This is a genomic window from Klebsiella sp. CSG-1 (genome assembly GCF_056521145.1).
On sequence record NZ_JBWNLD010000018.1, the window covers coordinates 1 to 83,453 of the forward strand.

The following is an 83,453-nucleotide window of genomic DNA, read 5'->3' on the forward strand; positions in this document are numbered from 1 at the left end:
CTCAAATTCCCGCCATCACGCCCATTTTACGTGCTATTTGCTCGTCATTTGTGCGACTTCCCGCGCAAAATTGGCAACCTGCTTCCAGTCGGTATAGACGACTTCTTTACTGGTATCCGTTTCACCGCCGGTCATCTTCATTATCAGGCGAATCATGAAGCGATCGTACCAACGATAGCGCGGGTAGCGCAGTGCGCCGGCAAACACCGCGCTGCGCTGCGGCTGCCATGGCGAATTAAGCAGAAACTTACGCGTATAGCTATTTGTCTGCGGCGTACGCTTCTCTGGCTTACGCGCCACGAGATTCACCGAGAAAAACGCCCCCGGCAGCGCATTCAGCGATTGCAGGTGTTTCTTCACGAAACGGTCCAGCGCCGGATGAAAGTGTCCGTAACGAATCGATGCACCAATCACCACGCGATCGTAGTGGCGCCATTCAACCTGTTCAGTACGGTTGAGATTAACCGTATCCGCATCGATACCCAGCTCTTTCAACTCAGAGGCAAGGAAGGAGGCAATTTCACGCGTCTGCCCGTCGCGGGTGGAAAATAGAATCAACGTTTTCACAAGCACTCCTGTTATTCGCGCCAGAAAGTGGGGGTAAAGAGCACCAGTAAGGTGAACACTTCCAGACGACCAAACAGCATATTAGCAATCAAGATCCATTTCGCGACCGGGTTCATTGTCGCGAAGTTGTCCGCCACTACGCCAAGTCCTGGCCCGAGGTTGTTTAACGTTGCCACAACCGAGGCGAAAGCAGAAAAGTCATCCACTCCGGTCGCGATGATCGCCAGCATGCTAATAATGAACACCAGCGCATAGGCAGAAAAGAATCCCCACACCGCCTCCAGAATACGTTCCGGTAGCGCACGGTTGCCTAACTTAATACTGTATACCGCGTTCGGATGCACCAAACGCTTGAGTTCACGGTTCCCCTGTTTGAACAACAGCAGTATGCGGATAACTTTCAGCCCGCCGCCCGTCGACCCGGCACAACCGCCAATAAATGCCGAGCACAATAACAGCACCGGCAGGAATAATGGCCAGCGCGCGATGCTGTCGGTGGTAAACCCCGCCGTCGTCGCCATTGAGACCACCTGGAAGAAGGCCTGATTCAGCGTCGTCAGCGCCGAGCTATACACATCATGCAACCACAACACCAGCGTACAAATCACCACCAGCGTCAGTTGAACACCAATAAACATGCGGAATTCAGGATCGCGCCAGTACACCTTCAGACTGCGTCCGCTGAGCAATGAAAAATGGAGGCCATAGTTACAGCCTGAGATCAGCAGGAAAACCGCAATAATCGTGTTAATGGTTGGACTGTTAAAATACCCTACGCTGGCGTCATGCGTAGAAAAGCCGCCAATCGCGATAGTCGAAAAGCTGTGACCGATGGCATCAAATGCCGGCATACCCGCGAACCAGAGCGCAAGCGCACAGGCTACCGTCAACAACACGTAGATAAGCCACAGCGTCTTGGCCGTCTCGGCGATACGCGGGCGCATTTTATTGTCCTTCAGAGGCCCCGGCATTTCCGCCCGATACAACTGCATCCCGCCGACGCCCAGTATCGGCAGTATTGCTACCGCCAACACAATGATCCCCATACCGCCAAACCACTGCAGCATCTGTCGATAGAAGAGGATGGCATGAGGTAAAGAGTCCAGCCCCACCAGCGTGGTGGCACCGGTCGTAGTCAGGCCTGAGAATGACTCAAAAAACGCATCCGTTATCGTCAAATTCGGTTGTTCGGCGAAAATAAACGGTAGCGCACCGACGCTGCCCAGCACGGTCCAGAAGAGTACGACAATCAGAAAACCCTCGCGGGATTTCAGTTCGCCCTTTTCACGGCGGTTCGGCCACCATAATAGAGAGCCTATCGCCAGAGCGACAAAAAAGGTCTGGGTAAACGCCCGCCCCGCGCCATCGCGGTATATCAGGGCCACTAATCCCGGAAGGATCATCGTCCCCGAAAACAAAATGACCAACAGTCCAACGATTCGGGTTATGGCGCGAAAATGCATCTCTGGCGCTTCCTTTGGTATGCAAAAAAATCAGGTGGGGATTATTCGTCAATCTTCAGTAATTGCAACGAGCCACGACTAAAATCAGCCAGTTTTGTCGAAAAAGACGCCACTTCAGCTTGCGGAAGCGCCACACGAAGCTGGACGGAGGCCTGATAGTCACTGTCGACAATTTGTCCTGAGAACTGAGCCAACAGCGTTTCAATTCCGGCTAACTGCCCGTACTCACACTGCAAAGTATATGCGGTCAGCGGCGTCTTGCGCTGCGTTGTCAGCACGGCAAGCGCCTGATGAACGCCGCCGCCATACGCTTTAACCAGACCGCCGGTACCCAGCAAAATACCGCCGTAGTAGCGTACCACGACGGCCGTTATCTCGCCGACGCCGCTGCCCATCAGCTGCGCCAGCATAGGTTTACCCGCGGTGCCTGCTGGTTCGCCATCGTCAGAAAAACCCAGCTGTTGAGAGTCATTGGGTGGCCCGGCCACCCACGCCACGCAATGATGACGGGCGTCAGGGTGCTCCGCCCTGACAGACTCAACAAACGCCTTTGCCGCTACCACGCCGTCAGTATGTGCCAACAGCGTGATAAAACGACTTTTTTTGATCTCTTCGACAACGGTCACCGGCGCGGCCGGTATCAACCAACTTTCCATTACGCCAGTTTCAGGTCACGCGTCATATTTTCAACACTGTTTTCGTGGATGACGACGTTATCTTCAATACGGATACCGCCAAACGGCTTCAATGCTTCAATTTTTTGCCAGTTGAAGTGTTTGCTAAACTGCCCTTCACGCCACGGCGCCAGCAGAGACTCAATGAAGTAGATGCCCGGCTCGATGGTCAGCACCATACGCGGCTGCAAAATACGTGTGCAGCGCAGATACGGATATTTCGACGGCGCCGCCAGATGAGTACCGCTATCATCCTGCATGAAACCAGCCACATCATGGACCTGCAGGCCCAGCGGATGGCCAATACCGTGCGGCATAAACGGTCCGGTCAGGTCGTTTTCAACCATGGCCTCTTCGCTCATGTTGGTCATGATCTGGTGCTTACGCAACAGCTTAGCGATGCGTTGGTGGAACTGGATATGGTAATCCACATAGCTTTTTCCAGCCTTCATCGTGCTAATCAGAGCCAGCTGCTCATCGTTAACGTCTTTAATCAAATGAGCAAAGTCATTATCGCCGTGCGCCGCCCAGGTACGCGTCAGGTCTGCGGCATAGCCGTTGTATTCCGCTCCGGCATCCAGTAAGAAGCTGCGCGCTTCTGCCGGCGCACGATGATCCAGTTTGGTGTAGTGCAGCACAGAGGCATGTTCGTTAAGCGCCACGATATTGCTGTAAGGCACATCGGTGTCGCGATGACCGGTGGCCGTCAGATACGCCTGATTGATATCGAATTCGCTCATTCCTGAGAGGAATGCTTCATGGGCCGCGCGATGCCCGTTGACCGCCGACTTCTGCGCTTCGCGCATGCAGGCCAACTCATAATCGGTCTTAAAGGAACGATAGTAGTGCAGGAAATCAATCACCCCTTTCGGGTTGATATGACTGGCCGCGATCTCCAGACCGAGCGCACGCTCCGGCACCGGCCCGATATAGGCGATATTGCCGCGCGCAGCTGGCAGCTGGCTACCAATACCGTCGGCTTTCGGCAGGGCAATCACTTCCACCTCTTCCGTCCAGAACGAGGTCGGCAGCGGTTCAACGTTATGCCAGTAATCGACCGGCAGGTAGAACCACAGTTTCGGTTTGTTGACGCCATCAACCAGCAGCCAGCAGTTGGGTACCTGCGTCACCGGGACCCAGGACTTAAATTGCGGGTTGACCTTAAACGGGTACGGATGATCGTCGAGGAAGACATTGACCAGCTCACCGGAGTGAATCAGCAACGCATCAAGGTTAAAACGAGCCAAAGCATCACGGGTACGTTCTTGTAGGGTAACGATATGATTTTTATAGAGCGCGGCTAGTGATTCCATCTTTTATCCTTTGCTTTTATTAGATCGTGATTCCCCGCATCTTAGCACATCGGCCTCGGGCAGGGTGATTTCCGCCAGGTGTGATCCGACCAGCATTTATTTAAAGACTCATTTGCAATTCTTTAACATAAATCCCACACTCCGTTGCATCTGGTACGACCAGATCACATTGCTGGATTCAGGAGACTGACATGCTCTACAAAGGCGACAACCTGTACCTCGACTGGCTGGAAGATGGCATTGCCGAACTGGTGTTCGATGCTCCCGGCTCGGTGAACAAGCTCGATACCGCAACCGTAGCCAGCCTCGGTGAGGCGCTGGACGTACTCGAAAAACAACAAGATCTTAAGGGGCTGATGCTGCGCTCCGGGAAAGCGGCCTTCATTGTCGGCGCCGACATTACCGAATTTCTGTCCCTGTTCCTGGTACCACAGGAGCAGTTGAGCCAGTGGCTCCATTTTGCCAATAGCGTCTTTAACCGTCTGGAAGATTTACCGGTACCGACTATTTCAGCGGTAAATGGCTATGCGCTGGGCGGCGGCTGCGAGTGCGTGCTGGCGACGGACTACCGTCTGGCTACGCCGGACCTGCGTATCGGCCTGCCGGAAACCAAACTGGGTATCATGCCGGGCTTTGGCGGCTCAGTACGAATGCCGCGTCTGCTCGGCGCCGATAGCGCGCTGGAAATTATTGCCGCTGGGAAGGATGTCAGTGCCGATCAGGCGCTGAAAATCGGCCTCGTCGACGGCATCGTCAAACCAGAGAAACTGCGCGATGGCGCACTCGCCATGCTGCGTCAGGCCATTAACGGCGACCTGGACTGGAAAGCGAAGCGCCAGCCGAAGCTGGAGCCATTGAAGCTCAGTAAAATTGAAGCGGCCATGAGCTTCACCATCGCCAAAGGCATGGTGGCGCAGACCGCCGGTAAACACTATCCGGCGCCGATGACGGCGGTAAAAACCATCGAGGCGGCCGCTCGTTTCGGCCGCGAAGAAGCGCTGAATCTGGAAAACCAAAGCTTTGTCCCGCTGGCGCACACCAAAGAGGCCCGCGCGCTGGTCGGTATCTTCCTTAACGATCAGTATGTCAAAGCCAAAGCGAAGAAGCTGACCAAAAACGTTGAGACGCCGAAACAGGCCGCCGTACTGGGGGCCGGGATCATGGGTGGCGGTATCGCCTACCAGTCTGCCTGGAAAGGCGTGCCGGTGATCATGAAGGACATTAACGACAAATCGCTGACGCTCGGCATGAACGAAGCCGCTAAGCTGCTCAACAAGCAGCTTGAGCGCGGCAAGATTGATGGGCTGAAGCTGGCCGGCGTTATTGGCACGATTCACTCGACTCTCGATTATGCTGGCTTTGAGCGCGTAGATGTCGTGGTCGAAGCCGTCGTCGAGAACCCGAAAGTGAAAAAGGCCGTACTGACGGAAACCGAAGAGAAAGTCCGCCCGGATACGGTTCTGGCTTCTAACACCTCAACGATTCCGATCGGTGAGCTGGCCAGCGTACTGAAGCGTCCGGAAAACTTCTGCGGTATGCACTTCTTTAACCCGGTGCATCGTATGCCGCTGGTAGAAGTGATTCGCGGCGAAAAAACCTCAGATGACACCATCGCAAAAGTCGTGGCCTGGGCGAGCAAAATGGGCAAAACGCCGATCGTGGTTAACGACTGCCCCGGCTTCTTCGTCAACCGCGTGCTGTTCCCCTACTTTGCGGGATTCAGCCAACTGCTTCGCGATGGTGCGGACTTCCGCAAAGTCGATAAGGTGATGGAGAAACTGTTCGGCTGGCCAATGGGCCCGGCATACCTGCTCGACGTGGTCGGCATCGATACCGCGCACCACGCGCAGGCAGTGATGGCCGCCGGCTTCCCGCAGCGTATGCAGAAAGATTATCGCGACGCGATCGACGCGCTGTTCGACGCCAGCCGTTTCGGCCAGAAAAACGGTCTCGGCTTCTGGCGGTATCAAGAAGACAGTAAAGGCAAACCGAAGAAAGAAGAAGACCCGGCCGTCGACGCGCTGCTGGCGGAAGTCAGCCAGCCAAAACGGGACTTCAGCGACGATGAGATTATCGCCCGGATGATGATTCCGATGGTCAACGAAGTGGTCCGCTGCCTGGAGGAAGGCATTATCGCCAGCCCGGCGGAAGCGGATATGGCGCTGGTTTATGGCCTCGGCTTCCCTCCGTTCCACGGCGGCGCATTCCGCTGGCTGGATACCCTGGGCAGCGCAAAATATCTCGATATGGCGCAGCAGTATCAGCACCTCGGCCCGCTGTACGAAGTGCCGGAAGGACTGCGTAATAAAGCACGCCATAACGAACCCTATTATCCCCCGGTAGAACCAGCCCGCCCGGCGGGCGTTCTGAAAACGGCTTAAGGAGGCACAATGGAACAGGTTGTCATTGTTGATACAGTTCGCACCCCGATGGGCCGTTCGAAGGGCGGCGCCTTTCGCCACGTGCGTGCGGAAGACCTCTCTGCGCACCTGATGCGTAGCCTGCTGTCGCGTAACCCGTCGCTTGATCCGGCTGCGATTGACGATATCTACTGGGGCTGCGTACAGCAAACGCTGGAGCAAGGTTTCAACATTGCGCGTAACGCCGCACTGCTGGCCGAGATTCCGCATTCGGTACCGGCCACCACGGTCAACCGCCTGTGCGGTTCATCGATGCAGGCGCTGCACGATGCGGCGCGCATGATCATGACCGGCGACGCCAGCGTCTGCCTGATTGGCGGCGTGGAGCATATGGGCCACGTCCCGATGAGCCACGGCGTGGATTTTCACCCGGGTCTGAGCCGTAATGTGGCAAAAGCGGCCGGTATGATGGGGCTGACCGCCGAAATGCTGGCGCGCCTGCACGGCATCAGCCGGGAAATGCAGGACCAGTTCGCCGCGCGTTCCCACGCTCGCGCATGGGCGGCAACGCAGTCCGGCGCATTTAAAGCGGAAATCATTCCGACAGGTGGCCATGATGCCGACGGCGTGCTGAAGTCATTTAACTATGACGAAGTGATCCGCCCGGAAACGACCGTGGAAGCGCTGGCTGCATTAAGACCCGCATTCGACCCGGTGACCGGCACCGTCACGGCAGGAACCTCCTCCGCACTCTCCGACGGCGCAGCCGCCATGTTATTAATGAGCGAAAGCCGTGCCCGCGAGCTGGGGCTAAAACCTCGCGCTCGCGTACGTTCCATGGCGGTGGTCGGCTGTGACCCATCAATTATGGGCTATGGTCCGGTACCGGCATCAAAGCTGGCGCTGAAAAAGGCCGGACTGGCTGCCAGCGATATCGACGTTTTTGAAATGAATGAAGCGTTTGCCGCGCAGATCCTGCCGTGCATTAAAGATCTTGGCCTGATGGAGCAGATCGACGAGAAGATCAATCTCAACGGCGGTGCGATTGCCCTGGGCCACCCGCTCGGCTGCTCCGGCGCGCGTATCAGTACTACCCTGATTAACCAGATGGAGCGCAAAGACGCACAGTTCGGTCTTGCCACCATGTGTATTGGTTTAGGTCAGGGGATCGCAACGGTATTTGAGCGAGTTTGATTAAAGAGTTATCTCAAAGCTATTGGTGCCAGAACAAGGCGGCAGGCGAATGACAAATTCGTCAGGAACGAATTTGAACAGCCGAAGGCTGCCTTCGATGAGGGACACGGATGTCCCTTATTCACCCTGATGAGCTTACATACCGTAAGTGATTCGGGATGAATAAGCGCCGTCAACGCAGTTATGGTGACCATGGCGAAGAGAGGGGGTTTAGTTGCCGTTTTTCCCGCCTGTCAGGGGCGGGTTTTTTATTTCTACCGTTCTCTACCCTCTCCCTGAAGAAGAGGGCGTGAGAATCAGATAAAGGCAAATGCATCGCCGAACAGGCGATCTTCGCGGGCATTGCGCTCATTGCAGAACAGCTCACGGGCAATTTTTGCCATTTCGAAGCGGCCGGCAATATAAATATCATGCTCTGCCAGAGTGCCATAGTCCTGCAGTACCGCGGTCAACACGGTGCCAGAACGCCCACGCCACTCTTCTTCCGGCTGTTCCACAACCGGCTCAACACGCAGACCCGGGTGCTCCACGCTCAGCGCTTCCAGCTCTGCCAGATCGTAGAGATGTTTCGCTTCGCGACCACCCCAGTACACGGCAATATCGCGGTTCGGGTTACGCGCCAGGGCGGTAAGCAGAATGGAACGCACATAGGAGAACCCGGTCCCCCCGGCGATCAGGATCAGCGGACGATCTTCGTCCTCACGCAGCCAGGCCTCACCATGCGGAATATCAACCTCAATCTCGCGCTCTTTCAGAATGCGATCCATAACCGCCATCGCATACAGGTTGAGCTCAGAGGCGCCGATATGCAGTTCAATACATTCCTGCTCCGCCGGCGTGGAAGCCATGGAGAACGGACGCTTGTCGCGCTCATCCATTACCACCATCAAATATTGACCAGCGCGGAAAGAAAACGCCGCTTCCGGCACTAATCGAACGCGATACACGGTATCGGTAATTGCCTCCACCGAGGTCACTTTACAGCTTAAGGTTGTCATGCGTCCCCTCTGTCGGGTCTATAGAGCAAAACAGCGGCGTTAGCCCCGCTTACTGTGATTTAAAGATAGCCAGCTCATCCCAGATGGCGTCAACGCGCGCCGTCACCTCAGGATCTTTCTTAATAGGACGACCCCATTCACGCTGGGTTTCACCTGGCCATTTATTTGTGGCATCCAGCCCCATTTTTGAACCCAGGCCGGAAATCGGCGAGGCAAAATCCAGATAATCGATCGGCGTATTTTCTACCAGTACCGTATCACGAGCCGGGTCCATACGGGTAGTAATCGCCCAGATCACGTCGTTCCAGTCGCGCGCATTAACGTCATCATCGCAGACGATCACGAACTTCGTGTACATAAACTGGCGCAGGAATGACCACACGCCCATCATGACGCGCTTGGCGTGTCCGGCGTACTGTTTCTTCATCGTGACCACGGCCAGACGATAAGAGCAACCTTCCGGCGGCAGGTAGAAATCAACAATTTCAGGGAACTGCTTTTGCAGGATCGGCACGAAGACTTCGTTCAGCGCGACGCCCAGGACCGCAGGTTCATCCGGCGGGCGCCCGGTATACGTTGAATGATAAATCGCATCTTCACGCTGAGTGATATGCGTAACCGTAAATACCGGGAAATTATCCACTTCATTGTAGTAGCCGGTATGATCGCCATACGGCCCTTCCGGCGCCATTTCACCTAGCTCAATATACCCTTCCAGCACAATTTCCGCGCTGGCCGGTACTTCAAGATCGTTGGAAATGCACTTGACCACTTCCGTTTTGGTGCCGCGCAGCAGGCCGGCAAACGCATACTCTGAAAGCGTATCGGGAACCGGCGTCACGGCGCCAAGAATGGTCGCCGGGTCAGCGCCCAGCGCCACGGAGACCGGAAAGCGTTCGCCCGGATGAGCCGCACACCACTCCTGAAAATCCAGCGCGCCGCCGCGATGGGAGAGCCAGCGCATGATCAGCTTATTCTTACCAATGAGCTGCTGGCGATAGATGCCGAGGTTCTGCCGTTCTTTATGCGGACCGCGAGTGACCGTCAGTCCCCAGGTAATCAGCGGGGCAGCATCTTCCGGCCAGCAGGTCATGATCGGAATACGCGTCAGATCAACGTTGTCACCTTCAATGATTTTTTGCTGGCAGGGTGCTCCGCGCAGGCGCTTTGTCGGCATATTCAATACCTGCTTAAACTGCGGCAGCTTATCGAACAGATCGCGAAAGCCTTTCGGCGGTTCCGGCTCTTTCAGAAAAGCCAGCAGCTTACCCACTTCACGCAACGAGCTGACATCCTCCTGCCCCATCCCCATAGCGACGCGGCGCGGAGTGCCAAACAGATTGCACAACACCGGCATGGTGTAGCCTTTGGGATTTTCAAAAAGCAGGGCCGGGCCGCCGGCACGTAAAGTGCGATCGGCAATTTCGGTGATCTCAAGGTGCGGATCGACCGGCAGGGAGATTCTTTTCAGTTCGCCCTGCTGCTCCAGTAATGTCAGAAAGTCGCGTAGATCGTGGTATTTCATGGAGTTATTATTGACCTCTATACAGGCGGCTGATTATACGGTGTTCGCCAGCGCCATGCTGTACTTTTGTTAAATTAGAGTGAAAGAACATAGAATTTTTGATTTCAGTTATATTGGCTTTCGCGATCGCCCCAGGCTTTTGTTATGCTTGCTGCTAATAGAGTGGAAAGAGTTATTATGCAAGCCTGGTATTTACTGTATTGCAAACGTGGGCAGCTTCAGCGCGCCCAGGAACACCTCGAACGACAGGCAGTTAATTGCCTGATGCCGACTATCGCACTGGAAAAAATCATCCGCGGCAAACGCACTACGGTCAGTGAACCTTTGTTCCCCAATTACCTGTTTGTCGAATTCGATCCGGAAATTATCCACACTACGACTATCAGCGCCACGCGAGGTGTGAATAACTTCGTGCGCTTTGGCGCCCAGCCCGCCACGGTACCGTCCGCGGTCATTCACCAGCTCTCTATCTATAAACCGGAAGGCATCACCGACCCGGAAACACCGCACGAAGGTGACTTCGTCTTGATTACCGACGGCGCGTTTGAAGGGCTGCAGGCTATCTTTAGCGAACCGGATGGTGAAGCGCGCTCCATGCTGCTGCTGAATCTGCTCAACAAGCAGGTACTGCAAAGCATCAAAAATACCGACTTTCATAAAATCTGACGGTACGCTTAAAAACGGATGCCAAAAAGCGTTCTGACATTCGTGTCAGCGATCTCTTCCAGCCGCTGAGCCTCCTCCCCGCGCCATCCCGCTATGCGGGTCAGAATATGCGGCAGATATACCGGTTCATTCCGGCGGGAAGCGGGCTTCGGGCTAAGGTCGCGGGGCAGCAGATACGGGGCATCCGTTTCAATCAGCAGGCGTTCTGCCGGGATATCTGGCAGCAGCGCGCGCAGCTCAAGCCCTCGTCGCTCGTCGCAGACCCAGCCTGTAATGCCAATATACAAACCGTGGTTCACGCAGGCACGCATTTCTTCGCGGGTTCCGGTGAAGCAGTGCAGCACCGCACCAGGCAGTTTATCCAGCCAGGGCGTCAGGAGCGTCAGGAAACGTTCATGGGCATCGCGGCAGTGCAAAAATACCGGCAGAGACAACTCGGCTGCCAGCGCCAGCTGGGCGCTGAAGGCGGCCTCTTGCTCCTGAGGGGTTGAAAAGTTGCGGTTGAAATCCAGCCCACATTCGCCGATAGCGACGACTTCCGGCTGGCGCGCCAGCTGAAAAATGGAGTCAGCCACCGATGCCGCCCAGCTGCTGCTGTCATGAGGATGCACCCCGGCGGTTGACCAGCAGCGGGTATAGCGATGTGCCAGCTGCCGGGCCTGCTCGCTTTCATGCAGGTTAGTCCCGGTGAACAGCATGCCGGTCACGCCCGCCGCCTGAGCGCGGGCCACGACCTCATCGCGATCGCGGGAAAACTGTGGACTGGTCAGGTTGACGCCGATATCAAACATCGCTTCTCCAATATGACAACCGCCCTGACGGGCGGCTGGTTACTCTTCTTTGCTCCCCGCCTCTTCAGCGGCGGCATCCTCGTCACGCGTCAGACGTTTTCCGGTATAGAAACGCGCAAAGAACACCCCGATCTCAAACAAGCAGTACATCGGAATTGCCAGCAGCGTTTGCGAGAAAACATCCGGTGGCGTCAGCAGCATGCCGACGACGAATGCTCCCACCAACACGTACGGCCGCTTCTTACGCAAATCTTCCGGGGTCGTGACGCCCATCCAGCACAGCAGCACGATCGCAACCGGCACTTCAAACGAAACGCCAAAGGCGATAAACAGCGCCATGACGAAATCGAGATAGCTGCGAATATCCGTCGAGACCTGCACACCCTCCGGCGCCGCGTGGGTCAGGAAACCAAACGCCAGCGGGAAAACGACAAAGTAGGCAAACGCCATACCGATATAGAACAGCAGCGTACTGGAAACCAGCAGCGGCATAACCAGCCGACGCTCATGTTTATACAGCGCCGGGGCAACAAACGCCCAGACCTGGTAAAGAATCACCGGCACCGACAGAATCACCGAAACCATGAAGGTCAGTTTGATCGGCGTAAAGAAAGGGGAAGCCACGTCGGTGGCGATCATCGTTGCACCCACCGGCATCTGCCGGATAAGCGGTGCGGAAACCAGCTGATAGATGTCGTTGGCGAAGTACACTAACGCCAGAAAAATGACCAGTATCGCGATGATGCTATTGATCAGGCGCTTACGCAGCTCAATCAAATGCGAAATTAGCGGTTGAGTATCTTCTACGCCCATTTTTACGGTTTATCACTCGATGCAGGGGAGGAATCGGAAGCTGTCACGGCAACTTTTTCTTTGGCGACCGGGAGCGGGTCAGGCTGCGTAGCCGGCTGCTCTGGCACAACGCTCTCTTCTGCGGCTGGAGCGTGAACGGGCTCGCTGGCCTGATGTTCAGCCGTCGCCGGCGTAATATCCTGGCGCTGCGCTTCACTGCCCTTCACTATCGGGTTATGAATCGTGTTCGCTTCGTCGCTCGCTTTCTCAGGATCGTGGGCGGTATAAGAACGTTTCATAGATTCAGCGGCTTCACGCAGCTCATCCATTGACGCTTTCAGCTCCGGCGTCAGGTTATCCAGGCTCGCCTTTTCCACTTTCTTCAGGCTTTCCTGGAACTCCTGCAGTTTTAGTTCCTGAGTGATCTCATTTTGTACGGTAGCCGCCAGCGATCGTAGCGTACGAATCCAGCTGGCCACCGTTTTTACCGCTACAGGTAATCGCTGTGGCCCCAGGACAATGAGGCCAATGACGAACACCAGCAGTAGTTCACTAAAACCGATATCGAACACGAATTACACCTGCTCTTTGTCGTGGCGTTTTGTCTCGTCTTTTTTCGCATCATCCGGCTTATCAGCGATCGATTTCGCCGTGAAATCTGCATCCGGAGCAGACTTTTCAGGTTTTTCATCATCGCTCATGGCTTTTTTAAAGCCTTTGATCGATGCCCCCAAATCTGACCCCAGCGAGCTCAACTTTTTCGTCCCGAAAAGCAGAACCACAATGACGACAACAATTAATAACTGCCAAATACTGATACCACCCATACACGTTCCTCTATGACAGATGATGAATGATTAGGACGCATTATACACGTCATCCCACAAGCCGCCTCTTTGTCAGGCCGCTCGCATGACTTCGCGCAAAAACCAATGCGCTGTGATAAAGGCGCTTCCCATCAGTGCGTTTTCCGCCAGCCAATCAGCCAGGACACCGCGCCAGCGGCCATCAGCCAGCCTGGCATCATGCCCCATTCCGGGCGGTGGATAAATAACAGCGTACCACTCAGTAACAGAACCGCGCCTATACCAAACAGATAACGGGACTGCCCCTGACGAACATGTCGCACCTGGAAGTCGCGCACGATGGTATCCACGCTGGTCTGCAGCTGCTTACTCTGCTGCAAAGTCTGGTACACCAGCTCAGGTATCTCCGGCATTCTTTCGATCCAGAACGGCGCTTTTTCTTTAAACGCACGCACCAGCGCCGGAATGCCGACCTGATCTTTAATCCACGACTCAAGGAAAGGTTTCGCCGTTTTCCACAAGTCTAACTGAGGATAGAGCTGGCGGCCTACCCCTTCTACGTAAAGTAATGTCTTCTGCAGCAGCACCAGCTGCGGCTGCACTTCCATATTGAAGCGCCGGGCGGTGTTAAACAGGTTCAGCAGCACATGACCAAACGAGATCTCAGCCAGCGGCTTCTCGAAGATCGGTTCGCAGACGGTGCGAATAGCAAACTCGAACTCTTCAACATTGGTATCCGCAGGAACCCAGCCTGAATCCACGTGCAGCTCGGCGACTTTACGGTAATCACGGTTGAAGAAGGCGATGAAGTTTTCCGCCAGGTAGCGCTTATCTTCTTTGTTCAGCGACCCCACGATACCGCAGTCGATCCCGATGTACTGGGGGTTCTCCGGATGGTCGTAGCTAACAAAAATATTGCCCGGATGCATATCCGCGTGGAAGAAGCTGTCGCGGAACACCTGGGTGAAAAAGACCTGCACGCCGCGTTCCGCCAGCAGCTTCATGTTCGTGCCCTGCGCCTCCAGCGCCTCCACGTCGGAAACCGGAATCCCGTAAATCCGCTCCATCACCATCATGCCTTCGCTGCAGTAATCAGAGTAGACTTCCGGTACATAGAGCATCGGGCTGTCTTCAAAGTTGCGCCGCAGCTGAATGGCGTTGGCCGATTCACGTAGCAGGTTAAGTTCATCCAGCAGCGTTTTTTCGTATTCGCGCACCACTTCCTGCGGGCGCAGGCGGCGACCGTCGGGCAGTAAGCGCGGCACCCAGCGCGCGAGACGATAGATAAGTTTCATATCCGCTTTAATCACCGGCACGATGTCCGGGCGGATCACCTTGATAACGACCTCTTTGCCGTTTTCTTTCAGCCGTGCGGTATGGACCTGCGCAATAGAGGCCGATGCCAGCGGTTCAATCGAGAAATCGTCAAACCAGGCCTCTACGGGAAGGCCGCCCATCGCCTGTTCGATCTGCTGTTTCGCCAGCCGACCATCGAAAGGCGCTACGCGATCCTGCAGCAGCGCGAGCTGATCGGCGATTTGCGGCGGGAACAGATCGCGGCGGGTAGAGAGCATCTGACCGAACTTGATCCACACCGGCCCCAGCTCCTGCAGCGCAAGGCGCAGACGTTCGCCGAGGGGTTGGTTTTTATGACGATTCGGCATCCAGAACAGCATCCGCCGCCCGATACGCAGCGGCAGCGTGATACGCATTTTGGGAATGAGCTCATCAAGCCCATAGCTCAAAAAGGTGCGGATAATAAGATACAGGCGCCGTAATTCTCCTGGCGTCATTTGCCCTCCAGCGTTTCCAGCCGTTTTTCCAGTGCGGAAAGCGCGCGTTCCACAGCCGCGGTCTCTTCGCCAAACCAGGCCATTTCCAGCGGCCCCGGCGCCATACGCCACTCTTCGGTCAGCGCCTCAGCGACATAGCGCTGCTGACGCTGAACGCCGTGCAGCAGAAAGCGAGCTCCGGAGCGAAAGACCTTACTGACCCCTTCCGCAACGATATCGCCGGTGTAAGGCGCCAGCAGCTCAGCCGGATCGAATTCCGCCAGGTCACATAGCGCTACCGTGTTCTGCACCACCTGCAGATCGCCCTGCACTTCCAGGTCACCGCTGCGAATAAGCGCCGTGAGCTGTTGACGGTTGCGCAGCTGTGGCAGCACGCTGAGGCGGGTAATGACGGTACAGTCGGCATCGCCTTCCCAGGCCCCCAGTACATCCACCTGACGCTCGCTGAAGACCAGCACAACTGGCGTCGACAGCTCCTTCAGCTCAACGCGCAGCACCTTCCCCAGCAGACGCTGGCGAGCAGGTTTTAACGCTTTGTCGCGCCAGAGAAAGGTATTGAGGGCGGTTTCAATGCCAGCGGTAACCAGTGGTTTGAAAGGCATGCGATCCCTCCTGTCAGAACTTATAACCGCGGTGCAACGCAACGATACCAGCCGTCAGGTTGTAGTAGTCGACGTTTTCGAAACCGGCGTCCTGCATCATGGCTTTCAGGGTGTCCTGATTCGGGTGCATACGAATAGATTCCGCCAGGTAGCGATAGCTTTCACCGTCTTTGGCAACCAGCTCCCCTACGCGCGGCAGCACGTGGAAGGAGTAGGCATCATAGGCTTTGCTGAGCGGTTCAATAATCGGTTTCGAAAACTCGAGTACCAGCAGACGACCGCCCGGCTTCAGGACGCGATACATTGAACGCAGCGCTTTTTCTTTATCGGTGACGTTACGCAGACCGAAGGAAATGGTGATGCAGTCAAACGTATTGTCGGCAAACGGCAGGGCTTCCGCGTTAGCCTGAACGTATTCAACGTTGCCGACGATACCGATGTTGCGCAGCTTTTCGCGGCCCATTTTCAGCATGGAGTCGTTGATATCCGCCAGCATGACGCGCCCCGTTTCACCCACCAGGCGAGAGAACTTCGCCGTCAGGTCGCCGGTGCCACCGGCCAGGTCCAGAACGGTCTGTCCGCGGCGTACGCCGCTGCAGTCGATGGTGAAACGCTTCCACAAACGATGAATACCGAACGACATCAGATCATTCATAACATCATATTTTGCGGCCACAGAATGGAATACATGTGCCACCATGTCCGCCTTCTGCTCTTTGGCTACGGTCTGAAAACCAAAGTGCGTCGTTTCTTGTGAATCCTCAACCATCTCAATGCCTGCTTATCAAGAAAATGTTCGCCGAGTGTAACAGATTCAGCGCATTTCCCATACGGTTCAACGCGGCGTAGAGGGTTCACCGGACATCGCCTCATCGGCCCGATCGGCGATAAATTCGTTATCTTCCAGCGCGTTTTCGTCTTCTTCAGAACGATATTCGTCATCCTGAGCCGTTGCCTGATCGACTAAATCAGGATTAATCCCGCGCTTCACTTCAACGCCAAGACCGCGGAACGCCTCTGCCTGCACCAGCAGATTCCCGCGCCCGGAAGCGAGCTTTTTCATCGCCTGGCGATAGTTATCCTGGGCTTTATCCAGGCTCTGCCCGATGGCGGACATATCATCAACGAACAGGCGCATTTTGTCGTACAGACGACCTGCGCGTTCAGCTATTTTCTGCGCATTGCGGCTTTGATGTTCATAACGCCAGAGATTGGCAATCGTCCGCAGCGCTACCAGCAGCGTCGTCGGACTGACCAGCATAATATTGTTCTTCAGCGCTTCGCTGATAAGTTCAGGCTGACGGTCGATAGCCAGCAGGAAAGCCGGCTCCACGGGAATAAACATCAGCACATAGTCGAGCGAGCGCAGGCCCGGCAGCTGTTGATAATCTTTACGCCCGAGCAGGCGAATATGGTTTCGCACCGAGGCGATATGCTCTTGCAGCGCCGCCTCGCGGGTGTAGTCATCTTCGGCATTAAAATAGCGCTCGTAGGCCACCAGCGTCATTTTGGCATCAATGACCACGTCTTTCCCCTGCGGCAGGCGGACGATCACATCGGGCTGCATGCGCGAACGCCCTTCTGTTTCGATGCTGACCTGGGTCTGGTATTCATACCCTTCGCGTAGCCCGGAAGCTTCCAGCACGCGGGTTAACACCACCTCTCCCCAGTTACCCTGCGTTTTGTTATCCCCTTTCAACGCCCGGGTCAGGTTCAGCGCCTCCTGCGCCATCTGCGCGTTCAGCTGCTGCAGATTGCGGATCTCATGGGCCAACGTATGCCGCTCGCGCGCCTCCTGGCCAAAACTGTCCTGCACCTGGCGGCGGAAACCGTCCAGCTGTTCACGCAGCGGCGTTAGCAGGCCATGTAAACTCTGCCGGTTCTGCTCATCGACGCGCCGGTTGCTGTGTTCGAAAATGCGGTTAGCCAGGTTTTCAAACTGCTCGCTCAGACGCTGTTCGCTGTTCACCATCTGGCGGATTTTATCCTCGGCGTGTATCCGGGTAGATTCAAGGCGGGTGGTGACTTCGCGGAGATCGGCCTCCAGTGAGCTATTGATGTCACGCAGGCTACGCAGTTCGTTATTCAGCAACTCGCATTCATCGCGCCAGTGGGCCTCTTGCACCAGCTGCTGGCGCGCAGCGCTGAGCTCGATATCCAGTTCACGGCGATCCTCGATAAGGTCGGCGCGAATTTGGTCAGCTTTGGCTTTGGTCGCCAGCCACCCTGCGACCAGCCCTACGGCCAGCGCCACGATGGCACTTATCACAATCGAGATATCCACAACGCCCCCTGCGGCAACAACTTACGGCACAAAAATAGAATTGTGCTGTACAAACGTCCAGTTTAAAAGAGATTTCCTGCGAGGCGCAGCGCAAAAAAGAAAGGCCGGAAGATCCGGCCCTGGGGTGAGAGGCGAGGAATTACAGCAGACGGCGAGCCGCTTCCACCACGATTTTTACCGCGTGGCTTTCGGTTTGCTTCATGGTTTCCGCGTTCGGAATTTCCTGCTGGGTACGGTTGACGATAACCCCGGCGACCATCCCGGCACGCAGCCCCTGGCTGGCACACATGGTCAGCAGGGTCGCAGATTCCATCTCGTAGTTCATGACCCCCATGGACTGCCACTCTTCCATAGAGCCTTTAAAACGGCTGACCACGCGACCGGAGAAGGTGTCGTAGCGCTCCTGGCCCGGGTAGAAGGTGTCAGATGATGCGGTAACGCCGATATGGGTGGTCGCACCGATCGATTTTGCCGCTTCAACCAGCGCAGTGGTACAGGCAAAGTCAGCCACGGCCGGGTATTCCATCGGCGCAAAGTGCAGACTCGCGCCATCGAGACGTACCGATGCGGTGGTGACCAGCACGTCGCCGACGTTAATGTGTGGCTGGATAGCCCCGGTGGTGCCGATACGCAGGAAGGTACGAATCCCCAGCTGCGCCAGTTCTTCAACGGCAATCGACGTTGACGGGCCACCGATACCGGTAGAGCAGACAATGACCGACTTGCCATCCAGTTCGGCACGCCAGGAGGTAAATTCGCGGTGAGATGCCAGCTTGACCGGCTTATCCATCAGCGCGGCGATCTTTTCCACACGCTCCGGATCGCCAGGGACGATAGCCAGCGTAGCCCCTTGTAAATCGTTTTTGGTGAGGCCGAGATGAAAAACATCAGACTTAGACATAAAAAACTCCTCTGTGGGTCGAATTATCAGCAGAAGCAAAACGGTACTTTACAGAAGCTACCCGCTAAATTTTGTGACAAAAATCACCATGAACAAAAAACATTGCAATGATTTTCCATCAAAAAGTGATAAACATCACATTAACAAGTTATATTCATCGTGCCTGAACAAAAGATAGCCTGTTTCAGGCACTGTGCTTTGTTAACGTCCGGTCGATAGCGTCTATAGTTATCGATGCGCTAATAAATAAGGGTACGGAGAATACCATGACCACAACCAAGCAACCTGGCTTTGCGCCTGCAGCCACGCCGCACGCTTCTACCGCCGTTCATACCTCGGAGGAGAGCATCACCACAGGCGAAACGTCGATCCCCACTCAAGGAGAGAACATGCCGGCCTATCATGCTCGTCCGAAGAACGCCGATGGCCTGCTCCCGGTCGTTATCGTTGTTCAGGAAATTTTCGGCGTCCATGAACATATCCGCGACATTTGCCGCCGTCTGGCGCAGGAGGGGTATCTGGCTATCGCACCAGAGCTCTACTTCCGTCAGGGCGATCCGAATGACTATACCGATATCCCCACCCTGTTCCAGGAGCTGGTCAGCAAAGTGCCGGATGCACAGGTGCTGGCGGACCTCGACCATGTCGCCAGCTGGGCCGCACGTCACGGAGGCGATGCTCATCGTCTGCTGATCACCGGCTTCTGCTGGGGGGGACGCATTACCTGGCTTTATGCCGCCCACAACCCGCAGTTGAAAGCCGCCGTCGCCTGGTACGGGAAGCTGGTCGGGCAGAAAACCCTCAACTCAGCGAAATATCCGGTGGATATCGCCGTTGATCTCAACGCGCCGGTGCTGGGGTTGTATGGCGGCAAAGACGCCAGCATTCCGCAGGATACGGTGGAAACCATGCGCCACGCGCTTCGCGCGGCCAACGCCAAAGCAGAGATCATCGTCTACCCGGAAGCCGATCACGCCTTTAACGCCGATTATCGCGCCAGCTATCATGAAGAGTCGGCCAAAGACGGCTGGCAGCGCATGCTGGCGTGGTTTGCACAGTATGGCGGGAAGCGCGCGTAAGCCGCTAGCGGTTGCCGATATGACGGTTAATCATATCGGCGATCGTGCCGTCATTCTTCCATGCCGCCAGGCAACCACAGACAAATTCATAGTGCTGTAGCCGGTTTCGTGGAACGCAAATCGCTTGCTGTATCTGACTAAAGCTATCAGGCAGCAGGCGAAACTGGGGATATTCCCGCGCCACGCTGGCAAGCGGTTGACGGATCCCGGCAACCATCTCCCCTTCCCCGGCGATAAAAGCACGGATCGCCTCCTGGGAGGTGGCGTATTGACGCATCGTGGCATGCTGTAACGTGCGAATCAGATACAGCTCATAGGCCGCCCCTTTCCCGACGTTAATCGTCACTCCCGGGCGATCCATCTCTTGTACGGAGCGAATATCGCTGTCGTTTCTGACCAGCGCTGAACTTTCAATCGTGACATAGGGCGGGGTGAAGCACAGTTTGTCTTCGCGAGCGGGATCAATCGCCAGGAAAGCAATATCCCACTGGTTCAGCAAAGCCGCATCAACCACTTTTCCGGCCGTCGGCCAGGTCACAAATCGCGCCTCGCAACCGCATTCAGCGGCCAGTTTTTTGGCTAACTCGGCGGTGATGCCACCCGGGGTATTATCCGGCAACAACGTGGCAAGAACCGGGTTCCCCAGATTAATAGCAAAACATAAAGACCGCTGCGGATCGTCAAGTCTGGTCATCATTCTCCCCCGGAAATGTCTGTACGTGCCCTGTGCAGCTAAGCGTAGCCCAGCCGCGAGAACTCCGCAGGTTGCACGGCGCATGGGCCAGCACGGAAGAAAAAAGAAAAAAGAGGAGGAGGTCTGGGCCTCCTCCGGGACGGGGGTAACGGAATTAGGCCTGGCGCAGATTCTGCGCGGCTTTCACCATGTTGGCCAGCGCAGCGCGGGTTTCCGGCCAGCCGCGGGTTTTCAGGCCACAGTCCGGGTTGACCCACAGACGCTCTGCCGGGATACGCTGCGCCGCTTTCGCCAGCAGCGCTTCAATCCATTCCACGCTCGGCACGTTCGGCGAGTGGATGTCATATACGCCCGGTCCGATTTCGTTCGGGTATTCGAACTCTTCAAACGACTCCAGCAGCTCCATGTCAGAACGCGAGGTTTCAATGGTGATCACGTCCGCATCCAGTGCGGCAATGGAATCCATGATGTCGTTGAACTCGCAGTAACACATATGGGTGTGGATCTGGGTATCATCCCGCGCCACCGCGGCATTGATTCGGAAGGCTTCTACGCCCCACTGCAGGTAAGCATCCCAGTCGCTACGCTTAAGCGGCAGGCCTTCACGCAGCGCCGGCTCATCAATCTGGATAATGCCGATACCGGCCGCCTCCAGATCCGCCACTTCGTCACGCAGCGCCAGCGCAATCTGCTTAGCGATGGTTTCACGGCTGACATCTTCACGCGGGAAGGACCAGCACAGAATGGTCACCGGTCCGGTGAGCATACCTTTCACCGGTTTGTCGGTCAGCGACTGAGCGAATTTCGCCCACTCAACGGTGATCGCCTCCGGACGGCTGACGTCACCGATCACCACCGGCGGTTTCACGCAGCGGGAGCCGTAGCTCTGGACCCAGCCGTTCTGCGTGAAGATGAAGCCATCGAGGTGCTCGCCGAAGTACTCCACCATGTCGTTACGCTCGGCTTCGCCGTGAACCAGAACATCTAATCCTAAACGTTCCTGCTCAACAATCGCCTGCTTGATGTGCTCCGCAATACCGGTGCGATAGTGGTTCGCATCGAGATTGCCTTTTTTGAAGTCCAGACGCAGGCCACGGATCTCGGTAGTCTGTGGGAAAGAGCCGATGGTCGTGGTCGGCCACGCCGGTAGATTGAAGCGCGTACGCTGTGCCCTGGCACGCTCAGCGTATGGGCTGTTGCGCTGGCTGTCCTGAGCGGTAATGGCCGCCAGACGTTTTTCCACCGCCGCATTATGTACGCGGGACGAGTGACGGCGAGCCTGAATCGGTGCGCTCCATTCAGCCAGTTTTGCGGTCTCGCCGCTGTTCAGCGCATCGCGCAGCAGCGCCAGCTCTTCACATTTTTGCAGGGCGAAGGCGAACCAGCTTTTCACTTCCGCGTCGAGACGGGTTTCCACGCTCAGATCGATCGGGCTGTGCAGCAGGGAGCAGGAAGAAGCGATCCACAGCGCACGCTGGCCGACGAGGTCTTTAATTTGCGCATATTTCTCGGTCAGATCGGCGCGCCAGACGTTGCGCCCGTTGATCAGGCCCGCAGAGAGCAGCCAGTCGGACGGCAGACGCTGATGCAGAGCAGCCACATCATCTTTACCGTGCACCAGGTCAACGTGCAGGCCCTGCACCGGCAGCGCGGTGATGGTGTCGAGGTTCGCGGCGATGCCTTCAAAGTAGGTGGTCAGCAGCAGCTTAAGCTGGCCCGCGAGCGCATCATATGCCGGTTTGAATGCATCCAGCCACGCCTGCGGCAGCTCCAGTACCAGCGCCGGCTCGTCAATCTGCACCCACTCGATGCCGCGTTTTGCCAGCTCTGCCAGCACCTGCTGGTAAACCGGCAGGATATCGTTCAGCAGGCTCAAACGGTCAAACTGTTGGCCTTTGACTTTGCCCAACCACAGATAAGTGACCGGCCCCAGCAGGACCGGTTTAACCTTATGGCCGAGCGCCAGCGCTTCATCCACTTCATCCAGCAGCTGGGTCCAGGTCAGTTTGAACTGCTGCCCTTTTACAAACTCCGGCACCATGTAGTGGTAGTTGGTGTTAAACCATTTGGTCATTTCTGCCGCTGCCGCCGGTTCGCCGGACGGCGCACGGCCGCGACCAATGCGGAACAAGGTATCGATATCAACCGAGCCATCTTTGTTCTGATGACGAGCCGGCACGTTACCCAGTAGCAGGCTGGTGGTCAGAACATGGTCGTACCAGGCGAAATCACCCACCGGCAGCAGGTCAACGCCCGCCTGCTTCTGCTGCTCCCAGTGGCGGGCACGCAGCTCGCGGCCCACCGTCAGCAGTTCTTCGCGGGTCGAGTGACCCGCCCAGTAGCTCTCTTGCGCTTTTTTCAGCTCGCGACGTAGGCCAACGCGAGGGAAACCGAGGGTGTGATTAATAATTGTCATTTTTAAGACCTCATAATTTTTTAATCCGAAGGATTTCGGATTCAGGGAAGGCGGCAAGCTTGATCATCCCCGGGTGCTTACTCATGTAAGTGACCGGGATGAGCAAGCGCAGCCAACGCGCCATAAATTCGAAAGACACAGGATTTAGCCATCCAGATGTTTACACATCCATAATTGACAGGTACTGTATATTCCTCAAGCGCAAATTATTCATGCCGAAGTGAAGGACTTTCATGATCGAAATTAAACACCTGAAAACGCTACAGGCGTTGCGGAACAGCGGGTCGCTGGCAGGCGCTGCGGCGGCTCTGCATCAAACCCAGTCCGCTCTGTCTCACCAGTTCAGCGATCTGGAACAACGCCTTGGCTTCCGTCTGTTTGTGCGTAAAAGTCAGCCTCTGCGTTTCACCCCGCAGGGGGAGATCCTGCTCCAGCTGGCAAACCAGGTGCTGCCGCAAATCAGCCGCGCGCTGCAGGACTGCCACGAGCCGCAGCAAACCCGTCTGCGCATCGCTATCGAGTGTCATAGCTGTATACAGTGGTTGACCCCGGCACTGGAGAGTTTCCGCGCCCGCTGGCCGCACGTCGAAGTGGATTTTCAGTCCGGCGTGACCTTTGACCCGCAGCCAGCCCTGCAGCAAAGCGAGCTGGACCTGGTCATGACCTCCGATATCCTGCCGCGTAGCGGCCTGCACTATTCGCCGATGTTCGATTTTGAAGTTCGTCTGGTGCTGGCGCCGGAGCATCCGCTGGCGGCGAAAACGCGCATCGCGCCAGAAGACCTGGCCTCGGAACTGCTGTTGATTTATCCGGTTCAGCGCGGTCGCCTGGATATCTGGCGCCACTTCCTGCAGCCGGCCGGTATCAGCCCGCAGCTCAAAAGCGTCGACAATACCCTGCTGTTAATCCAGATGGTCGCCGCACGGATGGGCATCGCCGCCCTGCCGCACTGGGTGGTGGAAAGTTTTGAACGCCAGGGTCTGGTGGTCACCAAAACCCTGGGCGAAGGACTGTGGAGCCGGCTGTACGCCGCGGTACGCGACGGCGAGCAGCGCCAGCCGGTCACCGAGGCGTTTATTCGCTCAGCGCGGAACCACGCTTGCGATCATTTGCCGTTTGTCCGGAGTGCGGAGCGACCCAACGGCGATGGACCCACAGTGAGGCCAGGATCACCAGAGCTCCTGTAATAAAGCTCGGCCAGTGGGGCTGTTCCTGCCAGATGGCAAGGTTAACCAGCAGCCCGGCGGGGACATGCACGTTATTCATAATGCCCAGCGTGCCGGCATCCACCTGCGTGGCCCCGTAGTTCCACATAAAGTAACCCAGCCCCGACGCCGCCACGCCCAGCCAGACCAGAACGCCCCACTGTAGGGTTGTGGTTGGCAGCCGCTGCGGATTACCCAGCATAAACCAGGCCGCCACTGCCACCAGGAAGGCCCCCATATAGAACCACGCAAACGCGTTGTGCTGCGGCATCGGGCGCAGCTCCATCAGGCGCTTATAGCCCACCATACCGATAGCAAAACTGAGGTTCGACAGCTGAACCAGCAGCAGTCCCGTCCAGAAATGATCGCTCACTTTGTCATAGCGAATAATGGCTGCGCCCAGCACCGCCAGCCCCGCGCTCAGCAGATATCCCCAGCGGAGCTTGCGTCCGCTGAGCAGATCGTAAATCAGCGTGATATACAGCGGCGTAAAGACGGTAAACAGCAGGAATTCAGAAACCGTCAGGTACACATAGGCGCGGAATGCCAGCAGGTACATGATGCCAAGCTGCATCGCCCCGACCAGCATGTAGAGCACGATAGTACGCGGCGATTGCCCGCGGGTACGCAGAAACGGCAGAAAGACCAGCGCCGCCAGCCCCACGCGCATTAGCACGGAAAAGTAGCTATCGACGCTACCCGCCAGGTATTCGCCTATCAGGCTAAAGGAAAAAGCCCACAGGATAGTGGTAATAATCAGTAGCGCCACAATGAATGTCTCTCAGGAAGAAGAGCACTCATTGTAGCGGAGAGTCAGGTTGACGACTGAGCAATAAACGAACAGCCGTCAATCTTTATCAGGCGAGATAGAGCTTACGCAGATAGTGCGGCACCGCATCGTCAGCGTTGCTGCCGATCACTTCCAGATCCGGATGCAGGTCTTTCAGCCGCTGGTGAGCGTTCTGCATAATGCAGCCTTTGCCCGCCATCGACAGCATTTCTGCGTCGTTCATGCCATCGCCAAACGCGATGCAGTCTTTCAGACCGTAGCCGAGCATTTTGGCAACCGCTTCCAGCGCATGCCCCTTCGACACGCCACCGGCCATCACTTCCAGGCAGGTCAGCGTGGAGAAGCTGACGTTCACGCGATCGCCCCAGCGGGCGTTGATCGCCTGCTCCAGCGGCAGCAGATGCTGATGATCATCGCAGGTGAAAAAGACTTTGCTGATCCCTTCGGGATCGAGTTCGCCCACTTCATACAGCTTGTAGTTAAACACCGCTTCTTTGAAAAAGCGCATCTCTTCCGGGCGATGGCGATTCATATACCACTCATCTTCGCGGTAGACGTTGGTCACCACCTTCGGGTCGTTACGCATCATTTCGAACAGATCGGCGGCAATATCACGGTCGAGGTTATGGGCAAAGATCTGTTTTCCCTCGCTGTCGTGCACGCGCGCGCCGTTGGAGGTGATCATGTAGGATTTGATGCCGAGATTGTCGCGAATCTGGCCGACATCGATGTAATGGCGTCCGGTGGCGAAGACAAAATTGATCCCGCGCGCGGTCAGCAGCTGCAGCGTCTCTTTTGCGTAGGGCGTTAAGTAGTGATCGGGAGAAAGCAGCGTGCCATCTAAGTCAGACGCAACAACCTGGTACATAAAAATTTTAACCTCTAAGCAGGGCGACGAGCGTTTTCGTCGGATTCATTGTGTCGACTGAAAAAATCGACGATGGCATTCAGCGCGACTGAGCGCATGGCGTCCTTTTCAAAAAGGATCTCATGGTATGCCCCTTCTATAACAAGCGGCTTATTACCTTCGCAGGGCCGACCTGCCGCGGCACGGAGTTCGCAGTAGCGCTCGTGCATGCGGTTATCAACCACGCGTTCTTCTTCTGCCTGCAATAACAGTGTGGGAGTGGTGTCTTTCTCTACGCCCGCCAGCGCCTCTTCGCCTGCGAGGATCCCCTCACGCACCCAGTGGTAGGTTGGCCCGCCGACGCGCAGCTGTGGTTCATCGGCATAGAAGCGCAGATTACGGCGATAGCGTTGGCGACTGTGCGTCAGCACGTTGACCGAAAAGGGCAGCGCCCGCCAGCGGCCGGTACCCAGCGCATACTCTTCACGAATGCGCTGATGGCCCTCAGCCCAGTCGAGAATATGACGCACCATCCAGTCCGGGAAACGCATGACGATACCAAACATGGGCGCGCACAGCGCAATAGCGTCGCAATGCTGCTGGTGACGCTGCAAAAACAGCGTCGCGATGGCCCCGCCCATCGAATGCGCGAGGATAAACCTTTTTCGCCAGTGGCCGGGGGCAACTTCCTGCTGCCAGAGCGCCGCCAGATCGTCGACATAATCGCTAAAGCGCACCACGTGGCCGCGATGGCTGTCGGTCAATATGCGCCCGGAACGCCCCTGGCCGCGATGGTCGATAATCATCACGTCGAAACCGCTGTGGAACAGATCGTAAGCCAGCTCGGCGTATTTCACGTAGCTTTCAATACGCCCCGGACAGATGACCACGAGCCGATCGTTATCTTTGGCGCAAAAGCGAACAAAACGGACCGGGACATCGTCTACGCCCCTGAATTCCGCCTCTTCCCGCTGATGCCAGAAATCGGTGAGTGGCCCCATCGTAAAAGCCGCAAACGCGTTTTCTCGTGTATCCCAATCCTTTTGCTGCCGAAACATCGGGCTTACACCCCTGTTAACCACTGAAAATCGTTTTTTTAGCGCGCATCACACAATGCTTACGCAATAGCGTATTGTGGCATAAAAACAGACAACCAGGGAGTTTCTCATGACGTTCGAGTGGTGGTTCGCCTATCTGCTGACATCCATTATCCTCAGCCTGTCGCCAGGTTCCGGGGCTATTAATACCATGACAACCTCGATCAACCACGGCTACCGCGGCGCGGCCGCCTCGATTGCCGGATTACAAACCGGGCTGGCGATCCATATCGTCCTTGTTGGTATCGGCCTGGGAACGCTGTTTTCCCGCTCGGTGCTGGCCTTCGAGGTGCTGAAGTGGGCCGGGGCGGCGTATCTTATCTGGCTGGGTATTCAGCAATGGCGCGCGGCGGGATCGCTCAATCTCAATACCCTGGCAAAGGCGCAAACGCGTGGAAAACTGTTCCAGCGTGCGGTCTTCGTCAACCTGACCAACCCGAAAAGCATTGTCTTTCTGGCGGCGCTGTTCCCGCAGTTTATCGTGCCGCATCAGCCGCAGGTCATGCAGTATCTGGTTCTCGGCGTCACCACTATTGCGGTAGATATCATTGTGATGATTGGCTACGCGACGCTGGCGCAGCGTATTGCGGCATGGATTAAAGGACCGAAACAGATGAAGGCGTTGAACAAAGTCTTCGGATCGTTATTTATGCTGGTAGGCGCGCTGTTAGCTTCCGCACGCCATGCCTGACGGGAGAGTCCCGGTTTGCCTGAAGCAAACCGGGAAAATCTGCGCTTAGCGCGAAATGATCAGATGAATGCCGAAGCCGGCAAAGAGCGTGCCGGCAATGCCGTCGATCCATTTTGCCATTCGCTGGTAGCCGCGACGCATCGTCGGTAGGGCGAACAGGCTGGCGACCACGGTAAACCAGGCCAGCGTTTCCAGAACAATCAGCAGGAAAATCCCCCAGCGCTCGCCCGTGCCAACGTTATCGCCGACAAACAGGGAGAAGACGGAACCAAAATAGATAATCGCCTTCGGGTTAGCGAGGTTGGTCAGCAGCCCTTTCAGGAAGCTACGGCCGCTGCGGGCCAGCTCGACCTGCGGCTCCGGCGCCGCCACGGCGCTTTTCTTCAGCGCCCCGCGCAGCATCTGATAACCCATCCAGCACAGGTACAGTCCACCGCCCACCATGATAATGGTGTGCAGCCAGGCCATTTTTTCGATAATCAGGTGCAGGCCAAGCAGCGCAACGCCCGCCCAGACCATGACGCCACAGGTAATCCCCAGCACGCCCATCATGGCCTCTTTACGAGAACGACTCACGGCGGTCTGAGAAACAAAGAAAAAGTCCGGGCCAGGACTCATCAGCGCAATGATATGCACCAGCGCGACGGTGAGGAAAAGCATTAGCATGATTGCACCCTAATCTATCGGCAATTTGGATCGCAGGAATATAGTGAAGACCGAAACTATCCTGACACTTTTTTGCCCGGCTGACTACTCATCTTCACCATCGATATGCGCCCGAATCAGCGCCATAAACTCTTTCCCGAAACGCTCAAGTTTACGCGTGCCCACGCCGTTCACGCTCAGCATCTCACCGGCGGTCATCGGCGACTGCTCCGCCATTTCGATCAGCGTCGCGTCGTTGAACACCACGTACGGCGGGATATTCTCTTCATCGGCGATCGCTTTACGCAGTTTGCGCAGCTTGGCAAACAGCTTGCGATCGTAATTGCCGCCGAAGGATTTTTGCATCGCCTTCGGCTTCAGCGCCACGATACGCGGAACCGCCAGCTGCAGCGGCACCTCGCCGCGCAGCACCGGACGCGCTGCCTCGGTTAGCTGCAGCGCCGAGTGCTGCGCGATATTCTGCGTCACCAGACCGAGGTGAATCAGCTGGCGAATCACGCTCACCCAGTGTTCATGACTCTGCTCGCGGCCGATGCCGTACACCGGCAGCTTGTCATGCGCCATTTCACGAATGCGCTGATTGTTGGCCCCGCGCAGCACTTCAACCACGTAGCCCATACCAAACCGCTGATTGACGCGGTAAATCGTCGACAGCGCTTTGCGCGCGTCCATTAATCCGTCGTACTGCTTCGGCGGATCGAGGCAGATATCGCAGTTGCCGCATGCTTCCTGGCGCCCTTCGCCAAAATAGTTGAGCAGCACCAGACGGCGGCAGGTTTGCGCTTCGGCAAACGCCCCCATCGCGTTCAGCTTGTGGCGCTCAATATCCTGCAGCGGCCCGGCAGGTTTCTCCTCCAGACAGCGACGCAGCCACGCCATATCGGCCGGATCGTAAAACAGCATCGCTTCCGCCGGCAGGCCATCACGACCGGCGCGACCGGTTTCCTGGTAGTAGGATTCAATATTGCGTGGAATGTCGAAGTGCACCACGAAGCGGACGTTGGGTTTATTGATCCCCATGCCGAAAGCGACCGTGGCCACCACGATTTGCAGATCGTCGCGCTGAAATTTCTCCTGCACATCCGCACGCACGTCGTTCTCCAGCCCGGCATGGTAGGCCGCCGCGCTGATCCCGCGACTTTGCAGGCGTGCGGCGGTATCTTCCACTTTCGAACGGCTGTTGCAGTAGATAATGCCCGATTTTCCGCGCTGGTCCTGCACGTAGCGCATCAGCTGATCGAGCGGTTTAAACTTCTCCATCAGCATGTAGCGGATGTTCGGGCGATCGAAGCTGCTGACCTGAATCAGCGGGTCATTCAGCCCCAGCAGGCGAACGATATCGCGGCGGGTGGTGTCATCGGCGGTGGCGGTTAACGCCATAAACGGGATCTGCGGCACACGCTGGCGCAGCTGGCCCAGGGCGGCATATTCCGGCCGGAAATCATGACCCCATTGGGAAATACAGTGCGCTTCATCCACCGCCACCATTGCCAGGTTCCAGTGGCTGAGATGCTCAAGGAAGTTATCCAGCATCAAACGCTCGGGGGCGATATACAGCAGGCGAATCTGCCCGCTGCGACAGCCGGCCATGACTTCCTGCTGCTGCTCGCGGCTTTGGGTCGAGTTCAGACAGGCGGCGGCCACGCCGTTCGCCAGCAGCTGGTCGACCTGATCTTTCATCAGCGAGATCAGCGGCGATACCACCACCGTCAGGCCGCCCAGCACCAGCGCGGGCACCTGGTAGCACAGCGATTTGCCGCCGCCGGTCGGCATGACGACCAGGCAGTCACGCCCGCCCAACGCCGTGTCGATAATGCTTTCCTGGCCCGGGCGAAACTGCTGGTAGCCGAAGGTTTCCTGTAAAACCTGCTTTGCCAGCAATGTTTGATTCAATACTTCCGCCTGCGCCACGTTGACCCCGTCTGCCTGAAAAGAAAACAGGCGCTATTTTCAGCGCCAGTGAGCCAGAGTGCAACGATTAAAACAGATCGTTAAGCGTCACGCCGACGCCGACGCGGGTCTGGTTAAAGTTATAATCGATAAGCGACTCGCCATAACCGCTGTAAACCTGGGTGTAGAAGCGCACATGGCGGGTAATCGGATAGCTGACGCCGAGCTCCGCACCGCCGTAACCGGTGTTCCAGTTATATTGCCCCTGGGCGCTGAGGATCGCCTCACCTAACTGATACCCCACCTTCAGGCGGTAATAGCCCATATATTTGGTGATATCCGGGTTATCGTTGGTGCTGCCGACCACATACCAGGGTTTCACCTCCACCAGCCAGTTGCCATTTTGCGCCATCAGGCGGGCATACAGGCGGTTCCAGCTGCGGGAAGTGGGATCCGAGCGACCGTTCGAATCGTGGTTGTAACCCATTTCGACATCACGCAACGTCCAGCCGGCAAGCTGATAATCCGTAGCAAATCCCAAAAACAGCTGCGGTTCATAGTTGGTTTCACGAAACGGTGCGGACTCTTTGCTGTTGGAGAGCTGCCACCAGGACTTCTGCGTATAGGATGCCCCGAGCAGCGAGTTCTCGCCGAGGATCCCTCGCCACAGCGGAAATGCCAGACTGAGCTGGAATTTGACTTCATCTTTGCGGGCATTTTCCGCCCAGTCATAGCTGGAGATCGCTTCCTTGTTGATGTCGCTACTCCACGTATAGAGCAGGTAGTTGCTCTCATAGGGATACAGCAAGAAAGGATTATCATGGTCCTGCAACAGGTTCGCGATAATGCTACCGCGCACCGCCGGTTTATCATGAACCGGCGGACTAACCGGCGCATCCTGCGCCAAAACGCCGGCCGGAAGCGCGCTCAGCGCTAACAGCCAGGCCAAAGAGATACGCATTACTGTTCTCCTGAATGAGTGATTTTTATTTCTGTTTTATCCCGCATCCATTCTACCTGTTTACCGCCATCCTGCCCGGTTATCCGCTCTGAAAGTGGCAATCGCCGTTTCAGAAGCATAAAATCAACATTTTATTAACGAATGGATACAATTGTCATGTCTGAACTCACTGCCGACGCCGTCCTTAAGCTGGTGGGCGAAATCTTTGTTTACCATATGCCGTTTAATCGCGCCTTAGGATTGAAGCTGGAGCGTTATGAAAAAGAGTTTGCCCAACTTAGCTTCAAAAATCAGCCGATGATGGTCGGTAACTGGGCGCAGAGCATTCTGCACGGCGGAGTGATTGCCTCCGCGCTGGACGTCGCCGCCGGGCTGGTGTGCGTAGGCAGTACGCTGACCCGCCATAACACCATCACCGAAGAAGAGCTACGCCAGCGTCTGTCGCGCATGGGAACCATCGATCTGCGCGTCGACTATCTGCGCCCCGGACGCGGCGAGCACTTTACCGCCACCAGCAGCCTGCTACGCGCCGGGAATAAGGTCGCGGTCGCCCGCGTGGAGTTGCATAACGAAGAGCAGGTCTATATCGCCAGCGCCACGGCGACGTATATGGTGGGTTGATCGCGGTAAATAAAGTAACATCGTTGTTTTGGCGTAACGGATTTTACCGATGGATGCAAAACAAACGCGGCTGGGGGTTATACTGGCTCTTGCCGCCTATTTTATCTGGGGCATCGCACCTGCCTACTTCAAACTTATCTACTATGTTCCCGCCGATGAAATCCTGACGCATCGCGTGATCTGGTCATTCTTTTTTATGCTGGCGTTAATCAGCCTCAGCCACCAGTGGCCGCAGGTGAAAAAACTGCTGCATATGCCGCGCAAGATTTTCCTGCTGGCGCTGTCGGCAGTGCTGATTGGCGGCAACTGGCTGCTCTTCATCTGGGCGGTGAATAACCACCATATGCTGGAGGCCAGTCTCGGCTACTTCATTAACCCGCTGGTGAATATTGTGCTGGGGATGATTTTCCTCGGCGAGCGTTTTCGCCGCATGCAGTGGGTGGCGGTGCTGCTGGCCGTGTGCGGTGTGCTGGTACAGCTGTGGACCTTTGGTTCGCTGCCGGTTATCGGCCTTGGGCTGGCCTTCAGCTTTGCCTTTTACGGGCTGCTGCGTAAAAAGATCGCCGTGGATGCACAAACCGGGATGTTAGTCGAAACCCTGTGGCTCCTGCCGGTCGCCGCCGTCTACCTGTTTGCCATCGCCGATAGCCCAACCAGCCATATGGGAGAGAACCCGTGGTCGCTGAATCTGCTGCTGATGGCGGCGGGCGTTGTCACCACGATTCCCCTGCTGTGCTTTACCGGCGCGGCAACCCGTCTGCGGCTCTCCACCCTGGGATTCTTCCAGTATATCGGCCCGACGCTGATGTTCCTGCTGGCGGTGATCTTTTACGGCGAAGTTCCGGGGGCAGATAAGATGGTGACCTTCGCCTTTATCTGGGTGGCGCTGGCGGTCTTTATCGTCGATGCGCTGTATACCCAGCGCCGGCAACGCAGAGGATAGCCGACGCGGATATCCTGCCCGGATAAGGCGGCAGCGCCGCTATCCGGGTGCTTATCCCCTACAGCCAGTTTTTACGCTTGAAGTAGAGATACGGCGCCAGGCCGGCGAGCATCATAAAGACGATCGCGCCGGGATAGCCAAAGCTCCAGTGCAGCTCCGGCATAAACTCAAAGTTCATCCCGTAGCTGGAAGCCACCAGCGTAGGCGGCAGAAAGACCACGGAAACCACCGAGAAGATCTTGATGATGCGGTTCTGCTCGATGTTGATAAAGCCCATCGCCGCCTGCATCAGGAAGTTGACCTTCTGGAACAGCGATTCGTTATGTGGCAGCAGGGATTCGATATCTCGCAGGATTTCGCGCGCCTGCTCCAGCTGTCCCGCAGGTAAACGCGCCTTGCGTACCAGGAAGTTCAGAGCGCGCTGGGTATCCATCAGACACAGACGGACCTTCCAGCCAATATCTTCCTGCTCGGCAAGCGTTGAGAGCGCATCGTCGTACTCATCGCCCTGACGACCTTCCATAATCACGCGGCTGAGTTTTTCCAGGTCGCTATAGATATTTTCGATTTCATCCGCCAGCTGTTCGATTTTGGTTTCGAACAGATCCAGCAGCAGTTCATAGGCGTTGCCATCAACCATTAACTGGTTGCGAACGCGCATGCGATAGAGGCGAAATGCCGGCAATTCACGTTCGCGCAGAGTAAACAGGCGCCCTTCACGAATCGTAAATGCCACGGTGGAGTTACCGGCGTGATCCTCTGCATCTTCAAAAAAGAAAAAAGAGTGAATGTGTAAACCGTCTTCATCTTCGAAGAAACGCGCCGATGCTTCGATATCTTCCAGTTCCGGGCGCGTTGCCAGGTTCTGACCCAATTCCGTCTGCACGCGGCTTCGTTCTTCGTCGTCGGGCTCGACCAGATCGACCCACACCGAACTGGCGAGATGTTTGATCTCATCAGCTTCCAGGCGTGTTAAACGATTATTTTCCAGTTGAAATGCGCTCAGCATGACCGGGACTCCCAATGCAAAAAAATTATCGGACAGTTCGGTGGGCACACAGAAACAATTTGGGTTTCAGACCATTAAGCCTGACTCAGAGCGACGGGTATGACGGGTCGCTGACAACCGCTAAGGCTATCAGCATAAGAGGATAGCCTTAGGAGTTGTTCCTGACGGACAGGAAGTTGAGCCAGCATCTACTGGGTGTGTCCAAGGCGAATGTCCTCTTAGCGTAATCGTGCGCGCATGTTACGCCAGCACAAAAACGGCGTCAACACGCAACGGAACGCTAAAGAGCAAATCCTGCCCTTTAGCATATAAGGCTAGCAGATTATTACAAAAAAACGATATTTTTCTTACTGTTACACTGTTTCCAGCCGGGCATAGGCCGCCACTAACCATTTAATACCTTGCCCCTGGAAGGCGACCTGCAAACGGCTATGCTCGCCGCTGCCTTCCAGATTCACGATGGTGCCTTCGCCAAACTTCGGATGGCGTACGCGCTGGCCCAGTTTATAACCGGTATCGTTTTCCGCCATCGGCGTCCCCATCCGCTGATGGCTGACCGGACGACTCACCGTTGCGCGCAGGCGTACCTCTTCTACACAGGCTTCCGGCAGCTCGCCGATAAAGCGCGACGGGCGATGGTAAACCTCTTTGCCGTACAGACGGCGGGTTTCTGCATAGGTGAGAGTCAGTTTCTGCATCGCGCGCGTCACGCCGACGTAAGCCAGGCGACGCTCCTCTTCCAGCCGGCCGCCTTCATCCAGCGCCATCTGGCTCGGGAACATTCCCTCTTCCACGCCAACGATAAACACCTGCGGAAACTCCAGACCTTTCGCCGAGTGCAGCGTCATCAGCTGCACCGCATCCTGCCAGGTATCCGCCTGCCCTTCCCCCGCCTCCAGCGCGGCGTGAGAGAGGAAGGCCTGCAGCGGCATTAAATCCTCATCTTCATCGTTGTAGCTGAACTGGCGCGTTGCCGTCACCAGCTCCTCTAAGTTTTCGATTCGCGTCTGGCCTTTCTCGCCCTTTTCCTGCTCGTACATCATCCGCAGGCCGGAATCGTTAATCACCCGGTCGGTCTGCACGTGCAGCGGCATATCCGCCGTCTCCTGCGCCAGGGCGTCAATCAGCTCCATAAAGCGTTGCAGCGCGCTGGCGGCGCGCCCGGCGAGGGCTTTATCTTTTAACAGCTCGCGACAAGCCTGCCACAGCGTTAGCTGACGGTCGCGCGAGGTCTGGCGCACCACGTCCAGCGTGCGGTCGCCGATACCGCGGGTGGGCGTATTCACCACGCGCTCAAACGCCGCATCGTCGTTACGGTTGGCAATCAGACGCAGATAGGAGAGCGCATCTTTGATCTCCTGGCGTTCGAAGAAGCGCATGCCGCCATAGATACGGTACGGCATGCTGGCCTGCAGCAGCGCCTCTTCCAGCACGCGCGACTGGGCGTTGCTGCGGTAGAGAATGGCGCACTGCTCAAGCGCCCCGCCGTTCTCCTGCCAGGTTTTGATACGGTTGACGACAAAGCGCGCTTCATCGAGATCGTTAAACGCGCAATAGAGGGAGATCGGTTCGCCGTCGGCGCCGTCGGTCCACAGTTTCTTACCCAGACGCCCGCTGTTGTTTTCAATCAGGGCGTTAGCGGCGCTCAGGATATTGCTGGTCGAGCGGTAGTTCTGCTCGAGGCGGATGGTCTGCGCGCCGGGGAAATCGGTGAGAAAACGCTGAATATTCTCAACCTGGGCGCCGCGCCAGCCGTAGATCGACTGGTCATCATCCCCTACGATCATCACTTTGCCGCTATCGCCCGCCAGCAGGCGGATCCACGCGTACTGAATGTTGTTGGTATCCTGAAACTCATCCACCAGGATATTGGTGAAGCGTTCGCGGTAGTGCTGGAGAATATGCGGTTTATTGAGCCACAGCTCGTGCGCACGCAGCAGCAGCTCGGCAAAGTCCACCAGACCAGCGCGATCGCAGGCTTCCTGATAGGCCTGATAAACCTTCTGCCAGGTCTGTTCCACCGGGTTGCCGTAACTCTGAATATGATGCGGGCGCAGCCCTTCGTCTTTCTGGCTGTTGATGTACCACATCGCCTGACGCGGCGGCCACTGCTTCTCGTCGAGGTTCATGGCTTTAATCAGGCGCTTCAGCAGGCGCAGCTGATCTTCGCTATCGAGGATCTGAAAATCCTGCGGCAGGTTTGCGTCCAGATGGTGGGCCCGCAGCAGGCGATGCGCCAGCCCATGGAAGGTGCCGACCCACATGCCGCCCTGGGTCGTCCCCATCAGCTGGCCGATACGATGGCGCATCTCCGCCGCCGCTTTGTTGGTAAAGGTCACCGCCATGATGGAATACGGCGAGCAGTTTTCTACGCTCAGCAGCCAGGCAATACGGTGTACCAGAACGCGCGTCTTACCGCTGCCCGCTCCCGCCAGAACCAGCATATTGGTGCGTGAAGCGGCTACGGCTTCACGCTGTTTATCATTGAGGCTGTCGAGCAGGTAAGAAACGTCCATTGGCACCGCCGGAAATGAGCTGCCCGGCAACGCATCGTCTACCGGGCATACTGTTAATATATACAGAACTAGTGGTGATTATATCAGCGAGGTCAGAGATGCCAACCGTGAAATTTCAATGTGTGGCAGCAGGCGGCTGTCGGTCGCGCGCATCAGATCGGCCCCCTGCGGCTTGATCCAGCAGGCCTGCATGCCGCAGCGAATAGCGCCCGCAACATCGGTGGTCAGATCATCCCCCACGTGGAGTATCTGATCCAGCGGCAAATCAAGACGCTCCGCCGCCAGATGGTACATATCAGCAAAGGGTTTCGATCGCCCGTCCGGACCAGCACGCAGAACAAAACGGAAATAGTCGCTCAAACCAAAGAGTTCGGGCTGCGCGTTGCCGTTGGTCACCGCCACCAGCGGCCATTTCTCCGCCAGCGCGGCCAGCGTATCGTGAGTTTCCTGCGGCACGTCGATCAAACTACGCCAGTGGGCAAAATTCGCCATTGCCGCATCCGCGCCCTTGGCAGCCTGCCCGGCAGAGAGTCCGGCATTCGTCATCCCCAGCACCAGCGCGCGGCGGCGCCACTCGGTGACGTCGTGGTAAATCTCGGGCTCGCTCTCCAGCAGCGTCTGGCGCAGCCGCTGCAGCTCGTTGGCATCAAACTGGCTCAGTGACGGATGGTAGCCGCGCACAAAGGCCAGCGACTCCTGCAGCGTCCGGTCGATGACCGGGCGGTTGTCGTAAAGGGTATCGTCCAGGTCAAACGTCAGTGCAGAAATTTGGCCCAGCGGTCGGTAAAAACGCATTATTTCCCCCGTTTGGCGCGCGGATGCGCCGCATCATACACCGAGGCAAGGTGTTGAAAATCAAGATGGGTATAGATTTGGGTGGTCGAGAGATTGGCATGACCCAGCAGCTCCTGTACGCCGCGCAGATCGCCGCTCGACTCCAGCATATGGGTGGCAAAGGAGTGGCGCAGTTTATGCGGATGCACGTGGCTATTCAGCCCCTGCTTAATGCCCCATTCGGCAAAGCGCTTCTGCACATTACGCGCGGAAATACGTTTCCCCAGTTTAGATAAAAACAGCGCAGCGTCATCCGTGCCAAACAGACCGCGTAAATCGAGCCAGTGTTCGATCCACGCCACCGCGCTGCGCCCAATCGGCAGGCGGCGTTCTTTGCTTCCTTTGCCCATCACCCACACCTCCCCGGATTCCAGATCGAGGTGTTGAATATCAAGATTGACCAGCTCGGAGAGACGCAGACCCGCGCCATACATTACCTCCAGCATCGCCCGGTCGCGCACCGCCAGCGGATCGTTAAGATCGATATCCAGCAGCCGGTTGACGTCATCGACATCAATATTTTTCGGTAAGTGACGGGGAATTTTTGGGGCGGAGATACCTTTCGCCGGGTTCGCCGCCAGCTCGCCCTGCGCCACCAGCCAGTCAAAGAAACTGCGCAACGCGGAAAGCCGCAGCGCAAGGCTTGCCGGCCCCAGCCCCTGTTTACGGCTACGGACCGCCAGGCCACGAACCTGAGCGGCATCGCACTGCTGCCAGCTTTTGAGCCCCGCCTGTTCCGCGAGCGCCATCAGCGCATCAAGCTGACGCCGGTAGTTCAGTAGCGTGATCGGGCTCAGCTGACGCTCCACGCCCAGATAGCGTAGAAAGCGCTCAACGGCGGTGAATAAGGGAGAGTCGGTCATGCGCGTTCAACCCAGCGCTCCAACAGACCCGGCAGCATTAACGCAATTTCCTGCAGCAGCTGCGTTCCCTGACCTTGTTGATAATGCTGGGCATCGCGACTGCTGAAAAGCATCACGCCAGGGGCATCATCGCCGCCCAGCAGCGACATCGCCACCGAGCCAATAGCTTTCGCTTCCGGCAGTACCACCAGCAGTTCAGGTCCGTGCAGCGGCCCGAGATAATGACGAGCCTGCCCAAGACGCTGAATGCGGATAGGCTCAAATGCCTGCCGGCTTAGCGCCAGATGGGTGAATTTTGACGGCGCGCCCAACCGCCAGCTATCGGGAAACAGACGCACCGTCGCCCCCGCCAGCCCTATTTCGCGCGCCCAGCGGTGAAAGCGATTGAGCATCTCATCAAGGCTTTCCGCCGCCGCCAGCCGCGTCTGCAGATGCAGCAGACGCTGGAACAGGCTCTCATTCGCCGTGGCCTGCTCCATCAGCAGCATCATGTTCTCTTCCAGCACGTTGATATGGTTACGTGCCCGCACCATGTGCCATTCCACCAGCGAGATCGAGCCGCGTACCGGATGCGGAACGCGCATGTGCTCGACCAGTGCAGCATTACGAATAAAAAATTCAGGATGTTGCAACAGATAGTCCACCACCGCGCGGTCGTTCAGCGCGCCGGTGATTTCCTGCTGTTCTTCCCCGACTTGTTTCATAAGTGAATAAATCCGTCGTAGACATGTGCCGCCGGGCCAGTCATAAACAACGGTTGGCCCGGGCCTTTCCAGGCGATATCAAGACGCCCGCCTGGTAATTCCACGCGTACTTCTTCGGCCAGCAGTCCCTGTTGGATACCAACCGCTACCGCCGCACAGGCACCGCTGCCGCAGGCCTGAGTTTCACCTGCGCCGCGCTCATAAACACGCAGACGAATGCGATCGCGCTCGACCACCTGCATAAAACCGATGTTGGCGCGCTCCGGGAAGCGTTCGTGGCTTTCCATCACCGGGCCGAGGGTTTCCACCGCGGCGGTTTCCACATTATCGACCTGAATGACGCAGTGCGGGTTCCCCATCGAGACCACGCCGCACAATACTGTCTGCTCGGCGGCGCGCATAATATAGGTCTTTTCCGCTTTGTTGGCGCGGAAGGGCACCTGAGAGGGCTCGAAGTTCGGCTCCCCCATGTTGACGCGCACCAAATCGTCTTCCGTTACGCTTAATACCATACGGCCGTTTGCCGTGCTCACGCGGATGTCACGTTTATTGGTCAGGCCTTTCAAGCGGACAAAGCGGGCAAAGCAGCGCGCGCCGTTACCGCACTGCGACACTTCGCTGCCGTCGGCGTTGAAGATACGATAATGGAAATCCAGATCCGGATCGTAAGGCGGCTCAACAACCAGCAGCTGATCGAAACCGACGCCCAGATGCCGATCCGCCAGGCGGCGAATCAGCTCCGGTGAGAAAAAAACATTCTGCGTTACCGCGTCAACGACCATAAAATCGTTGCCAAGGCCATGCATTTTAGAGAACTGCATCATCTACTCCAGTCGCGCGGAACAGAACGTTATCGTTAATAGTTTACCTGGGTCGGGCCGCCGCTATCGCCGCGATCGTTACGATCTGGCGCCGAGCTCTGGATACCGCTATTGACCGGTTTGGTCGGCGGAGCCGCCGTCTTTTCTGCCGGAGGGAAATAAAGCGGTCCCTTCAGACCACAGCCGGTCAGGCTGAAGATCGCCAATAAAACGGCAAGCGTTGGAAAAACGTTTTTCATTGATAGTTGCCCGTGATTCACTCTTTCTGCTTTCTATCATCGCAGGAGAAGACGTAAAAGCAAGCGTTTAGCATCCGACTGCGCGCGCTTTTGTTTCGCGCTATACTGCCGCCATCTTCAAAAAAGCAGGGTAGAACCATGAACGACAGTGAATTCCATCGCCTGGCTGACAGCCTGTGGATGACCATCGAAGAACATCTGGACGAGCGGGACGGCGATAGCGATATCGACTGTGAGATCAACGGCGGCGTGCTGACCCTCAGTTTTGAGAACGGCAGCAAAATTATTATCAACCGTCAGGAGCCTCTGCATCAGGTGTGGCTGGCGACAAAGCAAGGCGGCTACCATTTTGATCTTAAAGGTGATGAGTGGGTGTGCGACCGCAGCGGTGAAACCTTCTGGGATCTGCTGGAGCAGGCGGCGACTCAGCAGGCCGGCGAAGCCGTGAGTTTTCGCTAAGCCAGCGCTTTCATCGTCATCGGGAAAGCAAAACCCCGGCGAAAACACAACGTCGCCGGGGAAATGGTGACTCAGCAATGTCGATCAGGAATAGTGCTGCTGCAGCATGGGCGACGCCACGGCATCCTGGCTCACCGGCGCGGCAGCCGCCCCGATCGCCTGGCTGCGGAACGGAATCACCTGAGGTCGACCGTCAACGTCAACGATCTGATAGAACTGCGGCAGGTTGAAGTTGATAAAACTGGAGCCGTAGGTGAAACGATCGTGGGATGAAGAGTAGAAGCGGCTCACGTCACGCACCAGCTCCTCTTTACTGCCTTCACAGTGATGATAAACCTCGGCGCGGTTGCTCTCGTCGAGAATATAGATATTAAATCCGCTCTCGTTATCCGCCTCTTCAAAGAAGAACTGAATAATCCCTTCGCTGGCAAATCCATCCACTACCGCCGGTAGCTTAACATGGTTGGTTTCCACCTGAACCGACAGGCCGTGCAGCTTGTTATGCGAGATAGCGCCGTAGAATTCAATGGCGTTCTCCAGCTTCTGCACCGACACGTTAAGACGTTCGAAAAACAGTCCCCAGGTCTGCCCGGAAACGCGCAGCGCCTTAAAGCGCCCGGTATCCTGACGGGTACTGGAAAGGCGCAGCTCAATGCACTCGGACACCATCTGCTGCACGCGGGTGCGGATGAGACCGCGCAGATGCTGACTGTAGCAGAACACTTCAACGCTATCCGGCGGCGCAGCATCCTGATGCATTTTACCGAGAATGGTTTTCAGCGCTTCGATCATCGCCTGCTCGCCGTTAAAGTGCAGGGTGCGCACTTCGTTCCACGAGTTGCGGTACAGCAGATCGACGCTACCGATTAAGCACTTCTGCTCTTCGCCAAAGCTGAAGACATCCAGTTTACGGAAATCAAAATGCACGACCTGATTGCGGAACGCCGCCGTCGGGTCATATTCGAGGTTGACGATAATCGCCAGGTGGCGGATTTCGCAGGGGCTATACAGCGCTTTGGGCGTTGGCGACGGCAGACGCAGCGGGAAATGGTGCGAAACGTCGGCGACCATCTCCTGAAGCTTCGCCAGATCGACGATACCGTTGCCCTTAATAAACAGGCGAGTGCGTGACGTCAGCAGGCCGTTAAACCAGGCCCATGCCACCAGCTTATTAAGATAACGGTTATATTCCAGCGGCTGATGGCTGATGATCGATTCCATATCCGGCGCACGGTTGTACACATACCAACCGGTACGGTTGGCACGGCCAGGAGGCACGTGGATGAAGGTCAGATTCGGCTCGGAGAGATCCGGAGAGATTTGCGGGTTCACCAGCGTCACTTTGCCCGGCAGCGCTTCAAACGCCGCATACAGCTTACGGGTCAGTACGCCGATATCCTGCGGACTGGCGGACACGCTGAGGTTGTTACGCCGCGCAAAGCGGATCAGGTTGCGATAGCTTTGCATCATCGCATCCAGCAGCTCGTTGTGCGCTTTGCGTACTTCGTCGATCTTCCAGTTAGCCCGGTTGTCCAGCATCATCAGACGCTTTTCATCCCAGCCCCACTCTTGCACCAGGTGGCTCACCACTTCACGACGCCAGCCTACGCAGGCGCGCTCGCGGCTGAGTTTTTCGCACACTTTCAGATAGAAACAGCGGCGCACCAGATCGAGACGCGTGTCGTCTTCAATGGCCTGCAGATAGGCGGTCACGCGTTCCAGCATCATGCAGTAAGGATCGAGCCCAAACGAGACGATTTCTCCGTCGTGCAGACGCTGTTTAATGTCTTTCGCCAGCAGGCGGTTGTTCGGGTACTCCCAGGAGTAGGCTTCCAGCAGCAGCGTTTTCAGCACCGCTTTATACGGTGAATCGATACTTTTATAGAGCTGCCACAGGCTGGCGCCGAAATACTCTTCCGCCGACAGCGAGCTCAGGCCGCCCAGATCGAGCCACTCATTTGGCGTCAGTACACCTTGCGCATAGAGCCCCATCACGTAATCGTCGTAATGATCCTCTTCGTCGCACGGCACCATATTCCACAGAATACGTTTCCCGGCGAGGCGCACGGCGGTGCGGTAGAACTCATCCAGCAGCAGGATATGCTGCGTCGACCCGCAGTCTTCGCCACCCAGGCTGCCGCTTTCGTTATGGCGGAAGCGGTTTTCGTCAATCAGGAAGAAGCTGACCTCAACGCCCAGCGATGCCGCCCAGCTTTCCAACAGGCTACATTTGCGCTGCAGCAGCTGGCGCTCTTCGGTATCAAGCCATGCCTGATGACAAACCCAGATATCGAGGTCGGAAGAGCAGCTTTGGCCTACGGAGGAGGTACTGCCCATCGAGTAGACGCCGGTTATCGGCAGTTCGCCTTTCGGCGGCTCCTGCGCCAGCATGCCGCGGTGCAGTTCTAACTCGTCGAGGTAGTGGCGTTGGGTTTCATCAGGCGTGTAGAGGCAAATGCCGCGGGGAACGTTACCGTCAAGGTAACCCGGCATCAACGGGTGATGATAATGTAGTAATGTCGGCAGTAGACTGTAAACCTGCTGGAAAGCGGGTCCCATGGCAGCAAGCGCGCGATCCACGCGCAGTTGGTTGATGGCATCCAGTCTCTGTTTCAGTGTCTCAATATAGAGGTACAAGACATATCGCCTGATGTTCAAAAACCCGTCGTACAATAGTACGGAGGATTTCAGTATTTCAACAAAAACCGTCACCATTTGTCGTCGGTGTGGTTGTGATGAGCTGCTGACGGACAAATGGTTTAAAACGTGATCAATCTAACACCTTGCTCATTGACCGTAAAGAAAGATGCGCTACATACAAGTGTAGCACCGTTTACTGCGTGTAAATTCCTCACTACGGTTGTGGCAACCGCAATGGCACCAAACGCAAATAACGCAAAAAACGAAACAGCCGCCCCCCTAATCCCACAAAACTAACATCCATAAGGCAACAATGTTAGGATAGTTTGTGGTCGACAATGACGGTAACAAGCATGTTAGACAAAGTTTTGAGAATTGCCACACGGCAAAGCCCACTTGCGCTATGGCAGGCGCATTATGTGAAAGAGCGCCTTGAGTCCTGCCATCCTGGGCTGGCGGTGGAACTGGTGCCGATGGTCACTCGCGGCGACGTGCTCCTTGATACTCCGCTGGCAAAAGTGGGCGGCAAGGGCTTGTTTGTCAAAGAATTAGAACTGGCCATTATCGAAGGGCGCGCGGATATCGCCGTGCATTCCATGAAAGATGTTCCCGTCGAGTTTCCCGAGGGACTGGGGCTGGTCACGATTTGCGAGCGCGAAGATCCGCGCGACGCCTTCGTCTCTAATCACTATGCGTCAATCGATGCGTTGCCGCACGGCAGCATCGTTGGCACTTCCAGTTTACGCCGCCAGTGCCAGCTGGCAGCCCAACGTCCCGACCTGCAGATCCGCTCTCTGCGCGGTAACGTGGGGACCCGCCTCGGCAAACTCGATAGCGGCGAATATGATGCGATTATTCTGGCGGCCGCCGGGTTGAAACGCCTGGGGCTGGAGTCGCGCATTCGTCAACCGTTAACGCCGGAGCAGTCTCTGCCCGCGGTCGGCCAGGGGGCGGTCGGTATTGAATGTCGCCTTGACGATCAATGGACGCAAACCCTGTTAGCACCGCTGAATCATACGGAAACCGCCATCCGCGTTCGCGCGGAACGGGCGATGAATACCCGGCTGGAAGGCGGCTGTCAGGTTCCGATCGGCAGCTACGCTGAGCTGATTAACGGTGAGCTGTGGCTGCGCGCGCTGGTCGGTGCGCCGGACGGTTCGCAGGTGGTGCGCGGTGAACGACGCGGCCAGCCGGAAGATGCCGAGCGTCTCGGCGTCTCGCTGGCGGAAGAGCTGCTGGATAGCGGCGCCCGCGACATTCTCGCCGCCGTTTATGCAGGAGAAGCCCCTCGATGAGTATCCTGGTCACCCGTCCGTTGCCCCAAAGTGAAGAGCTGGTCAGCCGCCTGCGCGCGCTAGGACATGTGGCCTGGAGTTTTCCACTCATCGAGTTTACCCCTGGACGCGAACTGCCTGCGCTAAGCGGCCAGCTGGCCGCCTTATCCGCGGGCGATCTTTTGTTTGCGCTCTCACAGCATGCGGTAGAGTTTGCCCATGCTCGCCTGCATCAACTGGGCCAACGCTGGCCGAAAGCACCCGGCTATTTTGCGATTGGCCGTACTACGGCGCTGGCCCTGCATACGGTCAGTGGACAGAATATTCGCTACCCATTAGATCGGGAAATTAGCGAAGTCTTGCTACAATTACCTGAATTACAAAACATTGCCGGGAAGAAAGCCCTTCTTCTTCGCGGTAACGGCGGGCGGGAATTATTAGGCGAAACGCTCCGCGAGCGCGGCGCCGACGTCACTTTTTGTGAATGCTATCAACGTAGTGCAAAGCATTACGATGGCGCAGAAGAAGCAATGCGCTGGCAGTCCCGCGGCGTCACTACGCTGGTCGTCACCAGCGGCGAGATGCTGCAACAGCTTTGGGCGCTGATACCCCAATGGTATCGCGAACGGTGGCTCCTTCGCTGTCGCATTTTAGTTGTCAGTGAACGCCTGGCCCGGCAGGCCCGTGAATTGGGCTGGCAGGATATCCAGGTTGCCGATAGCGCCGACAACGATGCGCTGCTACGCGCATTACAATAACTCTCAACATTGGAAGCCATAATGACGGAACAACAAAACCAATCCGCCGTGGTTGAAGAGACCAGGGAGGCCGTGGACAAGGCGCCACAGCCAGAGAATACCGGAAAGAAAAACGGCGGTAATAAAACCAGCCTCGTTCTGAGCGCGGTGGCTATCGCCATTGCCCTCGCCGCTGGCGTCGGCCTGTTTGGTTTAAATAAACAGCAAGTATCACGGCAGAACGAGACCAGCACGGCGCTCGCCGATCGGGTGGCGGAGCTGCAAAAAGCGCAAGAAAGCCAAAAAAATGAACTCGAAGGTATTATCAAGCAGCAGGCGGACCAGCTAACCGAAGCGAAGCATCAGCAGGAGACGCTGGCGAAGCAGCTGGAAGACGTGCAGCAAAAAGTGGCCGTCATTTCCGGCAGCGATGCCAAAACCTGGCTGCTGGCGCAGGCTGATTTTCTGGTCAAATCGGCCGGGCGTAAGCTGTGGAGCGATCGGGACGTCACCACCGCCGCGGCGCTGTTAAAAAGCGCCGATGCCAGCCTCGCCGATATGAACGATCCGAGTCTGATTAGCGCCCGCCGCGCCATTACCGACGATATCGCGTCGCTGTCGGCCGTCAGCCAGGTCGACTACGACGGTATCATCCTCAAGGTCAACCAGCTTGCTAACCAGATTGATAATCTGCGCCTTGCCGACAATAACGATGACGACTCCCCGATGGATTCCGACAGCGAAGAGCTCTCCAGCTCTATTGGCGAATGGCGCGTGAATCTGCAAAAGAGCTGGCAGAGCTTTATGGACAGCTTTATTACCATTCGTCGCCGCGACGAAACGGCAGTCCCGCTGCTGGCGCCAAACCAGGACATCTACCTGCGCGAAAATATTCGCTCCCGCCTGCTGGTTGCGGCACAAGCGGTACCGCGCCATCAGGAAGAGACATACAAACAAGCGCTGGATAATGTTTCCACCTGGGTTCGCGCCTATTACGACACGGAAGATGCCACCACCAGGGCGTTTCTGGAAGATGTCGATAAGCTGAGTCAGCAAAGCATCACAATGAATGTACCGGAAAATCTGCAAAGTCAGGCCATTCTTGAGAAGCTGATGCAAACGCGGGTACGCAACCTGATGGCGCAGCCTGCCGTGACCCAGAGCAGTGCGCCGACGCCCCCTGCACCTGCGCCTGCACCTGCGCCACAAGGAGAGTAACGCATGCTGAAAATTCTCTTACTCTTCGCACTGCTGATCGCCGGGATCGTTGTCGGCCCAATTATCTCCGGGCACCAGGGCTACGTTCTGATCCAGACCGATAACTACAATATCGAAACCAGCGTAACCGGGCTGGCGATCATCATGATCCTCACCATGGTGGTACTGTTTGCGATTGAATGGCTGTTCCGCCGTATTTTCCGTACCGGCGCCCATACCCGCGGCTGGTTCGTGGGCCGCAAACGCCGTCGCGCACGTAAGCAAACCGAACAGGCGCTACTCAAGCTGGCGGAAGGCGACTATCAGCAGGTTGAGAAGCTGATGGCGAAGAACGCCGATCATGCCGAGCAACCGGTGGTGAACTATCTGCTGGCGGCGGAAGCGGCCCAGCAGCGTGGTGATGAAGCCCGGGCGAATCAGCATCTGGAGCGCGCCACGGAGCTGGCCGGAGACGATTTGATTCCGGTCGAGATCGCGCGCGTGCGCCTGCAGCTGGCCCGCAATGAAAACCATGCGGCCCGCCACGGCATTGATAAGCTGCTGGAGATTACCCCACGGCATCCGGAAGTCTTGCGTCTGGCCGAACAGGCCTATACCCGCACCGGCGCGTGGAATTCACTGCTGGATATCCTGCCGTCAATGGCAAAAGCCAACGTCAGCGATGAAGAGCACCGCGCCGCGCTGGAGCAGCAGGCCTGGATTGGCTTGATGGACCAGACCCTGGCCGATCGCGGAAGCGATGGATTACGTGAGTGGTGGAAAAACCAGAACCGCAAAACTCGCAGCCAGGTGCCTCTGCAGGTGGCGATGGCCAGTCTGCTCATCGAGAGCGACGATCACGATACCGCGCAGCAGATTATTATCGACGGACTGAAGAAGCAGTATGATGACCGCCTGGTAATGCTTATTCCGCGCCTGAAGACGAATAATCCGGAGCAGCTGGAAAAAGTGCTGCGTCAGCAGATTAAATCGGTCGGCGATCGGCCTTTACTGTGGAGCACGCTGGGGCAATCCCTGATGCGCCACGGCGAGTGGCAGGAGGCCAGCATCGCGTTCCGTGCTGCGCTGAAACAGCGCCCGGATGCCTTTGATTATGCATGGCTGGCCGATACGCTCGACCGTATGCATCAGCCAGAAGAAGCGGCATTAATGCGCCGTGATGGCCTGCTGCTAACGCTACAGAACAATCCTCAGCCTTAACCTGCCTTTCCGCTATCGTCTCTTCCGAGGCGATAGCGCGCTTCTCTTCGCCCTCTTCTGCTCATACCGTTGCGACATAAAAAAACGCCTGCACTGAAACCAGGGCAGGCGTTAAAACAGGTCTGTTTGACAACAAATTGGGTGCTTCACTCAACGTTATGTCCATGGTGTTTGATGAGACGGTACGCTGTATCTCTCAAGCTACGTCGAAGTAGCGTGAAGAACGTGCGTATAAACGCGACATCTGTCAGTGGACGATAAGCACCGTAAACGGCTCTGCATCATTCCTGAGTTTATGAGGCCCGAGGGCGAACATAAGAGATGGAATGAGCATCTACCCGTTTATTATCGCACAGGTTCCGTGGAAATTGCATCAGCCACAGCGGTAAATTGGGAGGATTCCGGGCACGAAATTACGCGTTCGCATAGCGCACGGATAGCCGTTTTTTATTCGAGAGATCAGGGAGATAGAAGATTGTCGCGCTACGGCAGAAAACAAAAAACCCCGCCGAAGCGGGGTTCAAAATTGGTCGGCGAGAGAGGATTCGAACCTCCGACCCACTGGTCCCAAACCAGTTGCGCTACCAAGCTGCGCTACTCGCCGATGTACTGCTTTTTGAATTTTTAGTTCAATTCGTTAAAGTCGTGGTGCGAGGGGGGGGACTTGAACCCCCACGTCCGTAAGAACACTAACACCTGAAGCTAGCGCGTCTACCAATTCCGCCACCTTCGCATTTCACAACTCTATCAAATAATGGGGTGGCTAATGGGATTCGAACCCACGACAACTGGAATCACAATCCAGGGCTCTACCAACTGAGCTATAGCCACCACTGCAAATCTTTTCACGCGGCACTGTTAAATTAACAGTCCACCGCAGCTCAAGCACCGGGTTAAATGGTGCGCCCGACAGGATTCGAACCTGAGACCTCTGCCTCCGGAGGGCAGCGCTCTATCCAGCTGAGCTACGGGCGCTTAGCGCCGTTGCGGGGTCGGATAATACGGACTTCCCCCCCCGCTGTCTAGTGCCTTTTTAAATAAAATTTCTGTTTGGTCACGCTTTGTGCACTTTGGCGTTTATTCCGTCGTTTTATCGACATTTCCATGTCGACCGAGACCAAACGCCTTATAAATAAGCGTCACGAGGGCCAGGAAAAGTATTCCGACGAACAGCGACATACGGGTGTCGTCATTAAAGCCCATACCTATCAGCACACAAACCAGAAACGCCATCGTGAAATAGTTGGCCCACGGGAACAGCAGCGAACGGAACGGGTGGCTGGCCATCTCCTCCTGATGCGCACGACGAAAACGCAGCTGACTAATCAGAATCACAAACCACGGCACCATACCCGGCAATACGCTGGCACTGTAAACATAGACGAAGACCCGCTGCGGGTTGGGAATAATATAGTTCAGACAGGAGCCAATCAGCAGAATCAGAATCGACAGCGCGACGCCCACGGCCGGCACGCCATTGCGCGAAACTTTCGCCATTGCCGCAGGCAGTTGCCGGTTGCGCGCCAGCGCGTAGAGCATACGACCGCAGCTGTACATCCCGCTATTACAGCCGGAAAGCGCCGCCGTCAGCACCACAAAGTTGATAATACCCGCCGCCGCAGTAATACCGATTTTCGCAAAGGTCAGAACGAACGGGCTGCCGCCGGAACCAATTTGATTCCACGGGAAAATCGTGACAATCACGAAAATCGCGCCCACATAAAAAATCAGGATACGCCACAGGACCTTGCCCACCGCACTGCGCAGCGTGACCTGCGGATTCTTCGCCTCACCGGCGGTGATGCCGATAAGTTCAACCCCCTGATAGGAGGCCACCACGATACACAGCGCCGTCAGGAATCCTTTCCAGCCGCCGGCGAAAAAGCCCCCGTGTTCGGTCAGATTGCCAAATCCGATGGAGTGCCCGCCGTTGCCAAAACCAAAGAAGATCACCCCCAGCCCGACGACGATCATCACGATAATGGTGGTGACTTTAATCATCGCGAACCAGAATTCGATCTCACCATACAGGCGTACTGCGGCCAGGTTTGCCAGCGCCACCAGCCCGACGGCAATAAGCGCCGGTATCCACTGCGCCATATCCGGGAACCAGAACTGCACATACACCCCGATGGCCGTAATCTCCGAGATCCCGACCGCCATCCACATAAACCAATATGACCAGGCGGTAAGATAGCCGAAAAACGGGCTCATATAGCGGTGCGCGTAAACGGCGAATGAACCGGTCACCGGCTCAAGGAACAGCATTTCGCCCATCGAGCGCATGATAAAGAAGACAAATAAACCGGCGATAATATACGCCAGCAGGACCGAAGGACCGGCCCATTTCAGCGTGCTTGCCGCCCCCATAAACAAACCCACGCCAATCGTCCCGCCAAGGGCGATAAGCTCAATGTGTCTGGCCTCCAGTCCGCGCTGGAGTTCCGCTTTTTTCTCTGTCATATAACCTCTTGTGTTTGCCCTGCTTCCGGTTTTTGTTCCTCGTCCATTGAGCGGCACGCCTGAGGGCCGACCTCACCCCACCCGTAGCACAGCGATTCATGCCGTCGGGAGTGACAGGTTTGCCATGGCGCGACCCGCGAATGGTCTTGCCCATATACCGGTTATTTTTATTAATGAATGAAAGGAAATGTCCTTGCCTGCACGACGGCACACGCTGCCCGCCGTGCATTAAGCATGCGAATGGTTAATGAATTTTCAGGAAATGGCAAATAAAGTATCAGGCGAGTGACAGTAGTAAACACAATACGTACGTAAACTCGCCAGTTTGCAGTGGAATATCAGAGCTGACCGGTATAATACCAACGTAAATATCGCAGCAGGCGAATCTGTCTTTTAATCCGACTCGGCTGAGAGACTAAACGATAGAACCACTCCAGACCCAGGTTTTGCCAGAATTTTGGCGCCCGGTGGACATGGCCGGTGAAAACATCGTAGGTGCCGCCAACCCCCATATACAGCGCCTGCGGATAGACCTCCCGGCAGTCGCGCATCAGGATCTCCTGACGCGGCGATCCCATCGCCACGGTTACGATTTTCGCACCGCTATCGCGAATACGCTCAAACAACGCCTGGCGTCGATCGGCAGCGAAATACCCATCCTGACTGCCGACAATATTGACCTTCCAGCGGGCACGCAGCTGCGCCTCCGTCTGTGCCAGCACCTCCGGCTTGCCGCCAACCAGGAAGACCGGGGTCCCCTGTGCGCCCGCCCGTTCCATCAGCGCTTCCCAGAGGTCAGCGCCCGCCACGCGCGAAACCTGAGCCTGAGGGTATTTTTTACGCAGTGAGCGCACGACGCTGATGCCATCGGCATATTTAAACTCTGCGGCTTCAATCAGTGCCCGTACGTCAGGATTATCCTCAACCGCCAGCATCTTCTCTGCGTTGATCGCCACCAGCGTTCCCTGGCGGATAGTGCCGTCCGCATACAGATAGTCCAGAGCGTGCTGCATATTGCGCCAACCAATGAGTTGTAACCCTCTCAGCAGATACAACGGCGCAGAAATAGTCTCAGTCATGTCCATCCTTATCTGACCTGAGGTTGCGAAAGCGGTTTAACCCGCCGGTGAATCAGTCCCGCGCTATCCAGGAACCAGTACAGCAATTTCGCCGCCAGTAAGCAGATACCAAAGATCACGAGGAAAAACACCACGCGGGAGCCAAATGAGTCCAGCCCTTCGCGCGCCAGCACTATCATGTTGAAGATAGCGCCAAAACAGAAACTGTGCAGAATAGCCGCTTTATAACGGTTACTCTCGCGGTTACCCAGCTCATACAGCCAGTCGAACCATTTGATAATCAGTCCGACCGCCACCGCGCCCAGCGGAACAAACCAGATCCCCCCCATCACCACCAGCGAGCCGATCAGCGTCGGCGAGATAGCCAGGCCGGAGTGGTTATTCAGCACTTCCCAGGTAAAGTAGTTAGCGGTATTGAGCACCATCGACGGTCGGCTATGCCACATCCAGCTGGGGATAAAGACGTAGAAATCCCTGATCATCGGCGCCAGCCCCTGGAAGGCGATCTTGTCGTAGTTTTGCAGCAGCAGCGCCAGATTCTCCCACGGCGAAAACGTATCGCGGGTCAGATAGAGGAAGGTATAAAACGCTTCATCGCCGCTGACGTTCATGCCATAGCGCTTAAGCGCCAGCCAGAACATTCCCACAATACCCAGGACGCCAGCCGCCGCCAGCATCCACAGGCTGATCCAGCCGCGAATAATGCCGATAAACAGGAAAATGGCGAAAGCGATAATGATATTCGCGCGGGTACCGCCGACAATGGCATAGGTCAACAGCCCAAACGCCACGGTGCTGAGCAGGAAGAATATCCACGCCTTATAATCCTGGCGCAGGAAATAGACCACCAGCATCGCCGGGATAAAGAAATAGAAAAAGCGCTTCAACGCCACGCCGGAGACTTCGGCAGAGAAGATCTGACTGTAGGAGTTGAGCTTAAACAGCAGGAAGCCATTATGGGCAAAGAAAATCCCGACGCACAGCAGCGCTACGCCCAGCAGAATGATCCATGCCAGATGCGTTTCCACGCGGTTCATCGTAAATAGCGGCCGTCGCTGGCTGTCGTGCGTGGCCGAACGCAGACGCGTTTTATAGGTCACGTAATAGACCGCATAGAAACAGACCGACACCAGCAAGGTTTGCAGCAACACGTCCGGCGGAGCAACGCTGACATCAAAGCGGAATACCAGGATACTGGTCAGCGGGAAACCAAAGAAGAAGGTCAGCAGAAACAACAACGAGAAGAACACATTGAAGTTAAAGCGCACGCGGCGAAACTCAAAATACGTCGCGGTGGCGATAAACAGCGTTGACAGCAGCCAGACCACCAGCAGCCCGCAAAATTGCATTAATGTCATGCGTTGACCCCCGCGGCAATCTGCAATGCCTGCTGCCAGCCCGCCAGGTAGTTCGGCCGGAAGAAAGCAATCTGGTTCTTATCAACGCTCGCCAGCTGACGCTGGGCTTCACGCACTACGTCAACATCCAGCGCATCGCCGGTAAACAGCACCGGAATATTCTGCTCCGTCATATCCTGCCAGAACGGGTTTTCCCGGTTCAGCACACAGGGTATCCCTGCCTGAATTAATAAACATAGTGTCCCGATGCCCTGCTGGCGAGCAAACAGGAAATAGCCCAGATCGCAGCGGCGCAGCAGATTCAGATAATCAGGAAACGCCAGCTTCTCACTGAGAATCTGCAGGTGGGTGGCGCTAAACAGCGCAGCGCCCGCTTCACGGACCTCGTTAATATAGTCCGTATTATTTTCCGGATACCCCATCGGCACGATCACGTTTACCGTATCGCCAAATTGCTGATGGATAGCACGCAGCGCCGCAATATGCTCATTACTGCGGTCACCCGAGTTCCCGACCAGAATCGTCAGCGTCTCGGCGCGCGGTGCGCTCTCGGCCAGCGAATTAAGCGCCGGATCCATGCGCGTCGGAAAATAGAGCAGTTCTCCGGGCACGCGCGGATGACGGCGAGCGAACCAGCTGAGATCGCCCCGGGTGGCAAAAACGCGCCCGACCCGACTCTGGGCAAGGCGCCGCAGCGGATAGAACAGGCGAAACTTCAGGCTGGACGAATTTTCATACAGGTCGGCCCCCCAGATATGCCAGTTAAACTGGGCAGGACGAATCCCCCCGCTTAGCAGCGCCAGCCACAGCCCGGTATTAAACTGGCCGTGGAAGAAAAAGCGCTGTCGGCGATCGGCTTTTGCCAGAGTTATCACCGCCTGCGCCAGGGATTTTTTTCCGGGATAACAGGTGACAGATAATGCCGGGTAGGCCTCGCGCACTCCTGTTGCATCACCGACGACCATAAACCTACGCGCCTGCTCGTCATGGGCGGCCAGCTCGTCATTAAAGAACCGTAAAACAGTCTGGTTGTGGTGCGGGATATCCGATCCCAGTACATGTATCAGTGCTGTCATGCCCGTTTACGCCAGAGTAAAAACACGCCACTACAAAGGGCGAAATAAACAATATACGTAGCCATATACGCCTGCGCTGCGCCAATCGCGCCATGCGCCGGGATCAGCCAGTGCGAGAATGCGGTCAACAGCGTGAACTGGCTGATTTCCGTTAGTATATAAAAACGCAGCGACGCTTTCGCAATCACCAGATAGCCATAAACATAGGCGCCGACCTTCAGCACATCGCCGACCAGTTGCCAGGCAAACAGGTCGCGCATCGCCGTAAAGCGGTCGGAAAACAGCAGCCAGATGGCAAAGTCGCGCAGTAGCCAGACGGTTAAGCTCGCCACCGCCACCGCCGGAAGGACAAATTTTAATGATTTGCCGATCTCACGGGTAATCTCTGATTTGGCCGTCAATCGGGAGAGCGTAGGCAGCAGATAGACGCTAAACGATGCGGTGATAAACTGCAGGTAGGCATCGGAAATGCTGCTGACCCCTTGCCAGATCCCTACCGCCTCCCAGCCATAATGCTCCGCCAGCAGGTTACGCATCATCACGTAAGCCACCGGCAGCGTCACCGAGGTAATCAGCGCCATCAGGGTAAATTTGGAAAGCTGCCCCGCGAGGCCGTTATCCCAGCGCGGACGCAGCGCGCTGAGCGGGATTGTCCCGCGCCGCCATAGCACGATTGCCGCCGGGATCACCACCAGCGCCGGCACCAGCGCCAGCCCGAGCAGCGCCCCCTGGTAGCCCGCGAAGCGATAGCAGGCGTAATAGGCCACGACGCCAATCAGGCTACCGGCGATCAGCGACAGGGCATTGCCCGCCGCATCGCGAAAACCTTTCATCAAGGCCAGCAGCAGGTTTGCCCAGGCAATGCCCATCTGTACCAGCGCCACCAGTTGCACCAGCCCCTGATAGTGCGTATGGCCGAACAGCCCCTGGCTGACCGGCGCGGCCGCCAGCAGAAAGACCAGCGCCAGCAGCGTTGAGAAGCCAAGCACCATTGCTGAGGAGGTGCCGACGACCTTATTCAGCTGCTGGCGATCGTCATGATGCTGTGCGACCAGTTTGGTGACACCGTTGAAAATACCGGCGCCCGCCAGTACGCCAAGCACGGTCACCAGCTGGCGAAAGTTACCGGCCTGACCAACCCCTGCCGGGCCAAAGGAGACAGCCAGTAGTTTAACCACCAGCAGTCCGGCCCCAATTTTGACCAGCGTGGACGCGGCGGTCCACAGTGAAGCTTTAGCCAGCGACATATCAGGAGAAATAACTCAGCAGCGAATTAATCACCGTACGCTGATTGGCTGACGACAGGTTATAGAACAGCGGCAGGCGCAGCAGGCGCTCGCTCTCCTGGGTGGTATGACGATCGTCACCGCGGAACTCGCCAAAGTGCTCTCCCGCCGGGCAGCTATGCAGCGGAATGTAGTGGAACACCGCCAGAATTTCCGCCTCTTTTAGCCAGGCGATCAGATTACTGCGATCGTCAATATCGCGCAGCTTAATATAAAACATGTGCGCGTTGTGTCCGCAGTCGGCCGGAATCACCGGCAGATCGATGCGACCAGCCCGCGCCAGTGGCAGCAACGCATCGTAATAGCGCTGCCAGAGCGTTAAACGTTGCTGGTTAATCTGTTCCGCCGCTTCCAGCTGCGCCCACAGGTATGCCGCCTGCAGGTCAGACATCAGATAGCTGGAGCCGATATCGCGCCAGGTGTATTTATCCACCAGCCCGCGGAAGAACTGGCTACGGTTGGTCCCTTTTTCGCGGATAATTTCCGCACGCTCGATCAACTTACGATCGTTAATCAGCGTCGCGCCACCTTCACCGCCGGCGGTATAGTTTTTGGTTTCATGGAAACTGAAACAGCCGATATGCCCGATTGTGCCCAGCGCTCGCCCTTTGTAAGTCGACATGACACCCTGCGCGGCATCTTCCACCACGAACAGATTGTACTTGCTGGCAAGGGCCATGATGGTGTCCATCTCACAGGCCACGCCGGCATAGTGTACCGGTACAATGGCGCGGGTTTTCTCACCGATCGCCGCTTCAATTTTGGTTTCATCGATATTCATCGTATCGCGACGAATATCGACAAAGACGATTTTTGCCCCGCGCAACACAAAGGCGTTGGCGGTTGAGACGAAGGTATAGCTCGGCATAATCACTTCATCGCCCGGCTGGATATCCAGCAGCAGCGCCGCCATTTCCAGCGAAGCGGTGCAGGAAGGCGTCAACAGTGCTTTCGCAGTCCCAAACCGCTGCTCCATCCACTGCTGGCAGCGGCGGGTAAATCCGCCGTCGCCGCACAGTTTTCCGCTGTCCATCGCGGATTGCATATAATCAAGCTCGGTTCCCACCACCGGCGGTGCGTTAAATGGAATCATCATGTCACCTGTATAACCAGTACGCGGTGTTTTCCACATTCGCACCGCTGAGAATATAACGTTTAAGCGCGGCGGTGTTCCCCATCTGGGTTGCCACCCGCAGTGTAGACAGCCCGCGGAGTTCGGCCCAATGCCGTGCGGCCTGCATCAGTTCAGCACCCGCGCCGCGACCAGCTAGCAGGCCGATGCGGGCATCCGTCTCATTGAGCTGACGCAGTGAAACAAAAGCACGAATGTCGCCATCGGCAGCGCGAAAAATCAGACACTGGTTATCGAACGTCCCCCGCACCGCGTTTTCAATCCACTGGGCGTAGAAACGGCCGCTGGCATCTGCGGCATACCAGGGAGCGCGGAAGCGACTTTGCGCAAAGGCCTGTGCCGCCAGCTCGCGCAGTCGTGGAATCTCTGCCGGCGTAGCCACTTCACAGCCCGCGTCGGCAGACCGACCGACCGGCAGTGCCAGATCGACTTCGCCTTCCACCAGCTGGAAACCCAGCTGCTGTAGCGCATCCAGCCGCACGCCATCATCCGCCGCAATCTTCGCCTGCAAACGCGTCCAGCCGGCCAGCGCCTGAGCGGTCAGCAGCGGGGCGTCATCGCGAAAGCGCACAATCGCGCTCTGGATGCCGAAGAAGCGATTTTCCCACTCCAGGGGTTCAATACTGGCGTGGACGAACACGGACAAGATCCAGTAAGTATTGGCCATAGCCGGTTTTTTCCAGACGTTTGGCTGCCCGCTTTACGCCGTCATCATCCAGCCAACCGTTGCGCCAGCTAATTTCTTCAAGACAGGCAATTTTGAAGCCCTGACGCTTTTCCACCGTTTGTACGAACATGCTGGCCTCGATCAAGCTATCGTGCGTACCGGTGTCCAGCCATGCAAAACCACGCCCAAGAAGCTCAACGGTCAGCGCACCGTCCTCCAGATACATCTGGTTGATACTGGTAATTTCCAGCTCGCCACGTGATGACGGTTTAACCTGTTTCGCATATTCAGCAACTTTGCCATCATAGAAGTAGAGGCCCGTTACCGCCCAGTTAGATTTGGGATTTTGCGGTTTTTCTTCCAGAGAAAGAGCGCGAAAATTATCATCGAACTCCACTACGCCAAAACGTTCTGGATCCATGACCTGATACCCAAATACCGTCGCACCTTGAGTACGCGACGCGACGCTGCGTAGCTTAGGACTGAAACTTTGACCAAAGAAGATATTATCACCCAGCACCAGACAAGAGGGTTCACCATTAAGGAACTCCTCTCCGAGGATAAAGGCCTGTGCCAGGCCATCCGGGCTTGGTTGCACAGCATAATGCAGCTGAATACCGAATTCTTCCCCATCGCCGAGCAGGCGCTGAAAATCACGTTGATCCTCAGGCGTGGTGATCACCAGAATCTCGCGGATACCGGCCAACATCAGCACCGAAAGCGGATAGTAAATCATCGGCTTATCGTAGATAGGCAACAGCTGCTTTGACACTCCGCGGGTAATTGGATGCAAACGGGTGCCCGAACCACCTGCCAGAATAATACCTTTCATTGTTCTCTCCCAGGCGTTCAGGCCTGCAGTCCCAGACGCTCACCCTGATAGCTACCGTCCAGAACCTGCTGCCACCAGGTTTCATTTGCCAGGTACCACTGAACCGTTTTGCGCATACCGCTGGTAAAAGTCTCATCCGGAGTCCAGCCTAGTTCAGTTTCAATTTTCGACGCATCGATGGCATAGCGAAGATCGTGGCCAGGTCGATCGGTGACAAAGGTGATGAGATCGCGATAGTGCGCCACGCCATTCGGCTTGTGCGGTGCCAGCTCTTCCAGCAGATCGCAAATGGTTTCCACCACCTCAATATTCTTACGCTCGTTGTGCCCGCCGATATTGTAAGTTTCGCCAGACTTACCGCGTGTCGCCACCAGGTACAGTGCTCTGGCGTGATCTTCAACGTACAACCAGTCGCGAATTTGCTGGCCATTGCCATAAACCGATAGCGGCTTGCCTGCCAGCGCATTGAGGATGGTAAGCGGAATCAGCTTCTCTGGGAAATGATACGGTCCATAGTTATTTGAACAATTCGTGATCAGCACTGGCAGACCATAGGTGCGTTGCCATGCGCGCACCAGATGGTCACTGCTGGCTTTAGAAGCGGAATAAGGACTACTAGGCGCATAAGGCGTCATTTCGGTAAAAAACGCGCCGCTATCGTGGAGATCGCCGTATACCTCGTCTGTCGAAATATGGTGGAAGCGAAACGCCGATTTTTTCTCATCGTCAGCCTCATTCCAGTATGCGCGTGCGGCTTCCAGCAGCGTATAGGTCCCGACGATATTGGTTTCAATAAACGCCGCCGGACCGTCAATGGAACGATCGACATGACTTTCAGCCGCAAGGTGCATCACGATGTCAGGCTGGTAGTGGCAAAAAACGCGATCGAGTTCGGTTCGATCACAAATATCCACTTGTTCAAAAGCAAATCGGGCATTCCGGGCAACAGGAGACAGTGATTGTAAATTACCGGCATAGGTCAACTTATCGACGACGACAACCGTGTCGGAAGTTTCGTGAATGATTTCGCGAACAACCGCTGAGCCAATAAACCCGGCCCCACCGGTGACCAGAACCGTTCTCACCGCCACACCCCTTTGGTATCGACAATATAATCCTGCGTCACGCTATCGCCGCTGATGGCTTTAAACTCGTGATGGTCAACCAGCATCACCAGCACATCGGCGTTCGCCAGTGCGTCATCCAGCAAGGCCAGCGTACACAGGCCGTCAAGTTTCGCCGGTAGCTGGTGAATATTGGGTTCCACAACCAGCGTTTCACCGCTGTGCCAGCGGGCGATTTGCATAGCGATAGACATCGCCGGGCTTTCGCGCAGATCGTCGATATTCGGCTTAAAAGCCAGGCCAAAACAGGCGACCTTCAACTCACTGGCGCGTTTATTACTGGCGGCCAGACAATCGGCGACCCGGGCTTTGACCTGCTCGATAACCCAGTCAGGTTTATGGTCGTTAACTTCACGGGCGGTGCGAATCAGCCGCGCCTGTTGCGGGTTTTGCGCCACGATGAACCACGGGTCGACTGCGATGCAGTGCCCTCCTACCCCAGGTCCCGGCTGCAGGATATTCACGCGCGGATGACGGTTTGCCAGGCGAATCAGCTCCCAGACGTTAATGCCCTGCTCAGCGCAGATCAGCGACAGCTCGTTCGCAAACGCAATGTTAACGTCGCGGAAGCTGTTTTCGGTCAGCTTACACATCTCAGCGGTGCGGGAGTTGGTGACCACGCATTCGCCTTCGAGAAAAATTTTATACAGCTCGCTGGCGCGGGCGGAGCAAACCGGCGACATACCGCCGATGACGCGGTCGTTTTTAATCAGCTCGACCATTACCTGACCTGGCAACACGCGCTCCGGGCAGTAGGCAATATTGACATCCGCCGCTTCACCAACCTGCTGCGGGAAGCTCAGGTCCGGGCGCATTTCAGCGAGCCAGGCGGCCATTTGTTCCGTCGAACCCACCGGAGAGGTGGACTCCAGAATCACCAGCGCCCCCTTCTTCAGCACTGGCGCAATGGATTTTGCCGCCGCCTCGACGAAGACCATATCCGGTTCATGCAGATCTTTGAACGGGGTGGGTACGGCAATCAGGTACGCATCCGCCGCAACCGGCTCGGTCGTCGCACATAAATAGCCCTGCTCAACCGCCGTTTTGACCACGCTCGCCAGATCCGGCTCTACGATATGAATCTCGCCACGGTTAATGGTCTCCACGGCATGTTGATTGATATCAACGCCGACCACCCGCTTTTGCCGGGAGGCGAACGCGGCAGCGGTTGGCAGGCCGATATATCCAAGGCCAATCACTGAAATGGTAGAAAAACTCATAGCGTTACCTGATTATTTTTAAGTGCGGACAAAATACGGCGACATGCCTGACCATCGCCATAGGGATTATGCGCCCGGCTCATTGCCTGATACGCGGCATCATCCTGCAGCAGATGCGTGACTTCAGCGACGATACGCTGGCTATCGGTCCCGACCAGACGCACGGTACCTGCGGCAATCGCCTCCGGGCGTTCCGTCATTTCACGCATCACCAGTACCGGCTTCCCTAACGATGGCGCCTCCTCCTGAATACCGCCGGAGTCGGTGAGGATCAGCCATGCGCGATCCATCAACCAGACAAACGGCAGATAATCCTGCGGTTCAATTAACATCACGTTATCGATATGACCGAGAATACGGTTCACCGGCTCGCTGACGTTCGGGTTCAGGTGCACCGGATACACAATCTGGACATCGGGATTGCTGGCAGCGATTTCTGCCAGCGCGTGGCAAATTTGCTCAAACCCGCGGCCAAAGCTTTCCCGGCGGTGGCCGGTGACCAGAATCATCTTCTTGCCGTTCGCCAGGAAAGGATAGCGCTGCATCAGTGCGCTACGCAGAGCCTCATCGCCCAGCACCCGATCGCGAACCCAGAACAATGCATCAATGACCGTGTTGCCGGTGACCGTGATATGGTCATCGGTGATATTTTCGCGCAGCAGATTTTGCCGCGAGGTCTCTGTCGGGGCAAAGTGGTACGTTGCCAGATGCCCGGTCAGCGTACGGTTCCCTTCTTCCGGCCACGGCGAGCTCAGATCGCCGGTCCGCAGTCCCGCCTCAACGTGCCCCACCGGGATTCGTTGGTAGAAAGCGGCCAGGCTCGCGGCCATCGTCGTCGTGGTATCGCCATGCACCAGCACGACGTCCGGCTTAAATGACTCCAGGACCGGTTTCAGCCCCTCGAGGATACGACAGGTGATTTCCGTCAGGCCCTGACCTGGCTGCATAATATTGAGGTCGTAATCCGGCACAATAGAAAAAAGTTTCAACACCTGGTCGAGCATCTCCCGATGCTGGGCGGTTACGCACACTTTCGCCTCAAAGTGAGGATCTTTTGCCAGCGCATGAACCAGAGGCGCCATTTTGATGGCTTCGGGTCTGGTGCCAAATACCGTTAGTACTTTCACATCGATTCTCTTCGATTAGGTGATGAAGTTGATTAATGCTTCATCACAGGCCGCATTCACTGGACTCTGCGTCGCGATAATGCAACGCCTGCGCCGATGAGCGCGCCCACGATACCCCACATCACCATCAGAAATACGCGCCGCGGGCTATCGCGTTTTACCGGTTCTTCCGGCGTACGCAAATACCGGTAAGTCTGAAAACGCGGATCTAATGTCGGTCCGACGTTGAGCGTATTCAGCATGGCACGGCTTTGGTCATAGTCGAGATCGTATTCCGGCCCCACCGCTTGCAAATTTTCCAGCCGCGCCTGCAGCATTGGCCTGCCGAGCAAGAACAGCTCGGAATCCGGCAGCTGATCGGCCGGGATGTCCGTTTCACTGCGGGAGATATTGTGCTGCTGCGCCACTTTCAACGCCTCTTCCACGCTGTGGGTACGGCGGTTGAAAATTTCGCGCGCCACCTCTTCCTGGCGCTTCACCTGCGCTTTCATCTGTACGGTGCGGGCCGCCCAGGCGCCTTTCAGCTCGTCATTTAGGTGCCCTGCCGCACGCTGGCTGGCGAAGGCCACGTACTGGCGCAGCAGATTATTGGCATCCGCCGCGGTCTCGGCCGTCAGCTTCACGCTGTCATTAACATTTTTTAGCGGGTCGCCGGGCATGAACTGAATATTGTTAATCAGATCGTCCAGCAGCGCAGCGTCCGCGCGGGCATTGCCCGACTGGCGCTGTTTGTAATAGTCAGTTTGCAACCAAAAATCGCGGCGGGTATCCCAGGACCCCTGCTGCATGATGAACTCTTTGTAGGCTTGATCCATCGCCGACGGCTGGTCGACCGGAACCAGATTGGCTTTAATATCCAGATTGCGTAAGAACTGCTGTTGAGAATAGTAACCGCCCAGCATATTCACGGTTGGCCGATCGGTTATCGCCGTTGCGCTCCACTCCTGGCGAGCAAAGAAGGCGTAAACCAGAACGATCAGCGCAAATAGCACGGCCATGCCGGCTATCCAGATTTTTCCTGCCCATAAGGCGCGAAACAGCCCGCGAATATCCAGCTCATTCTCAACGTTCACTGCTTGTGCTCCCGGTAATGGTTGAGTCATCACGTCCCCAGTTCTACTTGGTTAATTTTGGATTATTGCCGCTGTGTCGCCGTATTCTGCGTCTGATGCGCTTAACCAGTCGCGCCACTTTCCATGCGCGTTTAATGCAGTAGCCATAAAGGAAAAAGGCCAACAAAAAGAGAATTAACATCACCCATTCAGGAACGATACGGGTATATTCCGCCACCACGCCCACCAGCGCCAGTAGCGCGGCCGCCAGGGTGATCAGGACAAACGCCTGTCGGGAAGTAAACCCGGCACGCATGATCAAATGATGAATATGCTGGCGATCCGGAGAGAACGGACTCATACCTTTACGCAGGCGACGATACATAATCGCCACCATATCCATCAACGGAATCGCAATAATCCACAGGGCGGTCACCGGGCTAATGGGATGCGTTTTGCCCTGGGTCGTTTCCAGCAGAATCCAGATGATGGTGAAGCCAATCATGGTACTGCCGGCATCACCCATAAAAACTTTATAACGACGGCCAAGCGCGCCGAGGTTAAGTAAAATATAGGGCAGAATGGCGGCTATCATCGCAAAACACCACATTGCCAGGCTGTATTGGCCGTCAAACCACAGAATAATACCGGTTGCCGCAAAGGAGACCGATGACAGACCGCCGAGCAGCCCGTCGATACCATCCACCATATTAAAGGCGTTAATCGCGGCCCAGACGGCGAAAAGGGTGAGGAAGAAGCCAAACGGGCCGAGGACCAGCTCCCACGAACCAAAAATATAGCCCAGACTACTCAGGTGCAGATTTCCTGCCGTCATCATGACAACGGCAATGGCGGCCTGAATCACCGCGCGAATTTTTACACTGATATCAAACCGATCATCCAGCGCACCGACCAGCACAAGGATGCCGGCGCAGGCCAGATATAAGGATGAATGGGGAATGTAATAATCAGCGATGGCAAAAGTAAAACAAATGCCAGCATAAACTGAGATGCCACCCACTAACGGAACCAAACCCTGGTGCCGTTTTCGATAGTTAGGTTTATCCACTAACCCGACTTTTTTTGCTGCTTTTCGGGCAACAAATATAAAAAGGGTAGTGAATAAGAAAATACTGATTAATTCAGTAATAGCAGTGAGTAAATTCACAACACATGTGCTCTCAGCATGGTTAATCCGGGAAGTATAACGACGATGTCTCAACTCCTGAAGGGGTAAAGCAGAACATTACAAATTTATTGTATAGATTTTAGTCTGTTAAAATCATCTCTGCCTGGAGTGGCGCGCTAATCATACGATAATCCCTGCTTCCTTTTCCCTTCCTGGATCATACAAACCCAAAAAACAAAACGCCACGCGATTGCGTGGCGTTTTTGGGCTTTTTTTAACTTACGAGCGCTTCATCATATCGAAGAAGTCATCGTTCGTTTTGGTCATTGCCAGTTTGTTGATGAGGAACTCCATCGCGTCAATCTCACCCATCGGATGGATGATTTTACGCAGGATCCACATCTTCTGCAGCTCTTCCTGGGTGGTAAGCAGCTCTTCTTTACGGGTACCGGAACGGTTGTAGTCGATAGCCGGGAAGACGCGTTTTTCAGCGATCTTACGCGAGAGATGCAGCTCCATGTTACCGGTGCCTTTAAACTCTTCGTAGATAACCTCATCCATTTTGGAGCCGGTATCAATCAGCGCGGTGGCGATGATAGTCAGGCTACCGCCCTCTTCCACGTTACGTGCTGCACCGAAGAAACGCTTCGGACGATGCAGGGCGTTGGCATCCACACCACCGGTCAACACTTTACCGGAAGCCGGAACAACGGTGTTGTAGGCACGCGCCAGACGAGTAATGGAGTCGAGCAGAATGATAACGTCTTTCTTGTGCTCAACCAGGCGTTTCGCCTTCTCGATAACCATCTCGGCAACCTGAACGTGGCGAGAAGCCGGTTCGTCAAAGGTGGAAGCAACCACTTCACCTTTAACCAGACGCTGCATCTCGGTCACTTCTTCCGGACGTTCGTCGATCAGCAGCACCATCAGCACGCAGTCAGGATGGTTGTAGGCGATGCTCTGCGCGATATTCTGCAGCAGCATGGTTTTACCCGCTTTCGGCGGCGCCACAATCAGACCACGCTGACCGCGACCAATTGGCGAAGCCAGATCCAGCACACGTGCGGTTAAGTCTTCGGTTGAACCGTTACCACGTTCCATACGCAGACGTGAGTTCGCATGCAGCGGCGTCAAGTTCTCGAACAGGATCTTATTACGCGCGTTTTCCGGCTTGTCGTAGTTAACTTCGTTAACTTTCAACAGCGCAAAGTAACGCTCACCCTCTTTAGGAGGACGAATCTTACCGGAAATGGTGTCACCAGTGCGGAGGTTGAAACGGCGGATTTGGCTTGGGGATACGTAGATGTCATCGGGACCGGCGAGGTAGGAGCTGTCTGCGGAGCGGAGGAAACCAAATCCATCCTGCAGTATCTCCAGTACGCCATCGCCAAAGATATCTTCGCCACTCTTCGAATGCTGCTTGAGGATGGCAAAAATAATATCCTGCTTACGCATACGGGCCAGGTTTTCCAGCCCCATATTTTCGCCGAGAGTAATCAGCTCAGAAACCGGCGTATTCTTTAATTCGGTAAGATTCATAATGGTGTGGGTTCTTAAACTCGGGGTAGAACTCGAACTTAATGTTGTGAATGGTATGGCAGGAACATCCATGCCTGTTAACGGCCTTCATCTCGTGCCTGTACGTTGCCTGGTCACAGGAAAGAACGCAGAGCTGGAACGACAAAACGGAATGAGTGAAAAGCCCGGAATTTGTAGCCTCTCGCGCATTTTCTGCGGGACGCTTCGGGTAAAACAAGATTCAAACAATAAGGTATGTTTAAAACGAAGTCTGAAGTTAACTTAGCACGACTCTAGCCGGGCGTCCAGAGTTCCGCTAAAAATAGGAACCCGGACGCCGGAATGGCAAACCGCTTACGCCAGGTTGGCGTCGAGGAAATCTTTCAGTTGGCCTTTAGACAGGGCGCCAACCTTCGTTGCCGCCACTTCGCCGTTCTTAAACAGCAGCAGAGTCGGGATGCCGCGAATGCCGTATTTCGGCGCAGTACCCGGGTTCTGATCGATGTTCAGTTTAGCTACGGTCAGTTTGCCCTGATACTCTTCAGCGATCTCATCCAGAATCGGGGCGATCATTTTGCACGGACCGCACCACTCTGCCCAGAAATCGACGAGGGTTAGCCCGTCTGCCTTGAGTACGTCCGTGTCAAAACTGTCGTCAGTCAGGTGAATAATTTTATCGCTCATATTTAACTCCACAGGAATAAGCCTGGTGTGTTGGTGTCGCAGACATCAACGACGTGCCGATGCTACGTTATACACGTTATTGTTCAGGATGCTTCTATTACTGGCAACTGCGCGATCCGATCCCTCATGGACGTCGTCTTGCAGGAGCCAAAGCAAACCGCCTTCAAACCGTTCCCGGTAGATTAATTCTCCTCGACTCGCTGAGTAGTCTAAGCTTTCGAGGATTCATCAGGTTGCCGTAGATGCACCTTAAGTCATTTCGCGTATAGCCAACGAAAGGTTGACGTTATTTCAACGGATACGCTTTCTTAATGCAATAGTTAGCTGATATTCTACCACACTATGAGCAAAACACATTTAACAGAACAGAAGTTTTCCGACTTCGCCCTGCACCCGGCAGTGATTGAAGCCCTTGAAAAGAAAGGGTTTCATAATTGTACGCCCATTCAGGCACTCGCTCTTCCGCTAACGCTGGAAGGTCGTGATGTCGCCGGGCAGGCGCAAACCGGTACCGGAAAAACGATGGCGTTCCTGACGTCAACGTTTCATTACCTTCTCTCTCACCCGGCCAGCGCTGACCGCCAGGTAAACCAACCGCGTGCGCTGATCATGGCTCCTACGCGTGAGCTGGCGGTACAAATTCACGCTGACGCAGAACCGCTGGCTGCAGCCACTGGCCTGAAGCTGGGTCTGGCGTACGGCGGCGATGGCTACGATAAGCAGCTGAAAGTGCTGGAAAGCGGCGTCGATATTCTGATCGGTACCACCGGTCGTCTTATTGATTACGCCAAACAAAATCATATTAACCTTGGTGCGATTCAGGTCGTCGTGCTGGATGAAGCCGATCGCATGTACGATCTCGGCTTTATTAAAGATATCCGCTGGCTGTTCCGTCGTATGCCGCCGACCAATCAGCGTCTGAACATGCTGTTCTCCGCAACGCTTTCTTACCGTGTCCGCGAACTGGCGTTTGAACAAATGAACAACGCCGAATATGTTGAAGTCGAGCCGGAACAGAAAACGGGTCACCGGATTAAAGAAGAGCTGTTCTATCCTTCCAACGAAGAAAAAATGCGCCTGTTGCAGACGCTGCTGGAAGAAGAGTGGCCGGATCGCGCCATTATTTTCGCAAACACTAAACATCGTTGCGAAGATATCTGGGGCCACCTGGCAGCAGACGGTCATCGCGTCGGCTTGTTAACCGGCGACGTCGCACAGAAAAAACGTCTGCGGATTCTTGAAGAGTTCACCCGTGGCGATATCGACATTCTGGTGGCGACTGACGTTGCTGCACGTGGTCTGCATATCCCGGCCGTCACGCACGTCTTTAACTATGACCTGCCGGACGACTGTGAAGATTATGTCCACCGTATCGGCCGTACCGGTCGCGCGGGCGCCAGCGGTCACTCAATCAGCCTGGCCTGCGAAGAGTACGCGCTGAATCTTCCGGCGATTGAGACCTACACCGGTCACTCTATTCCGGTCAGCAAGTACAACCCAGATGCACTTATGACAGATTTGCCTAAGCCGCTGCGCCTGACGCGCCCACGCACTGGCAATGGCCCGCGTCGCAGCGGTCCGCCTCGTAACCGTCGTCGTTCAGGTTAAATAAATCTATGCTCAGTTCCACCTCGCTTTATGCAGCTATCGATCTTGGTTCTAATAGCTTTCATATGTTGGTTGTACGCGAGGTGGCCGGGAGCATCCAGACGCTCAGCCGCATCAAACGCAAAGTGCGTCTGGCCGCTGGTCTGAACAGCGATAACACGCTCTCCGCGGAAGCGATGGAGCGTGGATGGCAGTGTTTGCGTCTGTTTGCCGAACGCCTGCAGGATATCCCCCCCATTCAAATTCGCGTTGTGGCGACCGCCACGCTGCGCCTGGCCGTCAATGCCGACGAGTTTTTAGCGAAGGCCCGGGAAATCCTCGGCTGTCCGGTGCAGGTCATCAGCGGTGAAGAAGAAGCCCGGCTGATTTATCAAGGCGTTGCACATACGACCGGCGGCGAAGACCGGCGCCTGGTGGTCGATATTGGCGGCGCCAGTACCGAACTGGTGACCGGCACGGGGGCACAGACTACCTCTCTGTTTAGCCTGTCGATGGGATGCGTCACCTGGCTGGAACGCTACTTCGCCGATCGTAACCTGACGAAAGAAAACTTCGATCTCGCCGAGAATGCGGCTCGGGAAGTTCTGCGTCCGATTACTGACATCCTGAATTACCACGGCTGGAAAGTTTGCGTCGGCGCATCCGGTACCGTTCAGGCTCTGCAGGAAATCATGATGGCGCAGGGAATGGACGAGCGTATCACCCTGGCTAAATTGCAGCAGCTCAAGCAGCGTGCGATTCAGTGCGGGCGCCTGGAAGAGCTGGAAATCGAAGGTTTAACCTTAGAACGAGCGCTGGTTTTCCCCAGCGGGCTGGCCATACTTATCGCCATTTTCAGCGAACTGAATATTCAGTGTATGACCCTCGCGGGCGGTGCGCTCCGTGAAGGCCTGGTTTACGGCATGCTGCATCTGTCCGTCGATCAGGATATCCGTAGCCGTACGCTGCGCAATATTCAACGCCGCTTTATGATCGACACCGAGCAGGCCCAGCGCGTCACCCAACTCGCAGCACATCTGGTGAATCAGCTGGACGATGCCTGGGAGCTGGAATCGCTCAGCCGCGAGCTGCTCGCCAGCGCCTGCGAGCTGCACGAAATTGGCCTGAGCGTCGATTTTAAACGCGCCCCGCAGCACGCCGCCTATCTGGTGAGCAACCTCGATCTCCCCGGCTTCACGCCGGCGCAGAAAAAACTGCTCGCGACGCTACTGCTCAACCAGACCAACACCATCGACCTCTCCTCGCTCCATCAGCAAAATGCGGTGAAACCGCGGGTTGCAGAGCACTTGTGTCGGCTGCTGCGTCTGGCGATCCTGTTTGCCAGCCGCCGTCGCGACGATCTGCTGCCGGCCATTTCACTGGCCGTCGACGGCGAGAAACTGGTGCTGACGCTGCCGGAGGGATGGCTGGAAAGTCATCCGCTGGGTCGGGAGATGGTGGAGCAGGAGTGCCAGTGGCAAAGCTATGTCCACTGGGCTCTCGAAGTGGCTTAATTCCGCCTGATAAGCAGCGGGTTCAGTAACATCTCCCCCGGTGCGTGCCACCGGGAGATACGCGGTCGTCCTACTTCCCTTTCGCTTTTGCCAGCATCGCACGAATATTGGCGACGTTGGCCTGCCCTTTATGCATCCGCTCCTCCGGCGAGATAACCTTGCGCTCCTGCTCCCAGATCAGGTCATCCTGCGGCAGCTCCAGCAGAAAACGGCTGGGCTCAGGGCGCACCAGTTCTCCGTACTGACGGCGCTCTTTACACAGCGTGAAGGTCAGCTCTTTTTGCGCGCGGGTAATCCCGACATACGCCAGGCGGCGCTCTTCATCGACGTTGTCTTCATCGATGCTACTCTGATGCGGCAGCAGCCCCTCTTCCATGCCCACCAGATAGACGTAGGGAAACTCCAGCCCCTTCGAGGCGTGCAGGGTCATCAACTGCACCTGATCCGACTCTTCATCAGACTCGCCGCGCTCCATCATATCGCGGAGGGTAAAACGAGTGACCACCTGGGTCAGGGTCATCGGCTCGTCTATGTCGCTGCCTTCAAGCATCTCCGTCATCCAGCTGAACAGCTGATTGACGTTTTTCATCCGCATTTCTGCGGCCTTCGGGCTTGGGGAGGTCTCATACAGCCAGGATTCATAATCCACTCCGCGAATCAGATCGCGCACCGCGGCGACCGGTTCGCGCTCCGCCAGGCGCTGGATGTCAGCCAGCCACTGGGTAAATCCGGTGAGCGCATCATAGCCGCGGCCGGTTAACGTCTGGTTGAGACCCATATCAAAACTGGCGGTAAACAAGCTCTTGTTACGGGTCATCGCCCACTCGCCCAGCTTTTGCAAGGTGGCCGGGCCGATTTCGCGTTTTGGCGTATTGACGATACGCAGGAAGGCGCTGTCATCATCCGGGTTAGTCAGCACGCGCAGATAGGCCAACAGGTCTTTAATCTCGGGCCGTGAAAAGAACGACGTACCGCCCGAAATTTTGTACGGGATGCGGTTTTGCATCAGCATCTTTTCAAAGACCCGCGACTGATGGTTGCCGCGGTAGAGAATGGCGTAATCTTTATATTGCGTCTTATTGATAAAGTGATGGGCGATCAGTTCCCCGGTCACCCGTTCCGCTTCATGCTCTTCGTGGTTTGCTGAAAGCACTTTAAGCTCTACGCCATATCCCAACTCGGAAAACAGGCGTTTTTCGAAGACGTGCGGGTTGTTGGCAATCAGGATGTTAGCGGCTTTTAGTATGCGCCCGGAAGAACGGTAGTTCTGTTCCAGCTTGATCACCTGCAGCGCCGGGAAATCCTGGCTCAGCAGGACCAGGTTCTGCGGCCGGGCCCCGCGCCAGGAGTAGATCGACTGGTCATCATCGCCGACGACGGTAAAGCGCGCACGCTGCCCCACCAACAGCTTCACCATCTCATACTGACTGGTGTTGGTATCCTGATATTCATCCACCAGCAGATAGCGAATCTTGTTCTGCCAGCGTTCGCGCACCTCTTCATTGCGCTGTAACAGCAGGGTCGGCAACAGGATCAGATCGTCAAAATCCAGCACGTTGCAGGCCTTCATATGGCTATCATAGAGCCCGTAGCAGTGGGCAAAGATCCGCTCCCGTTCACCCTTTGCGCCTGCCGCGGCCTGCGCCGGGGTTTGCAGATCGTTTTTCCAGTTGGAGATCGTCGAGATCAGCTGCTGCAACACGACTTTATCGTCGTCGATCAGCCCTTCGGTTAGCTCTTTAAGCAGCGCAACCTGGTCGGTATCATCGAACAGAGAAAAGTTAGATTTCATCCCTAGCGCAGCATACTCACGCTTAATAATATCCAGCCCCAGGGTATGGAAGGTGGAAATCATCAGGCCCCGCGCCTCTTTGCGCCCCAGCGTTTGCCCGACACGTTCTTTCATTTCACGTGCCGCTTTGTTGGTAAAGGTTACCGCCGCAATATGGCGCGCCTGATAGCCGCACCCGCGGATCAGGTGAGCGATTTTATTGGTGATAACGCGGGTCTTACCGGAACCGGCGCCCGCCAGCACCAGGCACGGTCCGGTAACAAATTCGACGGCTTGTTGTTGGCCAGGGTTTAAACGCATGGGAGTCTTGCTCAATCTTCGAACGGGGTGGGGATTGTAGCAGAAAGCCGGGTGGAGATTTACCGGCTAATGGTAAAGTGTTGGCAACACCGATAATCCAGAGAACAAAACAATGGCAAAGTCAGCGGCAGCCCTGCATATCCTGGTAAAAGAAGAGAAACTGGCGCAGGAGATCCTCGCTAAACTGGAGCGAGGCGTCAGCTTCGATCACCTGGCAAAGCGCTATTCGAAATGTCCCTCCGGGCGCAACGGTGGCGATCTCGGTGAGTTTACGCAGGGAGCGATGGTCGGGCCGTTTGATAAAGCCGTCTTCACCTGCCCGCTGCTAAAACCCTACGGACCGGTAAAAACGAAGTTCGGCTACCACATCATTAAGGTGCTCTACCGCCGTTAGCGCATGCTAATATTGCCGTCTGATTCATCGTAAATTATCAAGGTACGATCATGGCAAAAACAGCGGCAGCAATGCACATCCTGGTGAAAGAAGAGAAACTGGCACTCGACCTGCTGGAGCAGATTAAAAACGGCGCCGATTTCGAGAAGCTGGCGAAAAAGCACTCCACTTGTCCGTCAGGTAAAAAGGGCGGTCATTTAGGCGAGTTCAAACAGGGTCAGATGGTTCCGGCATTTGATAAAGTCGTCTTCTCCTGCCCTGAGCTGGAGCCGACCGGCCCGCTGCACACTCAGTTTGGCTACCACATCATCAAAGTCCTGTACCGCAAATAAAAAGCCGGGTGGCGGCTACGCCTTACCCGGCCTACATCTTGCGGTTTTGTAGGTCGGGTAGGCGGAGCGCCACCCGACAATCTGCTTAACCTGCTACCGCGATACGTTTCATATCAGTCATATAGCCGCGCAGTTTCTTACCAACCTGCTCAATAGCGTGGCCGCGAATCGCTTCATTCACGTCGCGCAGCTGAGCGTTGTCTACCGCGCCTTCGGCAATTGCTTTGCCCAGGTCGCCGGTCTGCAGGGTAGTCATGAACTCTTTCAGCAGCGGTACGCAGGCATAAGAGAACAGGTAGTTACCGTATTCTGCGGTATCGGAGATAACCACGTTCATTTCGTACAGACGCTTACGCGCGATGGTGTTCGCGATCAGCGGCAGCTCATGCAGTGATTCGTAGTAAGCAGACTCTTCGATGATGCCGGAATCAACCATGGTTTCGAACGCCAGCTCAACGCCCGCTTTCACCATCGCGATCATCAGAACGCCTTTATCGAAGTACTCCTGCTCGCCGATTTTACCTTCAAACTGCGGGGCGGTCTCGAACGCGGTTTTACCGGTCTCTTCACGCCAGGTCAGCAGTTTCTTATCATCGTTGGCCCAGTCAGCCATCATGCCGGAGGAGAATTCGCCGGAGATGATGTCATCCATATGTTTCTGGAACAGCGGCGCCATGATCTCTTTCAGCTGTTCGGACAGCGCATAAGCACGCAGTTTCGCCGGGTTAGACAGGCGATCCATCATCAGGGTGATACCGCCCTGCTTCAGCGCTTCAGTGATGGTTTCCCAGCCGAACTGAATCAGTTTTTCGGCGTATGCCGGATCGGTACCTTCTTCCACCAGCTTGTCGAAGCACAGCAGAGAACCAGCCTGCAGCATACCGCACAGAATCGTCTGCTCGCCCATCAGGTCAGATTTCACTTCCGCAACAAAGGAAGATTCCAGAACGCCCGCACGGTGACCACCGGTTGCTGCGGCCCAGGCTTTAGCAATCGCCATGCCTTCACCTTTCGGGTCGTTTTCCGGGTGAACCGCGATCAGCGTCGGTACGCCGAAACCACGTTTGTACTCTTCACGCACTTCGGTACCCGGGCACTTCGGCGCCACCATCACAACGGTGATGTCTTTACGAATCTGCTCACCCACTTCGACGATGTTGAAGCCGTGGGAGTAGCCCAGCGCCGCGCCATCTTTCATCAGCGGCTGAACGGAACGCACAACGTCGGAGTGCTGTTTGTCCGGCGTCAGGTTAACCACCAGGTCAGCCTGTGGGATCAGCTCTTCGTAGGTCCCCACTTTGAAGCCGTTTTCGGTCGCTTTACGCCAGGATGCGCGCTTTTCAGCAATCGCTTCTTTACGCAGCGCATAGGAGATATCCAGACCGGAATCACGCATGTTCAGGCCCTGGTTCAGACCCTGCGCGCCACAGCCGACAATGACCACTTTTTTACCCTGAAGGTAGCTGGCGCCATCAGCGAATTCGTCGCGGCCCATAAAGCGACATTTACCCAGCTGCGCCAGCTGCTGGCGCAGATTCAGTGTATTAAAGTAGTTAGCCATGGTGATACCTCGTGATGTTGTACTGTCTTATTGTTCGGTTCGCTTTTGCGAGAATGAACTTACTATATGACAGGAAATTTATTGCGGAAATTGATATATTCACAACGTCACGTTGCAATTTATGCAATGCAAAACTGTGGAGTACGGAGTGTGGATTTACGCGATCTGAAAACCTTCCTGCATCTGGCCGAAAGCCGCCATTTTGGCCGCAGCGCGCGGGCGATGCACGTCAGCCCCTCCACCCTTTCGCGCCAGATCCAGCGCCTGGAAGAAGATCTCGGGCAGCCGCTGTTTGTTCGCGATAACCGTACCGTCACCTTGACCGAAGCTGGCGAAGAGCTGCGCCTGTTCGCACAGCAGACGCTGCTACAGTACCAGCAGCTTCGTCATGCCATCGATCAGCAAGGCCCTTCGCTTTCCGGCGAGCTGCATATCTTCTGCTCGGTGACGGCAGCCTACAGTCATCTGCCGCCGATTCTCGATCGCTTCCGCGCGGCTCACCCTTCGGTGGAGATTAAGCTTTCCACCGGCGATGCCGCGGATGCAATGGAGAAAGTTGTCACCGGCGAGGCCGATCTGGCGATTGCCGGCAAGCCGGAAACGCTGCCGGGCTCCGTGGCGTTTTCGATGCTGGAAAACCTGGCGGTCGTGCTGATCGCCCCGGCATTGGCCTGTCCGGTACGCACCCAGGTGAGCCAGGAGAAGCCCGACTGGTCAACCGTACCGTTTATCATGGCCGATCAGGGGCCGGTGCGCCGCCGCATCGAACTGTGGTTTCGCCGCCACAAAATCAGCAATCCCTCGATTTACGCCACCGTGGGCGGCCATGAAGCGATGGTGTCGATGGTCGCGCTCGGCTGCGGCGTGGCTTTAATTCCGGAAGTGGTACTGGAGAACAGTCCGGAACCGGTACGCAATCGCGTGATGATTTTAGAGCGCAGCGATGAGAAAACGCCGTTTGAACTAGGCGTGTGCGCACAAAAAAAGCGGCTGTATGAGCCGCTTATTGATGCTTTCTGGTCGATTCTGCCGAACCACTGATATTTGGCGCACACGCCTTACCTGGCCTGTAATCTGATTGTAGGCCCGATGAGCGCAGCGCCATCAGCCATTAGCCCGCGAGAAAGAACCTGAACGCCGGGTTATTGGTTTCATCGTGGCAGTCATAGCCCAGCTCATGGAGTCGGGTTTCGAAATCCGGCTCATGATCGCCAAGCTCGAACGCCGCCAGCACGCGGCCATAATCGGTTCCGTGGCTGCGATAGTGGAACAACGAGATGTTCCAGTGGGTCCCTAACGTATGCAGGAACTTGAGCAACGCCCCCGGTGATTCGGGGAATTCGAAGCTGAACAGTCGCTCCTGCAGCGGTTTTGACGGCCGCCCACCGACCATATAGCGCACATGAAGTTTCGCCATTTCGTCATCAGAAAGATCGACAACGCTATAGCCGCCTTCGTGCAGCAGACTCAAAATCTCTTTGCGTTCTTCCAGACCGCGGCTCAGACGAACCCCGACAAAAATGCAGGCGTCTTTGGCATCAGCAAAACGGTAGTTGAACTCGGTCACTGAACGGCCACCCAGCAGCTGACAAAACTTCAGGAAGCTGCCCTTCTCTTCAGGAATGGTCACCGCCAGCAGCGCTTCACGTTGCTCTCCCAGCTCGCAGCGTTCGGAGACGTAGCGCAGGCCGTGGAAGTTAACGTTGGCCCCGGAAAGCACATGTGCCAACCGCTCGCCGCGGATATCATGCTGCGCGATATACTTTTTCATTCCTGCCAGCGCCAGCGCACCAGACGGTTCAGCCACGGCGCGAACATCTTCGAACAGATCTTTCATCGCCGCACAAATCGCATCGCTGTCGACGGTGACGATATCATCAAGATACTCCTGGCAGAGGCGGAAGGTCTCGTCGCCGATACGTTTCACCGCCACGCCTTCGGCAAACAGCCCGACGCGCGGCAGATCGACCGGATGTCCGGCATCCAGCGCGGCTTTCAGACAGGCGGAGTCCTCTGCTTCCACCGCGATCACTTTGATCTGCGGCATCAGCTGCTTGATCAGCACCGCTACGCCTGCGGCAAGCCCACCGCCGCCAACCGGGACAAACACGCGGTCCAGGTGTGCATCCTGCTGTAGCAGCTCCAGCGCCAGCGTGCCCTGCCCGGCAATCACCATCGGGTGGTCAAACGGCGGGACCCAGGTGAAGTTCTGCTGTTGCGCCAGCTCAATGGCTTTCGCTTTCGCTTCATCAAAATTAGCGCCGTGCAGCAGTACCTCACCGCCAAAGTTACGTACGGCATCCACTTTGATGTCCGCCGTGGCAACCGGCATGACGATCAGCGCCTTCACGCCAAGACGCGATGCCGAGAACGCAACCCCCTGGGCGTGGTTGCCCGCAGAAGCGGTAATCACTCCCTGCGCTTTTTGCTCTTCCGTCAGGCCTGCCATCATTGCGTAGGCCCCGCGCAGCTTGAAGCTATGAACCGGCTGGCGATCTTCACGCTTCACCAGAATCACGTTATCAAGACGCGACGAGATTTTTTCCATTTTTTGCAACGGCGTAATCTGCGCCGCTTCATAGACCGGTGCGCGCAGCACCGCCCTGAGATATTCCGCCCCTTCGGGGGCGGCAGACAGGGGTTGTGATTCAGCCATCATTAACCCCCCAGTTTTGATTTATCGCGCACCGCGCCCTTATCGGCGCTGGTTGCCAGGCTGGCGTACGCGCGGAGTGCAAAGGAGACCTGACGTTCACGTGCTTTCGGCGTCCAGGCACGATCGCCGCGGGCCTCTTGTGCTTCACGACGCGCGGCGATTTCGGCATCGCTCAGCTGCAGCTGAATACCCCGGTTCGGAATATCAATGGCAATCATATCGCCGTCTTCAATGATCGCGATATTGCCGCCGCTGGCTGCTTCCGGTGAGACGTGGCCAATCGACAGACCCGAGGTACCGCCGGAGAAACGCCCATCGGTGATCAGCGCACAGGCTTTACCCAGACCCATGGATTTCAGGAAGGTCGTCGGATAGAGCATTTCCTGCATTCCCGGACCGCCCTTCGGCCCTTCGTAGCGAATAACCACGACGTCGCCCGCCACCACTTTACCGCCCAGGATCGCGTCGACGGCTTCATCCTGGCTTTCATAGACTTTCGCCGGGCCGGTGAATTTCAGAATACTGTCATCCACCCCTGCGGTTTTAACAATACAGCCGTTTTCCGCAAAGTTGCCGTACAGAACCGCCAGACCGCCGTCTTTGCTGTAAGCATGCTCCAGTGAACGGATACACCCTTCGGCACGATCGTCGTCCAATGTATCCCAGCGGCAGTCCTGCGAGAACGCCTGAGTCGTCCGGATACCCGCCGGGCCAGCGCGGAACATTTTTTTCACCGCGTCATCTTTAGTCAGCATGACATCATATTGATCGAGCGTTTGTGGCAGAGTCAGACCGAGAACGTTTTTCACCTCGCGGTTCAGCAGCCCGGCACGATCGAGCTCGCCGAGAATCCCCAGTACGCCGCCCGCGCGGTGCACATCTTCCATATGGTACTTCTGCGTGCTCGGCGCCACTTTACACAGCTGCGGAACCTTGCGGGACAGCTTATCGATATCACTCATAGTGAAGTCGATTTCCGCTTCCTGCGCGGCGGCCAGCAGGTGCAGAACGGTATTCGTCGAACCGCCCATGGCAATATCCAGGGTCATGGCGTTTTCAAACGCCGCTTTGCTGGCGATGTTGCGCGGCAACGCGGATGCATCATCCTGCTCGTAATAGCGCTTAGTCAGCTCAACGATGCGTTTCCCCGCGTTGAGGAACAGCTCCTTACGGTCGGCGTGTGTCGCCAGCAGAGAGCCGTTACCCGGCTGGGACAGACCCAGCGCTTCGGTCAGGCAGTTCATCGAGTTGGCGGTAAACATCCCCGAACAGGAACCACAGGTCGGACAGGCGGAACGCTCGACCTGCTCACTCTGTTCGTCGGAGACTTTTGGATCCGCCCCCTGAATCATCGCATCGACAAGGTCGAGTTTGATGATTTTGTCAGAAAGCTTGGTTTTCCCGGCTTCCATTGGGCCACCGGAGACAAAAATCACCGGAATATTCAGGCGCAAGGACGCCATCAGCATCCCCGGGGTGATTTTGTCACAGTTGGAAATGCAGACCATGGCATCGGCGCAGTGCGCGTTAACCATGTACTCAACCGAGTCGGCGATCAGTTCACGGGATGGCAGTGAATAAAGCATACCCCCATGCCCCATGGCGATCCCATCATCCACCGCGATGGTGTTAAATTCTTTGGCAACGCCGCCTGAGGCTTCAATCTGCTCAGCAACCAGCTTACCCAGATCGCGCAGATGTACGTGACCCGGTACAAATTGGGTGAAGGAGTTAACAACGGCGATAATCGGCTTACCGAAATCAGCATCGGTCATCCCGGTTGCGCGCCACAGCGCGCGGGCACCCGCCATATTACGGCCGTGAGTGGTGGTGGCGGAACGGTACTTAGGCATGCTTTAGTTACTCCCAGTCTCTGTGACATGGGGCGCTGCGTGCCACCCCATTTTTTTATGCTTATGCTTGAAATATGACGGGTATGTTTATTGGTTAACCTGATCCAACCAGCCCCATTTATCCTCGGTTTCACCGGTGAAGAGACCAAAGAAAGCTTGCTGAATACGCTTGGTGACCGGGCCGCAGCGACCTTCGCCAACCTGAATACCGTCAACGCTGCGCACCGGAGTGATTTCCGCAGCAGTACCAGACATAAAGACTTCATCAGCCAGATACAGAGATTCACGGGACAGCACCTGCTCGCGGACTTCAATATCCAGATCTTTTGCCAGTTTAATGATCGCGTCGCGGGTAATGCCCGGCAGCGCAGAAGAGGTAAATGGCGGAGTGAACAACACGCCATCTTTCACTTCAAACAGGTTCTCACCCGCGCCCTCGGAGATATAGCCGTTAACGTCCAGCGCGATCCCTTCCTGATAACCATGGCGGCGCGCTTCGCTGCCAACCAGCAGGGAAGAGAGGTAGTTACCCCCGGCTTTTGCCGCGGTCGGGATGGTATTGGGCGCGACACGGTTCCAGGAAGAAACCATCGCATCGATCCCCTGATCCAGCGCTTCAGCGCCAAGATAAGCTCCCCACGGGAACGCCGCGATGATCACGTCAGTGCTGTATCCCGCAGGCGGATTAACACCCATGCCAACGTCGCCAACAAAGACCAGTGGACGAATATACGCGCTGGTCAGGTTATTTTTGCGGATAACTTCGCGGCAGGCTTCCATCAACTCATCAATGCTTTGAGAGACCGGAAAACGATAGATTTTGGCTGAGTCATGCAGACGCTGCATATGTTCGCGATGACGGAACACCACCGGTCCTTTATGTGAGTCGTAGCAACGGATGCCTTCAAACACGGAAGTGCCGTAGTGAAGCGCGTGAGACATCACGTGAACCTTCGCCTCTCCCCACGGAACCATCTCGCCGTTGAACCAAATGTAATCAGCTTTTTTCGTCGTCATTTTTCTTCCCTTGCGCTTATGCGCGGATTTGTTGTGATGTTGGTTGCTGGATCTCGACGCAGGCGACGTCGACCAGCTTACTTAATTGACTAAACAGTAATTCGACGGGCCGCTGGCTGGCAACGGTCAATTCAATATTTATGTTGCCGGCATCTGCCGCGGTTTCCATATTCATGGAACAAACCTGAAAGCCACGGTGACGTACCACGCGCAGCACGCGTTCTAAGGTTTCCGGGTTGAAGCGAGCCTGCAAAGCGACCTGATGTTGCATCATGATAATTTCTCCAGCATTTCTGCATTACTGGCACCGGGCGGTACCAACGGCCAGACGTTCTCAAGCTCATCGATTGAGACATGAAGCAGGTATGGCCCCTGGCTCGAAAGCATGGTGTCGAGAGCTGCTTCAACCTGGTCTTTACGGGTGATGTGCTGTCCAGGAATGCCGAAAGCGCTGGCCAGCGTGACAAAATCGGGATTATCGGTGAGGGTGGTTTCGCTATAGCGCTCCTCGAAAAACAGCTGCTGCCACTGACGCACCATGCCTAAACGCTGGTTATCCAGTAACAGGATCTTCAACGGCAGCTGTTTACGCTTCACGGTACCCAGCTCCTGCACGTTCATCATGAACGAACCATCGCCGGAGACGCAGATAACGGTATCGTTCGGACGTGCAACTTGAGCGCCAACCGCAGCCGGCAGGCCAAAGCCCATCGTGCCCAGACCGCTGGAGGTAATAAAATTCTCAGGGCGTGTATAGGTCATATGCTGCGCTGACCACATTTGATGTTGACCCACGTCGGTTGTCACAACGCTATCGGCCGGCTTACGGTCGGAGAGCTGTTTGAGCAACAGCGGTGCGTAAATACCCTCACCCGGATGGTCGTAGCGCCATGCGTGCTCGTCACGCAGCGCCTGATTATGCTGGCGCCAGGCGTCGATAGTCAGCGGCTTCTGCAACGCTGGCAGCAATGTATTCAGATCGCCCGCCAGGGCAACATGTGCCTGACGCAGCTTGTTCAGCTCAGCCGGATCGATATCCAGATGGATAACTTTGGCGTGCGGAGCAAAGGTATTCAGCTTCCCGGTAACACGGTCATCGAAGCGGGCGCCAACGGCGATCAGCAGGTCACATTCCTGTACCGCCAGATTGGCCGCTTTGGTGCCGTGCATCCCCAGCATGCCCAGATAGTACGGATAGGCCGCATCAACGGCCCCCAGACCTTTCAGCGTGCAGGTGGCCGGCATTTGCGTAATGGCGATAAATTCGCGCAACGCAGGCACCGCCTGCGCCATGCCCACGCCACCGCCGACGTACAGCATCGGTTTTTGCGCGGCAGCTAACATCTGCAGCGCCTGCTCAACTTCTGCATGGGGGAAGGCAATGTCGTTATCAACCGTCGAGAAATACGGTTCAAGCTCACCCTTCGCCAGCTGGATATCTTTCGGGATATCAACCAGAACCGGGCCTGGGCGGCCAGAGTTTGCGACCTGGAAAGCTTCAGCGATCACTCGCGGCAGTTCTTCCAGCGACTGCACGAGAAAACTATGTTTCGTACAGGCCAGTGATAAACCAAGGACGTCCACTTCCTGGAAAGCATCGGTGCCGATAAACGGCGCCGCGACCTGACCAGTGATGGCGACAACAGGGACAGAGTCCAGTAACGCATCAGCCAGGCCGGTGATCAGGTTCGTCGCACCTGGACCTGATGTGGCGATGCACACGCCGGTTTTGCCGGTGGCGCGAGCATAGCCGATAGCTGCCATGGCCGCTCCTTGCTCGTGGCGGCACAACAGGTGTTCCACGCCGCCGTCATACAATGCATCGTAAACCGGCATAATCGCGCCACCAGGATAGCCAAAAACCGTGTCGACCCCCTGTGCCCGCAAAGCATGTACTACCCACTGTGCCCCATTCATAGTTAGTTCCCCGTCATAGATCGGGAGAAACAGAATTTTATGCTATTCGTCATTGTCTGCTCCTCGCTTATCATTTTTAAGTTATAAAAAAACCCCCGGACCTTTCGGTGCGGGGGTCTTAGTTCGTTAAGGCTTGATTTCTAAGCCTTTCCTCGTCCAAGTGCAGCCCCGCACGGTGGGATAATAATCACCACCACGCTAATCACGACCAGGCTAATCACTCGTAGAAGGGCTGTCATTTTCTGTACTTTCTGGCTTCTTGTTCGAAGGAATACCTAAAGAGTTACCACAGACATCACAATAAACACAAGATTTTTTTATACATCACTTACTGATCGCGCTAACAGTTTTTTGTAAAACAATTGTTTTTAATAGAAAAAATATAAAATGAAAAAAATTCAATTTATCACCCTTTTCTATGACGATGCGGCGGTTTCCGGCAATACGCTATTTCACCATGATGGCCGTCTGCGATGCTGCTTCCATCATGAGTGAAATGTCACAATATCCGGCGATATTCGCTGGAACATGGCGCGTAAAATACATTTCTTACTCATTACTGCCCCTTTTTCTGCCGACATAATGCCCGTACTCAGGAGGCATTATGTCACTCGCGATTATTTACACACGGGCTGCTTTCGGTATCAGTGCCCCACTTATTACGATCGAAATACATATCAGCAACGGGCTTCCCGGGTTAACCATGGTAGGGCTTCCTGAAACCACGGTAAGAGAGGCTCGCGACCGGGTACGCAGCGCGATAATTAACAGCGGCTATACGTTTCCGGCCAAAAAGATCACCATCAATCTGGCCCCTGCTGATTTGCCAAAAGAAGGCGGGCGATACGATCTCCCCATCGCTCTCGCGCTTCTGGTCGCGTCGGAGCAGCTAGATGCGTCCAGGTTGAATCAATATGAGTTTATCGGCGAGCTCGCGCTCACAGGGGCGCTACGCGGCGTTCCTGGCGCTATCTCCAGTGCAATGGAGGCGATAAAAGCCGGACGACAAATTATCGTCGCCGAGGATAACGCTGCAGAAGTGGGGCTCATTGAGGGCCACGAGTGTCTTATCGCCGGGCATCTGCAGGAAGTGTGTGCTTTTCTCGAGGGACGCCATGCGCTCAATCCTTCCATACCGGAGGAAGAACTTCCTGATGACCCTCTACCTGATCTGAGCGATGTTATTGGCCAGCAGCAAGGAAAACGGGCGTTGGAAATCGTTGCCGCAGGGGGTCACAACCTGCTGTTGATTGGCCCTCCCGGAACAGGAAAAACCATGCTTGCCAGCCGGTTGCCAGGTCTTCTGCCACCGTTAAGCAATCAGGAGGCGCTCGAAAGCGCCGCCATTCTTAGTCTGTTGAGTCGCCATCGCGCAACAAAACAGTGGCGCCGGCGGCCGTTTCGCAGTCCGCATCACAGCGCTTCTCTCGCGGCAATGGTAGGGGGGGGTTCAATCCCGATACCCGGAGAGATCTCGCTGGCACACAACGGGGTGCTATTTCTCGATGAACTACCGGAGTTTGAACGCCGGGTGTTGGATGCTTTGCGGGAGCCGATAGAGTCAGGGAAAATACATATTTCACGAACGCGTGCGAAAATTGACTATCCGGCACATTTTCAGCTTATTGCGGCTATGAATCCCAGCCCCACCGGGCATTACCAGGGTCATCATAATCGCGCATCACCGGAACAAACCTTACGCTATCTGGGTCGCCTGTCCGGGCCGTTCCTCGACCGGTTCGACCTCTCGCTGGAAATTCCTCTACCGCCTCCAGGCGTGCTCAGCCAGGCAGTCTCTGGCGTGGAAAATAGCGCCAGCGTGAGGAAGCGGGTTCTCGCCGCCCGAGACAAACAGCTGGCCCGGCAGGAGAAACTCAATGCCCATCTGGAGAGTAACGAAATGAAAATCTGGTGTCCGCTCAGTAAAGAGGATGCTATCTGGCTGGAACAGGTACTATCGCAGCTGGGGCTTTCTATCCGCGCCTGGCAGCGTCTGCTGAAAGTCGCCCGGACCATCGCCGACATAGGGGGGGAACCCTGTATTGAGCGCTACCACCTGCAGGAGGCCCTTGGTTATCGGGCGATAGACAGGATGCTGAACCATTTGCAAAAACTCATGGCATAAAAAAAGGGCTTACGCCCTTTTTTGTTAATCATCGCTTTCGGTGTAATCTTCAGCGCCTTCAACCTGCGGTTTCCCGCCGGACAGCGTATGAAAACGCTTAGGCCGCTTAATACGCGCCATATACTTAATCCAGACGCGTTCCATTTCCGTGGCTGGCTCACGTTCACCACGACATACCGAAACAAACTGTTTTTCATCTTCGGTGACAGGTTCGCGTTTACCCAGTTCCAGTTCGTTAAGAGCATAACCATGCTGTTCCAGCAGTTGTGCCTCTTTGATGGTGAAATCACCATGACGGGAGAACCCGCGCGGATAATGTTTATTATCGAAAAAACGATTAGTCGTCATAAAGCTTTCCGCCATCCTACACGCTCCTGATTCTTTGGCCGAGCTATTTATGGCGCGGAGTATTAGTTACGCTTGACAGAGTGTAAAACAAAAGATTTAAATCATTACGACAAATAATTTTGCGGAGAAGAGTGTGGATACGGAATTGCTCAAAACTTTCCTTGAGGTGAGCAGAACTCGCCACTTTGGACGAGCAGCAGAGGCGCTTTATCTGACGCAGTCGGCCGTCAGCTTTCGTATTCGTCAGCTGGAAAACCAGCTTGGCGTGAACCTTTTTACCCGCCATCGCAATAACATCCGCCTGACGTCAGCCGGCGATAAACTCCTTCCTTATGCCGAAACCCTGATGAACACCTGGCAGGCGGCACGAAAAGAGGTTGCGAATGCTTCCCGGCACAATGAATTTTCAATTGGCGGCAGCGCATCTTTGTGGGAATGCATGCTTAACGGATGGCTGGGGAAGCTCTACAAAGAGCCCTGTAACCTGCAGTTTGAAGCGCGGATTGCACAGCGACAATCGCTTGTTAAACAGTTACATGAACGACAGCTTGATCTACTGATCACGACAGAATCCCCGAAAATGGACGAATTAAGCAGCCAGTTACTCGGTAATTTCACCCTGGCACTCTACTGCGCCTCGCCATTTAAAACTAAGAATGAATTGAATTATCTGCGCCTGGAATGGGGTCCGGACTTCCAACAAAATGAGGTCGGACTAATTGGCAGTGATGATGTTCCTCTGCTGACAACCAGTTCCGCTGAACTGGCCTATCAGCAACTTGCTGCGCTCAACGGTTGCACATGGCTACCGACACGCTGGGCAAAGGATAAAAGCGGCCTGCATACGGTGACGGACAGTACAACGCTATCCCGGCCCCTGTACGCTATCTGGCTACAAAACAGCGATAAACAGGTACAGATCCGCGAAATACTGAAGACAAACATACTGGAATAATGCGTACCTCCAGGGACGGAGGATGCTGGAAGATTTTGGGGATGGAAAATAACAGACAAAAAAAATCCTTTGCCTGAGCAAAGGATTATATATGGCAGGGGCGGAGAGACTCGAACTCGCGACACCCGGTTTTGGAGACCGGTGCTCTACCAACTGAGCTACGCCCCTAAATCTCTTACTATTAAGCCCGCTAATTAATTTAGCAGGCTTAA

77 protein-coding genes and 5 tRNA genes are annotated in these 83,453 nt (G+C 55.9%); 20 read left to right on the forward strand and 62 right to left on the reverse strand.

Annotation, left to right across the window (positions count from 1 at the left end; all coding sequences use genetic code 11):
* Positions 1–33: 33 nt before the first annotated feature.
* Genes hemG through pepQ form a run of 4 tightly spaced genes read right to left on the reverse strand, consistent with a single transcriptional unit; the run spans position 34 to position 4,017 of the window.
* Positions 34–567: a menaquinone-dependent protoporphyrinogen IX dehydrogenase gene (gene hemG / locus AC007G_RS26140; protein ID WP_046853266.1), complete on the reverse strand. Its 534-nt coding sequence runs from the start codon at positions 565–567 to the stop codon at positions 34–36.
* 11 nt (positions 568–578) lie between these two features.
* A complete protein-coding gene (trkH, locus tag AC007G_RS26145; protein ID WP_004119068.1) occupies positions 579–2,030 on the reverse strand; it encodes a Trk system potassium transporter TrkH in 1,452 nt (483 codons plus the stop codon).
* 41 nt (positions 2,031–2,071) lie between these two features.
* Positions 2,072–2,686, reverse strand: coding sequence for an IMPACT family protein (locus AC007G_RS26150; RefSeq protein WP_032690010.1), 615 nt, complete (start codon positions 2,684–2,686; stop codon positions 2,072–2,074).
* Positions 2,686–4,017 carry a Xaa-Pro dipeptidase gene (gene pepQ, locus AC007G_RS26155; protein ID WP_479466729.1) on the reverse strand — a complete coding sequence of 444 codons (1,332 nt, stop codon included), beginning with the start codon at positions 4,015–4,017 and terminating at the stop codon, positions 2,686–2,688. The genes AC007G_RS26150 and pepQ overlap by 1 nt, the downstream gene beginning before the upstream one ends.
* A gap of 191 nt (positions 4,018–4,208) precedes the next feature.
* Here pepQ and fadB point away from each other — a divergent pair, with 191 nt between their 5' ends.
* Together fadB and fadA are read left to right on the forward strand one after the other, a co-directional pair.
* Entirely contained in the window at positions 4,209–6,398 is a 2,190-nt protein-coding gene (fadB, locus tag AC007G_RS26160; RefSeq protein WP_142631096.1) for a fatty acid oxidation complex subunit alpha FadB, read from the forward strand.
* Between the two features lie 9 nt (positions 6,399–6,407).
* Complete coding sequence (gene fadA / locus AC007G_RS26165) at positions 6,408–7,571, forward strand: acetyl-CoA C-acyltransferase FadA (RefSeq protein WP_142631095.1); 1,164 nt, start codon at positions 6,408–6,410, stop codon at positions 7,569–7,571.
* A 296-nt stretch (positions 7,572–7,867) separates the two neighbouring features.
* Here fadA and fre read toward each other — a convergent pair whose 3' ends face one another.
* Both fre and ubiD read right to left on the reverse strand, forming a co-directional pair.
* The gene (gene fre, locus AC007G_RS26170) at positions 7,868–8,569 is read right to left on the reverse strand and encodes an NAD(P)H-flavin reductase (protein WP_004869682.1); all 702 of its coding nucleotides are present in this window, start codon (positions 8,567–8,569) and stop codon (positions 7,868–7,870) included.
* 49 nt (positions 8,570–8,618) lie between these two features.
* A complete protein-coding gene (ubiD, locus tag AC007G_RS26175) occupies positions 8,619–10,094 on the reverse strand; it encodes a 4-hydroxy-3-polyprenylbenzoate decarboxylase (protein ID WP_479466730.1) in 1,476 nt (491 codons plus the stop codon).
* Positions 10,095–10,271: 177 nt separating this feature from the next.
* Here ubiD and rfaH point away from each other — a divergent pair, with 177 nt between their 5' ends.
* Positions 10,272–10,760 (forward strand): transcription/translation regulatory transformer protein RfaH, encoded by a 489-nt coding sequence (gene rfaH / locus AC007G_RS26180; RefSeq protein ID WP_004869678.1) that lies wholly within the window; start codon positions 10,272–10,274, stop codon positions 10,758–10,760.
* An 8-nt stretch (positions 10,761–10,768) separates the two neighbouring features.
* Here rfaH and tatD read toward each other — a convergent pair whose 3' ends face one another.
* The 9 genes from tatD to udp all read right to left on the reverse strand — a co-directional run bounded on the left by tatD (position 10,769) and on the right by udp (position 18,729).
* Positions 10,769–11,563 (reverse strand): 3'-5' ssDNA/RNA exonuclease TatD, encoded by a 795-nt coding sequence (tatD, locus tag AC007G_RS26185; RefSeq protein ID WP_181890757.1) that lies wholly within the window; start codon positions 11,561–11,563, stop codon positions 10,769–10,771.
* A 27-nt stretch (positions 11,564–11,590) separates the two neighbouring features.
* Positions 11,591–12,364 carry a Sec-independent protein translocase subunit TatC gene (tatC, locus tag AC007G_RS26190; RefSeq protein WP_004869672.1) on the reverse strand — a complete coding sequence of 258 codons (774 nt, stop codon included), beginning with the start codon at positions 12,362–12,364 and terminating at the stop codon, positions 11,591–11,593.
* 2 nt (positions 12,365–12,366) lie between these two features.
* On the reverse strand, positions 12,367–12,915 hold the full coding sequence (tatB, locus tag AC007G_RS26195) for a Sec-independent protein translocase protein TatB (protein WP_142631093.1): 549 nt from the start codon (positions 12,913–12,915) through the stop codon (positions 12,367–12,369).
* Positions 12,916–12,918: 3 nt separating this feature from the next.
* Positions 12,919–13,170 carry a Sec-independent protein translocase subunit TatA gene (gene tatA, locus AC007G_RS26200; protein ID WP_004869668.1) on the reverse strand — a complete coding sequence of 84 codons (252 nt, stop codon included), beginning with the start codon at positions 13,168–13,170 and terminating at the stop codon, positions 12,919–12,921.
* Between the two features lie 131 nt (positions 13,171–13,301).
* Positions 13,302–14,942: a ubiquinone biosynthesis regulatory protein kinase UbiB gene (ubiB, locus tag AC007G_RS26205; RefSeq protein WP_032690018.1), complete on the reverse strand. Its 1,641-nt coding sequence runs from the start codon at positions 14,940–14,942 to the stop codon at positions 13,302–13,304.
* Positions 14,939–15,544, reverse strand: a complete 606-nt coding sequence (gene ubiJ / locus AC007G_RS26210) for a ubiquinone biosynthesis protein UbiJ (protein WP_032690019.1) — start codon at positions 15,542–15,544, stop codon at positions 14,939–14,941. Before ubiJ ends, ubiB begins: the two co-directional genes overlap by 4 nt.
* 13 nt (positions 15,545–15,557) lie before the next feature.
* Entirely contained in the window at positions 15,558–16,313 is a 756-nt protein-coding gene (gene ubiE / locus AC007G_RS26215; RefSeq protein WP_004869660.1) for a bifunctional demethylmenaquinone methyltransferase/2-methoxy-6-polyprenyl-1,4-benzoquinol methylase UbiE, read from the reverse strand.
* A 66-nt stretch (positions 16,314–16,379) separates the two neighbouring features.
* Positions 16,380–17,828, reverse strand: coding sequence for a DNA recombination protein RmuC (gene rmuC / locus AC007G_RS26220; protein WP_032697946.1), 1,449 nt, complete (start codon positions 17,826–17,828; stop codon positions 16,380–16,382).
* A 139-nt stretch (positions 17,829–17,967) separates the two neighbouring features.
* Complete coding sequence (gene udp / locus AC007G_RS26225; RefSeq protein ID WP_004869655.1) at positions 17,968–18,729, reverse strand: uridine phosphorylase; 762 nt, start codon at positions 18,727–18,729, stop codon at positions 17,968–17,970.
* 266 nt (positions 18,730–18,995) lie between these two features.
* On the opposite strand from udp, the gene AC007G_RS26230 reads away from it, so the two are divergent.
* Positions 18,996–19,808, forward strand: a complete 813-nt coding sequence (locus tag AC007G_RS26230) for a dienelactone hydrolase family protein (protein ID WP_032690020.1) — start codon at positions 18,996–18,998, stop codon at positions 19,806–19,808.
* Between the two features lie 4 nt (positions 19,809–19,812).
* Here the strand turns inward: AC007G_RS26230 and AC007G_RS26235 are convergent, their stop codons facing one another.
* Entirely contained in the window at positions 19,813–20,502 is a 690-nt protein-coding gene (locus AC007G_RS26235) for a transporter substrate-binding domain-containing protein (RefSeq protein ID WP_142631098.1), read from the reverse strand.
* Between the two features lie 154 nt (positions 20,503–20,656).
* Complete coding sequence (gene metE, locus AC007G_RS26240) at positions 20,657–22,918, reverse strand: 5-methyltetrahydropteroyltriglutamate--homocysteine S-methyltransferase (protein ID WP_032697966.1); 2,262 nt, start codon at positions 22,916–22,918, stop codon at positions 20,657–20,659.
* 233 nt (positions 22,919–23,151) lie between these two features.
* Here metE and metR point away from each other — a divergent pair, with 233 nt between their 5' ends.
* Positions 23,152–24,105: an HTH-type transcriptional regulator MetR gene (metR, locus tag AC007G_RS26245; protein WP_047663719.1), complete on the forward strand. Its 954-nt coding sequence runs from the start codon at positions 23,152–23,154 to the stop codon at positions 24,103–24,105.
* Here the strand turns inward: metR and AC007G_RS26250 are convergent.
* The 3 genes from AC007G_RS26250 to pldB form a co-directional block, all read right to left on the reverse strand.
* Positions 23,993–24,892, reverse strand: a complete 900-nt coding sequence (locus AC007G_RS26250) for a carboxylate/amino acid/amine transporter (protein WP_032690023.1) — start codon at positions 24,890–24,892, stop codon at positions 23,993–23,995. The genes metR and AC007G_RS26250 overlap by 113 nt on opposite strands.
* 88 nt (positions 24,893–24,980) lie before the next feature.
* A complete protein-coding gene (gene yigL / locus AC007G_RS26255) occupies positions 24,981–25,781 on the reverse strand; it encodes a sugar/pyridoxal phosphate phosphatase YigL (RefSeq protein ID WP_032690024.1) in 801 nt (266 codons plus the stop codon).
* A 14-nt stretch (positions 25,782–25,795) separates the two neighbouring features.
* On the reverse strand, positions 25,796–26,818 hold the full coding sequence (gene pldB, locus AC007G_RS26260; protein ID WP_032690026.1) for a lysophospholipase L2: 1,023 nt from the start codon (positions 26,816–26,818) through the stop codon (positions 25,796–25,798).
* A gap of 109 nt (positions 26,819–26,927) precedes the next feature.
* Between pldB and rhtB the strand changes: the two genes are divergently transcribed.
* Complete coding sequence (gene rhtB / locus AC007G_RS26265; protein ID WP_004869632.1) at positions 26,928–27,548, forward strand: homoserine/homoserine lactone efflux protein; 621 nt, start codon at positions 26,928–26,930, stop codon at positions 27,546–27,548.
* Between the two features lie 45 nt (positions 27,549–27,593).
* Here rhtB and rhtC read toward each other — a convergent pair whose 3' ends face one another.
* The 3 genes from rhtC to pldA form a co-directional block, all read right to left on the reverse strand.
* Positions 27,594–28,214: a threonine export protein RhtC gene (gene rhtC, locus AC007G_RS26270; protein ID WP_032690027.1), complete on the reverse strand. Its 621-nt coding sequence runs from the start codon at positions 28,212–28,214 to the stop codon at positions 27,594–27,596.
* A gap of 84 nt (positions 28,215–28,298) precedes the next feature.
* Positions 28,299–30,125: an ATP-dependent DNA helicase RecQ gene (gene recQ, locus AC007G_RS26275; protein WP_032697953.1), complete on the reverse strand. Its 1,827-nt coding sequence runs from the start codon at positions 30,123–30,125 to the stop codon at positions 28,299–28,301.
* 67 nt (positions 30,126–30,192) lie between these two features.
* Entirely contained in the window at positions 30,193–31,065 is an 873-nt protein-coding gene (pldA, locus tag AC007G_RS26280) for a phospholipase A (protein WP_032690029.1), read from the reverse strand.
* Positions 31,066–31,221: 156 nt separating this feature from the next.
* On the opposite strand from pldA, the gene yigI reads away from it, so the two are divergent.
* Entirely contained in the window at positions 31,222–31,686 is a 465-nt protein-coding gene (gene yigI / locus AC007G_RS26285; protein ID WP_032690030.1) for an acyl-CoA thioesterase YigI, read from the forward strand.
* 49 nt (positions 31,687–31,735) lie between these two features.
* Positions 31,736–32,629 carry an EamA family transporter RarD gene (gene rarD, locus AC007G_RS26290; protein WP_032690031.1) on the forward strand — a complete coding sequence of 298 codons (894 nt, stop codon included), beginning with the start codon at positions 31,736–31,738 and terminating at the stop codon, positions 32,627–32,629.
* 58 nt (positions 32,630–32,687) lie between these two features.
* On the opposite strand, the gene corA is transcribed toward rarD, so the two are convergent.
* The 8 genes from corA to lptM form a co-directional block, all read right to left on the reverse strand.
* Positions 32,688–33,638: a magnesium/cobalt transporter CorA gene (gene corA / locus AC007G_RS26295; RefSeq protein ID WP_004869610.1), complete on the reverse strand. Its 951-nt coding sequence runs from the start codon at positions 33,636–33,638 to the stop codon at positions 32,688–32,690.
* 148 nt (positions 33,639–33,786) lie between these two features.
* Positions 33,787–33,843, reverse strand: coding sequence for a YsgD/CorL family protein (gene ysgD, locus AC007G_RS26300; protein ID WP_350028775.1), 57 nt, complete (start codon positions 33,841–33,843; stop codon positions 33,787–33,789).
* 148 nt (positions 33,844–33,991) lie between these two features.
* Positions 33,992–36,154 (reverse strand): DNA helicase II, encoded by a 2,163-nt coding sequence (gene uvrD, locus AC007G_RS26305; RefSeq protein ID WP_128320084.1) that lies wholly within the window; start codon positions 36,152–36,154, stop codon positions 33,992–33,994.
* Between the two features lie 78 nt (positions 36,155–36,232).
* Positions 36,233–36,949, reverse strand: a complete 717-nt coding sequence (gene yigB, locus AC007G_RS26310; RefSeq protein ID WP_142631091.1) for a 5-amino-6-(5-phospho-D-ribitylamino)uracil phosphatase YigB — start codon at positions 36,947–36,949, stop codon at positions 36,233–36,235.
* Positions 36,949–37,851, reverse strand: coding sequence for a tyrosine recombinase XerC (gene xerC, locus AC007G_RS26315; RefSeq protein WP_032690035.1), 903 nt, complete (start codon positions 37,849–37,851; stop codon positions 36,949–36,951). The genes yigB and xerC overlap by 1 nt, the downstream gene beginning before the upstream one ends.
* On the reverse strand, positions 37,848–38,555 hold the full coding sequence (locus AC007G_RS26320; RefSeq protein ID WP_004869595.1) for a DUF484 domain-containing protein: 708 nt from the start codon (positions 38,553–38,555) through the stop codon (positions 37,848–37,850). The genes xerC and AC007G_RS26320 overlap by 4 nt, the downstream gene beginning before the upstream one ends.
* Complete coding sequence (gene dapF, locus AC007G_RS26325; RefSeq protein WP_004869591.1) at positions 38,552–39,376, reverse strand: diaminopimelate epimerase; 825 nt, start codon at positions 39,374–39,376, stop codon at positions 38,552–38,554. Before dapF ends, AC007G_RS26320 begins: the two co-directional genes overlap by 4 nt.
* A 35-nt stretch (positions 39,377–39,411) precedes the next feature.
* Positions 39,412–39,615: an LPS translocon maturation chaperone LptM gene (lptM, locus tag AC007G_RS26330; protein ID WP_015585402.1), complete on the reverse strand. Its 204-nt coding sequence runs from the start codon at positions 39,613–39,615 to the stop codon at positions 39,412–39,414.
* 138 nt (positions 39,616–39,753) lie between these two features.
* Between lptM and cyaY the strand changes: the two genes are divergently transcribed.
* The gene (gene cyaY, locus AC007G_RS26335) at positions 39,754–40,074 is read left to right on the forward strand and encodes an iron donor protein CyaY (RefSeq protein WP_032690036.1); all 321 of its coding nucleotides are present in this window, start codon (positions 39,754–39,756) and stop codon (positions 40,072–40,074) included.
* 84 nt (positions 40,075–40,158) lie between these two features.
* On the opposite strand, the gene cyaA is transcribed toward cyaY, so the two are convergent.
* Positions 40,159–42,711: a class I adenylate cyclase gene (gene cyaA, locus AC007G_RS26340; RefSeq protein ID WP_032690037.1), complete on the reverse strand. Its 2,553-nt coding sequence runs from the start codon at positions 42,709–42,711 to the stop codon at positions 40,159–40,161.
* 356 nt (positions 42,712–43,067) lie between these two features.
* Here cyaA and hemC point away from each other — a divergent pair, with 356 nt between their 5' ends.
* From hemC to hemY, 4 genes are read left to right on the forward strand one after another with little or no spacing between them, the layout of a single operon-like run.
* Positions 43,068–44,009 carry a hydroxymethylbilane synthase gene (hemC, locus tag AC007G_RS26345; protein WP_049264793.1) on the forward strand — a complete coding sequence of 314 codons (942 nt, stop codon included), beginning with the start codon at positions 43,068–43,070 and terminating at the stop codon, positions 44,007–44,009.
* Positions 44,006–44,746: a uroporphyrinogen-III synthase gene (hemD, locus tag AC007G_RS26350; RefSeq protein WP_032690039.1), complete on the forward strand. Its 741-nt coding sequence runs from the start codon at positions 44,006–44,008 to the stop codon at positions 44,744–44,746. Before hemC ends, hemD begins: the two co-directional genes overlap by 4 nt.
* Before the next feature lie 21 nt (positions 44,747–44,767).
* On the forward strand, positions 44,768–45,943 hold the full coding sequence (hemX, locus tag AC007G_RS26355) for a uroporphyrinogen-III C-methyltransferase (RefSeq protein WP_032690040.1): 1,176 nt from the start codon (positions 44,768–44,770) through the stop codon (positions 45,941–45,943).
* Positions 45,944–45,946: 3 nt separating this feature from the next.
* On the forward strand, positions 45,947–47,143 hold the full coding sequence (gene hemY, locus AC007G_RS26360; protein ID WP_032690041.1) for a protoheme IX biogenesis protein HemY: 1,197 nt from the start codon (positions 45,947–45,949) through the stop codon (positions 47,141–47,143).
* 527 nt (positions 47,144–47,670) lie between these two features.
* Here hemY and AC007G_RS26365 read toward each other — a convergent pair.
* From AC007G_RS26365 to trxA, 19 genes are all read right to left on the reverse strand, one after another.
* A tRNA-Pro gene (locus AC007G_RS26365) sits at positions 47,671–47,747 on the reverse strand.
* Positions 47,748–47,789: 42 nt separating this feature from the next.
* Positions 47,790–47,876: transfer RNA gene (locus AC007G_RS26370), tRNA-Leu, on the reverse strand.
* Between the two features lie 22 nt (positions 47,877–47,898).
* Positions 47,899–47,974 (reverse strand) — tRNA-His (locus tag AC007G_RS26375).
* 67 nt (positions 47,975–48,041) lie between these two features.
* A tRNA-Arg gene (locus AC007G_RS26380) sits at positions 48,042–48,118 on the reverse strand.
* Positions 48,119–48,220: 102 nt separating this feature from the next.
* Positions 48,221–49,606 (reverse strand): bifunctional threonine/serine APC transporter ThrP, encoded by a 1,386-nt coding sequence (gene thrP / locus AC007G_RS26385; RefSeq protein ID WP_032690042.1) that lies wholly within the window; start codon positions 49,604–49,606, stop codon positions 48,221–48,223.
* A 338-nt stretch (positions 49,607–49,944) separates the two neighbouring features.
* Positions 49,945–50,685 (reverse strand): lipopolysaccharide N-acetylmannosaminouronosyltransferase, encoded by a 741-nt coding sequence (wecG, locus tag AC007G_RS26390; RefSeq protein ID WP_032690043.1) that lies wholly within the window; start codon positions 50,683–50,685, stop codon positions 49,945–49,947.
* A gap of 8 nt (positions 50,686–50,693) precedes the next feature.
* A complete protein-coding gene (gene wzyE, locus AC007G_RS26395) occupies positions 50,694–52,043 on the reverse strand; it encodes an ECA oligosaccharide polymerase (RefSeq protein ID WP_032690044.1) in 1,350 nt (449 codons plus the stop codon).
* Positions 52,040–53,119 carry a TDP-N-acetylfucosamine:lipid II N-acetylfucosaminyltransferase gene (locus tag AC007G_RS26400; RefSeq protein WP_032690045.1) on the reverse strand — a complete coding sequence of 360 codons (1,080 nt, stop codon included), beginning with the start codon at positions 53,117–53,119 and terminating at the stop codon, positions 52,040–52,042. Before AC007G_RS26400 ends, wzyE begins: the two co-directional genes overlap by 4 nt.
* Positions 53,116–54,366: a lipid III flippase WzxE gene (wzxE, locus tag AC007G_RS26405; protein WP_032690046.1), complete on the reverse strand. Its 1,251-nt coding sequence runs from the start codon at positions 54,364–54,366 to the stop codon at positions 53,116–53,118. The genes AC007G_RS26400 and wzxE overlap by 4 nt, the downstream gene beginning before the upstream one ends.
* A 1-nt stretch (position 54,367) precedes the next feature.
* Positions 54,368–55,498, reverse strand: coding sequence for a dTDP-4-amino-4,6-dideoxygalactose transaminase (gene rffA / locus AC007G_RS26410; RefSeq protein ID WP_032690062.1), 1,131 nt, complete (start codon positions 55,496–55,498; stop codon positions 54,368–54,370).
* A 4-nt stretch (positions 55,499–55,502) separates the two neighbouring features.
* The gene (rffC, locus tag AC007G_RS26415; RefSeq protein ID WP_142631097.1) at positions 55,503–56,177 is read right to left on the reverse strand and encodes a dTDP-4-amino-4,6-dideoxy-D-galactose acyltransferase; all 675 of its coding nucleotides are present in this window, start codon (positions 56,175–56,177) and stop codon (positions 55,503–55,505) included.
* On the reverse strand, positions 56,155–57,036 hold the full coding sequence (gene rfbA / locus AC007G_RS26420) for a glucose-1-phosphate thymidylyltransferase RfbA (RefSeq protein ID WP_032690048.1): 882 nt from the start codon (positions 57,034–57,036) through the stop codon (positions 56,155–56,157). The genes rffC and rfbA overlap by 23 nt, the downstream gene beginning before the upstream one ends.
* 17 nt (positions 57,037–57,053) lie before the next feature.
* Complete coding sequence (gene rffG / locus AC007G_RS26425; protein ID WP_142631090.1) at positions 57,054–58,121, reverse strand: dTDP-glucose 4,6-dehydratase; 1,068 nt, start codon at positions 58,119–58,121, stop codon at positions 57,054–57,056.
* Positions 58,118–59,380 (reverse strand): UDP-N-acetyl-D-mannosamine dehydrogenase, encoded by a 1,263-nt coding sequence (gene wecC, locus AC007G_RS26430; protein WP_032697959.1) that lies wholly within the window; start codon positions 59,378–59,380, stop codon positions 58,118–58,120. Before wecC ends, rffG begins: the two co-directional genes overlap by 4 nt.
* On the reverse strand, positions 59,377–60,507 hold the full coding sequence (gene wecB / locus AC007G_RS26435; RefSeq protein ID WP_072000056.1) for a non-hydrolyzing UDP-N-acetylglucosamine 2-epimerase: 1,131 nt from the start codon (positions 60,505–60,507) through the stop codon (positions 59,377–59,379). The genes wecC and wecB overlap by 4 nt, the downstream gene beginning before the upstream one ends.
* Before the next feature lie 56 nt (positions 60,508–60,563).
* Complete coding sequence (wzzE, locus tag AC007G_RS26440; protein WP_015585414.1) at positions 60,564–61,610, reverse strand: ECA polysaccharide chain length modulation protein; 1,047 nt, start codon at positions 61,608–61,610, stop codon at positions 60,564–60,566.
* A 13-nt stretch (positions 61,611–61,623) separates the two neighbouring features.
* Positions 61,624–62,727, reverse strand: coding sequence for a UDP-N-acetylglucosamine--undecaprenyl-phosphate N-acetylglucosaminephosphotransferase (gene wecA, locus AC007G_RS26445; protein WP_004869531.1), 1,104 nt, complete (start codon positions 62,725–62,727; stop codon positions 61,624–61,626).
* A 240-nt stretch (positions 62,728–62,967) separates the two neighbouring features.
* Complete coding sequence (rho, locus tag AC007G_RS26450) at positions 62,968–64,227, reverse strand: transcription termination factor Rho (protein ID WP_002883293.1); 1,260 nt, start codon at positions 64,225–64,227, stop codon at positions 62,968–62,970.
* Positions 64,228–64,560: 333 nt separating this feature from the next.
* The gene (gene trxA / locus AC007G_RS26455) at positions 64,561–64,890 is read right to left on the reverse strand and encodes a thioredoxin TrxA (protein WP_004869525.1); all 330 of its coding nucleotides are present in this window, start codon (positions 64,888–64,890) and stop codon (positions 64,561–64,563) included.
* Positions 64,891–65,232: 342 nt separating this feature from the next.
* On the opposite strand from trxA, the gene rhlB reads away from it, so the two are divergent.
* Both rhlB and gppA read left to right on the forward strand, forming a co-directional pair.
* Positions 65,233–66,498 carry an ATP-dependent RNA helicase RhlB gene (gene rhlB / locus AC007G_RS26460; RefSeq protein ID WP_004869522.1) on the forward strand — a complete coding sequence of 422 codons (1,266 nt, stop codon included), beginning with the start codon at positions 65,233–65,235 and terminating at the stop codon, positions 66,496–66,498.
* 8 nt (positions 66,499–66,506) lie between these two features.
* On the forward strand, positions 66,507–67,991 hold the full coding sequence (gppA, locus tag AC007G_RS26465) for a guanosine-5'-triphosphate,3'-diphosphate diphosphatase (RefSeq protein ID WP_015585415.1): 1,485 nt from the start codon (positions 66,507–66,509) through the stop codon (positions 67,989–67,991).
* A 70-nt stretch (positions 67,992–68,061) separates the two neighbouring features.
* Here gppA and rep read toward each other — a convergent pair whose 3' ends face one another.
* On the reverse strand, positions 68,062–70,083 hold the full coding sequence (gene rep, locus AC007G_RS26470; RefSeq protein ID WP_131064472.1) for a DNA helicase Rep: 2,022 nt from the start codon (positions 70,081–70,083) through the stop codon (positions 68,062–68,064).
* 112 nt (positions 70,084–70,195) lie between these two features.
* Between rep and ppiC (AC007G_RS26475) the strand changes: the two genes are divergently transcribed.
* Together ppiC (AC007G_RS26475) and ppiC (AC007G_RS26480) are read left to right on the forward strand one after the other, a co-directional pair.
* Entirely contained in the window at positions 70,196–70,477 is a 282-nt protein-coding gene (ppiC, locus tag AC007G_RS26475) for a peptidylprolyl isomerase PpiC (protein ID WP_032690055.1), read from the forward strand.
* A gap of 50 nt (positions 70,478–70,527) precedes the next feature.
* Positions 70,528–70,809 (forward strand): peptidylprolyl isomerase PpiC, encoded by a 282-nt coding sequence (ppiC, locus tag AC007G_RS26480; RefSeq protein WP_004869510.1) that lies wholly within the window; start codon positions 70,528–70,530, stop codon positions 70,807–70,809.
* An 85-nt stretch (positions 70,810–70,894) separates the two neighbouring features.
* Here ppiC (AC007G_RS26480) and ilvC read toward each other — a convergent pair whose 3' ends face one another.
* Positions 70,895–72,370 (reverse strand): ketol-acid reductoisomerase, encoded by a 1,476-nt coding sequence (gene ilvC, locus AC007G_RS26485; RefSeq protein WP_005133363.1) that lies wholly within the window; start codon positions 72,368–72,370, stop codon positions 70,895–70,897.
* A gap of 150 nt (positions 72,371–72,520) precedes the next feature.
* On the opposite strand from ilvC, the gene ilvY reads away from it, so the two are divergent.
* Complete coding sequence (gene ilvY / locus AC007G_RS26490; protein ID WP_004869503.1) at positions 72,521–73,411, forward strand: HTH-type transcriptional activator IlvY; 891 nt, start codon at positions 72,521–72,523, stop codon at positions 73,409–73,411.
* A 70-nt stretch (positions 73,412–73,481) separates the two neighbouring features.
* On the opposite strand, the gene ilvA is transcribed toward ilvY, so the two are convergent.
* The 7 genes from ilvA to ilvL all read right to left on the reverse strand — a co-directional run bounded on the left by ilvA (position 73,482) and on the right by ilvL (position 80,052).
* Positions 73,482–75,026 (reverse strand): threonine ammonia-lyase, biosynthetic, encoded by a 1,545-nt coding sequence (gene ilvA / locus AC007G_RS26495; RefSeq protein ID WP_015585418.1) that lies wholly within the window; start codon positions 75,024–75,026, stop codon positions 73,482–73,484.
* A gap of 2 nt (positions 75,027–75,028) precedes the next feature.
* On the reverse strand, positions 75,029–76,879 hold the full coding sequence (gene ilvD / locus AC007G_RS26500; protein WP_032697961.1) for a dihydroxy-acid dehydratase: 1,851 nt from the start codon (positions 76,877–76,879) through the stop codon (positions 75,029–75,031).
* 87 nt (positions 76,880–76,966) lie between these two features.
* Positions 76,967–77,896 carry a branched-chain-amino-acid transaminase gene (gene ilvE, locus AC007G_RS26505; RefSeq protein WP_004869492.1) on the reverse strand — a complete coding sequence of 310 codons (930 nt, stop codon included), beginning with the start codon at positions 77,894–77,896 and terminating at the stop codon, positions 76,967–76,969.
* A 16-nt stretch (positions 77,897–77,912) separates the two neighbouring features.
* On the reverse strand, positions 77,913–78,170 hold the full coding sequence (gene ilvM, locus AC007G_RS26510; protein ID WP_004869489.1) for an acetolactate synthase 2 small subunit: 258 nt from the start codon (positions 78,168–78,170) through the stop codon (positions 77,913–77,915).
* A complete protein-coding gene (gene ilvG, locus AC007G_RS26515) occupies positions 78,167–79,813 on the reverse strand; it encodes an acetolactate synthase 2 catalytic subunit (RefSeq protein WP_032690057.1) in 1,647 nt (548 codons plus the stop codon). Before ilvG ends, ilvM begins: the two co-directional genes overlap by 4 nt.
* A gap of 2 nt (positions 79,814–79,815) precedes the next feature.
* Positions 79,816–79,887: a peptide IlvX gene (ilvX, locus tag AC007G_RS26520; protein WP_201405924.1), complete on the reverse strand. Its 72-nt coding sequence runs from the start codon at positions 79,885–79,887 to the stop codon at positions 79,816–79,818.
* 66 nt (positions 79,888–79,953) lie between these two features.
* Entirely contained in the window at positions 79,954–80,052 is a 99-nt protein-coding gene (gene ilvL / locus AC007G_RS26525) for an ilv operon leader peptide (RefSeq protein WP_001311244.1), read from the reverse strand.
* Between the two features lie 365 nt (positions 80,053–80,417).
* Here ilvL and AC007G_RS26530 point away from each other — a divergent pair, with 365 nt between their 5' ends.
* On the forward strand, positions 80,418–81,938 hold the full coding sequence (locus AC007G_RS26530; RefSeq protein WP_032697964.1) for a YifB family Mg chelatase-like AAA ATPase: 1,521 nt from the start codon (positions 80,418–80,420) through the stop codon (positions 81,936–81,938).
* Positions 81,939–81,962: 24 nt separating this feature from the next.
* Here AC007G_RS26530 and AC007G_RS26535 read toward each other — a convergent pair whose 3' ends face one another.
* Positions 81,963–82,301 (reverse strand): MaoP family protein, encoded by a 339-nt coding sequence (locus tag AC007G_RS26535; RefSeq protein WP_004869479.1) that lies wholly within the window; start codon positions 82,299–82,301, stop codon positions 81,963–81,965.
* A gap of 118 nt (positions 82,302–82,419) precedes the next feature.
* Between AC007G_RS26535 and hdfR the strand changes: the two genes are divergently transcribed.
* Positions 82,420–83,241 (forward strand): HTH-type transcriptional regulator HdfR, encoded by an 822-nt coding sequence (gene hdfR / locus AC007G_RS26540; protein WP_032690060.1) that lies wholly within the window; start codon positions 82,420–82,422, stop codon positions 83,239–83,241.
* A gap of 92 nt (positions 83,242–83,333) precedes the next feature.
* On the opposite strand, the gene AC007G_RS26545 is transcribed toward hdfR, so the two are convergent.
* Positions 83,334–83,409 (reverse strand) — tRNA-Trp (locus AC007G_RS26545).
* Between the last annotated feature and the right edge of the window lie 44 nt (positions 83,410–83,453).

Coding starts and splice junctions, on each gene's coding strand:
- trkH (WP_004119068.1), bottom strand. CDS start 2,030: ATGCATTTTCGCGCCATAACCCGAATCGTTGGACTGTTGGTCATTTTG.
- AC007G_RS26150 (WP_032690010.1), bottom strand. CDS start 2,686: ATGGAAAGTTGGTTGATACCGGCCGCGCCGGTGACCGTTGTCGAAGAG.
- pepQ (WP_479466729.1), bottom strand. CDS start 4,017: ATGGAATCACTAGCCGCGCTCTATAAAAATCATATCGTTACCCTACAA.
- fadB (WP_142631096.1), top strand. CDS start 4,209: ATGCTCTACAAAGGCGACAACCTGTACCTCGACTGGCTGGAAGATGGC.
- fadA (WP_142631095.1), top strand. CDS start 6,408: ATGGAACAGGTTGTCATTGTTGATACAGTTCGCACCCCGATGGGCCGT.
- fre (WP_004869682.1), bottom strand. CDS start 8,569: ATGACAACCTTAAGCTGTAAAGTGACCTCGGTGGAGGCAATTACCGAT.
- ubiD (WP_479466730.1), bottom strand. CDS start 10,094: ATGAAATACCACGATCTACGCGACTTTCTGACATTACTGGAGCAGCAG.
- rfaH (WP_004869678.1), top strand. CDS start 10,272: ATGCAAGCCTGGTATTTACTGTATTGCAAACGTGGGCAGCTTCAGCGC.
- tatC (WP_004869672.1), bottom strand. CDS start 12,364: ATGGGCGTAGAAGATACTCAACCGCTAATTTCGCATTTGATTGAGCTG.
- tatA (WP_004869668.1), bottom strand. CDS start 13,170: ATGGGTGGTATCAGTATTTGGCAGTTATTAATTGTTGTCGTCATTGTG.
- ubiB (WP_032690018.1), bottom strand. CDS start 14,942: ATGACGCCAGGAGAATTACGGCGCCTGTATCTTATTATCCGCACCTTT.
- ubiJ (WP_032690019.1), bottom strand. CDS start 15,544: ATGCCTTTCAAACCACTGGTTACCGCTGGCATTGAAACCGCCCTCAAT.
- ubiE (WP_004869660.1), bottom strand. CDS start 16,313: ATGGTTGAGGATTCACAAGAAACGACGCACTTTGGTTTTCAGACCGTA.
- udp (WP_004869655.1), bottom strand. CDS start 18,729: ATGTCTAAGTCTGATGTTTTTCATCTCGGCCTCACCAAAAACGATTTA.
- AC007G_RS26230 (WP_032690020.1), top strand. CDS start 18,996: ATGACCACAACCAAGCAACCTGGCTTTGCGCCTGCAGCCACGCCGCAC.
- AC007G_RS26235 (WP_142631098.1), bottom strand. CDS start 20,502: ATGACCAGACTTGACGATCCGCAGCGGTCTTTATGTTTTGCTATTAAT.
- metE (WP_032697966.1), bottom strand. CDS start 22,918: ATGACAATTATTAATCACACCCTCGGTTTCCCTCGCGTTGGCCTACGT.
- metR (WP_047663719.1), top strand. CDS start 23,152: ATGATCGAAATTAAACACCTGAAAACGCTACAGGCGTTGCGGAACAGC.
- yigL (WP_032690024.1), bottom strand. CDS start 25,781: ATGTACCAGGTTGTTGCGTCTGACTTAGATGGCACGCTGCTTTCTCCC.
- pldB (WP_032690026.1), bottom strand. CDS start 26,818: ATGTTTCGGCAGCAAAAGGATTGGGATACACGAGAAAACGCGTTTGCG.
- rhtB (WP_004869632.1), top strand. CDS start 26,928: ATGACGTTCGAGTGGTGGTTCGCCTATCTGCTGACATCCATTATCCTC.
- rhtC (WP_032690027.1), bottom strand. CDS start 28,214: ATGCTAATGCTTTTCCTCACCGTCGCGCTGGTGCATATCATTGCGCTG.
- pldA (WP_032690029.1), bottom strand. CDS start 31,065: ATGCGTATCTCTTTGGCCTGGCTGTTAGCGCTGAGCGCGCTTCCGGCC.
- yigI (WP_032690030.1), top strand. CDS start 31,222: ATGTCTGAACTCACTGCCGACGCCGTCCTTAAGCTGGTGGGCGAAATC.
- rarD (WP_032690031.1), top strand. CDS start 31,736: ATGGATGCAAAACAAACGCGGCTGGGGGTTATACTGGCTCTTGCCGCC.
- corA (WP_004869610.1), bottom strand. CDS start 33,638: ATGCTGAGCGCATTTCAACTGGAAAATAATCGTTTAACACGCCTGGAA.
- uvrD (WP_128320084.1), bottom strand. CDS start 36,154: ATGGACGTTTCTTACCTGCTCGACAGCCTCAATGATAAACAGCGTGAA.
- yigB (WP_142631091.1), bottom strand. CDS start 36,949: ATGCGTTTTTACCGACCGCTGGGCCAAATTTCTGCACTGACGTTTGAC.
- xerC (WP_032690035.1), bottom strand. CDS start 37,851: ATGACCGACTCTCCCTTATTCACCGCCGTTGAGCGCTTTCTACGCTAT.
- AC007G_RS26320 (WP_004869595.1), bottom strand. CDS start 38,555: ATGAAACAAGTCGGGGAAGAACAGCAGGAAATCACCGGCGCGCTGAAC.
- dapF (WP_004869591.1), bottom strand. CDS start 39,376: ATGCAGTTCTCTAAAATGCATGGCCTTGGCAACGATTTTATGGTCGTT.
- lptM (WP_015585402.1), bottom strand. CDS start 39,615: ATGAAAAACGTTTTTCCAACGCTTGCCGTTTTATTGGCGATCTTCAGC.
- cyaY (WP_032690036.1), top strand. CDS start 39,754: ATGAACGACAGTGAATTCCATCGCCTGGCTGACAGCCTGTGGATGACC.
- hemC (WP_049264793.1), top strand. CDS start 43,068: ATGTTAGACAAAGTTTTGAGAATTGCCACACGGCAAAGCCCACTTGCG.
- hemD (WP_032690039.1), top strand. CDS start 44,006: ATGAGTATCCTGGTCACCCGTCCGTTGCCCCAAAGTGAAGAGCTGGTC.
- hemX (WP_032690040.1), top strand. CDS start 44,768: ATGACGGAACAACAAAACCAATCCGCCGTGGTTGAAGAGACCAGGGAG.
- hemY (WP_032690041.1), top strand. CDS start 45,947: ATGCTGAAAATTCTCTTACTCTTCGCACTGCTGATCGCCGGGATCGTT.
- thrP (WP_032690042.1), bottom strand. CDS start 49,606: ATGACAGAGAAAAAAGCGGAACTCCAGCGCGGACTGGAGGCCAGACAC.
- wecG (WP_032690043.1), bottom strand. CDS start 50,685: ATGACTGAGACTATTTCTGCGCCGTTGTATCTGCTGAGAGGGTTACAA.
- wzyE (WP_032690044.1), bottom strand. CDS start 52,043: ATGACATTAATGCAATTTTGCGGGCTGCTGGTGGTCTGGCTGCTGTCA.
- AC007G_RS26400 (WP_032690045.1), bottom strand. CDS start 53,119: ATGACAGCACTGATACATGTACTGGGATCGGATATCCCGCACCACAAC.
- wzxE (WP_032690046.1), bottom strand. CDS start 54,366: ATGTCGCTGGCTAAAGCTTCACTGTGGACCGCCGCGTCCACGCTGGTC.
- rffA (WP_032690062.1), bottom strand. CDS start 55,498: ATGATTCCATTTAACGCACCGCCGGTGGTGGGAACCGAGCTTGATTAT.
- rfbA (WP_032690048.1), bottom strand. CDS start 57,036: ATGAAAGGTATTATTCTGGCAGGTGGTTCGGGCACCCGTTTGCATCCA.
- wecC (WP_032697959.1), bottom strand. CDS start 59,380: ATGAGTTTTTCTACCATTTCAGTGATTGGCCTTGGATATATCGGCCTG.
- wzzE (WP_015585414.1), bottom strand. CDS start 61,610: ATGACTCAACCATTACCGGGAGCACAAGCAGTGAACGTTGAGAATGAG.
- rho (WP_002883293.1), bottom strand. CDS start 64,227: ATGAATCTTACCGAATTAAAGAATACGCCGGTTTCTGAGCTGATTACT.
- trxA (WP_004869525.1), bottom strand. CDS start 64,890: ATGAGCGATAAAATTATTCACCTGACTGACGACAGTTTTGACACGGAC.
- rhlB (WP_004869522.1), top strand. CDS start 65,233: ATGAGCAAAACACATTTAACAGAACAGAAGTTTTCCGACTTCGCCCTG.
- gppA (WP_015585415.1), top strand. CDS start 66,507: ATGCTCAGTTCCACCTCGCTTTATGCAGCTATCGATCTTGGTTCTAAT.
- rep (WP_131064472.1), bottom strand. CDS start 70,083: ATGCGTTTAAACCCTGGCCAACAACAAGCCGTCGAATTTGTTACCGGA.
- ppiC (WP_032690055.1), top strand. CDS start 70,196: ATGGCAAAGTCAGCGGCAGCCCTGCATATCCTGGTAAAAGAAGAGAAA.
- ppiC (WP_004869510.1), top strand. CDS start 70,528: ATGGCAAAAACAGCGGCAGCAATGCACATCCTGGTGAAAGAAGAGAAA.
- ilvC (WP_005133363.1), bottom strand. CDS start 72,370: ATGGCTAACTACTTTAATACACTGAATCTGCGCCAGCAGCTGGCGCAG.
- ilvA (WP_015585418.1), bottom strand. CDS start 75,026: ATGGCTGAATCACAACCCCTGTCTGCCGCCCCCGAAGGGGCGGAATAT.
- ilvD (WP_032697961.1), bottom strand. CDS start 76,879: ATGCCTAAGTACCGTTCCGCCACCACCACTCACGGCCGTAATATGGCG.
- ilvE (WP_004869492.1), bottom strand. CDS start 77,896: ATGACGACGAAAAAAGCTGATTACATTTGGTTCAACGGCGAGATGGTT.
- ilvM (WP_004869489.1), bottom strand. CDS start 78,170: ATGATGCAACATCAGGTCGCTTTGCAGGCTCGCTTCAACCCGGAAACC.
- ilvG (WP_032690057.1), bottom strand. CDS start 79,813: ATGAATGGGGCACAGTGGGTAGTACATGCTTTGCGGGCACAGGGGGTC.
- ilvL (WP_001311244.1), bottom strand. CDS start 80,052: ATGACAGCCCTTCTACGAGTGATTAGCCTGGTCGTGATTAGCGTGGTG.
- AC007G_RS26530 (WP_032697964.1), top strand. CDS start 80,418: ATGTCACTCGCGATTATTTACACACGGGCTGCTTTCGGTATCAGTGCC.
- AC007G_RS26535 (WP_004869479.1), bottom strand. CDS start 82,301: ATGGCGGAAAGCTTTATGACGACTAATCGTTTTTTCGATAATAAACAT.